The organism is Lysobacter sp. HA35, from assembly GCF_054061195.1.
Map to the genome: position 1 here is coordinate 2,361,823 of NZ_JBSSDY010000001.1, position 115,343 is coordinate 2,477,165.

91 protein-coding genes and 3 pseudogenes (2 of these 94 only partly in view) are annotated in these 115,343 nt (G+C 67.8%); 34 read left to right on the forward strand and 60 right to left on the reverse strand.

Features of this window, described 5'->3' with window-relative positions:
- The 7 genes from ACVWZN_RS11575 to ACVWZN_RS11605 all read left to right on the forward strand — a co-directional run.
- On the forward strand, nucleotides 1–2,431 hold the 3' portion of the coding sequence (locus tag ACVWZN_RS11575; protein WP_456953939.1) for a glycoside hydrolase family 3 N-terminal domain-containing protein. 98 nt of this gene lie to the left of the window's left edge; 2,431 of the gene's 2,529 nt are visible here — the last part of the coding sequence; its start codon lies off the left edge, out of view; the stop codon is at nucleotides 2,429–2,431.
- Nucleotides 2,432–2,594: 163 nt separating this feature from the next.
- Nucleotides 2,595–5,627 carry a TonB-dependent receptor gene (locus ACVWZN_RS11580; protein WP_456953940.1) on the forward strand — a complete coding sequence of 1,011 codons (3,033 nt, stop codon included), beginning with the start codon at nucleotides 2,595–2,597 and terminating at the stop codon, nucleotides 5,625–5,627.
- Between the two features lie 85 nt (nucleotides 5,628–5,712).
- On the forward strand, nucleotides 5,713–7,263 hold the full coding sequence (locus ACVWZN_RS11585; RefSeq protein WP_456953941.1) for a tryptophan halogenase family protein: 1,551 nt from the start codon (nucleotides 5,713–5,715) through the stop codon (nucleotides 7,261–7,263).
- Nucleotide 7,264: 1 nt separating this feature from the next.
- Complete coding sequence (locus ACVWZN_RS11590) at nucleotides 7,265–7,972, forward strand: SapC family protein (protein WP_456953942.1); 708 nt, start codon at nucleotides 7,265–7,267, stop codon at nucleotides 7,970–7,972.
- Complete coding sequence (locus ACVWZN_RS11595; RefSeq protein WP_456953943.1) at nucleotides 7,956–8,969, forward strand: cupin-like domain-containing protein; 1,014 nt, start codon at nucleotides 7,956–7,958, stop codon at nucleotides 8,967–8,969. The genes ACVWZN_RS11590 and ACVWZN_RS11595 overlap by 17 nt, the downstream gene beginning before the upstream one ends.
- A gap of 7 nt (nucleotides 8,970–8,976) precedes the next feature.
- A complete protein-coding gene (locus ACVWZN_RS11600) occupies nucleotides 8,977–10,497 on the forward strand; it encodes a tryptophan halogenase family protein (RefSeq protein WP_456953944.1) in 1,521 nt (506 codons plus the stop codon).
- A gap of 132 nt (nucleotides 10,498–10,629) precedes the next feature.
- Complete coding sequence (locus ACVWZN_RS11605) at nucleotides 10,630–13,413, forward strand: M16 family metallopeptidase (protein ID WP_456953945.1); 2,784 nt, start codon at nucleotides 10,630–10,632, stop codon at nucleotides 13,411–13,413.
- Between the two features lie 81 nt (nucleotides 13,414–13,494).
- Here the strand turns inward: ACVWZN_RS11605 and ubiB are convergent, their stop codons facing one another.
- The 9 genes from ubiB to ACVWZN_RS11650 all read right to left on the reverse strand — a co-directional run bounded on the left by ubiB (nucleotide 13,495) and on the right by ACVWZN_RS11650 (nucleotide 26,354).
- A complete protein-coding gene (gene ubiB / locus ACVWZN_RS11610; RefSeq protein WP_456953946.1) occupies nucleotides 13,495–15,156 on the reverse strand; it encodes a ubiquinone biosynthesis regulatory protein kinase UbiB in 1,662 nt (553 codons plus the stop codon).
- Nucleotides 15,153–15,794, reverse strand: a complete 642-nt coding sequence (locus tag ACVWZN_RS11615; protein ID WP_456953947.1) for a ubiquinone biosynthesis accessory factor UbiJ — start codon at nucleotides 15,792–15,794, stop codon at nucleotides 15,153–15,155. Before ACVWZN_RS11615 ends, ubiB begins: the two co-directional genes overlap by 4 nt.
- A gap of 42 nt (nucleotides 15,795–15,836) precedes the next feature.
- On the reverse strand, nucleotides 15,837–16,841 hold the full coding sequence (oleD, locus tag ACVWZN_RS11620) for a 2-alkyl-3-oxoalkanoate reductase (protein WP_456953948.1): 1,005 nt from the start codon (nucleotides 16,839–16,841) through the stop codon (nucleotides 15,837–15,839).
- Between the two features lie 37 nt (nucleotides 16,842–16,878).
- Nucleotides 16,879–18,558, reverse strand: a complete 1,680-nt coding sequence (oleC, locus tag ACVWZN_RS11625; protein WP_456953949.1) for an olefin beta-lactone synthetase — start codon at nucleotides 18,556–18,558, stop codon at nucleotides 16,879–16,881.
- Nucleotides 18,559–18,604: 46 nt separating this feature from the next.
- The gene (locus ACVWZN_RS11630; protein WP_456953950.1) at nucleotides 18,605–20,848 is read right to left on the reverse strand and encodes a hypothetical protein; all 2,244 of its coding nucleotides are present in this window, start codon (nucleotides 20,846–20,848) and stop codon (nucleotides 18,605–18,607) included.
- Nucleotides 20,849–20,944: 96 nt separating this feature from the next.
- On the reverse strand, nucleotides 20,945–21,877 hold the full coding sequence (locus ACVWZN_RS11635; protein ID WP_456953951.1) for an alpha/beta fold hydrolase: 933 nt from the start codon (nucleotides 21,875–21,877) through the stop codon (nucleotides 20,945–20,947).
- Nucleotides 21,878–21,951: 74 nt separating this feature from the next.
- A complete protein-coding gene (locus tag ACVWZN_RS11640) occupies nucleotides 21,952–22,968 on the reverse strand; it encodes a 3-oxoacyl-ACP synthase III (RefSeq protein ID WP_027081623.1) in 1,017 nt (338 codons plus the stop codon).
- Between the two features lie 129 nt (nucleotides 22,969–23,097).
- A complete protein-coding gene (locus ACVWZN_RS11645) occupies nucleotides 23,098–23,412 on the reverse strand; it encodes a DUF4156 domain-containing protein (protein ID WP_027081622.1) in 315 nt (104 codons plus the stop codon).
- Nucleotides 23,413–23,495: 83 nt separating this feature from the next.
- Nucleotides 23,496–26,354 carry a M16 family metallopeptidase gene (locus ACVWZN_RS11650; protein WP_456953952.1) on the reverse strand — a complete coding sequence of 953 codons (2,859 nt, stop codon included), beginning with the start codon at nucleotides 26,352–26,354 and terminating at the stop codon, nucleotides 23,496–23,498.
- A gap of 144 nt (nucleotides 26,355–26,498) precedes the next feature.
- Here ACVWZN_RS11650 and ACVWZN_RS11655 point away from each other — a divergent pair, with 144 nt between their 5' ends.
- The 4 genes from ACVWZN_RS11655 to ACVWZN_RS11670 all read left to right on the forward strand — a co-directional run bounded on the left by ACVWZN_RS11655 (nucleotide 26,499) and on the right by ACVWZN_RS11670 (nucleotide 29,551).
- Complete coding sequence (locus ACVWZN_RS11655; RefSeq protein ID WP_456953953.1) at nucleotides 26,499–27,203, forward strand: SDR family oxidoreductase; 705 nt, start codon at nucleotides 26,499–26,501, stop codon at nucleotides 27,201–27,203.
- Between the two features lie 30 nt (nucleotides 27,204–27,233).
- Nucleotides 27,234–27,713: a tRNA (cytidine(34)-2'-O)-methyltransferase gene (locus ACVWZN_RS11660; RefSeq protein ID WP_456953954.1), complete on the forward strand. Its 480-nt coding sequence runs from the start codon at nucleotides 27,234–27,236 to the stop codon at nucleotides 27,711–27,713.
- 84 nt (nucleotides 27,714–27,797) lie between these two features.
- Complete coding sequence (locus tag ACVWZN_RS11665; RefSeq protein ID WP_456953955.1) at nucleotides 27,798–29,078, forward strand: SDR family oxidoreductase; 1,281 nt, start codon at nucleotides 27,798–27,800, stop codon at nucleotides 29,076–29,078.
- Nucleotides 29,075–29,551, forward strand: a complete 477-nt coding sequence (locus ACVWZN_RS11670) for a DUF2269 family protein (RefSeq protein ID WP_456953956.1) — start codon at nucleotides 29,075–29,077, stop codon at nucleotides 29,549–29,551. Before ACVWZN_RS11665 ends, ACVWZN_RS11670 begins: the two co-directional genes overlap by 4 nt.
- Here ACVWZN_RS11670 and wrbA read toward each other — a convergent pair whose 3' ends face one another.
- The 3 genes from wrbA to ACVWZN_RS11685 form a co-directional block, all read right to left on the reverse strand.
- Entirely contained in the window at nucleotides 29,552–30,151 is a 600-nt protein-coding gene (wrbA, locus tag ACVWZN_RS11675) for an NAD(P)H:quinone oxidoreductase (protein ID WP_456953957.1), read from the reverse strand.
- Nucleotides 30,152–30,285: 134 nt separating this feature from the next.
- Entirely contained in the window at nucleotides 30,286–33,816 is a 3,531-nt protein-coding gene (locus tag ACVWZN_RS11680; RefSeq protein WP_456953958.1) for a hypothetical protein, read from the reverse strand.
- A gap of 11 nt (nucleotides 33,817–33,827) precedes the next feature.
- On the reverse strand, nucleotides 33,828–39,776 hold the full coding sequence (locus ACVWZN_RS11685; protein WP_456953959.1) for an Ig-like domain-containing protein: 5,949 nt from the start codon (nucleotides 39,774–39,776) through the stop codon (nucleotides 33,828–33,830).
- Between the two features lie 576 nt (nucleotides 39,777–40,352).
- Here ACVWZN_RS11685 and ACVWZN_RS11690 point away from each other — a divergent pair.
- The gene (locus ACVWZN_RS11690) at nucleotides 40,353–40,922 is read left to right on the forward strand and encodes an OmpO family porin (RefSeq protein ID WP_456953960.1); all 570 of its coding nucleotides are present in this window, start codon (nucleotides 40,353–40,355) and stop codon (nucleotides 40,920–40,922) included.
- 162 nt (nucleotides 40,923–41,084) lie between these two features.
- Nucleotides 41,085–41,672 carry an outer membrane beta-barrel protein gene (locus ACVWZN_RS11695; RefSeq protein ID WP_456954762.1) on the forward strand — a complete coding sequence of 196 codons (588 nt, stop codon included), beginning with the start codon at nucleotides 41,085–41,087 and terminating at the stop codon, nucleotides 41,670–41,672.
- 72 nt (nucleotides 41,673–41,744) lie between these two features.
- Here ACVWZN_RS11695 and ACVWZN_RS11700 read toward each other — a convergent pair whose 3' ends face one another.
- The 5 genes from ACVWZN_RS11700 to ACVWZN_RS11720 form a co-directional block, all read right to left on the reverse strand.
- Entirely contained in the window at nucleotides 41,745–42,800 is a 1,056-nt protein-coding gene (locus tag ACVWZN_RS11700; protein WP_456953961.1) for an NAD(P)H-dependent glycerol-3-phosphate dehydrogenase, read from the reverse strand.
- Nucleotides 42,801–42,806: 6 nt separating this feature from the next.
- On the reverse strand, nucleotides 42,807–43,322 hold the full coding sequence (gene secB, locus ACVWZN_RS11705) for a protein-export chaperone SecB (RefSeq protein ID WP_027081612.1): 516 nt from the start codon (nucleotides 43,320–43,322) through the stop codon (nucleotides 42,807–42,809).
- Nucleotides 43,323–43,397: 75 nt separating this feature from the next.
- Nucleotides 43,398–43,835, reverse strand: a complete 438-nt coding sequence (locus ACVWZN_RS11710) for a rhodanese-like domain-containing protein (protein ID WP_456953962.1) — start codon at nucleotides 43,833–43,835, stop codon at nucleotides 43,398–43,400.
- 70 nt (nucleotides 43,836–43,905) lie between these two features.
- Nucleotides 43,906–44,322: a hypothetical protein gene (locus ACVWZN_RS11715; protein ID WP_456953963.1), complete on the reverse strand. Its 417-nt coding sequence runs from the start codon at nucleotides 44,320–44,322 to the stop codon at nucleotides 43,906–43,908.
- Between the two features lie 91 nt (nucleotides 44,323–44,413).
- A complete protein-coding gene (locus ACVWZN_RS11720) occupies nucleotides 44,414–44,878 on the reverse strand; it encodes a YiiD C-terminal domain-containing protein (protein WP_456953964.1) in 465 nt (154 codons plus the stop codon).
- A gap of 33 nt (nucleotides 44,879–44,911) precedes the next feature.
- Between ACVWZN_RS11720 and ACVWZN_RS11725 the strand changes: the two genes are divergently transcribed.
- Together ACVWZN_RS11725 and ACVWZN_RS11730 are read left to right on the forward strand one after the other, a co-directional pair.
- Entirely contained in the window at nucleotides 44,912–45,670 is a 759-nt protein-coding gene (locus ACVWZN_RS11725; protein WP_456953965.1) for a uroporphyrinogen-III synthase, read from the forward strand.
- Nucleotides 45,671–45,742: 72 nt separating this feature from the next.
- On the forward strand, nucleotides 45,743–46,975 hold the full coding sequence (locus tag ACVWZN_RS11730; RefSeq protein ID WP_456953966.1) for a heme biosynthesis HemY N-terminal domain-containing protein: 1,233 nt from the start codon (nucleotides 45,743–45,745) through the stop codon (nucleotides 46,973–46,975).
- A gap of 55 nt (nucleotides 46,976–47,030) precedes the next feature.
- Here ACVWZN_RS11730 and ACVWZN_RS11735 read toward each other — a convergent pair whose 3' ends face one another.
- Nucleotides 47,031–48,035, reverse strand: coding sequence for a DUF4349 domain-containing protein (locus ACVWZN_RS11735; protein ID WP_456953967.1), 1,005 nt, complete (start codon nucleotides 48,033–48,035; stop codon nucleotides 47,031–47,033).
- Between the two features lie 98 nt (nucleotides 48,036–48,133).
- Nucleotides 48,134–49,411: an acetyl-CoA C-acetyltransferase gene (locus ACVWZN_RS11740; protein ID WP_456953968.1), complete on the reverse strand. Its 1,278-nt coding sequence runs from the start codon at nucleotides 49,409–49,411 to the stop codon at nucleotides 48,134–48,136.
- 88 nt (nucleotides 49,412–49,499) lie between these two features.
- Between ACVWZN_RS11740 and ACVWZN_RS11745 the strand changes: the two genes are divergently transcribed.
- On the forward strand, nucleotides 49,500–50,408 hold the full coding sequence (locus ACVWZN_RS11745; RefSeq protein ID WP_456953969.1) for a hypothetical protein: 909 nt from the start codon (nucleotides 49,500–49,502) through the stop codon (nucleotides 50,406–50,408).
- 46 nt (nucleotides 50,409–50,454) lie between these two features.
- On the opposite strand, the gene ACVWZN_RS11750 is transcribed toward ACVWZN_RS11745, so the two are convergent.
- The 3 genes and pseudogenes from ACVWZN_RS11750 to ACVWZN_RS11760 all read right to left on the reverse strand — a co-directional run bounded on the left by ACVWZN_RS11750 (nucleotide 50,455) and on the right by ACVWZN_RS11760 (nucleotide 51,857).
- Nucleotides 50,455–50,682 carry a DUF378 domain-containing protein gene (locus tag ACVWZN_RS11750; RefSeq protein ID WP_027081604.1) on the reverse strand — a complete coding sequence of 76 codons (228 nt, stop codon included), beginning with the start codon at nucleotides 50,680–50,682 and terminating at the stop codon, nucleotides 50,455–50,457.
- 260 nt (nucleotides 50,683–50,942) lie between these two features.
- A pseudogene (locus ACVWZN_RS11755) lies at nucleotides 50,943–51,437 on the reverse strand (pyridoxamine 5'-phosphate oxidase family protein); the annotation flags it as partial.
- A gap of 150 nt (nucleotides 51,438–51,587) precedes the next feature.
- Entirely contained in the window at nucleotides 51,588–51,857 is a 270-nt protein-coding gene (locus ACVWZN_RS11760) for a hypothetical protein (protein ID WP_456953970.1), read from the reverse strand.
- Nucleotides 51,858–51,881: 24 nt separating this feature from the next.
- On the opposite strand from ACVWZN_RS11760, the gene ACVWZN_RS11765 reads away from it, so the two are divergent.
- On the forward strand, nucleotides 51,882–52,037 hold the full coding sequence (locus tag ACVWZN_RS11765; RefSeq protein ID WP_456953971.1) for a hypothetical protein: 156 nt from the start codon (nucleotides 51,882–51,884) through the stop codon (nucleotides 52,035–52,037).
- A gap of 63 nt (nucleotides 52,038–52,100) precedes the next feature.
- On the opposite strand, the gene ACVWZN_RS11770 is transcribed toward ACVWZN_RS11765, so the two are convergent.
- From ACVWZN_RS11770 to ACVWZN_RS11805, 8 genes are read right to left on the reverse strand one after another with little or no spacing between them, the layout of a single operon-like run.
- A complete protein-coding gene (locus tag ACVWZN_RS11770) occupies nucleotides 52,101–52,598 on the reverse strand; it encodes a GNAT family N-acetyltransferase (protein ID WP_456953972.1) in 498 nt (165 codons plus the stop codon).
- Nucleotides 52,599–52,600: 2 nt separating this feature from the next.
- Nucleotides 52,601–53,182 (reverse strand): superoxide dismutase family protein, encoded by a 582-nt coding sequence (locus tag ACVWZN_RS11775; protein WP_456953973.1) that lies wholly within the window; start codon nucleotides 53,180–53,182, stop codon nucleotides 52,601–52,603.
- 58 nt (nucleotides 53,183–53,240) lie between these two features.
- Complete coding sequence (ntrC, locus tag ACVWZN_RS11780) at nucleotides 53,241–54,656, reverse strand: nitrogen regulation protein NR(I) (RefSeq protein ID WP_456953974.1); 1,416 nt, start codon at nucleotides 54,654–54,656, stop codon at nucleotides 53,241–53,243.
- Nucleotides 54,649–55,677 (reverse strand): two-component system sensor histidine kinase NtrB, encoded by a 1,029-nt coding sequence (locus tag ACVWZN_RS11785; RefSeq protein WP_456953975.1) that lies wholly within the window; start codon nucleotides 55,675–55,677, stop codon nucleotides 54,649–54,651. The genes ntrC and ACVWZN_RS11785 overlap by 8 nt, the downstream gene beginning before the upstream one ends.
- Before the next feature lie 43 nt (nucleotides 55,678–55,720).
- Complete coding sequence (locus ACVWZN_RS11790) at nucleotides 55,721–56,140, reverse strand: nuclear transport factor 2 family protein (protein WP_456953976.1); 420 nt, start codon at nucleotides 56,138–56,140, stop codon at nucleotides 55,721–55,723.
- Nucleotides 56,137–56,775, reverse strand: coding sequence for a sensor histidine kinase (locus tag ACVWZN_RS11795; RefSeq protein WP_456953977.1), 639 nt, complete (start codon nucleotides 56,773–56,775; stop codon nucleotides 56,137–56,139). Before ACVWZN_RS11795 ends, ACVWZN_RS11790 begins: the two co-directional genes overlap by 4 nt.
- Entirely contained in the window at nucleotides 56,772–58,496 is a 1,725-nt protein-coding gene (locus ACVWZN_RS11800) for a response regulator (RefSeq protein ID WP_051234566.1), read from the reverse strand. Before ACVWZN_RS11800 ends, ACVWZN_RS11795 begins: the two co-directional genes overlap by 4 nt.
- Nucleotides 58,481–63,982: a HAMP domain-containing protein gene (locus ACVWZN_RS11805; protein ID WP_456953978.1), complete on the reverse strand. Its 5,502-nt coding sequence runs from the start codon at nucleotides 63,980–63,982 to the stop codon at nucleotides 58,481–58,483. Before ACVWZN_RS11805 ends, ACVWZN_RS11800 begins: the two co-directional genes overlap by 16 nt.
- Nucleotides 63,983–64,195: 213 nt before the next feature.
- Between ACVWZN_RS11805 and ACVWZN_RS11810 the strand changes: the two are divergent.
- From ACVWZN_RS11810 to ACVWZN_RS11820, 3 genes and pseudogenes are all read left to right on the forward strand, one after another.
- Nucleotides 64,196–64,669: pseudogene (locus tag ACVWZN_RS11810) on the forward strand (PAS domain S-box protein); the annotation flags it as partial.
- Nucleotides 64,670–64,742: 73 nt separating this feature from the next.
- A complete protein-coding gene (locus tag ACVWZN_RS11815; RefSeq protein ID WP_456953979.1) occupies nucleotides 64,743–67,151 on the forward strand; it encodes a PAS domain S-box protein in 2,409 nt (802 codons plus the stop codon).
- Nucleotides 67,152–67,253: 102 nt separating this feature from the next.
- Complete coding sequence (locus ACVWZN_RS11820; protein WP_027081592.1) at nucleotides 67,254–67,622, forward strand: response regulator; 369 nt, start codon at nucleotides 67,254–67,256, stop codon at nucleotides 67,620–67,622.
- Here the strand turns inward: ACVWZN_RS11820 and ACVWZN_RS11825 are convergent.
- From ACVWZN_RS11825 to ACVWZN_RS11845, 5 genes are all read right to left on the reverse strand, one after another.
- Nucleotides 67,544–67,876 carry a hypothetical protein gene (locus tag ACVWZN_RS11825; RefSeq protein ID WP_456953980.1) on the reverse strand — a complete coding sequence of 111 codons (333 nt, stop codon included), beginning with the start codon at nucleotides 67,874–67,876 and terminating at the stop codon, nucleotides 67,544–67,546. The genes ACVWZN_RS11820 and ACVWZN_RS11825 overlap by 79 nt on opposite strands.
- Before the next feature lie 79 nt (nucleotides 67,877–67,955).
- Nucleotides 67,956–69,263, reverse strand: coding sequence for an ammonium transporter (locus tag ACVWZN_RS11830; protein WP_456953981.1), 1,308 nt, complete (start codon nucleotides 69,261–69,263; stop codon nucleotides 67,956–67,958).
- Nucleotides 69,264–69,273: 10 nt separating this feature from the next.
- Nucleotides 69,274–69,738 carry a GNAT family N-acetyltransferase gene (locus ACVWZN_RS11835; RefSeq protein ID WP_456953982.1) on the reverse strand — a complete coding sequence of 155 codons (465 nt, stop codon included), beginning with the start codon at nucleotides 69,736–69,738 and terminating at the stop codon, nucleotides 69,274–69,276.
- 686 nt (nucleotides 69,739–70,424) lie between these two features.
- Nucleotides 70,425–71,834: a type I glutamate--ammonia ligase gene (gene glnA / locus ACVWZN_RS11840; protein ID WP_456953983.1), complete on the reverse strand. Its 1,410-nt coding sequence runs from the start codon at nucleotides 71,832–71,834 to the stop codon at nucleotides 70,425–70,427.
- Between the two features lie 196 nt (nucleotides 71,835–72,030).
- A complete protein-coding gene (locus ACVWZN_RS11845) occupies nucleotides 72,031–73,170 on the reverse strand; it encodes a diguanylate cyclase (RefSeq protein ID WP_456953984.1) in 1,140 nt (379 codons plus the stop codon).
- Nucleotides 73,171–73,342: 172 nt separating this feature from the next.
- Here ACVWZN_RS11845 and ACVWZN_RS11850 point away from each other — a divergent pair, with 172 nt between their 5' ends.
- The gene (locus ACVWZN_RS11850) at nucleotides 73,343–74,173 is read left to right on the forward strand and encodes an undecaprenyl-diphosphate phosphatase (RefSeq protein ID WP_456953985.1); all 831 of its coding nucleotides are present in this window, start codon (nucleotides 73,343–73,345) and stop codon (nucleotides 74,171–74,173) included.
- Between the two features lie 102 nt (nucleotides 74,174–74,275).
- On the opposite strand, the gene ACVWZN_RS11855 is transcribed toward ACVWZN_RS11850, so the two are convergent.
- The 12 genes and pseudogenes from ACVWZN_RS11855 to ACVWZN_RS11910 form a co-directional block, all read right to left on the reverse strand.
- Nucleotides 74,276–75,439 (reverse strand): hypothetical protein, encoded by a 1,164-nt coding sequence (locus ACVWZN_RS11855; protein WP_456953986.1) that lies wholly within the window; start codon nucleotides 75,437–75,439, stop codon nucleotides 74,276–74,278.
- 116 nt (nucleotides 75,440–75,555) lie between these two features.
- Nucleotides 75,556–76,182, reverse strand: coding sequence for a YbhB/YbcL family Raf kinase inhibitor-like protein (locus ACVWZN_RS11860; protein ID WP_456953987.1), 627 nt, complete (start codon nucleotides 76,180–76,182; stop codon nucleotides 75,556–75,558).
- Nucleotides 76,183–76,212: 30 nt separating this feature from the next.
- Nucleotides 76,213–78,282, reverse strand: a complete 2,070-nt coding sequence (locus ACVWZN_RS11865; protein ID WP_456953988.1) for a tetratricopeptide repeat protein — start codon at nucleotides 78,280–78,282, stop codon at nucleotides 76,213–76,215.
- A gap of 46 nt (nucleotides 78,283–78,328) precedes the next feature.
- Entirely contained in the window at nucleotides 78,329–79,318 is a 990-nt protein-coding gene (locus ACVWZN_RS11870; protein WP_456953989.1) for a YheT family hydrolase, read from the reverse strand.
- Between the two features lie 6 nt (nucleotides 79,319–79,324).
- Nucleotides 79,325–80,125 carry a lysophospholipid acyltransferase family protein gene (locus tag ACVWZN_RS11875; RefSeq protein WP_456953990.1) on the reverse strand — a complete coding sequence of 267 codons (801 nt, stop codon included), beginning with the start codon at nucleotides 80,123–80,125 and terminating at the stop codon, nucleotides 79,325–79,327.
- Between the two features lie 49 nt (nucleotides 80,126–80,174).
- Nucleotides 80,175–80,615: a hotdog fold thioesterase gene (locus ACVWZN_RS11880; protein ID WP_456953991.1), complete on the reverse strand. Its 441-nt coding sequence runs from the start codon at nucleotides 80,613–80,615 to the stop codon at nucleotides 80,175–80,177.
- 31 nt (nucleotides 80,616–80,646) lie between these two features.
- Entirely contained in the window at nucleotides 80,647–81,012 is a 366-nt protein-coding gene (locus ACVWZN_RS11885) for a PDZ domain-containing protein (protein ID WP_456953992.1), read from the reverse strand.
- Between the two features lie 19 nt (nucleotides 81,013–81,031).
- Nucleotides 81,032–81,220 carry a hypothetical protein gene (locus tag ACVWZN_RS11890; protein WP_027081582.1) on the reverse strand — a complete coding sequence of 63 codons (189 nt, stop codon included), beginning with the start codon at nucleotides 81,218–81,220 and terminating at the stop codon, nucleotides 81,032–81,034.
- A 93-nt stretch (nucleotides 81,221–81,313) separates the two neighbouring features.
- A complete protein-coding gene (locus ACVWZN_RS11895; RefSeq protein ID WP_456953993.1) occupies nucleotides 81,314–81,715 on the reverse strand; it encodes a VOC family protein in 402 nt (133 codons plus the stop codon).
- A 27-nt stretch (nucleotides 81,716–81,742) separates the two neighbouring features.
- Nucleotides 81,743–83,731, reverse strand: a complete 1,989-nt coding sequence (locus tag ACVWZN_RS11900; protein WP_456953994.1) for a phospholipase D family protein — start codon at nucleotides 83,729–83,731, stop codon at nucleotides 81,743–81,745.
- A gap of 10 nt (nucleotides 83,732–83,741) precedes the next feature.
- A complete protein-coding gene (locus ACVWZN_RS11905) occupies nucleotides 83,742–84,287 on the reverse strand; it encodes a YceI family protein (RefSeq protein WP_456953995.1) in 546 nt (181 codons plus the stop codon).
- Nucleotides 84,284–84,761, reverse strand: a pseudogene (locus ACVWZN_RS11910) (SixA phosphatase family protein). The gene ACVWZN_RS11905 and the pseudogene ACVWZN_RS11910 overlap by 4 nt, the downstream one beginning before the upstream one ends.
- Before the next feature lie 165 nt (nucleotides 84,762–84,926).
- On the opposite strand from ACVWZN_RS11910, the gene ACVWZN_RS11915 reads away from it, so the two are divergent.
- Both ACVWZN_RS11915 and ACVWZN_RS11920 read left to right on the forward strand, forming a co-directional pair.
- Nucleotides 84,927–86,414: an AAA family ATPase gene (locus tag ACVWZN_RS11915; protein ID WP_456953996.1), complete on the forward strand. Its 1,488-nt coding sequence runs from the start codon at nucleotides 84,927–84,929 to the stop codon at nucleotides 86,412–86,414.
- A 101-nt stretch (nucleotides 86,415–86,515) separates the two neighbouring features.
- The gene (locus ACVWZN_RS11920) at nucleotides 86,516–86,719 is read left to right on the forward strand and encodes a hypothetical protein (protein ID WP_456953997.1); all 204 of its coding nucleotides are present in this window, start codon (nucleotides 86,516–86,518) and stop codon (nucleotides 86,717–86,719) included.
- Between the two features lies 1 nt (nucleotide 86,720).
- Here the strand turns inward: ACVWZN_RS11920 and ACVWZN_RS11925 are convergent, their stop codons facing one another.
- The 5 genes from ACVWZN_RS11925 to ACVWZN_RS11945 all read right to left on the reverse strand — a co-directional run bounded on the left by ACVWZN_RS11925 (nucleotide 86,721) and on the right by ACVWZN_RS11945 (nucleotide 90,441).
- A complete protein-coding gene (locus ACVWZN_RS11925) occupies nucleotides 86,721–87,533 on the reverse strand; it encodes a metallophosphoesterase family protein (RefSeq protein WP_456953998.1) in 813 nt (270 codons plus the stop codon).
- Nucleotides 87,533–88,432 (reverse strand): diacylglycerol/lipid kinase family protein, encoded by a 900-nt coding sequence (locus ACVWZN_RS11930; RefSeq protein WP_456953999.1) that lies wholly within the window; start codon nucleotides 88,430–88,432, stop codon nucleotides 87,533–87,535. The genes ACVWZN_RS11925 and ACVWZN_RS11930 overlap by 1 nt, the downstream gene beginning before the upstream one ends.
- Before the next feature lie 103 nt (nucleotides 88,433–88,535).
- Nucleotides 88,536–89,339, reverse strand: coding sequence for a hypothetical protein (locus tag ACVWZN_RS11935; RefSeq protein WP_456954000.1), 804 nt, complete (start codon nucleotides 89,337–89,339; stop codon nucleotides 88,536–88,538).
- Nucleotides 89,336–89,683: a hypothetical protein gene (locus ACVWZN_RS11940; protein WP_456954001.1), complete on the reverse strand. Its 348-nt coding sequence runs from the start codon at nucleotides 89,681–89,683 to the stop codon at nucleotides 89,336–89,338. The genes ACVWZN_RS11935 and ACVWZN_RS11940 overlap by 4 nt, the downstream gene beginning before the upstream one ends.
- A 131-nt stretch (nucleotides 89,684–89,814) precedes the next feature.
- Entirely contained in the window at nucleotides 89,815–90,441 is a 627-nt protein-coding gene (locus ACVWZN_RS11945; RefSeq protein ID WP_456954002.1) for a tetratricopeptide repeat protein, read from the reverse strand.
- A 219-nt stretch (nucleotides 90,442–90,660) separates the two neighbouring features.
- On the opposite strand from ACVWZN_RS11945, the gene ACVWZN_RS11950 reads away from it, so the two are divergent.
- The gene (locus ACVWZN_RS11950; RefSeq protein WP_456954003.1) at nucleotides 90,661–94,344 is read left to right on the forward strand and encodes an indolepyruvate ferredoxin oxidoreductase family protein; all 3,684 of its coding nucleotides are present in this window, start codon (nucleotides 90,661–90,663) and stop codon (nucleotides 94,342–94,344) included.
- Between the two features lie 25 nt (nucleotides 94,345–94,369).
- The gene (locus tag ACVWZN_RS11955) at nucleotides 94,370–94,798 is read left to right on the forward strand and encodes a hypothetical protein (RefSeq protein WP_456954004.1); all 429 of its coding nucleotides are present in this window, start codon (nucleotides 94,370–94,372) and stop codon (nucleotides 94,796–94,798) included.
- Nucleotides 94,799–94,801: 3 nt separating this feature from the next.
- Here ACVWZN_RS11955 and ACVWZN_RS11960 read toward each other — a convergent pair whose 3' ends face one another.
- The gene (locus ACVWZN_RS11960; protein ID WP_456954005.1) at nucleotides 94,802–96,136 is read right to left on the reverse strand and encodes an HD domain-containing phosphohydrolase; all 1,335 of its coding nucleotides are present in this window, start codon (nucleotides 96,134–96,136) and stop codon (nucleotides 94,802–94,804) included.
- Nucleotides 96,137–96,260: 124 nt separating this feature from the next.
- On the opposite strand from ACVWZN_RS11960, the gene ACVWZN_RS11965 reads away from it, so the two are divergent.
- The 3 genes from ACVWZN_RS11965 to ACVWZN_RS11975 all read left to right on the forward strand — a co-directional run bounded on the left by ACVWZN_RS11965 (nucleotide 96,261) and on the right by ACVWZN_RS11975 (nucleotide 100,806).
- The gene (locus ACVWZN_RS11965) at nucleotides 96,261–98,120 is read left to right on the forward strand and encodes a beta-propeller domain-containing protein (protein WP_456954006.1); all 1,860 of its coding nucleotides are present in this window, start codon (nucleotides 96,261–96,263) and stop codon (nucleotides 98,118–98,120) included.
- A gap of 84 nt (nucleotides 98,121–98,204) precedes the next feature.
- Entirely contained in the window at nucleotides 98,205–99,620 is a 1,416-nt protein-coding gene (locus ACVWZN_RS11970) for an MBOAT family O-acyltransferase (RefSeq protein WP_456954007.1), read from the forward strand.
- Nucleotides 99,595–100,806: a hypothetical protein gene (locus ACVWZN_RS11975; RefSeq protein WP_456954008.1), complete on the forward strand. Its 1,212-nt coding sequence runs from the start codon at nucleotides 99,595–99,597 to the stop codon at nucleotides 100,804–100,806. Before ACVWZN_RS11970 ends, ACVWZN_RS11975 begins: the two co-directional genes overlap by 26 nt.
- A gap of 21 nt (nucleotides 100,807–100,827) precedes the next feature.
- On the opposite strand, the gene ACVWZN_RS11980 is transcribed toward ACVWZN_RS11975, so the two are convergent.
- On the reverse strand, nucleotides 100,828–101,604 hold the full coding sequence (locus ACVWZN_RS11980; RefSeq protein WP_456954009.1) for a L,D-transpeptidase family protein: 777 nt from the start codon (nucleotides 101,602–101,604) through the stop codon (nucleotides 100,828–100,830).
- Between the two features lie 216 nt (nucleotides 101,605–101,820).
- Here ACVWZN_RS11980 and ACVWZN_RS11985 point away from each other — a divergent pair, with 216 nt between their 5' ends.
- From ACVWZN_RS11985 to ACVWZN_RS12005, 5 genes are all read left to right on the forward strand, one after another.
- Nucleotides 101,821–102,312, forward strand: coding sequence for a hypothetical protein (locus ACVWZN_RS11985; protein ID WP_456954010.1), 492 nt, complete (start codon nucleotides 101,821–101,823; stop codon nucleotides 102,310–102,312).
- Between the two features lie 165 nt (nucleotides 102,313–102,477).
- A complete protein-coding gene (locus ACVWZN_RS11990; protein ID WP_456954763.1) occupies nucleotides 102,478–104,919 on the forward strand; it encodes a DEAD/DEAH box helicase in 2,442 nt (813 codons plus the stop codon).
- Nucleotides 104,916–105,932, forward strand: coding sequence for a ribonuclease H-like domain-containing protein (locus ACVWZN_RS11995; RefSeq protein WP_456954011.1), 1,017 nt, complete (start codon nucleotides 104,916–104,918; stop codon nucleotides 105,930–105,932). Before ACVWZN_RS11990 ends, ACVWZN_RS11995 begins: the two co-directional genes overlap by 4 nt.
- A 66-nt stretch (nucleotides 105,933–105,998) precedes the next feature.
- Nucleotides 105,999–106,322: a hypothetical protein gene (locus ACVWZN_RS12000; protein ID WP_456954012.1), complete on the forward strand. Its 324-nt coding sequence runs from the start codon at nucleotides 105,999–106,001 to the stop codon at nucleotides 106,320–106,322.
- A 71-nt stretch (nucleotides 106,323–106,393) separates the two neighbouring features.
- Nucleotides 106,394–106,708, forward strand: coding sequence for an I78 family peptidase inhibitor (locus ACVWZN_RS12005; RefSeq protein WP_456954013.1), 315 nt, complete (start codon nucleotides 106,394–106,396; stop codon nucleotides 106,706–106,708).
- A gap of 3 nt (nucleotides 106,709–106,711) precedes the next feature.
- On the opposite strand, the gene ACVWZN_RS12010 is transcribed toward ACVWZN_RS12005, so the two are convergent.
- Nucleotides 106,712–108,664, reverse strand: coding sequence for a methyl-accepting chemotaxis protein (locus ACVWZN_RS12010; protein ID WP_456954014.1), 1,953 nt, complete (start codon nucleotides 108,662–108,664; stop codon nucleotides 106,712–106,714).
- Between the two features lie 221 nt (nucleotides 108,665–108,885).
- On the opposite strand from ACVWZN_RS12010, the gene ACVWZN_RS12015 reads away from it, so the two are divergent.
- Nucleotides 108,886–109,437 carry a GAF domain-containing protein gene (locus tag ACVWZN_RS12015; RefSeq protein WP_456954015.1) on the forward strand — a complete coding sequence of 184 codons (552 nt, stop codon included), beginning with the start codon at nucleotides 108,886–108,888 and terminating at the stop codon, nucleotides 109,435–109,437.
- A gap of 82 nt (nucleotides 109,438–109,519) precedes the next feature.
- On the opposite strand, the gene ACVWZN_RS12020 is transcribed toward ACVWZN_RS12015, so the two are convergent.
- The 5 genes in view from ACVWZN_RS12020 to egtB are tightly spaced (at most 57 nt apart) and all read right to left on the reverse strand, a layout consistent with a single transcriptional unit that may run on beyond the window.
- Nucleotides 109,520–110,716 carry a DNA topoisomerase IB gene (locus ACVWZN_RS12020; protein ID WP_456954016.1) on the reverse strand — a complete coding sequence of 399 codons (1,197 nt, stop codon included), beginning with the start codon at nucleotides 110,714–110,716 and terminating at the stop codon, nucleotides 109,520–109,522.
- A 55-nt stretch (nucleotides 110,717–110,771) separates the two neighbouring features.
- Nucleotides 110,772–112,028: a TCR/Tet family MFS transporter gene (locus ACVWZN_RS12025; protein WP_456954764.1), complete on the reverse strand. Its 1,257-nt coding sequence runs from the start codon at nucleotides 112,026–112,028 to the stop codon at nucleotides 110,772–110,774.
- Nucleotides 112,029–112,085: 57 nt separating this feature from the next.
- The gene (locus ACVWZN_RS12030) at nucleotides 112,086–113,084 is read right to left on the reverse strand and encodes an NAD(P)/FAD-dependent oxidoreductase (RefSeq protein WP_456954017.1); all 999 of its coding nucleotides are present in this window, start codon (nucleotides 113,082–113,084) and stop codon (nucleotides 112,086–112,088) included.
- Nucleotides 113,081–114,073, reverse strand: coding sequence for an L-histidine N(alpha)-methyltransferase (gene egtD / locus ACVWZN_RS12035; RefSeq protein ID WP_456954018.1), 993 nt, complete (start codon nucleotides 114,071–114,073; stop codon nucleotides 113,081–113,083). The genes ACVWZN_RS12030 and egtD overlap by 4 nt, the downstream gene beginning before the upstream one ends.
- Nucleotides 114,070–115,343: the 3' portion of an ergothioneine biosynthesis protein EgtB gene (gene egtB / locus ACVWZN_RS12040; protein ID WP_456954019.1), read on the reverse strand. Its footprint extends 13 nt past the window's final position; 1,274 of the gene's 1,287 nt are visible here — the last part of the coding sequence; its start codon lies off the right edge, out of view — the gene reads right to left on this strand; its stop codon occupies nucleotides 114,070–114,072. The genes egtD and egtB overlap by 4 nt, the downstream gene beginning before the upstream one ends.

Below are 115,343 nucleotides of genomic sequence, written 5' to 3' on the forward strand. Positions count from 1 at the left end.
GTCCAACGTCGCGCATCCGGACCTGTGGCCGAAGATGACGTCGCCTGTTCCGCGCGACGCACGCATCGAAGCGCGCATCCGCGAACTGCTCGCATCGATGAGCGTCGAGGAAAAGGTCGGCCAAGTCATCCAGGGCGACTTCGGCAGCCTCACGCCGGACGACGTGCGCACCTATCACCTCGGTTCCGTGCTCGGCGGCGGCAACTCGGATCCCGGCGGCAAGTACAACGCGCCGGCGAAGGATTGGCTCGCACTCGCGGATGCGCTGCACGACGCATCGGTCGACAAGAGCAAGGGCGGCCACGGCATTCCCGTGCTGCTCGGCATCGACGCCGTGCATGGCCACAACAACGTGGTCGGCGCGACGCTGTATCCACACAACATCGCGCTCGGCGCGATGAACGACCCGGCGCTGGTGCGGCGCATCGCGCAGGCCACCGCCGACGAACTGCGCGCGACCGGTTTCGAATGGACGTTCGCGCCCACCGTCACTGTCCCGCGCGACGATCGCTGGGGCCGCACGTACGAAGGTTATTCGGAAGATCCTGCGCTGGTGTCGCGCTATGCGACGGCGGTCGTCGAAGGCCTGCAGGGTCGTGTCGGTTCGAAGGAATTTCTCGATGCGCGCCACGTCGTCGCGTCGTCCAAGCACTACATCGGCGATGGCGGCACGTTCGAAGGCAAGGACAAGGGCGATACGCGCGTGTCCGAACAGGAACTGCGCGACATCCACGGCGCGGGCCATATCGCGGCGTTGAAGGCCGGGACGCAGACGGTGATGGCGTCGTTCTCCAGCTGGAACGGCGCAAAGATGCACGGCAATCGTTCGCTGCTGACCGATGTGCTGAAGCAGCGCATGGGCTTCGACGGCTTCGTCGTCGGCGACTGGAACGGTCACGCCGACGTGCCGGGTTGTACACCGACCGATTGCCCGGCCGCGCTGCTCGCCGGCGTCGACATGTACATGGCGCCCGACAGCTGGAAGGGCCTGTACGAGACGACGGTCAAGCAGGTGCGCGATGGCACGATCCCGATGCAGCGCTTAGACGATGCGGTCTCGCGCATCCTGCGCGTCAAGCTGCGCATGGGCCTGTTCGATGCGCCGAAGCCTTCACAGCGCGTGCTCGGCGGGCATTTCGAAGAACTGGGCAGCGCCGCGCATCGCGCACTCGCGCGCGAAGCGGTACGCAAGTCGCTGGTGCTTCTGAAGAACGACAGCGGCGTGCTGCCGATCAAGCCGAACACACGCGTGCTCGTCGCTGGCGACGGTGCGGACGACGTCGGCAAGCAGGCGGGCGGCTGGACGCTCAGCTGGCAGGGCAGCGGCACCGAGCGCGCGGATTTCCCGAACGCCGAATCCATCTGGGACGGCATCCGTACGACGACATCGCAGGCCGGCGGCCATGCGGAGTTGTCGGTCGACGGCAAATACACGACCAAGCCCGACGTCGCGATCGTCGTGTTCGGCGAAGACCCGTATGCGGAATTCCTTGGCGATATTCCCAGCCTCGCGTTCCGCCATGGGCGCGGGCACGATCTCGAAATGCTGCGCCAGTTCAAGGCTGCGGGCATTCCGGTGGTCGCGGTGTTCCTGTCGGGCCGTCCGTTGTGGATGAATCGCGAGATCAATGCGTCGGATGCATTCGTCGCCGCGTGGTTGCCGGGTTCGGAAGGTGGCGGCATCGCGGACGTGCTGTTCGCCGATGCATCCGGCAAAGCGCGTCATGACTTCAGCGGTCGACTGTCGTTCTCGTGGCCGCGCACCGCGGTGCAGACGCCGCTCAATGCCGGCCAGCCCGGTTACGACCCGCAGTTCCCGCTCGGTTACGGGCTGAGCTATGCGTCGCCGCACAGGGTCGGCACGTTGCCCGAGGAATCGGGACTCGGTAACGCCGACACCGATCCCGCGGTGTTCTTCGAACGCGGCAAGCTCGCGCCGGGCTGGACGTTGCGTGTGGCGGACAAGGGCGGTGAAGCGAAGCCCGTGCGCACGTTGCCGTCGCGCGATCTCGTGCGCGGCGTCGCGTTAAGCGCGACCGATCACCACGCGCAGGAAGACGCGCGTCGCCTGCAGTGGCGCGGCCCCGCCGAGGTGTCGCTGCATGCGGACGCGCCGATCGACCTCTCGCGCGAAAGCATGGCGGGCGCGTCGCTGGTCACCACGCTGCGCATCGATTCGCCCGCGCGCGGCGAGGTCGACATCGCCATGGGGCGCGGCCATGTGCCGCTCACCGCCACGCTTGCCGAAATTCCGACCGGCCGGTGGACGCGCGTCGCGGTACCGCTGGTGTGCTTCGCGCGTGGCGGCACCGACCTCACCAAGGTCGACGACGTGTTCCATCTCACTGCCGATGCCGGGCTGGAGATCGCGTTCTCGCAGATCGAGCTCGACACCCAGGCCGACCATGCGGTGCAGTGCAACATGCACTAAGCGCTGCACCGCAACACGGTTTTCCCGCGTTTTTCCAGTGTTTTTCGCTCTACGTGACCGGCTGTCGCCTTCCGTTTGACAACGCTGTCATGTCCGCGTGCAATCCGACGCACCACGGCCGGTCGTCGGGCCCATCCATTTGCAGTGCGCTTCAGGGGGTTTCATGAAGAAGTCCGCGCAGTACCGACCACAACAGAGCCTGCTCGCCGCCGCCGTGCTGTTCGCACTCGCCGGCCCTGCCTTTGCGCAGGACGCGACGTCCACCACCGGCGCGACCGCGAAGGCGCCTGCCGACCAGGACGCCAGCGCGCGCGAGCTCGACACCGTCGTGGTCAAGGGCATCCGCGGCAGCCTGACCTCGTCGATGAACCTCAAGCGCGATGCGCAGGGCGTGGTCGACGGCATCGTCGCCGAGGACATCGGCAAGTTCCCGGATACGAACCTGGCCGAATCGCTGCAGCGCATCACGGGCGTGTCGATCGATCGACGCGACGGCGAAGGCTCCAAGGTCACCGTGCGCGGCGTCGGCCCCGACTACAACCTGGTGCTGCTCAACGGGCGCCAGATGCCGGGCTCCAACATCGAAGACGCCAGCGCGCCGAACACGCGCTCGTTCGACTTCGCCAATCTCGCATCGGAAGCCGTCAGCGCGCTCGAGGTCTACAAGACCAGCCGCGCCAGCACGCCGGTGGGCGGCATCGGCGCCACGATCAACATCAAGACCGCGCGCCCGTTCGACAACAAGGGCGCGACGCGCGCGAGCTTCGGCATTAAGGCGGTGGCCGACACATCGGCCGACAACGTGCCGGACAGCTACGACCTCGACAAAGTGACGCCCGAACTGTCGGGCATCTATAGCAGCACGTTCGCCGACGGACGCTTCGGCATCGGCCTCAGCGCGAGCTACCAGAAGCGCGATTACGGCTTCAGCCAGGTCGCGGTGGGCAACGGCTGGAAGACCTTCCACGGCGACGAGAACAACTGGGGCACGATCCCGCAGGAAGGCCAGCCGGGTTCGGAGCGCATCGTCAATCGTCCCGGCCCCACCGATATCTACTCGGTGCCGCAGAACCTGAACTACAACGTCAATGGCGTGCAGCGCGAGCGCATCAACGGCCAGCTCGTCATGCAGTGGGCGCCCACCGACGACCTCACCGCAACGCTCGACTACACGTACTCGCAGAACAAGTACGAGCGCCGTCGCAACGAGATGTCGGTGTGGTTCAACTTCGGCCCTTCGTCGAGTTCATGGACCGATGGCCCGATCGCCGCGCCGAACATCTATTCGGAAATCATCAACCCGGCCAACAGCGACTACGCCATGGGCGGCGCGCACAACGCGACGAAGAGCGAAGACAAGTCGATCGGCTTCAACCTGAAGTGGAAGGCGACCGATCGCCTCAATCTCGCGCTCGATGCGCATGACTCGACGTCGACCGCGGGCGCCAATAGTCCGTACGGCAGCAGCGGCGTGCTCGGCACCGCGGGCTTCTTCCGCGGCACGACGACGGCCGACTTCTCCGGCGAATTCCCGATCCTCAACATCCAGTTGCCGGCGGGCATGGCCTCGATCGATCCGTCGCAGATGCTGGTGACCGGCTCGTCGTTCCGCAATTCGCTGCAGCGCATGGAAGTCGAGCAGTTCCAGCTGTCGGGCGATTTCTCGTTCGAGAACTATTCCAAGCTCAACTTCGGCGTCGGTACGACCGAGGTAAAGAACCGCTCGGCGTTCGCGAACGTGCAGCTGGACACCTGGGGCGGCGCCACCAACGCCGGCGACTACCCGGACAGCGTCTGGCAGCTCGACCACATGGGCAACTACTTCGACCAGTTCTCCGGCGCGAACGATCCCAACTTCACCGACGCGTTCTTCGTCTGGGACTTCGACACCGTGCGCGACCTCGCCGAGAAGGCGTGGGTCGCCGCCGGTCACCCGGCCTCGGACTACCGCGCGTCGAACAACTTCAGCACCGACCGCCGCACCACCGAGAAGTCGAAGAGCGCCTACGTCGAGTGGAGCGATACCTGGGACTTCTCGATGCCGCTCAACGTGGCGATCGGCGCGCGCTACGAAAGCACGCGCGTGGAGTCATCGGCCCGCGTGCCCGAACGCACCGGCATCTCGTGGGGCTCGGCCAACGAGTTCACCGTGCTCAGCGGCGGCTCCGTGTTCACCACGCTGGTCGGCAAGTACAGCTACGTGCTGCCGAACGTGGACCTGAGCCTGGATGTGACCGACGCGATCAAGGTGCGCGGAAGCTTCGGCGAAACGATCGGTCGCCCGCTGTGGGCGCAGATCCAGGGCGGCCAGACGCTCAACGACCTGGTGCGCGTCGACGGCGGCACCGGCGACCAGGGCAACCCCGCGCTCAAGCCGCTGCTGTCGAAGAATTTCGACCTGTCGTTCGAGTGGTACTACGGCCCGTCGAGCTATCTGTCGGTCGGCTACTTCCGCAAGAACATCCAGAATTACGTGGGCACCACGCAGGTCGTCGACACGCCGTTCGATCTGCACACGCCGGTGGGCGGCGCGTACTGGAACGCTGCGCTCGGCGCGGGCGGCTGCCCGGCGAGCGACGTGGTCTGCATCCGCAACTACATCTTCGACAACTTCAACGGACAGCCGGGCGTGACCCGTACCGGCGTTTCCAGCGCCACCGGCGAACGCACGGGCACGATCGTCGGCCAGCCCGGCGATCCGATCGCGGACTTCCGCATCACGGTGCCCGCCAACCAGCGCAATGCCTCGCTCGACGGCTGGGAGTTCAACATCCAGCACATGTTCGGCGAGAGCGGGTTCGGCGTGTCGGCCAACTACACGATCGTCGATTCGGACCTCACGTACGATAACTACGTGATCGGCCAGCAGTTCGCGCTCGAAGGCCTGAGCGACTCGGCGAACCTGGTCGGCTTCTTCGAGAACCAGCGATGGTCCGTGCGCGCGGCCTACAACTGGCGCGACGAGTTCCTGACCGGCCGCTTCGACGGCAATGGGCCGAATCCGGTCTACGTGGAGCCGTACGGGCAGCTCGATCTGAATGTCACGTACAACATCAACGACAACATGTCGCTGTCGTTCGAAGGCATCAATCTCACTGACGAGACGTATCGCCTGCACAGCCGCAACAAGAACCAGGTCGAGTTCCTGACGCAGGGCGGCGCCCGCTACATGCTGGGCTTCCGCTACAAGTTCTGACCTCGGACGGCGGTCGGAACGGAGAAGCCGCTGCCGTTGCAGCGGCTTTTTCGTCAGCGGTAGTCTCGCGGCAAGGGGAGCGCGCGTGGATCGAGCAGTTCGGCACATCGTGATCGTGGGCGGCGGCACCGCAGGGTGGCTGACCGCCGGCGTGCTCGCGGCCGAACATCGCGCCGACCTGCCCGACGGGCTGCGCATCAGCGTGGTCGAATCACCGGACGTGCCCATCATCGGCGTCGGCGAAGGCACCTGGCCAACCATCCGCGACACGCTGCACCGCATCGGCGTGTCGGAAGCCGACGTCATCCGCGAATGCGATGCCTCGTTCAAACAGGGCTCGCGCTTCGACGGCTGGGTGTATGGCAGTGATGGCGACCGCTACTTCCATCCGTTCTCGCTGCCCGAAGGCCATGGCGACGTCGACATGGCGATCGCATGGCGCGCGCTCGCACCGCAGGTTCCGTTCGCTGAGTGGGCCTGCGCGCAACCGCACCTTTGCCTGCACGGCCGCGCACCCAAGCAGGCGGCGACGCCTGAATACGCGGCGGTCGCGAATTACGCGTATCACCTCGATGCCGGCAAGTTCGCGGTGTTCCTGCGCCGGCACTGCGTCGAGCGCCTCGGTGTACGGCACGTCGCCGACCATGTCGTCGATGTCGACATGCACGAGGACGGCGACATCGCCGCCTTGCAGCTGCGTGCGCAGGGCCGGCTCGAAGGCGACCTCTTCATCGACTGCAGCGGCTTCCAGTCCATGCTGCTCGGCCACAAGCTCGGCGTGCCCGCAACGCCGCTTCGCCACGTGCTGTTCAACGACCGGGCGCTGGCCGTGCAGATGTCGTATGCCGAGCCGAATGCACCCATCGCCTCGCAGACCGTCTCCACAGCGCAGCGCGACGGTTGGATCTGGGACATCGGCCTGCCGACGCGTCGCGGCATCGGCTACGTGTATTCGAGTGCGCATGTCGACGACGCCACGGCGGCGGAGTCGCTGCATGCATATGTCGCGCACACCGCACCCGGTGTCGACATGCCGCAACCGCGGCAGCTCTCGTTCGAACCGGGTTGGCGCGAGCGGCCGTGGACGCGCAATTGCGTCGCGATCGGCTTGTCCGCGGGTTTCATCGAACCGCTCGAAGCCTCGGCGATCGCGCTGGTCGAACTCTCGGCTGCGATGCTCGCCGATCGCCTGCCCGCCACGCGCGACGACATGGATCTCCTCGCGCCGCGCTTCAACGCGGCCTTCGGACATCGCTGGCGGCGTGTGATCGACTTCCTGAAGCTGCACTACGTGCTGAGCCGGCGCGAAGGCGACTACTGGCATGCGCATCGTGATGCGGCGTCCGTGCCCGACAGCCTCGCCGAGCTGCTCGCGATCTGGAAACACCATCCGCCGTCGCGCTACGACCTCGATCGCGTCGACGAGGTGTTCCCGTCGGCGAGCTGGCAGTACATCCTCTACGGCATGGGTTTCGTGCCGCAGCCGCCAACCGGACCCACGCGATTCGCGGAGATCGACCGCGCCGCGGCCATCGCCGGTGACGCACAGCAACGCACGCGGCGCATGCTGGCGGCGCTGCCCATGCACCGCGACCTGCTCGACCACATCGCCCGCCACGGGCTGCCCCGGATCTGACATGCCCCGACACGCGCTGCTCAACAACGTCGACCACGCCGACCTGCGCGTCGATACGCGCCACGCGGCCGCGCTCGGCGACGACGTCATGCTCGCGCTGACGTTCCCGGCCGAGTTCCGCGACGTGCAGGCGCACTACCCGATCGTGTTCGCGAAGACGCCCGACGGCACGTCGTTCCAGCCGATCGCGCTGCTCGGCCTGCGCGACGGCGAAAACCTGTTCCTCGACGGCGAGCGTTGGGATGCGTCGTACGTGCCGCTCAGCATCGCGCGCCAACCGTTCCTGATCGGAAACGCGGACGGCGAGCCTGTGATCCATATCGACCTCGAGCATCCGCGCGTCGGCGCTACCGGCGAAGCGGTGTTCCGTGAGCACGGCGGCACCACTGACTATCTGGAACGCGTGAGTTCCACATTGCTCGCGCTGCATGAAGGTCTGCAGGCGACACGCGCGTTCGTCGATGCACTGCTCGCGCACGACCTGCTCGAAGCCTTCGTGCTCGACGTGCAGCTGGCCGACGGCTCGCAGAATCGTCTCGCCGGTTACTACACGATCCACGAGGAGCGGCTGTCGAAACTCGGTGCCAATGCGCTCGGTACTCTGAGCGCCGCTGGCCATCTCCCGGCGATCTACATGGCCGTCGCCTCGCTGTCGCAGTTGCGCCCGCTGATCGATCGCATGAACGCGCGTCATGGCCGTCGCGGCTGAGCCCATCCGCACGGTGACAGGCGCGAACCCCCGCGCGCTGCCCGACGACGTGCTGACGTCGCCACGGCCGGTCGTGTTGCGTGGACTCGTGCGCGATTGGCCGCTGGTGCAGGCCGCATGTCATGGCGCGAGTGCGGCGATCGACTATCTGCACGCGCAGGATCCCGGCACCGTCGTGGACGTCATGGTCGGCCCGTCATCGATCGGCGGCCGCTTCTTCTACAACGACGATCTCAGCGGCTTCAATTTCCATCGCGAACGTGCGCCGCTCAAAGCGATGCTCGACGCGATGCGGCGTCATCTCGACGATCCGTCACCGCCCGCACTCTATGTCGGCTCGACCACGATCGACACCGCGCTGCCGAAGTTCCGCGCGGACAACGACGTCAACCTCGGTGCACGCGAAGCGCTGGCCAGCATCTGGATCGGTAACCGCACGCGCATCGCCGCGCATCAGGATGTCCCAGACAACCTCGCTTGTGTCGCCGCGGGTCGACGTCGTTTCACGCTGTTTCCGCCGGACCAGCTCGCGAACCTTTACGTCGGCCCGATCGACTTCAACCCCGCAGGCCAAGCGATCAGCCTGGTCGACTTCGCTGCGCCCGATCTCGATCGCTATCCGCGCTTTGCGGAGGCGCTGCAGCACGCCGTCATCGTCGAACTCGAACCGGGCGATGCCGTGTTCATCCCGAGCCTGTGGTGGCACCACATCGAAGCGCTCGACGCGTTCAACGTGCTGGTCAACTACTGGTGGCGTCGGTCGCCGGCGTGGATGGATTCGCCGATGAACGCATTGATGCTCGCGCTGATGAGCATCCGCGACCTGCCGCCGCACGAACGCGATGCGTGGCGCGACATCTTCGAGCACTACGTGTTCGAGCCCGACGCGAACACCGCCGACCACATTCCACCGAACGCACGACGCGTGCTCGCGCCGCTCGATGCGAACGCCGCGCGCGAGCTGCGCGCACGCCTGCTCAAACGCCTGAACCGCTGAGGTCGACATGGACACCGCATCCGCCAACCGCCCCGTCCGTCGCGTCGTCGTCGCAGGCGGTGGCACCGCGGGGTGGATGGTCGCTGCCGCGCTCGGCAAGACGCTGGGCCGCGAGCTCGACATCCGCCTCATCGAGTCCGACGAAATCGGCACCGTCGGCGTCGGCGAAGCGACCATCCCCACGCTGGTGACGTTCCATCGCCTGCTCGAGATCGACGAGCGCGAGTTCATGGCCGCCACGCAGGCGACATTCAAGCTCGGCATTTCGTTCGAGAACTGGCGCAACGTTGGCGAGGACTACATCCATTCGTTCGGCACGACCGGTCAGGATCACTGGACCGCTGGCTTCCAGCATTTCTGGCACAAGGGCCGCGAGCGCGGGCTCGCCAGCGACTACGGCGACTATTGCCTGGAGCTGCGCGCATCGCAGGAAGACCGCTTCGCGCACCTGCCACGCGGCGGCATGAACTATGCGTTCCACATGGACGCCGGCCTCTACGCGCGCTTCCTGCGGCGCTTCAGCGAAGGCTTCGGCGTCAAGCGCATCGAAGGCAAGATCGCGGAGGTCGAAGCCGATCGCGATGCGCAGCGCATCGACGCTTTGCGACTCGAATCCGGCGAACGCATCGAAGGCGACCTATTCATCGACTGCACCGGCTTCCGCGCGTTGCTGATCGGACAGACGCTGGGCGTCGGACTCGAAGACTGGTCGGAATGGCTGCACTGCGATCGCGCGGTCGCGTTGCAGACCACGCACGTCGGCGAAGCACCACCGCTCACGCGCTCGATCGCACGTGAGTCAGGTTGGCAGTGGCGCATTCCGCTGCAGCATCGCGTCGGCAATGGCATCGTCTACAGCAGCCGTCATCTCGCCGACGATGAAGCGATCACGACGCTGCTTTCGAACGTACGCGGCGAAGTGCTCACCGAACCACGCGTGATCCGCTTCAAGCCGTGCCAGCGCGATGCGACGTGGGTCGGCAATTGCGTTGCGATGGGCCTCGCCAGCGGATTCCTCGAGCCGATCGAATCCACCAGCATTCACCTGATCCAGCGCGGCATCGTGCGACTGCTGCAGATGTTCCCGAACGGCGGCATCAGCCCGCACGACATCGCCGAATACAACGCGCAGACGCGCAACGAACTCGAGCACATCCGCGACTTCATCATCCTGCACTACCACGCCAACAACCGCAGCGATGCGTTCTGGCGCGAGTGCCGCGAGATGTCGGTTCCCGCATCGCTGCAACATCGCATCGACCTGTTCCGCGAAACCGGCCGCGTGTTCCGCGTGCCGAACGAGCTGTTCGCCGAGAACTCCTGGATCCAAGTGATGCTCGGCCAGGGCATTCACCCCGCGAGCCATCACGCGTCGGCGGACCTCATGGGCGATGTGGAGCTCGGCCAGTTCCTCGCCGCGATCCGCTCGCGCATCGAGAACACGGTGAAGCAGTTGCCGCCGCACCTCGAATACGTGAAGCGCTATTGCCCGGGGTCGACGGGCGAGGCCGTGACGCAGCCGGCCTGAGCTGGCCGCCACACGCGACGCGAAGCAACGAATCGCCGAACCGTTCATGCAATGCCCGACGGCCGCAAAGCCGGGTGCAGCAGAATGTGCGCGTCGCGCCTCGGGAGGCCGACCCCAAACCACAGGAATGTCATGTCACGGAATCGAATCCGAATCCTCGCGCTCGCCTGCGCGTTTGCCCTGTCGCCTGCGTTCGCCGCACCGGCAGCTGCACCGTCGACGCCGAAGGGCGTCACTGCCGGCCCCTGCGTCGAAGGCATCTGCGAATACCGCCTGGGCAACGGCCTGCGCGTGCTGCTGTTTCCCGACGCAAGCCGCCCGACCGTGACCGTCAACATCACCTATGGCGTGGGCTCGGCGTACGAAGGCTACGGCGAGACCGGCATGGCGCACCTGCTCGAACACATGATGTTCAAGGGCACGCCGACACATACGGAAATTCCGGTCGAGATGAAGAAGCGCGGCGTGTCGTACAACGCCACCACCTCGCTGGACCGGACGAATTACTTCGGCTCGTTCCCGGCCGACGACGCGACGCTCGACTGGATGCTTGGTCTGGAAGCCGATCGCATGCTGCATTCGAACGTTGCAAAGAAGGATCTCGATTCCGAGATGACCGTCGTGCGCAACGAGATGGAGCGCAACGACAACACGCCGGGCAGCGCGCTGAACGAGCGCCTGCGCGCGACCGCTTACCAGTGGCACAACTACGGCCACACCACGATCGGCGCCCGCAGCGACGTCGAGAACGTGCCAATCGATCGACTGCAGGCGTTCTATCGCACGTGGTATCGCCCGGATAACGCGACGCTGGTCGTCGCCGGCCGCATTGACCCCGCGCAGACGCTGGCGAAGGTCGCGAAGGCGTTCGCACCGGTGGCGAAACCGGCGAAGCCGATGCCGGTGTTCTACACGGTCGAGCCGACACAGGACGGCGAACGCGAAGTCACCGTGCGCCGTCGCGGCGATGTGCGCCTGGCGATGCTCGCCTACCACGTGCCGGGCGCCCCCCATCCCGATAGCGCACCGCTGCAGGTATTGCTCGACGTCCTCGGCGACACGCCGACGGGCCGCCTGCACAAGGCGCTGGTCGAGACGAAGCTGGCGGCCGGAACCGGTGCGGGGGCAGATGGCCTGCGCGATGCGGGCCTCGCGACGTTCTACGTGGCCGCGCCGAAGGATGCCGACGCATCGAAGGTCGAGGGCGAACTGCTGCGCGTGGTCGAACGGGACATCGCGGCGCATCCGATCACGGCCGACGAAGTCGCGCAGTCCAAGCAGCGCTTCGCAAATGCGTTCGAGAAGAACCTGTCGGACGTCAACGCCGTTGCGATGGGTCTGACCGGCGCAGTGGCCGATGGCGACTGGCGCCTGTTCTTCCTCGATCGTGATCGCGTCGCAGCGGTGACCGTCGACGACGTCAACCGCGTCGCGCGCGCCTACCTCAAGCCCACCAACCACACGCTCGGCCGCTTCGTCCCGAGCGATGCGCCCGACCGTGCGGAAATCCCGACGGCGCCCGACGCATCCGTCGCGCTCAAGGGCTTCACCGGCCGTGCTGCCGTCGCCGCGGGCGAATCGTTCGACCCGACGCCGCAGAACATCCAGGCGCGCACCGAGACGTTCACCATCGGTGACGGACTGAAAGTGGCGCTGCTGCCGAAGGACACGCGCGGCGACACCGTCGTCGTCCATGCGACGTTCCGCTTCGGTGACGTCGATGCGTTGAAGCAGAGCCCGGATCCGGCCGCGTCGATGGCGGGCGCGATGCTCATGCGCGGCAGCAAGTCGCTGACCCGCGAGCAGATCGCGCAGCGCTTCGAAGCGCTGAACACGCGCGGCGGCGTGAGCGGTGGCCTGCAGAGCGCGAGCATCGTGCTGGACTCCAAGCGCGACACGGTGGGCGACGCGCTGGCACTCGCGGCCAGCCTGCTGCGCGAGCCCGCATTCAACGACGCCGAGTTCGAACAGCGGCGACTGCAGGCGATCACCGGCACGCAGGCCAACATGACGGAGCCCGGCCCGCTTGCCGGCGACGCCTTGGCAACGCACTTCGATCCCTGGCCGGTCGGCCATCCGCTGCACCACGATTCGATCGATGCGTCGCTCGCGCAGCTCAAGGCGCTCAAGCTCGACGACGTGCGTCGCTTCCATCAGCGCTTCTACGGAACCTCGACCGGCGAGATCACCGTCGTCGGTGATTTCGATGCGAAGGCAATGCGCGCGCAGATCGAATCGCTGTTCGCGAAGTGGAAATCGCCGACGCCATACCAGGGCATCCATACCTCGTTCACGGATGTCGCGCCGGAGCGTCGATCGATCGAGACGCCGGACAAGTCGAACGCGGTCGTCATCGCGCAGCTCAACACGTCGTTGAACGAAGGGGACGCGGACTATCCGGCGCTGGCGATCGGCAACTACATCTTCGGCGGCACCATGGCGTCGCGCCTCGGCAGCCGCATCCGTGAAAAGGAAGGCCTGAGCTATGGCGCAGGCAGCAGCATCACCGCTGATTCGAGCCCGACCGGTCGTGACGACGCGGGTGCGCTGGTGATCCAGGCGATCGCCGCGCCGCAGAACGCGGCGAAGGTGGAGACCGCGATGCGCGAAGAGCTCGCGCGTCTGGTGAAGGACGGTGTGACCGAAGCCGAACTACGCGATGCGGTGTCGGGCCTGCTGACGCAACGCAAGCAATCGCGCGCGTCCGATGGCACCGTGGCCGCGACGCTCGAGCACAACCTCTACCTCGGGCGCACCATGGACTATCAGGCGCAGTACGACGCGCGTCTTTCTGCGTTGACCGTCGCCGAGGTTAACGCGGCGCTTCGCAAGCACATCGATCCGGCGAAGCTCAGCGTCTATCTGGCCGGCGATTTCGCGAAGGCGGCTGCGGGCGGAACTGCTGCGGTGAAGTGAATCGATCGCGACGCGCCGATGGTGGGCGTCGCGATGAAACCGAATTGATCACGGCGCCGGCGCAATGCCGGCGTCGTCGTTTCAGCGCCGCGGCCAGCCCGCGCGAAGGGCCCAGAGCCCAGCCACTCCCGCGATCCACGCCGCGGCCGGAACCGACCACAGCTTTGGCCCGCCCGCTTCCAGCGCGTACAGCAGCGCGGCGACGATCATCAGGCCGGTGCCGAGGATGGCGGCGACGGTGCGTCGCTGCATGCGGCGTACTTCGTCGACCAGCGACGTGAGCTCCGCGGAACGAAGTTGCAGTTCGTGCCGGCCTTCCACCTGCTGCTTGAGCCACGAATGCAGCAGCCGCGGCATTTCAGGCGCGTGCGTCACGAGTTCCGGCAAACGTTTGCGGAATTCGTTCGCGAGGCGCTTGGGGCTGTAGCGCTGGCGCAGGATGCGTTCCAGCACCGGCTGCGCGACGCCCCAGATGTCGATCTGCGGATCGAGCAGGCGGCCGACACCCTCGATGTTGAGCAGCGTCTTCTGCAGCAGGATCAACTGCGGCTGCAGCGTGAGCTCGTACTTCTGCGCGGTGCGGAACAGCTTGACCAGCACTTCCGCCAGCGGCACTTCCGACAGCGGTCGCGTGAAGTAAGGCTCGCACACGGCGCGCGCCGCGGCTTCGAGCTCGTCAATGCGCGTATGCGCAGGCATCCAGCCGGCGTCGACGTGCAGCTCGGCGATGCGCCGATAGTCGCGATGGAAGATCGCCATGAAGTTCTCGGCGAGCCAGTACTGATCCTCGTCCGAGAGCTGGCCCATGATCCCGAAATCCAGCGCGATGAAGCGCGGATTCGCGCGACGCGCCGGATCCTCGTCGACCCAGATGTTGCCGGCGTGCGCGTCGGCGTGGAAGAAGTTGTCGCGGAACACCTGCGTGTAGAACACGCGCACACCTTTCGCGGCGAGTGCACGGCGATCGATACCGGCAGCATCGAGCGCGGCGATGTCGTCCGAGGGAATACCGCGCACGCGCTCCAGCGTCAGCACGCGATCGGCGCTGTGCGACCAGATCACTTCCGGCACGTAGAGATCGTCGCTGCCTTCCCAGAAACGTCGCAGCACGCTCGCATTGCCGCCTTCGCGTTGCAGGTCGAGCTCGGCGTCGAGCGTGTGCTCGATCTCGTCCACCACCGCCTGCGGCCGGATCTTGTCGGCGGCGGGGTGCGTGCGGTCGACCACGCCGGCGAGCGCGCGCAGCAGCGAGATGTCCTGCACGATCTGGCGGCGAATACCGGGGCGCAGCACCTTGACCACGACTTCGCGGCCGCTGGCTGGCAGCGTCGCCGCATGCACCTGCGCGATCGACGCGGATGCGAGCGGCGTGGTGTCGAAGCTGCCGAACAGTTCGCCGACGGGGCTGCCGAGCGATTGCTCGACGATGCCGCGTGCGGCCTCGCCATCGAACGGCTTGACGCGATCCTGCAGCAGCGCAAGTTCGTCGGCAATGTCGGCGGGCACGAGATCGCGACGCGTGGACAGGATCTGTCCGAACTTCACGAAGATCGGGCCGAGCTCCTGCAGCGCAAGGCGCAGTCGCACGCCACGCGGAAGTTCGGCGATGTCGGCCGATGCGCGCGGTACGAAGGGACGCGCAAGACGCAACCAGCGCTCGGCCTGCGTGCCGTCGAGAAGTGAATCGAGCCGATAGCGCAGCAGCACGCGGCCGATGCGCCAGGCGCGGATCACCGGCGTCACGCGTTGCCTCGCGGCTGCATGCGGGCGACGCGAGCCGCCACGCGCTCGACATCGTCACGCAGCGTGTCGATGTCGTCGTAGAACGCACCGAGTTCATCGCGGCCGACGACGTCCTGCGTTTCGTGCTGTACGTAATCGGCCGCGTTGGTGGCGAGCACTTCCGCCGCGGTTTTCGCGCTACGCAATGTGCTTGCAAAGACGTTCGCGACCTGCACGCCAATGATGTCGCCGAAGGCGGCAACGAACGGCTGCTGCCAGTCGGGATCGAAGCGTTCGGCGAGCCGCTGCAGGCGACGCGCGAGATCCGCGTCGCCCTCGATGCGCATCGCACCCACGGCCGGTGCGTCGTCGCGACGCATGAAAGGCAGTTGCGCGATCAGGCCACCGATGGTGGCGCGCACGGACAGGTCAGGTTCTGCGCCTTCATCGACAGGACCGACGCGCAGGCGCTCGCCGTTGACGGTGATCTGCAGCGCGACCTGCGGCGTGGCGAGCCGCACGACCAGGCGGCGGCCATCGAGCGGGCGCAGGCTGTCGCGGGTGTCGGGATCGAGCGCGAGCGCGCGGTTGAGCGCGGCCTCGAGCGCGCGACCGGCGAGCGGCTTGAGCGTGTCCAGCGGCGTGCGGCGTTCATCCATCCGCGCATTGTAGGCGGGCGGCCGTCGCGCCTTCACGAAGGCTTACTGTCCGACCGACGACCTGCTCGCCGCGCGCAGCCGCGCCAGGCCCTCGTCGAACGTCACCCGCGGCGCCCAGCCGAAATCGCGTAGCGCGGGCGCCATCGAGTACCAGTGCGTGGTGACGAGTTGCTCAGCGAGGAAGCGCGTCATTGGCGGCTCCCCACGCAGCGGCAGCACGCTCCACAGGCCTTCGCAGACGGCGCCGATCGCATACGCGGCGCGGAACGGGATGGAACCACGAGGCGGCGGTGCGCCGACCGCGTGGAGCAACGCGATCAGCGTGTCGCGCATGCTGCGCGGCTCGCCGTTGCTGACGAAGTAGGCGCGGCCCGCGCATGCGCTGCCGGGCGCGAGGTGATCGAACGCGGCGAGGTGTGCATCCGCGGCGTTGTCGATGTAGGTGGTGTCGACGAGGTTACTGCCGTCGCCGACCAACTTGAGTCGGCCCGCGCGCGCACGTTCGGCGATGCGCGGCAGTAGCTGGTTGTCGCCCGGCCCCCAGATCAGGCGCGGACGCAGCGCGACCACTGCGAGCGATGGCCCGTTCGACGCGAGCACCATTTGCTCGGCGAACTTCTTGGTCCGCGCATACGGCGATTTCAGGTGGTCCCCGTAGGGCACTTCGTCGGCGGTGAGGCCGGCGACCGGATGCGTCGCGCGATGGGTGACGCTGGGCGTCGAGGTGTAGACGAGCTTGGCGATGCGATGCGCGCGGCAGGCATCGATCACGTGCTCGGTGCCGGCGACATTGGCGTCGTAGTACTCGCTGTACGGCCCCCATGCGCCGGCCTTCGCCGCGTTGTGGAAGATCGCGTCGCAACCGCGCGCTGCATCGATCACCGCATCGCGGCTGGCGAGGTCACCACGCAGCTGCGTCACGCCGATCGCGTCGAGCTCTGCGTAATGACCGCGATTGAAACTGACGACCTCGTGCCCGCGTGCGCGCAGGCCGCGACACAGCGCTTGGCCGAGGAAACCGCCGCCGCCGGTAACGAGGATCTTCATGGTTCGCGATCTCGAAGACGTTGCGCTGCCGACATGGTCAGGATGCCGCCGGCAGCGTGCGTGAAGTTCTCAATTGCGTCGACGCCCATGCTGCGAGCTTCTCGCGTCCGATCTTCGCGTTGTGGCGGATGTCGACGGGAAACCCGTCATGCCGCAGGAACAACTGCACATTCGCGGCCTGCACGCGGCCGCGACCGATCTCGCGAAGCTCGGCTTCGATGCGCGGCCAATCTGATGTCGAAACGCCCTCCTTGAGTTCGACGCACAACACCGGCGTCTGCGACCCGAACGCGCCGAGCCCGACCAGCGCGGTGCGACGCACCTGAGGACGTGTGTTGAACACCGGCTCGACCTGCTCGGTGTACAGCGGTCCGTTCGCGGTTTCCACGCGCTGCGTCTTACGCCCGCAGAACCAGAGGCGGCCGTCGGCGTCGAGATAGCCGACGTCGCCCATGCGATGCACGACGCGCGACGTGCCGTCGGCCAGCGTCTCGTGGATCTTCGCGATCCGCGTCGACGCATCGCGACGGAAGTAGGTATCGGTGGCGGTCGGGCCGGCGACGGTGATCTCACCGATGGTGCCGGTGCCGACGAGGAGATCGTCCGACCACGTTTCGATCGGTGCATCGTCGATGCGGATGATGCGCACGTCGTTTGGGGGCACGGCGCGACCGACGCACGTTCCTGCACCGCTTTCGGTCGCAGTGCGCGTGTCCTGCAGCTCGCGACTTTCGATCACCGCGACGGGCAGGCATTCGGTCGCGCCGTACGGGGTGTAGAAGCGTGCGTCGTTAGGCAGCAGCTCGCGCATGCGTGCGACCACGTCCGCCGGAACGGGTGCACCCGCGGACGTCACCCGGCGGATCGTCGGCAGCGGCCTGCCGTAGTCCGCGAGCACGCGCATCAAGGCCGGCGATCCGAACAGTTGCTGCGCGCCGAAGCGCTCGATGGCCGCGTGCAGCTTCCGCGGATCGGCGCTGGCCGGGCGCGTGGCGTCCATGTCGGGAATGATCGACGTGAGCCCAAGCGCGGGACCGAACAATGCGAACGGCGGGAACGTCGGGAAGTCGACCTCGCCTTCGCGGATGCCGAGCGCTTCGCGCATCAGCTCGATCTGCGCGACGAAATGGCGATGTCGATACACCACGCCCTTGGGCACGCCGGTGGAGCCGCTGGTGAACAGGATCGCGGCGATGTCGTCGGGCTGCGTGTCGGCGAGCTGCGGGCTCGCATTCGCACCGTCTGCTTCGACATGCGCAAGCGTGTCGTCGGCGAGAAGCGCGCGACGCCCGGTGGTGATGCGAATACGCGCGCTCTTCGACCAGCCGAGCAGCACGCGTGCGATATGCGCAAGCGGGATGCCGATGAACGCGTCGGGCTCGGCTTCGTCGAGACACTGACGCAAGGCGCGCTTGTCGATTCCGGGATCGACCAGCACCGGCACCGCGCCCGTTTTGAACAGCGCGAACATCAGCAGGAAGAACTCGGGCGACGGCTTCACCATCACCACGGTGCGCGTGCCGCGGACGATGCCGCGCTTAGCCAAACCGGCCGCGATCGCATCGCTGCGTGCGTCGAGTTGCGCGTAGGTCAGCGCGACGTCGTACATCGCAAGCCCGTCGGGGCCGCGCGCACCCGGGCAGCGCATCGCGATGCGGTCCGGCTGGCGGGCCGCCATGTCCGGCAGGGCGGCGGCGATGTTGCAGGGTGCGGTCACCCTCGCATTGTCGCCCGGCCGTGCTGCCGGGCGACAGCGAACCCGATCAGGGATGCGGCACGGGCTTGATCACGGTCGGCAGCTTGATCGGCAGGCGCGGCTTCATGGATGCCGTCTTGGCGCGCGCCTGCGCTTCGTTCACCTGCGCCTGCGCGGTCGACTCGGCTGCCGCGAGAATCGGCGCGAGCGCTTCGAACTGCGTGGTCGGGTGATCGTCGACTTCGTGCTTGGAGATCAGATAGGCCTTCAGCCGCGCGTTGGTCACGCCGGTCTTGCAGGCATCGTCCGGGCAGCGCGGCAGCCAGCGCCCGTCGAAGTCCTTGGTCCACGCCACGACCTTGACGAGCGCGGGATTGCTCGGGCCCGCGGTCTGGCTCGCGATCTTCGGACCGTAGTGATAGTCGCGGCTGCACGTGGTGTCCGCATGGCACGAGAAATCGATGCCACCCGGCGGCAGTTCGATCGCGAGTTCGGGGAACCAGATCGGCCAGTCCCAGTGATCCGACCAGACCTCGACGTCGATGAAGAGGCGCGCATCCAGACCGGGCGTGATCAGGAAGCCGAGGTTGTAGACCGGATTGCCGATCGTGAAGTCGCTTGCGTGGCTGTCGGGGTCGACCTTCAGCTTCAGCGGGCCGCTGCCCGCCGGCAGCGCCATGTCGGTATTGGCGATGTTGTCGTGCAGCGTGAGCGCGAGTTTGTCCGAATGCAGCGCCACCTGCACCGCAGGGAACACCTGCCCGCCTGCGACGCCGAAGTTCGCGCGTCCGCCGATCAGGTCGAAGTCGTCGAAGACGATCGGGTCGCCGGCGAGATCGACGCCGGGCATCGGCGGCATGAACTGGCCGTGCGTGAACGGTGCCGGCAAGCCATCGGTGAAGTCCTTGCCGATCTTGAATTCGATGCCGCCGCTGCCGAACAGCGGGACGTCGTAGTTCGCGCCGGCATAGGCGCCGATCTGCGCGACGAGTTCCTTGCCTTCGAAGACCTTCGGTCCGGGCAGGCCGCTCGCGCTGTAGTCGGCGGGACCGCCATTGATCGAATGCACGTCCGGGGTAAACAGGCCGTACGAGCCGGCGCCGGCATAGTGGTAATGGCCGCCGACGACGAGCGGGAAGCGCAGGCCAAAGCCGTAGTCGAACCCCGCGTAGAGCTCGGCGTAATACGTCTCGTCGCAGCCGATGAAGCACCAGCTGATCGTGGTCTCGATGCGCTGGCGCCATTCGTAGGCGCGACCCAGCGTGAAACCGGTGAGGAAGACATGCGGATCGACGTCGGCGTCCGCAGGCTCGCTCGCGGCGTGCTGTGAAAGCTTGGCGAGACTGTCCAGCCCCTGCACGCCCGGATGCGGCAACACGCCGCCGGCTCCGCCCTTCGTGTCGCGTGCGGCACCGAAGTCGACCACGCGGCCCATGTCCGCATAACGCGTCGGATCGACATGGCCGTCCGCAGGCACGAACATCACCTGCTCGACGCGCGTTTCGCCGGCGTTGACGACGTCCTCCTCGAGCTGGGCATCGTCGAGCGTTGCGAGATGCGCCGCCACGCCCGCACCGAAGCGTGCATCGATCGCGGAGCGTTTCGTCGGATCGGCGAGCGAGCCGCGCAACGTCGCGATGTCATGCGCGATCTTGGCGCGCACTTCTCCGGCCTTCGCTTCGGCGAGATGGATCGCCTGCGCACGCCGCGAGGGGTCCGCCACGTAGTGCGCGTCACGTGGATTCGCGAACGCCTCGGCGCGCGCAGCTGCGTCGAGCCGCGCGAAGCACTGCACGCCGGTCTCGGCGAGTTGCGCGCGGCGCGTGCGATCGGTGCAGGTACCGGGATGGATGCGGTAGCCGACGACGGTGTGCACGACGAGCCCTTGGTCGACTTCGAGCACGCGGGTGTCGTCGAGCGTGACCTCGGCCAGCTGCGGCGTGCGCTGCAAGCGTTGCGCGATGTTGAACGGGGCGCGCGGATTCGCGAGCAGCGGCTTGAAGTTGACGCGTTCCGCACCGAGCGCGACGACCGGCTGCGCGCGCAATGCCGCGAGCGTGTACTGGCGTGTGACGTGCAACGACGTCGGCAACGCGGCGGTGCTGTCCGGGCGCAGGATGACTGCAGGTACCGGTGCTTTCGGCGCAAGGCCGGGGCGCGCTGCGATGGCCGCGGGTGTCGCCGCCGCCATCGCGATGCGTGGCAGGCGCGGCGGCCCCATGTTCTGTTGCGCGACCGCCGGCAAGGCGACCGATAGCGCCAAGGCGGCGCCTGCCATCCACTGCGACCGCTGACTGCGTTCCGTGCTCATCGCGTCCTCTCCCCTTGGGCGATGGCGCGAGACTAGACGGGTCGCCGGCGCGCCGGGCATCGGACAAATCCGAAGGCGACGAACGGTCGCCTGGTGTCAGGCCGGATTGCGTTCCAGGAAATCGCGAATCGCCGGCACCAGCACCTCGTGCTTGTCCTGCAGCACGTAGTGATTCGCATCGTCGAACGCATGCACTTCGGCATTCGGCAATGCGCGGCGGAAGCCGTCGAGGAAGTGCTTGTCGAAAACGAAGTCGCGCAGGCCCCAGCCGATGAAGACGGGACGATCGGCGAACTGCGGCAGGCGTGCACCGACCTCGGCGAGCAACGGCCAGGCGCGGTCGCCTTCGTGCAGCGGGATATCCTGCATGAAACGGATCGTGGAGATCGCGTTCGTCCAGCCGTGGTACGGCGAATCGAATGCATCGCGCACGTCGCGCGGCATAGGTCGCGACACACCGAAGCGCGACGCGCCGCGCGCGAACAGGTTGAAGCGACGGATCAGCCACGCGCCGATCGTTGAATCACGACCGAGCGACAACCGCCACGGCATCGGTTTCGCGGCAGGCAACGGAAACGCCGCGGTGTTGAGAATGACCAGGCGCTTGACCTGCGGCATGTGCGAGATCGCCCAGCCGAAGCCGATCATGCCGCCCCAGTCGTGCACCGCCAGTGTTACCGGACCGGTGATGCCGAGATGCGCGAGCAGCGCGGTGAGATCGTCGACGCGCGACTGCAGCGTGTATTCGTACTTGCCTGTGATCGGCGTGCGCGGCGGCAACGTGTCGCCGCCGTCGTCCGGCTTGTCCGACAGGCCCATGCCGACGTGGTCGGGCACGATGCAGCGATAGCGGTCGCGCAGGCCGAGCACGAGATGGCGCCAGTAGTAACTCCACGACGGGTTGCCGTGGAGCATGACCACGACCTCGCCATCGCACGGGCCTTCGTCGAGGTACGACATCGAAATGCCGGGCCGCACCTCGAAGCGCTGCGGCGTGAACGGGTAATCGGGAAGGTGCGCGGGATCCATCGCGTTTCGCGTCTCGCAAAGCACACGGCCGCACGAGGCGGCCGCGGCGAATCAGAACGTGGCGCGGTTGCGCGTCACCAGACGACTTCGGCCATCGAGCAGTTCAGGCCCGAACCGATACCGAGCAGCGCGATGCGCGTGCCCTTCTTCAGGCGGCCCATCTCGCGCAGCTTGCTCAGCACGATCGGCACCGACGCCGGGCCGATGTTGCCGTGCTCGCCGAAGATGGTGAGTACCTTCTTCGGATCGATGCCCATCGCCTTGGTGAATGCGGCGGTGTGCACCTTGCTGACCTGGTGCACGACGAATTCGTCGAGTTCCTCAGCCACCCAACCCAGCTTCTGGCGCGCGACCTGGAACGTCTTCTGCGCGAGCTTGACGCCTTCGATCAGCAGCTGGCGCGTGTCGGTAACCATACCGTCGAGGTTGCCGCGGCAGAGCTTGTTCCACTCCGTCGCCGCGCGCGTGACGCCGCCCTTGTATCGCGGTGCGCCCGGCGCGAGTTCGGCACGCGCGAGCACCATGGCCGCGGCGCCGGAGCCCAACGTCAGCGTGGCGAGTTCGTTGCGGAATGCTTCCTCGGTGACGTCGTCGCGGGTAAGGCGCTCGATGGTCTTCTCGTAGGCGAGGTCCGCGGTTTCACCGTCGACGACCAGCGCGTAGTCGATCTCGCCGCGCTCGATCATGCGCGCCGCGATGTCCATGCCGTTGATGAAGGCAAGGCACGCATTGGCGACGTCGAAGTTCTGGCAGGTATCGGGCATGCCGAGGTTGCCCGACACGATCGACGCCGTGGAGGGCTCCAGGTAATCGCGGCTCACCGACGTATTGACGAGAAGCCCCATGCGCGAGGGATCGACGCCGGCATCGGCCAGCGCCTTCACCGCGGCGAGCGTCGCGGCATCGGAGGCCAGCATCGGCCCGTCCCAAAGACGACGTGCGTCGACACCGGCGATGTCCTTGATGACGTCGGTCTTGATGCCCAAGCGATCCAGCGTCGGCTGCAGCCGCGCGTTGATTTCGTCCGTCGTGAGGCGGCGCGGCGCATCGATGTGCGCTAGGCCGGCGATGGCGACGTGTTGAAACAGCATGGGGACGACTCGCAAAGGCGTGGAACACGCAAGCTTAACGCGCGGCCGGGTAGCGCGCACGCCAGCGTACGGCGACGCCTGTCGCTGTTCAGCCGCGTTCTGCGGCCGCTTGGATACCGTCCGTCCGAACTAGTGCGTGCAGCGCCAGGCGCCGAAGCGCTGGCGCCCGTCGTGCGGGGCTTCCAGCGCCACGACCGTATTGGCGTTGAGGCCGACGGCCTCGTTGCGCGCCATCGTCTCCAGTTCTTCCTGCACGCGCAGCGGGTTGCGCTCGTACAGGGCGACGCGATCGGTGACGTTGCCTTCGATTTCGCCGAGCTTGGTGCAGCCCGTGGTGGACGCGCCCATCGCGCGCACCTCGACGGCGGCGGCGCCCTGCTGCATCGGCACCCAGGTGCAGGCGGTGGCGGCGAGGACCAGCGATACGACGGCGGCGAGACGGATCGGATGCGGCACGGGCAGGCTCCATGAACGACGACGCGCGGGATTGTCGCCCCGCGCGTCTGAACCGCGAAACCCCTGCGGCGTTACTTGGTGACGGGCTTGCCGTCGGCGTCGACCACCTGCACGTCGCCGAGGTTCAACTCGCGCACGCCCTTCTCGATCTTCGACAGGTCGCCGACGATCACCCAGGTGAGCGCGTCGGGATGCAGAAGCTGGGTCGCCGCGGACTGCACCTCGGCATCCTTCTGCGCTTCGATACGCTCGCGCAGCGTCGCGACGTAATCATCGGGACGCCCGTACAGCACGTTGTCCGCCAGCGCGCCGAGCACGGCACCGGTGGTTTCGTAGCTGCCCGGCAGGCTGCGCACGTCGTTGACCTTGATCTTGGTGATCTCGGTATCGCTGAGCGGACGCGGGCCGACGACGTCGCGCACTTCGCGCAGGATCTCCGCCGCCGATTCCTTCGTCTTGTCGGTCTGCACCGGCGCATACAGCATGTAAGGACGCTGGCCGAGCGCGTCGTACATGAAGGAATACGCGCCGTACGCCCAGTGCTTGTCCTCGCGCAGGTTCATGTTGAGGCGCGAGGTGAACGTGCCGCCGAACGCGGAGTTCATCGTCTGGATCGGCAGGTTGTTCGCCACCGTCGTCGACGGCGCGAGCAGGCCGGCAAGGATCAGCGACTGCTGCGCGCCCGGCTTGTCGATCAGGAACACGCGCGGCTTGGTCTGCGCGGTCACCTGTGGCACCGACTTCGTGCCCTTCACGACCGACGGCGGCGTCCATTCGGCGAACACCTTGTCGAGCTGCTGCGTGATCGCCGGCAGCGTGGTGTCACCAGCAACGATGATGCGCACGTTGTCAGGACGCAGCCACGCCGCACGCCATGCGGTGAGGTCGTTCGCGGTCAGCGACGCGATGCTGGCTTCGGTACCCGTGCCGGAGAACGGGATCGCATACGGATGGCCATCGCCGTACAGCAGCGGCGGCAGCGTGCGCAGCGCGATGCCCGTCGGCTGCGTCTTCTCCTGCGCGATGCCGGCGATCCACTGCGCGCGCACGCGCTCCATGTCGGCGGGACGGAACGCAGGGTTGCGCACCACGTCAGCGAGCAGGTCGAGCGACGGCGCCAGCTCGTCGCTCAGCATGTTGCCGGTGACGCTGCAGCTGTCGAGGCCGCAACCGGTCGACAGGCCCATGCCGAGGCGCTCGCGCTGCTTGGCGATCTCGACCGAATCGAGCTTGGCCGTGCCTTCGTCGAGCATCGCGGCGGTGAACGCGGCGGTGCCGAGCTTGCGGCCGACGTCGCTGGCGTAGCCGGCGTCGAACTGCAGGCTGACGTTGACCACCGGCACGCTGTGGCGTTCGGCCAGCACGACTTCGATGCCGTTCTTCAGGTGGCCGCGCTGCACCGACGGGAACGTGAGGTCGGGATAGTGGTCGACCGCGGGCACGCCGGTCTTGCGATCGACGTCGGACTTGGCGACGGTGAACGCGGTGGTCGGCTTGCCCGGGATATCGGCCGGGCGCTGGCCCGCCGGCAGGCCGGCAACGGTCTCGTCCTTCGGTGTGCCAGTGGTCGGCACGACGGTGAGCGTGTAATCGCCACGCGCGACCCAGGTCTTCGCGGCCTTCAGCACGTCGGCGCGCGTGGCCTTCTGGTTCCACTCGAACGACTGCTTCCACGCATCGGGATTGCCGAGGTAGACCTGGCCTTCCGCGAGCTGCGTCGCCTTGCCGGCGTCACGCTCCAGCGCACGCACCACGCCTGCGCGATTCGCGGCCTGCAGGCGTGTGAGTTCTTCCTGCGTCGGGCCGGTGGCCAGGAACTTCGCCCACTCGTCCGCCACCGCGGCTTCCACCTTCTTCGGGTCGATGCCCTTCTTGACGTCCACCTGCAGCACGAACTGGCTGGCGAGCTCGAACGGCGTGATACCGACGGAGACGTCGTCGGCGAGGTGATCCTTGTAGACCAGGCGCTGGTACAGGCGCGAGGTCTTGCTGCCGCCCAGCACGTCGGCGGCGAGATCGAGCAGCGTGAGGTCGCGCTCGCCGCGGCCCGGGATGTTCCATTCGCGATAGATGCGCGTCTGCGCGACGCGGTCGTCCATCTGGTCACGCGTGGACGCGGTGCGCGCGGCGACCCACTTGGCCTGGCGCGCGACCGGCGGGCCGGCCGGGATGTCGCCGAAATACTTCAGCGCCTTGGCTTTCGCGGTGGCGACGTCGATGTCGCCCGACATCACGAGCACGGTGTTGGCCGCGCCGTAGTAGCCACGGAACCAGTTCTTGACGTCCTCGAGCGAGGCCGCGTCGAGGTCGGCCATCGAGCCGATGGTGTCGTGGTGGTACGGGTGATTCGCCGGGAACGTCTGCAGCAGCATGCGTTCGTCGACGCGGCCGTAGGGCTCGTTCTCGCCCTGGCGCTTCTCGTTCTGGACGACGCCGCGCTGTTCGTCGAGCGTCTTCTTGTCGATCGCGCCGAGCAGGTGGCCCATGCGGTCGGACTCCATCCACAGCGCCATGTCGAGCGCGGTGGTGGGCACGGTTTCGTAGTAGTTGGTGCGGTCGAGCCAGGTCGTGCCGTTCTGGCCGGTGGCGCCGGCCTGCTCGAAGGGCTCGAAGAACTCGCCCGGATGGTTTTCCGAGCCGTTGAACATCAGGTGCTCGAACAGGTGCGCGAAGCCGGTCTTGCCGGTCGGTTCGTCCTTCGACCCCACGTGGTACCAGACCGCGACCGCGACGACCGGCGCCTTGTGGTCCTCGTGCACCAGCACGGTCAGGCCATTGGGCAGCACGAAACGCTCGTAGGGGATGTCGAGCGGCGCAGGCGCGCGGGTGGACGCGGCGACCGCGGGCGCAGCGATCAGGGTCGACGGCGCACCGACGGCGAAGGCAATGCCGAGGGCGAGCGCGGTAAGGCGAACGGGAAGACGGGACATCGAAACGCTCCAGACGCCGGCGATCGGGCCGGCCGCTGGATGCTAGCCGAGCGGCACCCCGCACGGGACCGGCCGAAGGTCCTGCCCGCTGCATGAACGCGTTGCCGGCTAGAGTCGGGCGATTCCCCCGAACGGAGTCCGCCAATGCCCCGTCGCAATGTCCTGGTCACCGGTGCCAACCGCGGCATCGGGCTGGAATACGTCCGCCAGCTGCTCGCCCGCGGCGACCACGTGATCGCCACCGCGCGCCACCCGGCGCAGGCGCACGACCTCAATCGCCTCGTCGCCGAACATCCGGGGCGCCTGCATGTGTTCCCGCTCGACGTGATGGATCCGAAATCCGAAACCGAAGTCGCGCGCGAGTTGCCGCTGGTGCTCGGCGACGAGCGCCTGCACCTGCTGATCAACAACGCGGGCCTGCTGCATTCCGGCGAGCGCTTCGGGCAGGTACCCGCGAAGAACCTCGAGGACAGCTTCCGCACCAATGCGATGGGCCCCTTCCTGCTGACGCAGGCGGTGGCGCCGTTGCTCGCCGACGGCGCGAAGGTCGCGAACATGACCTCGCAGCTCGGCTCGATCGCCAACACCACGCGCTTCGGCACGCCGACCTACTGCATCAGCAAGGCGGCGCTGAACATGGTGACGCGGCTTCTCGCGGCGTCGCTGGGCGAACGCGGCATCGCGGTGGTGTCGCTGCATCCGGGCTGGGTACAGACCGACATGGGCGGCGAGCAGGCACCGGTGGCACCCGCCGATTCGGTGCGCGGGCTGTTGCAGGTGATCGATCGGCTCGACGCGGCGACGTCCGGCTCGTTCCTCGACTGGCAGGGCAAGCCGCTGCCGTGGTGAGCGCGGCGGCGCGACAGCGATAATGCGCGCATGTTCGACGTCGTCCTCTACGAGCCCGAGATTCCGCCAAACACCGGCAACGCGATCCGTCTGTGCGCGAACACGGGCGCGCGTTTGCATCTCGTCGAACCGCTGGGTTTCGACATGGACGACAAGCAGCTGCGTCGCGCCGGGCTCGACTACCACGAGTACGCGATGGTGAAGGTGCATCGCGATCTCGACTCGGCACTCGCGCATCTCCGCGACATGCACGGCGATGCATTGCGCGTATTCGCCTTCAGCACGCGCGGCACGGTTCGCTTCGACACGCCGGCCTATCGCGAAGGCGATGCGTTCCTGTTCGGCCCGGAAACGCGCGGTCTGCCGGACCACGTGCTCGATGAACTGCCCGCGGAACAGCGCCTGCGGCTTCCGATGCGGCCGGGCGTGCGTTCGTTGAACCTGTCGAACGCGATCGCCGTGACGGTGTTCGAAGCGTGGCGTCAACAAGGGTATGCCGGCGGCGCATAACCGCATCTGTCGCGCCGCCGCGCTCGTATCGACTCCCGGCTACGCAGCACCCGTGTAGCGTGCGACCACCGCAGGAGATCGGACATGCGAGTTCTGGTTACCGGAGCGACCGGCTTCATCGGCAGTGCGATCGTCGACACGCTGCTGGCGCGCGGCCACGTGCCGGTGCCGGCCGTGCGCGACGTCGCTGCGGCGAAGCGGCGCTGGCCGTCGCTCGATGCGGTCGCGGTGGATTTCGCACGCGATACCGATGCGGCTGCGTGGACGTCGCGATTGAATGGCATCGATGCGGTCGTCAACGCTGCCGGCATCCTGCGCGAAAGCGGCTCGCAACCGTTCGCCTCGTTGCACGACGCCACGCCGCGTGCACTGTTTGATGCCTGCGTCGACGCGGGTGTTCGTCGCGTCGTGCAGGTGTCCGCGCTCGGTGCGGGCGATGACGCCGCCAGTCGTTATCACCTGTCGAAACGCGCTGCCGACCGACATCTGCTCGCGCTGCCGCTACATGCGACGATCGTGCAGCCATCCGTCGTGTTCGCACCGCAGGGCGCGAGCGCCGGCATGTTCCTGATGCTGGCAACGCTGCCGTTCGCGTCGCTGCCGGGCGGCGGCGTGCAGCAGGTCGCGCCGGTGCATCTGGATGACGTGATCGACGCGATCGTGCGTGCGCTCGAAGCGGATGATCCGCCGCGGCTCGTCGCGGCGGTCGGGCCTGAATGCATGACGTTGCGCGGCTACCTCGACACGTTGCGTCGCTCGCTCGGGCTGGGCGCGCTGCGTGTCATTCCCGTGCCGATGCCGCTGGTGCGCATGTCGGCACATGCGATGCAGCACGTGCCCGGCTCGCTGGTCGAACCGGAAACCATCGCGATGCTCGAGCGTGGCAACTGCGCGCCGGCCGACGGTTTCGCTGCACTGCTCGGACGCGCACCGCGTGCCGCGTCGACGTTCGTGCCCGCCGCGCTTCGCGCGATGACGCGACGCGACGCGCAACTGCGCTGGGGGCTGCCAATGCTGCGCGTGTCGATCGCGATCGTGTTCCTCGTCACCGCGCTGCTGTCGTTCGGACTGTATCCGCTGGATGCCAGCCGCGAACTCGTTGCACCGCTCGGCCTCACCGGCACACTCGCCAACGTGGCTGTGTATTCGGGGGCGACGATCGATCTGCTGCTCGGCATCGCGATGCTGCTGCCAATAAGACGCGGTCCAGTCTACATCGCGGCAATGCTGCTCATCGCGGCGTACACGCTGATCATCACCATTGCGCTTCCGGAGTTCTGGCTGCATCCGTTCGGACCGGTGCTGAAGAACATCCCGATCGCCGCCGCGCTCGTGCTTCTGCACGCACTGGACCGTCGCCCATGAACGACTACTTCCTCATCAAGACATTGCACGTGCTGTCGGCGACGTTCCTGTTCGGCACCGGCGTCGGCACCGCGTTCTACCTGCTGGTGACGACGCTGGGCCGCGATGTGCGCGTCGTGGCGAGCGTGACGCGCTGGGTCGTCGTCGCCGACTGGCTGTTCACCGCCACCACCGCCGTGCTGCAACCGCTGACCGGCGCGTGGCTCGCGCATCGCATCGGCATTCCGTTTTCCGCCGGCTGGCTGAAGTGGTCGGTCGGGCTGTATGCCGTCGCGATCATCTGCTGGCTTCCAGTGGTGTGGCTGCAGATGCGCCTGCGCGACCTCGCACGCGAAGCGCTCGCCGACGGCACGCCGCTGCCACCCGCCTACTGGCGCACGTTCCGCGCCTGGGTGCTGCTCGGCGTGCCCGCGCTGTTCGCGTTCCTCGCGATTTTCTGGCTGATGATCGCCAAGCCGGCGATCGGCACCTGATCAGCCGAAGATTTTCGTTGCGAGCTGCCCGACCTCACGCCCCTGGAAGCGGGCGCCGTCGAGTTCGCTCGCGGACGGCTGCCGCGATCCGTCGCCGCCCGCGATCGTCGTCGCACCATAAGGCGCGCCACCGGTGATCTCGTCGAGTCGCATCTGGCCCTGGAAGCTGTACGGCAGGCCGACCACCGCCATGCCGAAATGCAGCAGGTTGGTGATGATGGAGAACAGCGTCGTCTCCTGACCACCGTGCTGCGTCGCGGTCGAAGTGAATGCAGCGCCGACCTTGCCGTTGAGCGCGCCGCGCGCCCACAGACCGCCGCACTGGTCGAGGAAATTCGACATCTGCGACGCCATGCGCCCGAAGCGCGTGCCCACGCCGACGATGATCGCGTCGTAGTTCGGCAGCTCGTCGACCGTCGCGATTGGCGCGGGCTGGTCGAGCTTGTAATGCGAGTTGCGCGCGACCTCCTCGGGCACGAGTTCCGGCACGCGGCGGATGTCGACCTGCGCGCCGGCCTCGCGCGCGCCCTCGGCGACCGCGTTCGCCATCGCCTCGATGTGCCCGTACGCCGAGTAGTAGAGAACCAGCACCTTCGCCATCGTCGCGCTCCGCCAGGAAAACGCGATTGCACGGCGGCGCGTGTCAGCAGGGTGTCCAAGCGGCACTGGTGTCAGCAAAAACAACGCCGCCGGAAACCGGCGGCGTCGAGTGGAGAGCAAGGCCTCCCAGGGGATCAGTACAAGCCTGCGAGATTCAGGAAGAACCCGTGGTGGTCGTAGTCGAGGTCGGTGAGGTCGTCGCTGAAGTCGGTGAAGTTGTAGCCGACGCCGATCTTGAAGTTGTCGCCGAGCTGCCGGTCGACACCGATCAGGCCGCCACGACGCGTGCCGCCGTCCTGCACGTCGAGCTGGCGCAGTTCGGCGAGCGCGTCCCAGTTCTTCGGCAGGTGGTAGCGCAACTGCACCGCGCCGAAGTCCGCGCGACTGTCCAGCCACGCGCCTTCGCCGCGACCCAGGCGATAGTCGCCCCAGCGGCTGGCCAGCTTCGGCGCAAGGCTCCAGCGATCACCGAGTTGCACTACGCCTTCCAGCGACAGCACCTGCGAACGCTGATCGTACTGCGCGCCGCCCTCCTGGCCCGGCGATGCCTGGTCGAGCAGGTAGGTGTACTTGCCGAACAATGCATAGCGCGTGGTGTCGTGCGGACGCCATGCGAAACCGAGGTTGCTCTCCGCCAGGCGCGCGCCGCGGGCGACGTTCAGGCGGTCGTCCGTATCCGAATAGTTGACGCGCGCGGCGATGCGCCAGTCTTCATTGACGCGGTACAGCAGGCGATTGGTGGTGACCCACTGCGTGCGCTGTTCGGCTCCGGTATCGCGACGGTATTCGAGCTTGCTCGACCACTGCGTGCGCGGATCGGTGCGGCCCGCGCTGACGCTGTATGCGTGGCGATCGACGTCGCCGGTGGTGGCTGCGAGGTGTCCCTCCATCACCGTGAAGCCGAGCTGCCAGCCGTCCGCCGGATACACGTCCATGCCGAGCGTATGCGTCACGCCCTCGTCGCCGGTGCTGGAACGGATCGACTGGCTCTCGTTGTAGACGTTGAGCTGGTTCGACAGGCGCCAGCGCTGGCCGAGCGTCCAGCCGTTGCTGAGCGCGCGGTCGAACTCGCTAGCGACGCGCGAAGCCGTCGTATCGGTGCTGTAGGTGTACGCGCCATAGACCGAATGCTCATCGCTCAGCCGGTATTCGCCGTTGAGCTGCGCCGCCTGCCCACGGGTTCCGTCGCTGATCTCGGCGCCGACATTCGAGCGGTTGCCGAACAGATACTTGCCGCCGAGGGTCGCGCGGTTGTTGGTCGCGTAGCCGCCATCCTCGCCAAAGCTGGCCTGCCCGTTGCCGTACAACTCGAGCGACGAGCTCACGCGGCGTCGGTATTCCAGTGCCGCGAGCACGGCCTTCTGGTCGACGCCGGCGTCGCGCTCGCGCACGCGGCGCACTTCCATGCCCAGGCGATCGGCATCGCTGATGCGCCAGCTGCCGGTGATCTGCGCGTCGTCCAGCGTGGACGTGCCGCGCTCGGCATGCGACGCGCGGCCGAACAGATCGAAGCGCTCGCCGATCTGACCGGTGAACTCGGCACCGCTTTCCGTTGTTGCCATCGCCGTGTCGAAACGCGCGACCGAGAAGCCGCCATCGACATCGCGATGCCATGCACCGACGGTCCAGTCGCGCGAGCTCCAGCCCAGTTCCTTGAAGTTCGCCCGCGCCTCGACCGCCGTCGCGGTTCCCGAACGCTCGGCGAGCACCGGGTTGCGCAGCGCGAAGCTCAGGCCGCCGTTGTCCGAATAGAACACCGGCGCCGCGGTGGAATCGCTGCGGTGCTGCTCGACCTTGAAGTACGTGCCGCGACCAGCCTGCAGGGTGAGGTCGCCACCGGCGAGCCGGTAGTCGTCGCCCTCGCGGTTCTCGTCGACGTAGGTGCCGCCGACCGCGACGTGGTCACCGATCCACTGCTTCGCGCGCACGCCGGTGCCGGCATGGCCGGCGTCGAAACCGGTCGGCACGTATTCGTAGTCGGCCAGCAGGATCTGCTCGTAGCCGTCCAGCGGCTCGTCGCGCGTCAGCGTATGCACGTTCTCGCGCGTGATCTGCGCGAGCGGGCGCTCGAGGATGATGCGGCCCTGCAGTTCGTCGATGTCGTAGTCGGCGCCGCGCTGCAGCGTGACGCGCGCTTCGGTACGGCCGGTGCGCACGTCGCGCACCTCCAGCACGATCTGGTCCGAGCCCGGCAGCAGATCGGTATGACGCAGGTAGTACAGCGAGCCACCGGTGCCGAGGAACTCGGTGTGGCCGGGCGCGCTCTGCGCTTCGCTGCCGAATGCGCGCAGCAGCGTACGCGGCTCGCCGAGCGCTGTGCTCGCGCGCGATGCGTAGTTCAGCGCAGCGCCGTACAGCGAGCGCTGGTACTGGCCGTATTCCGTGCCGCTGAAACCGGTGGCGAAGTTGCCCCACAGCGCCTGGCTGCGATCCCAGTCCACGCGCACGTAGAGCTTGCCCTGCGTGTCGACATCGCGCGTCGTGGTGGAGTCGTCGCCGTACACCGGGTAGTACGCATCCGGGTCGAGGCGACGGAACACGTCGGTCGGGCGCGCATCGAGGAAGCCGTCGAACAGATGATCGAGTTCGCGTTCTTCGGTATCGGCCTGCGCGGTGACGAGGTATTTCCCCTTCACCTTGCCCTTGAGATAGAACGCGAGCCGGCCGTCCTTCATGAAGCCGTCGTCGAACTTCTCGTCGCCGGCAAGTGGCTCGATGTGATCGCCGCCGCCGGACTGCGACAGCGTGACGTCGGCGAGTGCGACCAGGAACAGATACCGACCGGTGACATCGACGACCAGCGGCTGCGTCGCCGTGGCGTCTGTGCCTGCAGCGATCTCGTAGCGATGCGTGCCGACCGGCTCGAGGAACTCGGCGGCGAACGTGCCGTCCTGCGCCACCTGCACCGGCTCGTCGTTGACGGCGACACGCGCGCCGTGCGGCACGTCGCGGCCGTACAACCGCACGCGCGAGCCGTGGATCGCGATGTTCTGCAGTCGTAGGCCGTTCGATGACGATGCATCGGCCTGCAGGTGCAGCGACTGCGCCTCGTCGCCCGACACGGATTGCCCTCGATCGCGCTCGACCGTGTTGCGCGTGGCCTGCACGCCGCGCTCGTAGTCGTCCGGCGTGACCAGCTGCAACAGTTGCGGATACGTTTCGTCGAGCACGCCGCGCTTGTCATACGCACGCGTGACGTAGCGCAGCGAATCGCCGGCCTTCAGCGAGAGGTTCGCCGGCAACGCGCCGTCCCATTCCGCCTTCGGCATGCTGCCGACGGGAAGTGCAATCGTCGCGAGCGGTGTCACCAGGTCTTCGTCGCTCGCGCGATAGACCACGATCTCCATGCGCTCGATGAACGCCGGGTAGTTGGTCGCGCCCTGGAACTGCACGGGGCGTGTGATACGACGGCCGTCGAACGGCGTCGTGCCGCCGGCGGTGACGCTGAGCCGTGGAGGCGCGAGCGTCGGATCTTCCGTCGCCCATACCACGCCGCCGCCGGGCAGGTTGACCGCATAGCGACCGGCACGCACCAGTGCGGCCTGGTCGGACGCGGACGTCGACGACGCCGTAGCGGTCGCCTGCGCCGCGAATGCCGGCGCGACGGCGCCGGTGTACAGGATGCCGATCAGCGCGAGATCGAGCAGCTTCATTTTCAGGTTCATGTGCTCGTGTCTCAGCGCGTGGCGGTGTCGGACGCGTCGCTGCCTTCGGGCAGCGCGACGCCGAAGTCGAATCGCACCGGAATGCCCGGCGTGATGCGGCGAACCAAGGGGTTGGACGTGGTGAACGCGGCACCGGGCGGCAACGTGGCCGCGTCGACCTTCAGCACGAAGTTGCTGCCGCGCAGGGCGTGGGATGCCTGGATGCCGGCCACGTGGTAACGGCCTTGCACGTCGGTTTCGATGACGAGGCCTTCGACCGACGCGATGCGCACGCCGGGCAGTCCCGGCTCGTCGGGCTGCTGGACGCCGTCGCGGTTGCGATCGACGAACACCGTGCCGAGGATCAGCGAGTCGTCCATCGTCGGATCACCTTCGACGGTGACGTCGGCGGTGGCCGTGTTGGACACGGTGCTACCGGTGGAATCGGTCGCGCTCACCGAGTTCGTGTGCGCGCCGCGGCCGACACCTGCGCCGACGCGCAGGACGTAGACGATGGTCGCGCGACCGCCGACCGGTACGTCGATGCCACTGATGCGGATCGGCTGCGTACCGGCGAGTACGAAACGGTCGTCCGCGTCATCGACGCTCAGCGAGCCGTCGACGTAGGTGAAGCCGGCGGGCGGCGTGTCGATCACGGTCGCGCCGTTCGCCGGCGAGATGCCGGTGTTCTCGACGACGATCGTGTAACGGACGAGGTCGCCGACATGCACGCTGCGCGAGGGCACCGTCTTGACCAGGCGCAGCTGCGGCGCCTGCATCGCAACCGTGATCGCCACCGTGGCGATGTCGCACACCGGCGCCGGCGCGGAGCGGTCGCATATGCGGTAGCGGAACTTCTCGGTGCCGAAGAACAGCGCGCTCGGCGTGTAGGTCAGCGTGCCGTTCGGGTTCACCACCACGCTGCCGTTGGTGGGAGGCGTGACCACCTGCAGCGACGTCGGATCCAGCGGCGCACCGCCACCGTTGATCGTCGTGCGCATCGGGTCGATCACCACCGGGCCGGTCTGCGGCGTGTTCAGCGCCTGGTCGATCGCGTCGATGAGGTTCGGCGTAACGATGAGGTTCGCCGTCGCGTCCGCACACACGGTCGGGTTGACGACGTCGCAGATGCGATAGATGAAGCTGTCGATGCCGCTGTAGTTCGTCGCCGGCGTGTACGTGACCGTGCCGTTCGCGTTGACGACGGCCGTGCCGTGGGTCGGCGCAGTGGTGACGGTAACCGCGACCGCGTTGTTGGCAACCGCCGTTCCCGCCATGGTGTCGTTGCCGAGCACCGCAATTACCGTGGCGGTGTTCTGCTTCGTCGTTCCGACGTCGTTGCTGGCGGCAAGTGCCGGCGCGATGACGTTGACGGTGACCGTCGCGGTGTCGCAGTTAGACGGGTTGAGCTGCTCGCAGATGCGATACGTAACGGTGTACGTGCCAGCGGGCGTGCCGGCCGCAACGGCGATGTTGCCGGTGGCTACATTGAGCGTAACGCCCGCGTTCGACGTCGCGACCTGCGTGAGCGTGACGTTCGCCGTCGTGGCGACTGCGCCGTTCAACGCATCGTTGCCGAGCACGTTGATGGCCGACGGGTTACCCGCGACGCCGTCGATCGGCGCCGTGGTGTCGTTCGCCGCATCGATCGCCGCCGCGGACACAATGACGGTCACCGTTGCGGTGTCGCAGTTGGTCGGATTGAGCTGCTGGCAGATCCTGTAGACGACCGTGTACGTGCCGGCCGGCGTGCCCGGTGCGACGCTGACCGCACCGGTCGAGGCGTCGAGCGTGATGGCGGGGTTCGTCGACGACAGCTGCGTCAATGTGACGTCCGCGAGCGTCGGCGTGCCGCCGCCGAGCGTGTCGTTTGCGAGCACGTTCGTGATGGCGCTGCCGCCAGTCGCGCCGACGATCGCCGGCGGTGCATCGTCATTGGCCGCGATCGCCGCAGCCGAGACGCTCACCGTCAACGTCGCGGTATCGCAATTGGTCGGATTGAGCTGCTCGCAGATCCGGTACGTGAGCGTGTACGTGCCGGCGGCCGTGTTCGGCGCGAGGTCGACCGTGCCGTTCGCATTGAGCGTGAGCGGGCCGTTGCTGGTCGGCGTCACGGTGACGTTGGACGTCGTTGCCGGCGTCGCGCCCACCGTGTCGTTGCCAAGCACGTTCGCCACCGCGGTCGCACCTGCACTGCCGTCGATCGGGCCCGCGGTGTCGTTCACGGCGTCGATGACCGCCGCGGTGACGGTGACGGTAACGGTCGCCGTCATGCAGTTCGACGGGTTGATGGTTTCGCAGATGCGATACGTCAACGTGTAGGTGCCGGCGGGCGTACCCGGCGCGACGCCGACCGCGCCGGTCGTGGTGTCGAGCGTGACGCCCGGGTTGCTGGTGGACACCTGGGTCAGCGTGACGTTGGAAGCGTTCGCGCCGCCGCCGTTGAGCGTGTCGTTGCCGAGCACGTTCGCGACCGCGGTGCCGCCCGCCTGACCGTTCGCCGTGCCGGCGTCGCCATTGGCGACCAGCGTTGCGGACGTGACGTTGACTGTCGCCGTCGCGGTATCGCAGTTGCCCGGGTTCGCCGTTTCGCAGATGCGGTACGTGATCGTGTACGTGCCGGATGGCGTGCCGGGCGCGACCGTGGCCGTGCCCGTTGTCGTATCGAGTGCGACGTTCGGGTTGGAGGCGGGCGTGACCACGTCAAGCGTGACGCTGGCCATGGTCGCGGCTGCGCCGTCGAACGTGTCGTTGCCGAGCACGTTGGCGATCGCGATGCCGCCGGATGCCCCACCGGTGCTTCCGGCGTCGTCGATCGCATCGATCGCGAGTGCGCTCACAGTCACCGCGGGTGCGGATGCGGAGTTGTTGGTCAGGTCGGTGTCGATCGCGAACGACGATGGCGTCACCGTCGCGGTCACTATGCCGATCGTGGACGGCGTGGTCGTCGGCGCGGTGCCGGTCACGAAGATCGTGATGCTGCCGCCGACCGGCACATCGATCGCAGTGTTGATGTCGCCGGTGCCGCCCGACGTCGCGCAACCGGAGGCGCACGACCAGGTCACGCCGGTGAGCTGCGCCGGCATGGTTTCTTCAAGCGTCGCGCCCGGCACGGTGGACGGGCCGTTGTTGGTGACGGTGATCGTGTAGCTCACCTGCCCGCCGGCCTGCACCGGCGATGCACTGGTCAGCACGTTGGTGACCGCGAGGTCCATCGCCGCCATCGCGGTGCCGCCGTTGCCGGTGGTGTCGCTGTTGTTGCCCGGCGTCGGGTCCGCTTCGTTCGCGCTCACCGAGGCGGCGTTGTCGAACGTTCCGGGTACCGCCACGGCGGTGACGTCGATCGTCGCGCTCGCGCCCGATGCCAGAGACGCGATCGTGCACGGAAGCGCAGTGCAGCCCGCTCCCGACACGTTGGTGATCGTCAGGTTGGTCGGCGTGTCCGTGACCTGCACGTTGGTCGCCGTGGCGGGACCCGCGTTGGCGACGACCAGCGTGTACTGCAGGTCCTGCCCTTCGTAGTACGGCCCCACGGTGACGAGTGTCTTCGTCATCGAGATGTCGGCGCCTGCCGACACCACGAAGTTCGCGGTCGCGCTGTTGTTGGTGTTGTCCGGGTCAAGCGTTGCGGCCGAAACAGTCGCGGTGTCGACGATCGCGACGCCGTTCGACGTCGATGGATCGATGCGCGCAACCAGCGTGGACACTGCGCTTGCGCCGCTCGCGAATGACGCGATCGTCGCGTTGATCGAACCGTTGGTGCCCACGGCCGGCGTGGTTGCCGACCAGCCGCCCGGCGTCGACAACGACACGAAGGTCGTGCCCGTAGGCAGCGCATCGGACAGCGAGACATTCGAAGACGTGCCGGGGCCCGCATTGGTGACCGTGATCGTGTACGTCACGTTCTGGCCGGCGAGGTACGGGCCCGGCGTCGCGACGACATTCGTGACGCTGACATCGGCCGGTGACGTCACGACAGTCGATGCCGACGCCGTGTTGTTGGCCGGTGTCGGATCCGCGACGCCCGCGGGCATGCCAACGGTCGCGGTGCTGGCGAGCGTGCCGCCGGCCGGCGTGGTGCCGCTGATGGTGAACACGACTGCGCCGCCGCTCGGGAAGGTCGGAATCGCAAGCGCACTGAGGTCGGTGAGGCCGGCAGTGGACGGACACACCGCGCCGCCCGAAGCGGCGCAGGTGATGCTCACTCCGGTGAGCGCGTTCGGCACGTCGTACGTGACGGTCGCGCCGTTGGCCGGATCGGGGCCGGCACTCGCGACGTTGAGGTCGTAGGTGATCGCGCTGTTCGGCGTCGCGGTCGCGGGCACGTTCGCGAACGCGATCGAAACGTCGGCCTGGTTGCTGACGCTGAACGTCGATGGCGTGGTGCTGCCGGAGCCTGCGGCGCCGCTCGTGCTGCTGACGTAATTGACGTTGGCGACGTTCGACAGCGTGCTGCCGTTTGACACTGGATCGATCGTGACCTTGAAGCGCACCTGCGTGCCCGCGGCGGGCGCGATCACGCCGCCGGTCGATGCGTTCGCAGTGGAGCCCACGCGGAAATTGATCGTGCGCGTCGCGCTGACGTAGTCGGCTTCGTCGTCGCCGCTTGCATCGGTCTTGGCGCCGACGTTCGCGCCCCCCACGACCTCGAGCGAGCCGGGAACGTAGGTCACGCCCACCGGCAGCGGATCGGAGATGCGCGTGTTGGTGGAGTTGTCGTTGCCGCGGTTCGTCAGGCCGATCGTGTACGTCACCACGTCGCCCGGATGGAATGACGTCGTGCCGTTGTCGTTCGTCGCGGTCTTGGTGAACGACGTGACGATTTCGGGTTCGAATGCGTCGGTCGCGAGCGTCACGACGCCCTGGTAGTTCACGTCGCCACTCGTTGCGCGGACGCGCAGCACCGCGGTGGTGCTGCCGTAGGGCAGCGGCGTCGCGGGCTTGATGTTGTCGATGTCGATGCCGAGCAGGTTCGTCGCTGCCGGCGTGCGGCCCGCGGTAACCGGCGTGCCTTCGAACGAGATCGAGCTGTTCCAGACGTCGTTGACCGGGTTGGACGCGTCGGACACGGCGTTGAGCGCCGCGGTCGTCGCACCGAATTCGAGCGAGTTGCCGCCGTCGGACTGGCCGCGGTCGCCGTCGTAAACGACGAGCCCGAGATTGGTGTTCACCGTGCCCGAGATCGGCGTGTAGAAGCCCGAGATGTTGATGTCCTGGAATGCCGGCGTGCCGTTGCCGTAGACCAGGCCGTCGAACACGGACAGGTTGCGTAGCGTGCCGTTCGGGTCTTCGTAGGCGACGACGATGGTCCAGCCGCCCCAGTGACCGGTGCCGCCCACCGTCTGCGCGACGTTGGCGACGGTGTAGACACCACTTCCCTGCGCGGCGGCGACAGACGTGATGTCGGCGAACGACTGGTAGCCGTTGGTCCCGGCCACGGTGTCGACGAGGCTCGCGGTACGCGTGGTGTAGCCGAGCCCCGGCGCACGCAGGCGCACGGTGGTGCGCGCGACGGCGTCGGTGTTGTCCGCGCCCCAGTACAGGCCGGCGAACCGCACAACCGCGCCCGCGGGCAGCGTCAGCGTCGCCGAGCTCGAATTGATGTTGTTCCCGCCGTCGGCATCGACGTTGACTGCGACTGCCGCGAAGTCATTGTTGCGGCCCGTAGTCGGGCTGGTCAGCGCGGTTGCGCATGCCGCGCCCGTCGTCGCACTGGCCGGGTCACACGTCAGCGTGTGGTTGCCGATGAGGCGGATGTCGCCCTTCACCGTGAACGCCTGCGCGCCCACTGCCGGGAAGCGCCGTGCGAACGCGCGCTGCGCGTGCGCGTCCGGCATGGTCGCAAGCGTCGCGGTGCTGATGATCAACGTGATCGCCAGCAGACGGGCCGACGCGACGGCGCGTGAAACTCGCGCCAGCCAACCGCGGTCATCGACGCAGGTCATGGGCGCCGGGCGACGCGGTGCATTCGAAAGGGTCATCGGGTTTCGCTCGTCGGAACGAACCGGCTTTCGGCCGGTCGGCGAGGCAACGGGAGCTGCCGGATCTCGGAAACCGCGCTTCCCCGGGTCGACGACCCACGCGGCCGGAAGCGGCGGGAGTGCCCCGTCGCATCCGCGATCCGGCGAGCCGAATCGCGACGCCGTCCTGCGGCGCCTTCACGCGATTTGCACATCTCGTGCCAAACACGTCACGGTTTGGCCGATAGACCAGCGTCGCGCGGTCTTCCCGCGGCCGCCGAGCCATGTTTTTCACGTGGCTTTTACATTTTCCCGCGGCGCTGGCAGCTCGCCGGCATACGCACCGGCGTCCCTCTAGATCGACCGGCGCGACCCAAACGGGTCACCACCGTCTGGTCGGCTGCGACGGAATTTGACGCGCCGCGTCATACGCCACCGCATGGAATCCGGCGGCCGACCATCGTCTATCTGAGAAGTTCCTAAACCGGCTGGTTCAGGATTAAGGATCCGTTCGAACGGGCTCCGGATACTCCCCCGCACCGGCCGATCGAGCCGGACGTCCGACCAACAAGAACAATTTCAAAGGATCGACCCCTCATGAAGCGCACCCTCCTCGCTCTGACCCTGCTCGCCGCCCTGCCGTTCGCCGCCTCCGCAGCCGAGGGCGTCTCGTACAACTACGTCGAAGGCGGCTACACCCGCGTCGACGCCGGCCACACCGGCACCAACAACGATGCCGACGGCTGGGCGCTCAACGGCTCCGGCGCGATCAACCCGAACTTCAGCGTGTTCGGCGGCTACTCGAAGGTCGACATCAGCGACACCGACATCAGCCTCGACCAGTGGCGCCTGGGTCTGGGCTACAACCGCGAGATCAACCCGAAGCTCGACCTCGTCACCCGCGTCGCCTACGAGAAGTTCGACGCCGGCCAGGGCGTCGACGGCAACGGCTACAGCGTCGAGGCAGGCGTCCGCGGTGCGGTCAACCCGAACTTCGAGGCCTACGCGATGGCCGGCTACGAGGACTACCAGGACTTCGACGGCGACTTCTACGGCCGCGTCGGCGCGCTGGTGAAGTTCAACCCGACCTGGGGCATCAACGCCGACGTGAAGTTCGCCGACGGCGGCGACACCCAGTGGTTCGTGGGCCCGCGCATCTCGTTCTGATTCACGACTCGAGTCCTCTCTCCCCCGACTCGTGAGTGCAAAAGCCCGGCTTCGGCCGGGCTTTTCTTTTGCTCGCGTGACGGTTTTGTTAATATTGTGTGACCACGGCTCGCCGTGGTCGACAAAACAAAACTAATAAAACAGGGGATTTCCTTGAAGAAGATGCTCGTGCTGGCCCTTGCGCTGGCAACCGCTCCGTTCGCCGCCTCCGCGGCCGAAGTCGTTTCCCATACCTACGTCGAAGGCGGCTGGACGCGCCTCGGCCTCAATACCAGCAGCGACCTGGGCAGCGACACCGATTTCGACGGCGGCTACATCCGCGGCTCGGTCGGCTTCGCGCAGAGCTACTACGTGTTCGGCGGCTACGCCCGCGGCACCAACAACGATTACGGCACCGACATCGATGCCAACGAATCGAACATCGGCGTGGGCTGGTCGATGCCGGCCGGCGAGCGCGCCGAGCTCAATGCCGAGATCGGCTATGCGCGCAAGGAGGTCAAGGTCTCCGACGCGGGCTTCTCCACCGTTGGCGACGGCGCGCGCGCCAGCGTCGGCGTGCGGGGCGCGTTCAACCCGCACTTCGAGGGCTGGCTGAAGGCGAACTACGAGGACGGCGGCGATTTCGGCGGCGACTTCTCGGGCACGCTGGGCGTGCAGGCCAAGATCAACCCGACCTGGGGCATCGTCGGTGAGCTCGTGGCCGGTGATGGCTACACCCGCTACAACGTTGGCGTCCGCGCGAGCTTCTGATCGCAGCGACATCGCGAACGAAAAAGCCCGGCTTCGGCCGGGCTTTTTTTATGCGTACGACGAATTCGTCGATCAGCCGAACAGGCCTGTCGGGTACTCGGGTTTCTGCTCCCGCGACAGCAACTGGCGCAGGCCGTCGGCGGGCGTCAGCTGGCCGTGCAGCACGGCGCGCACTGCGCTGGAGATCGGCAGTTCAACGCCCGCACGTTCCGCTTGGCGCATGACCTCGTCGGCGGTCTGCACCGATTCCACCACCTGCCCGATCTCGCGCACAGCGGCCTCGATCGACTGCCCACGACCGAGCGCGAGGCCGAGCCGGCGATTGCGCGACAGGTCGCCGGTGCACGTCAGCACCAGATCGCCGAGGCCGGCGAGGCCCATCAGCGTTTCGGCCTTGCCGCCCAGCGCCTGGTTGAGGCGAAGCATCTCGTTGAGCCCGCGCGTGATCAGGCCAGCGCGCGCGTTGAGTCCGAGCTGCATGCCGTCGGCGACGCCGGTCGCCACCGCAAGTACGTTCTTCATCGCCCCGCCGAGTTCGGCGCCGAGCATGTCGTCGCCCGTGTAGGCACGGAATGCCGGGCCGTGCAGCGCTTCGGCGACGACCTGCGCGAAGTCGGCGTCGTCCGAATGCACGGTGAGCGCGGTCGGCAGACCTTGCGCGACTTCCTTGGCGAACGACGGGCCGGTGACCACGGCGAGCGGCACGTCGGCGCCCAGCACGTCGGCCGCGACCTCGTGCAGGAACCGACCACTTCCCGGCTCGAAGCCCTTCGTCGCCCATGCGACGCCCGCATGCGCGGGACGATGCGGCGCGAGCGCGCGCAGGGTTTCGGCGAATGCATGCGACGGCACGACGACGAGCACGAGGTCGGCGTCGCGCAGCGCGGTGGCGAGGTCACTGGTCGCGCGCAGCGCGTCGGGCAATACGACGCCCGGCAGGTAGCGCGGGTTTTCGTGCGCCGTATCGATCGCCTGCAGCACATCGACGTCGCGACCCCAGAGGGTCACGACTTCGTCGTTGCGGGCCATCAGTGCGCCGAGCGCGGTGCCCCAGGAGCCTGCGCCGAGCACCGCGACGCGCCGGGGCGCGTGCGGTTGGTCAGCGTGTTCCACTTCGGATCCGGCCATCCCGGATCAGGCGTTGCCGACCGCCTCGGACGACTCGAGGCCCTGCGTCATGCGCTGGCGGAGACCCTCGGCGTACAGGCCTTCGAAGTTCAGCGGCTGCAGCAGGAACGGCGGGAAGCCACCGGCCTGGATGAGGTCGGAGATCAGCTGGCGCGCGTACGGGTACAGCGCGTTCGGGCAGTGCGTGCCGAGCATGGCATCAAGCGTCTGCGCGTCGAAACCGGCGAGGCCGAACACGCCGGCCTGCTTCACTTCGGCGAGGTAGAGCGGCTTGTCGTCGGCCAGGCAGGTCAGGGTGATGCCGAGCACGACCTCGAAGGCCGCGTCGTTGAGGCGCGTGACCTGCTGGTTGAGGTTCATCTGCAGCTGCGGCTGCGTCTGGTCGTTGAACACCGCCGGCGCGCCCGGAACTTCGAAGGACACGTCCTTGACGTAGATCTTCTCGACGGTGAAGGACGGACCGGTGGCCTCTGCGGCGTCGGTGGCGCCGAACTCGGCGTCGTTCTGGATCTCTTCGGTCATGGCGCGTGCTCCGGCACGAATTTCGAAAGCGAAAGGAGCGGGATTATGGCACGACGCATGCGCCGCACCTCCCGGTCAGGCGCGGCCTTTCACCAGCGGAAGACCCGCCTGCTGCCACGCCGCGATGCCGCCGTCGAGCCAGTGCACGTGCGCGAATCCGCCCTTCTTGAGCTTCCCGGCGACGTCGGCGGAACCCTGCCCCGTGCGGCAGACGACGACCACGGGCCGCTCCTTCGCGGCACCCAGCACCTTGTGGTCCGGCCCGAACGAACTGGCCTGCACGTTGCGGCTGCCGGCGATGTGGCCCTTCTCGAAATCGCCGCTCGCGGAGAGGTCGACGACCAGCGCGTCCTCGCGGTTGACCAGTGCGGTCAGCTGCGCGGGGGTGAGTGCCTTGTACGGACGGAACAGCCGCGCGAGCTCGGTGGCGATGATGGCGACCGTCAGAACGACGAACGCGATCGCGTAGAACGAGTGGCGGCCTGCGAAATCGAGGACTTCCTGAAAGTTCACGACGTGCGGCCCACGGAAACGGGCGCGGATTGTCGCATGCGCGGGCCGCGCTCCGGCCGGCGCGAGGGCCTCAGTCGCCGGTCCAGAGATTCGGCAGGCCGCTGGTGATCCACCACGCCTTGGCCTGCGGGTCCCAGCGCCAGGTTTCGCGGTAGCGGACCGTGCGCTCGGCGAGCGTGTTGCGGTTGATCACGCCGATCTGCACGTCGCGCACCGCACGCCCGGTCCGGAAGTCCACGCTGGCGCCGGCGTCGTGGTAGCTGGAGATCTGCACCTGGCGGTAGCGCGCGGCTTCGATCGAACTCGGCGCCTGCGTGGCGCGCAGGGTCGGGTCGATGAGGTTCACCGCGCCCTCGAAATCACCCCAGCGGATGGCGGCGGCCCAGGCGTCCTGCGCCGGCGGAAGCGCGCGTTGGGCAGGGCCGGCCGACGCGAGGCCGACGACGAGCAGCAGCAGGAGCGGCAGGTAGCGAAGCAGTCGGCGCATGGTGGTCTCCCCGGATGCGCCGATCCTAGGGCCGTTCGCAGCGCCGGGACAGCGGACGGGGTCGCGCAACGGCGGTGGCGTGGGCGCCGGTTCAGCCGCCCGGTGCGCGCACGATGGCGGCGAAGCGGGCATCGAACGTGGTCGCGGGGCGGCCGTCGGGCAGGTCGACGCGCGCGACGAGGTCGATGCGGCCGCGGCCCTTCGCGCGAATCGTCGCGATGAAATCGCTCCACGACGCGTCGTCGCCCAGCGAGGCTTCGGCGACGAGATCGTCGTACAGCGGTGCGAGGTAACGGATGCGGCTGTCGGCGACGTAGATGTCGCAGTCGAGCTCGGCATCGTTCAATGCGAGCCAGACGCGACCCCAGCAGGCGAGCGTCATCAGCGACGCGAGCGAACCGCCGAACGCACAGCCCTTGTCGTTGACGTTGGCGGCAAGCGGCGCGGACAGCCGCAGGCGTTCACCGTCGAACGCATCGATGGACACCTGCAACGCACGCACGGGCGGCATGCCCTGGTAGTGCGCATCGAGATGCGCGAGCGCGTCGGTGCTCATGACGACACCGGCCGGTATGCGAAGCTGCGCGTCATGCACGACTCCCTGTCGACGGGCCCGCGATGGTACGTGATCTCGCTGCGGCCGCGCGGGCAACACCAGCGGCTGCGCGACGTCGCACGTCGATTCGGACACGCGGTGATCGCTCTGTCGCCGGTGCGCATCGTGATGCGTGACGACGCCGCGACACGCACTGCATTGCGCGATGCGCTCGCATGCGACGTCGTCGTGTTTACCAGTCCGAATGCAGTTGCGGCGGCAAAGGCGTTGCAGTCGCTCGATACGAAAGCGAACGTGGTCGCGCTCGGTGACGGCACGGCACAGGCGTTGCGACGCGCGGGGATTCGTGACGTCGTGAAACCATCGCGCATGGACAGCGACGGCGTGCTCGCACTGCCGGTGTTCGATGCGATCGCGGGCCGCAGCGTCGGCCTCGTTACCGCACCGGGCGGACGCGATCTGCTCGCGCCGGCGCTGCAATCGCGCGGCGCGCGCGTGCTGCGGGCCGATGTGTATGCGCGCGAGCCGTGCGGTTTGCCGCGCACGGGACTGCGGGCGTTGCGCGGTGTCGACGGCTACCTCGCGATCGCACTGTCCAGCGGCGAAGCGCTCGACCTCGCTGTCGAACAACTCGAACCGGGCGACCTCGCGCGACTGCGACGTGCGCGCGTGGTCGCGGCAAGCGAACGGCTGGCCGCGCATGCCAGACGCCTCGGGTTTGATGACGTCGCCATCGCAGACGGCCCGCGACCCGCGCAACTTGTCGCCGCGCTGAACCGAAGCGGCCGCTGAAGCGGCTTTTCACGGGACCTCACACCGCCGCTGTCGAGACTGCACGTCATCGCCGTCCCGTCGGGGTCCGTCATGTCGTTCATCCGCAGTCTGCTGCTCTGGACGGTCGTCGTCCTCGCCGTCGCGCTCGCCGCGCAGGTTCTGTTGCCCGAACCCGGCCTCGTGCTCATGCGCTACGGCGGCAATGACTACACGACCACCATTCCGCGCGCGATCGCCGTCGGCCTCGCGATCTTCGCCGGGCTGTGGCTGCTCACGCGCCTGATCGCAGCGCCCGGTGTCGCGTTGCGTCGTCGCCGCGAGCGCGCCGAACGCGTGCGCCTGAGCGGCGCGCTGGAAGACCTGCACCTGGGTCGCTGGGACCGCGCCGAGCGTTCGCTCGCAAACATCGATGACCCGGACACGCTGGCCATCGCCCGCGTGCACGCCGCGCGCGCCGCGGCTGCACGTGGCGAACCCGCGATCGCGCAGCAGCATGTCGATGGACTCGCGTCTTCGCATCCTGCGTTGCGTGCGGTCGCGCTCGCCGAACTCGCGCTCGCACATGGTCGCGCCACGGATGCACTCGCCGCGCTCGACGCACCGAACGCTCAGCCGCTGCCTCCGCGTGGCCTTGCACTGCGTGCGCAGGCGCTCGCCGATGCCGGTCATTACGACGAGGCCTACGGAATGCTCGGTGCGCTGCGCAAGGCCGATGCCGTGCCGCAGGCGGACCTGCCGCGCCTGGAAGCACGACTCGCGCGCGGTGCGCTGGCGAATGCGGTCGATGGCAATGCGCTCGCGTCGCGCTGGGATTCGATTCCGTCGTCGCTGCGCCACGACCCCGCGATCGTCTCGGCGTACGCCGAACGCGCGGCCGCACTGCATTGGGACGACGCCGCAGCACGTGCGATCGAACAGGCGCTCGACGCGCATTGGGACGATTCGCTCGCGGCGCTGTACGGGCGCCTGTCGATCGGTCGACTCGACGAGCGTGCGTCGCGCGTGGAACGCTGGCTCGCGCAGCATCCGGGCAGCCCGGGCCTGCTGTTGAGCCGCGCGCGCCTGCAGTACGCGCACGGCGACTGGCCGGGTGCGGAAACCACGTTGCACACCGCGATCGAGCGCGGCGCGGGTCCGGAAGCCTGGGAATTGCTGGGCCACGGCTACACGGCGAACAGCGACGATTCGCGCGCGCGCCTCGCCTATGCGAACGCGCTGCGCAGCACGCGCGGCGATGGCTTGATCGAACTCGCGCCCGATTCGCGCGTCGCACGACCGCTCGATCCGACGGTCGATCCACGCGGCAGCACGCGACTTCAGTAACCGCTTAGCGGGAGAGCGCCTGCGTCGCCGATGCACCGGCGGCGCAGGCGTTCGATCATGCGCGGCGCGAACGCTTCCAAGCGCGCACCGCGATGACGACGATCGCAATACCGAGCCACAACGGCCAGATCGCGATCAGCGCGATCAACACGTCGAGCAGGCCACGTCCGCCGTCGGCAAGCGCGGTGCCAAGCCGCGAGAAGAAACCCGGGCGCTCATTGCGCAGGATCGAGTCGACGTCCGGACGTTCGGCGCGTCGAACCTGCTGCGGCTGCGTCAATGCGAAATCCAGCGTCGCGAACTCGACACGGTCTTCGAACGTGCGTTGTTCGATGAGTGCTTCGTCGCGCTGGGTCTGCTGCTCGACGCGGCCTTCGATCGCAGCGGTCTTGTCCTGGAGCTTGCCGCCCTGCGCGCTCGCGTCGCCAATCGCGGCCTGCGCCTGGTCGTGCCGTGCGCGCGCGAGCTGGCGACGCAGCAGTTCGAACTGCGCATCCATCGCTTCGTAATGACGACGGTCGAGGAACTCGAACTCGCTGGCGACCGAACGCAGGAACATCTGCGTGCGATCGCTGGGCACGCGCACCTGCAGCTGGCCGCGCACGGTGTACGTGGACAGTTCGACGAGGCGGCCGTTGCCGAGCGGACGATGTTCGACGCGATCGATGCCGGTGCTGACATCGTCGCGCGTCACGAAACCGCCCTGCGACGCGGCGAGGTCGGCGATGCGCACCGCGGCATGCTGCACGTCGCGCACCTGCGCCTCGACCTGCGCGGCGCGGATGAAACGTCGGCTGCCGACCTGCTGGGTCATCGCGGCCGAGCCCATGGCATCGGGATCGACGCCGGGGCCGGTGACACCTGGCTTCGCCGCTTCGGCGGCATCCGCGGCGACGGCTTGCGCCGGCGGAGCGGGCTCCACGTCCGCGGCTGGCGCCGATGCGGATTCGCGTGCGGCGCCGGCATCGGCCGCCATCGACGAATCCGCCGCCGAGTCGTGCTTGCTGCAGGCGACGGTCAACAACAACAGCGCGACGGGTAGTACGAGGCGACGGCGCATCAGCGACTCCGAAAGGTGGTGTGCCGTTACCAACGGCCGGCCGACCTTAGCGGGGTTGCGAAGCGGCCGCACGCGCGGCCGCCTTCACGGTCGATGGATCAACGCTCGAGGATGGCGACCACGCCCATGCCGCCCGCGGTGCAGATCGAGATCAGGCAGCGTCCGCCGCCGCGCTGCGCGAGTTCCTTCGCAGCGGTGGCGACGATGCGCGCGCCGGTCGCGGCGAACGGATGGCCGGTGGCCAGCGACGAGCCGTTCGGATTCATCTTCGCGGGGTCGATCGAACCCAACGCGCGCTCCAGGCCCAGACGCTCGCGGCAGTACGTCTCGCTCTCCCACGCGCGCAGCGTGCACAGCACCTGCGCAGCGAACGCTTCATGGATCTCGTAGAAATCGAAGTCCTGCAGCGTGAGCTTGTTGCGCACCAGCATCTCGGCGACCGCCACCGTCGGCGCCATCAGCAGGCCTTCGCCCGCGACGAAGTCGACCGCCGCGACATGCGCGTCGCGGATCCAGCACAGCGGCTCGATGCCGCGCGCCTGCGCCCAGTCGTTGCTCGCGAGCAGGCAGGCCGATGCGCCATCGGTGAGCGGCGTCGAATTGCCCGCGGTGAGCGTGCCGCGACCGCTCGTGCGATCGAACGCCGGCTTGAGCGACGCCAGCTTCGTGAGCGTCGAGTCCGGACGCAGGATGTTGTCGCGCGACACGCCGCGGAACGGCACGACCAGATCGTCGAAGAAACCACGGTCGTACGCGGCGGCGAGCTTGTGATGCGACGCCACGGCGAGTTCGTCCTGCGCCTCGCGCGGGATCGCCCATTCCTTCGCCATGTCTTCGCAGTGCTGGCCCATGGACTTGCCGGTACGCGGCTCGGCGACGCCGGGGAAATCGGGCTTCAGCTCGCGCGGCGAGAAACCGGCGAACGCGCGCAGCTTGTCGCCCGTCGTCTTCGCCGCGGCGGCCTTGAGCAGGCGGCGACGCAGCTTGGCGCCGTAGACGATCGGCACGTCGGACGTGGTGTCCGAACCGCCGCCGATGCCCGAGTCGATCTGGCCCAGCGCGATCTTGTTGGCGATGTGCACCACGGTGTCGAGCGACGTACCGCAGGCGCGTTGCAGGGTGATGCCCGGCGTCAGCGGCGACAGGCCGGACGACAGCGCGGCTTCGCGGCCGAGGTTCCAGTCCGACGAATGCTTGATGACCGCACCCATCGCCACTTCGCCCAGCTGCGCGCCCTGCAGGCCGTACTTCTCGACCAGGGCGCCGAGCGTGCGCACCGACAGCCCGAGGTTGCCGACGTCGGCATACGCGGTGTTCTGGCGGCAGAAGGGAATGCGGACGCCGCCGAGCACGGCGACGGGACGGAACTGGCGCATGGCGACCTCGAAGATGGCGACGACGCGGCGCGCGGCGCGCCGTGGGCATAATGCGGCGAGTGTAGCGCTACCACACGCCAGCGTACTGATGACCGAATCCACGAACGCGACCAATCCCGCCGGTGCCCTCCACGTGCTCGGCGCGCTCGCGCTCGAGGTGCCGGGCGATGCGCCGGCGCGCCACGACCGACTCGACCAGGCGCAGGCCGGCGAACTCGCCGCGCTGATCGCTGCTGATCTCGCGACGTTCGCGCCGGGTGCGGCGGAGCTCGAGCTCGTCGTCGTCGGCGCGCATTACGACCCGGTGGAACTGCTGCGACCGGGCTGGCCGCTGCACCGCGAACTCGACGACCTCGCCGCACGTGCGCCGGGCCGCAACCGCGCGCGCATCGTCGCGTTCGGCGCGCACGACGGCGGTCTGCCGGGCGCATTGAGCCCGCGCGACGACTTCAGCGGCGGCCCGCTCCGACTTGTCCCATTCGTGCTGACCGGCGACATCGACCAGGTATCGGCGGTCGGCGATCTGTTCGAGCACGAGTTGCTCGAACGCGGCATGGCTGGCGCCGCCACCGCGCTCGCGGCGCAGTCGATGTTCGGCCTGCAGGTCGAACACGCGCGCTATCTCACGGTGCACGACCTCGCGGCGATGACGTCGCTGCAGTACGAACACGCCGGCCTCGCGCCGCTGTGGCCGCTGATCGAAACCGCGCTGCTCGCGCCGCTGGACGAAGCCTGGTTGGACGAGCCGCCGGAACCCCTGATCCATTACGCGGACGGCGAAGCACGCATCGCGCTGTTCTCGCCGCAGGCCTGGCAGAAGCGTTATGCGGTCGGTCTTGATTGCACGACGGACGACTGCCGCCAGCAGGCGTTGCGCCAGCATCGTCATTTCGAATCGCGCCAGCGCCAGCTCGCCGCGGTGCTGCAGGCGCATGGCGTGGTCGTGAACTTCGTGCACTGCGACCGCGACGACGACGCGGTGCACTCGCTGGCCTAGCGTCAAAAAGGCCGGCCGCGTGATGCGGCCGGCAATCCCTCTGACATCAACGCGCGGCTTGTGCGCGCGCTTCTCCGACCCGGCCACCGCGGAACAGCGGAATCAGCTGCCACAGGGCCGAAAGACCGACGAGCACATAGACGACCCGCGCGAGCGGTGCGTCCTGGCCGCCGAACAGCGTGGCGACGAGATCGAACTGGAAGAGGCCGACCAGGCCCCAGTTGATGCCGCCGACGATGACCAGTACCAGCGTGATCAGGTTCAGTGCTTTCACGACATGTCTCCGTTGAGGGAAGGAACGCCCGGCGCCTCGGGGCGGACGACAACCGCGCGCGCCGAAGCGCGAACGGGCCGTCCACAGCGGTACGCGTTCGATCCCATTCCGGATGCAGCCGCTCAGTGCAGCGTCGACGTGCGGCGCGCGGTCGCCCGCTTGCCAGTGAGCACGCCGGCCGCGGCTTTCTTCGTCGCCGACTTCGAGCGGCCGCCCTTGGACTTGTCGGACGGCGGCCGCACCGATTTACGCGTGCCGTCGCGCAAGTCGAGGATGCGGTTCTCGCCCATCAGCTCTTCCTTCTTCGTGACGCGCGCGGCGACGAACGCGAGCAACTTGCCGATGCCGGTGCGCGGGCCGGTCCAGTACTCGGCGCTGCGCACTTCGACTTCGAGCAGCACGAGGTTCGGATCGTTCACGCCCTTCGGGAAGAACGCCTTCATCGCATCGCTCCACAGCGATTCGATCTTGCTGCGGTTGCGATTGATGCGCGCCTCGCCCGCCACCGACACGTAGACGTTCGAATCCTTCGACGCGTAGGCGACGTTGACCTTCTTCTTGCGGCGAATCTCGCCGATCTTCGGGCTGTCGGCTTCGGTGAAGAACCACAGGCGCTCGCCATCGAAACTCGCCTGCTGCGTCGACAGCGGGCGACTGACGAGCCATCCGTCCGGCCCGACGGTGGTGAACATCGCGATGTCGATGCCTTCGATCAGCGTGGCGAGCTGCTCGGCACTGGTGGGCTTGCGGGCCATGGCGGGCTCCGGTGGAAGGACCGGGCCACGCTGCGTGCAGGCGCGCCAAAGCACGGTGAATCGACGTTGCAATCGTTCAGTTGCTTCGCAATGCGCGCATACGAAAACGGCCACCCGGAGGTGGCCGTCGAATGCATCGTTGTTCGCGGATCAAACCAGGCCGAGGGCCAGCTTGGTCAGCATCATCACCACGGCGGCGCCGGCGGCGACGATCGCGAGCAGCAACGGGCTGCGCACCGGGTTGATGCCTGCGGCCTGCGCGAGGCCGCCGACGAATACCGGCATCAATGCATCGGTGGCCTGCCACATATCGCGGCCGCTCGACTTGAGCGCCAGTGCGAGGCCGGCGGTGAGCGCCAGGCTGAACAGCATGGCGGTCATGCCGTCCCTGAAAGTGATCTTGCGCAGCGTCGCGCCCATAACCTGCATGACACGGGACTCCTGATGATCGTCGCGCTCGCGGCGCGGTTCGAGGTGGATTCGGATGGCCCCGTCGACGCGGCCTTCAACCGCTGTAACGGCGCGGCGCGCGGGTTCTACAGGGTAATGACGTCACTCCGCTTTCACATGAATGGGCGATGCAGCGGCCGTGTCGCGTGACGCCTGTCGCAGGCCCGTGCGTGAAGCCGGCCGTTGCCTGCGCGCAAGCGGCCGTGTGATGCGTCAGCGCGTGTCGCGCGTGGTTGTTTCGAAGATGCGGTAGCCGGCGTCCTGCATGCCGAGTGCGGTGTAGGTCGCCTTCGCGGCATCGTTCTCGCGCTCGACATACAGGCGCAGGCCGAGCACGTCGCGACGCGACGCGGCGAGCGCGCGCACGTGCGAGAACAGCGCGCGGAACACGCCGGCGCGGCGATGCTCGGGCGTCACGTACACGCTCTGGATCCACCACCAGTGCCCGCAGCGCCAGTCGCTCCATTCGGTCGTCGTCATCAGCATGCCGACCGGCTCGGCGATGGTCTCTGCGCCCGCCAGCGGCACTTCGCGCACGGCGACGATGTAATGCGCCTTCGCGCGATCGGCGATGCCCTGCGTGACACCGGCCAGCACGATCTTCGGGTCGAGTTCGAGATGTTCGGTTTCGTGCGCCATCGTGCACGCCCAGCGCGCGAGCAGTTCGGCATCGGTCGGCACCGCATCGCGAACGCGCAGGTGTCCGAGCATCGTCAACCTCCCGCGCGGATCACGCCGCAGGCGATGCGCGCACCGGAATTGCCCGCGGGTTGCGATGTGTAGTCGTCGACGCCGGCATGCACGACCAGCGCACGACCGATCACGTTCGTCCCCGCCGCACCGCCGAGCGAAACACCGGCGACGTGCAGGTCGACATGCGCAACGCCATCACTGCCCGCGCTGATGTTCGGCAGGTCGCCCGCGTGATGCGCGCTGCCCATGGGATTGCCATGCGGACGACCGTTCGGATTGAAATGCGGGCCGGCGCTGGTCGCATCCGCCGCGCTGCAGTCGCCGACCTCGTGCACGTGCAGGCCGTGCGTGCTGTTGGGCGTCAGGCCACCGATGTCGCCGGTGATGTGCACGCCGTCGGTCATCGCCATCGCACGCAGGCGACCGCTGACCAGCGAGCCGGATGCGGGCGCCATCGCGATCGTCGCGTTCGCAACCGGTGGCGCCGCGACGCCGACCGTCGCGGTGTACGCGGGCGTCGAGGCCGTTGGCGCCTGCGTGGAAGTGGTCGCGCAACCGGCGAGCAGCACGGTGGAAATCAGCACGGCGAGGCACGTCTTCATGGCGGTCTCCTTGCGAAGGTTCGACAGTCTGCGATGCATGCATTCGCATGCGGTGAAGCTAGCCGGCGTCGGGCGGCGTGCGGCGACGACCGGACCCGAGCTTGCGCGTCACGGTATTGCGCCCGAGGCCGAGCAGCGCCGCGGCCTGCGCGCGTCGCCCGCCCGTGCGTTCCAGCGCGACGTCGAGCAGCACGCGCTCCATGCGTTCGCGCGCCACGTCGTGCAGGTTCGCATCGCCGCGCTCGAGCGCATCGCGCGCCCAGTCGGCGAGTGCGGCGTCCCAGTCGACGGGGACGGATTGCGACGTCGTGGTGCCGAGTGCGGAGTCGACATCGGCACGCGTGATGCGTTCGGCCGGTGCGAGCGCGGCAAGCCGCCAGCACACATTCTCGAGTTCGCGCACGTTGCCCGACCACGCATGCGACTGCAGGCGTTCGAGCGCATCGCGATCGAGTCGCTTCGCGCGCGCGCCCAGCCGCGATGCCGCCTGCGCGAGGAAATGCGCGGCGAGCAGCGGAATGTCTTCGCGGCGCTCGCGCAGCGGTGGAAGTCGAAGACGAACGACATCGAGGCGATGCAGCAGGTCCGCGCGGAACTGGCCGCTGGCGACGCGCGCTTCGAGATCCTGATGCGTCGCGGCGATCACGCGCACGTCGACTCGAATGAGCTCGCGACCGCCGACGCGGAAGAACTCGCCCTGCTGCAGCACGCGCAGCAGTCGCGTTTGCAGGGCCGCGGGCATGTCGCCGATCTCGTCGAGGAACAACGTGCCGCCGTGCGCCTGTTCGAAGCGACCGACATGACGACGCGCCGCGCCGGTGAACGCGCCGGCTTCATGCCCGAACAGTTCGGACTCGAGCAGCTCGGACGGAATCGCCGCGGTATTGAGCGCGACGAAGGGTTTGTGCGCACGCGGCGACTCGCGGTGCAGCGCGCGTGCGACGAGTTCCTTGCCGGTGCCCGTTTCGCCGGTGACCAGCACCGACAACGGTGCCTGCGCGAGACGACCGATCGCACGGAACAGTTCGCGCATCGCCGGCGCGGCGCCGAGCAGTGCTTCGCTGGTCGCCGGCAATTCGTCGGGCGTGCTGATCGCGGGTGTCGACGGGCCGAGCACGCGTGCGGCAAGCGCGACCGCGTCGTCGAGATCGAACGGTTTCGACAGGAACTCGTATGCGCCGGCACGGAATGCGCCGGCAGTGCTCGCGATGTCGGTGTAGGCGCTCATCACCACGACGGGCAGGTCCGGATGACGCGTCTTGAGTTTTTCCAGCAGCACGAGGCCGTCGTCGCCGGGCATGCGCACGTCGGTGAACAGCATGTCGGGTGGCGATGCCGCTTCGTCGAATGCGTGCAGCGCGGAGGCGGCATCGGGAAATGCTTCGACGCGCCAGCCGGCATCGCGCAAGGCGGTCGACAACACGAAACGGATCGCGGCTTCGTCGTCGACGATCCAGATCAGCGACTCAGGCATCGACGGGCTCCGGCAACGGCAGCAGCAGGGTGAACACGGTATGGCCCGGACGCGAGCGATAGCTGAGCGCGCCGCGGTGTTCGCGCACGACCTGCTGCGCGAGCGCGAGTCCTAAACCCGTGCCGTCGGCTCGCCCGCTCACCAGCGGAAGGAAAAGTCGCTCAGCGAGTTCCGCCGGCACGCCGCGGCCGTCGTCGGCAATTTCGAGACGCAGCGCGAGTGGATACACCGCCTCGCCGATGCGCACGGCGTGCTCGGCGCGCGTGCGCAGCGTGACCTGCGATGCGCCGGCTTCGATCGCGTTGCGCACAAGGTTCCAGGTCGCCTGCGTGAGGCGGTCGGCATCGCCATCGACATCGGGCAGGCTGGGGTCGTAGTCGCGCACCAGTCGCACGGCCCAGCCCGCGTCGGATTCAGCGAGGCGCAGCACGCGCTCCAGCACACCGTGCACGTTGAGCGGTGCATGCGGTTGCGGTGGCGCCGGTGACAACAGTCGATCGAGCAGACCCGTGAGGCGCGCGGTTTCGGCGTCAATCAATGACGTGAGCGCATGACCATCGGCATCGTTCGCATCCAACCGGCGTGCGAGCAGCTGCGCTGCACCTTTCAAACCGGCGAGCGGATTGCGTAGTTCGTGCGCGAGGCCACGCAACGCGGCGCTCAACGCCGACGGCAGCCGCGCGGGATCGTCATCGGGGAATTCGTCGACCGGATGCGCTTCCAGCAACCAGCCATCCTCGCGCCGGCTCAGCCATGCGTCGCAGAAGCGCTCGGCGCCGTCGGCGAAGCGCAGGCCGAGGCGGCGCAGGCGCAACGGCGCGTCGGTGGCTTCGGCGGCGCGATCGAGCACGGCATCGAGGCCGCCGTCTTCGGCCAGCGCGGCCAGCCGCAGGCCGATCAGGCGTCGCGAACCTACGCCGAGCCAGCGCGCGAAGGCGATGTTGCAGCCGGCGATGCGCGCGTCGAGCGTGGTCCACGCGAGCGGCGTGGTCAGCTGGTCGAGGTCGGGCGCGGCCGTCATTGCACCATGGTAGTGCAGACGCGGCGACGGATCGGGCGTCGCGCTACGGCTTGAACAGCCAGACCGTGGCGATGCGGCCGTCGACGACTTCGTACACGGCGAGCGCCTCGGTCGGCGCAGCGCCGAGGCCGGTCACGCGTTCGTGGTCGACCACTTTCTGCCCAAGCGACGTGCGCGCGACCAGTTCGGCGTGCAGCGTCGGCAGGTTGAAGCGCGAATCGCGATAGAACGCGCGGATGGCGTCGGCGCCGTCGAGTGCGGGCGCAGCACCCGGCATGCGCCAGACCTTGGCGTCGTCGGCATAGGTCGCCATGAACGCGTCGAGGTCGTGGCGGTTGTAGGCGTCGAGCTGGCGCTGGACGACGGCGACCGGGTCGTCGCCCGATGGCGTCGGATGCGAGGCGCTCATCGCGCAACCCGATGCGAACAACGCGACGGCTGCGAACGCATCGCGCGCCCTCATTCGACCAGCGGAAGCGAAATGCGGAACGCGAGACCCGGTGACAGCGCGCTCGCGGTCAGCGTGCCGCCGTGCGAGCGCACGATCGCCTCGGCGATGATCAGGCGCAGGCCGAGGCCTAGGTCCGGCGGCTCGGGCAGCGGGTCGGTGAGCAACGCCGCCGCGTCGTCCGGTGTTTCGCCGGCATCGCTGACTTCGATCAGCGCCTGGTCGCCTTCGCGCCAGGCATGCAGGCCGGGCGAGGCCTTCGAATGCCATTGCGAGAACGCGATCAGGCTGCTCAGCGCCTGCTGCAGACGTGATTCGTCGCCGAGCACATGATGGCCGGCGAGTTCCGGCGCGGCGTCACCCGTGACGGTGCAACCGGCGACGCCACCGACCGCGAGGTCGAGCAGCATCTGCACGTCGACCGGACGCATGCGCTGCACCAGCCGGTTTTCCTGCGAGCGCACCCAGTCGCCCAGCTCCTCGATCATGCTGGCCATGCGACGCGACTGGCGCTCGATGGTCTCGGCGAGTTCGACGCGGCGTTCCTGCGGAAGCTCCGGGCGACGCAACAGGTACGCGGCAGTCTGCAACGGCGACAGCGGGCCCTTCAGGTCGTGGACCAGACGCTCGAACAGCGGGCGGTCGCTCATGGAACCTTCGCTTCGTAAACCGGCAACGCGCCCAGGATCCGGCAGATCGCGTCGATCTCCGGCGGCTTCACCAGATGGTGGTTGAAGCCGGCTTCGGCGGTGCGCTGTCGGTCCTCGGGCTGGCCCCAGCCCGTCACCGCCACCAGCGTCACCGTCTCGCCCAGCGCCGAGGCGCGCAGCTTGCGCGCGACGTCGTAACCGCTGATGCCGGGCATGCCGATGTCGAGGAACACGACATCCGGCGCGAACGACGACACCGCCTGCTCGGCGGCATGCGGGTCGTAGATGCGCTGCGTTTCGTGACCAAGCATCTCCAACATCATCGCCAGCGTATCGGCCGAATCGCAGTTGTCGTCGATGACGAGGATGCGGCGGGGCGATGCATTCGGAATGGCGTCGAGGCCGGGCTCCACGATCTCGCCGTCGTGCCCGATCGGCAGGCGCACGGTGAACCGGCTGCCGAGGCCGAGGCCGCTGCTGGTCGCGGCGACTTCGCCGCCGTGCATTTCGACCAGGCGACGCACCAGCGTGAGGCCGATGCCGAGGCCGCCACGTGCGCGCTCGATCGAGGTGTCGACCTGTGCGAACGGTTCGAAGATCGCGTCGACCTGTTCGGGCGCGAGGCCGATGCCGCGATCGGTGACGTGCACCAGCACGTCGTCGCCATCGCGCTCGCAGTCGACGCGGATGGGCTGCGTCGGGTCGGAATACTTCGCGGCGTTGCTGATGAGGTTCGCGAACACTTGCGACAGGCGCTCAGGGTCGGCGTCCAGCGGAACTTCGATCGCCGGCACGTGCAGCTCGAGGTTGTGGCCCGTCGCCTGCAGCACCGGCGAGATGCTTTCCACCGCCGCGCGCAGCACGGTGTCGATGGTGGTCGTGACGTTGCGCAGGACGAGCTTGTCCTGGCTGATGCGCGCGACGTCGAGCAGGTCGTCGATCAGGCGCACCAGCAGGCGCAGCTGACGATCCATCGCGTCGTGCAGCTCGGCGCCGGAGCGGCCGCCCAGCTTCATGATGTTCACCGCATTGGCGAGCGACGCCAGCGGATTGCGCAGTTCGTGCGCGAGCGTGGCGAGGAACTGGTCCTTGCGACGGTCGTGCTCGAGCAGCCGCGCCTGCGCGCGTTCGCGTTCGGCGATCTGCGCCTGCAGTTCGATGTTGCGCTGCGCGAGTGCGACGTTGGCGGTGCGCAGCGATTCGTTGAGCGCTTCGAGCTCGCGCGCCTTCTCGACGCGCAGGTCTTCGTTGGCGCGCGCCAGGTTTTCGTTCGCGCTCTGCAGCTCGCGCCGCTTGCGATACAGCTCGACCAGCACGCTGACCTTGCTGCGCATGATTTCCGGGATGACCGGCACCATGACGTAGTCGACCGCGCCGAGCTTGTAGCCGCGCAGGCGATCGAGGTCGGAGACGTTGACCGCGGTGACGAAGATGATCGGCGTCTTCTCGTACCGCGGATGCTGATGGATCAGGCTCGCGGTCTCGAAGCCGTCCATGCCGGGCATGTTGACGTCGAGCAGGATCAGCGCGCACTCGTGTTCCATGAGGCGCTTGAGTGCTTCCTCGCCCGAGCGTGCCTCGATGAGGTTCTCGCCCAGCGGTTCGAGGATCGCGCGGTACGACAGCAGGCGACCCGGCTGGTCGTCGACCAGCAGGATCGTGGCAGGCGCCGACTCCGGCGCCTGCAGGTCGTTACCCGTTGTGGTCAACGGTGCAGCCACTGACGCAGTACTCCAAGTAGCTGATCGGTCACGACCGGTTTGGCGAGGTAGTCGGACGCACCGGCCTCGAGGCACTTCTCGCGGTCACCCTTCATCGCCTTCGCGGTGAGCGCGACGATCGGGATCGCGCGCGCTTCGGGGTCGCTGCGGATGGCGCGCATCGTGTCATAACCGTCCATGCCCGGCATCATGATGTCCATCAGGACGATATCGATGTCACGGTCGGATGTGACCTTGTCCACGGCTTCCTGACCGTTGTTGGCGGTCAGCACCTCCATGCCGTGGCGTTCGAGCACGATCGACAGCGCGAAGATGTTGCGCATGTCGTCGTCGACGACCAGCACGCGCTTGTTCTGCAGCACCTCGTCCGATTCGGTGAGGCGTCGCACCATCTTCTGCTTGTGCTCGGGCAGGTCGGCGATGACCCGGTGCAGCAGCAGCGAGGTCTCGTCGAGCAGGCGCTCGGGAGACTCCACGCCCTTGATCACCACGCTCTTGGCCATGCGCTTGAGGCGCGCGTCCTCGGCCTGGCTCAGCTCCTTGCCGGTGAACACGACCACCGGCACCTCGCGCAGCATGTCGTCGTCCTGCAGGCGATCGAGCAGGTCGAAACCGCTCATGTCGGGCAGGCGCAAGTCGAGCACGACGCATTCGATGTCGCCGCCGCGCATGGCCTCCAGCGCGTCCTCGCCGGTGCCGACGCTGACGATCTCGATGTCGTCGTGGCGGATCAGCTCTTCGATCGACATGCGCTCGCCGGCGTCGTCCTCGACTACGAGCAGCTTCTTGACGCGCGGCTTGGTGAAGTCGCGCATGCGCTCCAGTGCCGCGCCGATGAGGTCGGGGCTCGACGGCTTGGCGACGTAGCTGTACGCGCCGCGCTCGAGCGAGTGGTGACGGTCCTCCTCGACGGTGACGATCTGCACCGGGATGTGGCGCGTCGACGCGTCCTGCTTGAGGCGCGCGAGCACGGTCCAGCCGAGCATGTCGGGCAGGAAGATGTCGAGGCTGATCGCGCTGGGCTTGAAGTCGCGCACCATCCGAAGCGCTTCCGCGCCACGATTGGTGACCAGCACGTTGAAGCCGCGCGAGCGCGCGAGGTCACGCATCACCGCGGCGTAGCGCGGATCGTCCTCGACCACGAGAAGCGTCGGCCATTCCGCGTTGAGATGTTCGCGGTCGTCGTCGATGTTCTTGGGCGCGGCGGGCGCAGGATGCGCGTTATCGGCCTCGGCGATCGCTGCGATCGCACGCGGCGTCGGGCGGTTCTGCATCGCGCGCGACATGGCGTTGGCGAAACCGTTGCCGTCGTCGGCATTGGGGTCGGCGTAACGCAGCGGCAGGTAGAGGGTGAACGTCGAACCCTTGCCCGGCTGGCTCGACAGCGTGAGTTCGCCGCCGAGCAGGCCCGCGATCTCGCGCGAAATCGCGAGGCCGAGGCCCGTGCCGCCGTACTTGCGGGACGTGCCGGCGTCGGCCTGCTGGAACGCCTCGAACACGATGCGCTGCTTGTCGGCGGAGATGCCGATGCCGGTGTCGGTGACGTCGAAGGCGATGACGGTCTTGGTGTTGTCGAGCACCGCGTGACCGCGCGACCAGCCGCTGGTCGCCACGCGCGCGGCCATGCGCACGCTGCCTTCCTCGGTGAACTTCATCGCGTTCGACAGCAGGTTCTTGAGTATCTGCTGCAGGCGCTTGGGGTCGGTGGTGAGCGACGGGCCGAGTTCCGGTGCGAAGTCCACCGAGAAGTCGAGGCCGCGACGTTCGGCGTCGTGACGGAAGCTGCGCTCCATGTTCTCGCGCAGGTGTCCGAAGGTCATCACCTCGGTCTCGATGGTGACCGTGCCCGACTCGATCTTCGACAGGTCGAGGATGTCGGAGATGAGATGCAGCAGGTCGGTACCGGCGGCGTGGATCGTCTTCGCGAATTCGACCTGACGCGGCGACAGGTTCGTTTCCGGATTCTCGGCAAGCTGCTGGCCGAGGATCAGGATCGAGTTGAGCGGCGTACGCAGCTCGTGCGACATGTTCGCGAGGAACTCGGACTTGTAGCGCGAGGTGAGCGCGAGCTCGGCGGCCTTGGCTTCCAGTTCGCGGCGTGCATGCTCGATCTGGTTGTTCTTGGTTTCGACCTCCGCCTTCTGCTCGGCGAGCAGCGCGGCCTTGAGCGCGATCTCCTCGTTGGTCTGCTGAAGTTCGCGCTGCTGGGCCTGCAGTTCCGCCGCGAGCTGCTGCGACTGCTGCAGCAGGCCCTCGGTACGCATGCCGGCTTCGATCGTGTTGAGCGTGATACCGATCGAGCGCGAGAGCTGCTCGAGGAACGTCAGGTGCACGTCGTTGAAGTCATGCACGGACGCGAGTTCGACGACCGCCTTGACCTCGTCTTCGAACAGCACCGGCAGCACGATCACGTTGCGCGGCGACATGCTCAGAAGGCCGGAGCGGATCTGCACGAGATCGTTCGGAATGTCGCGCAGCAGGATCATGCGACCTTCCGCGGCGCACTGCCCGATCAGGCCATCGCCGATCTTCATCAGGTGGTGCACGGCGTCGACCGGCGCGTCCGCGTAACCGGCGAGCTGGCGCAGTTGCCCGTTCTCGTTGCCCGCCTCGTCGCTTTCGACGATGTAGATCAGGCCCTGCTGTGCATCGACCAGCGGCGCGAGTTCGCCGAGCAGCTGGCTGCCGAGCGTGGCGAGGTCGCGCTGGCCCTGCATCATCGCGTGGAACTGCGCGAGGTTGGTCTTCAGCCAGTCCTGCTCGCGATTCGACTCGGTCGTTGCGCGCAACGTCGAGATCATCACGTTGATGTTGTCGCGAAGGTCCGCGACTTCGCCGCTCGCGTCGACGGTGACGGTTCGCGTGAGGTCGTTCTGCGTCACCGCGGTGGCCACTTCGGCGATCGCGCGCACCTGCGTGGTGAGGTTGTCGGCGAGCTGGTTGACGTTGGCGGTGAGGTCCTTCCACACGCCCGCGGTACCCGGCACGTTCGCCTGGCCACCGAGTCGACCTTCGATACCGACTTCGCGCGCCACCGTCGACACCTGGTCGGCGAAGATCGCGAGCGTGTCGGTCATCGAGTTGATGGTGTCGGCGAGCTCGGCGATTTCGCCCTTCGCTTCCACCGTCAGCTTCTGGCGCAGGTCGCCGTTCGCGACCGCGGTCACCACCTTCGCGATGCCGCGCACCTGCGTGGTGAGGTTGGCCGCCATCCAGTTGACGTTGTCGGTGAGGTCCTTCCACGTACCCGCGACGCCCGGCACCGACGCCTGGCCGCCGAGCTTGCCTTCGGTACCGACTTCACGCGCCACGCGCGTGACTTCCGCGGCGAAGCCGTTGAGCTGGTCCACCATCACGTTGAGGGTGTTCTTCAGCTGCAGGATTTCGCCCTGCGCGTCGACCGCGATCTTCTTCGACAGGTCGCCCCGCGCCACCGCGGTCGCCACTTCGGCGATGTTTCGCACCTGCGTGGTGAGGTTGGACGCCATCGAGTTGACGTTGTCGGTAAGGTCCTTCCACGTACCCGCGACGCCCGGCACCTGCGCCTGGCCGCCGAGCTTGCCTTCCGCGCCGACTTCGCGCGCGACGCGCGTCACTTCCGCGGCGAAGCCGTTGAGCTGGTCGACCATCGTGTTGATGGTGACCTTGAGTTCGAGGATCTCGCCCTTCACGTCCACCGCGATCTTGCGCGACAGGTCGCCTCGCGCCACCGCGGTGGTCACCTCGGCGATGTTTCGCACCTGCGCGGTGAGGTTGGACGCCATGGAGTTCACCGAGTCGGTGAGGTCCTTCCACGTGCCCGCGACGCCCGGCACCTGCGCCTGGCCGCCGAGCCGCCCTTCGGTACCGACTTCGCGCGCCACGCGCGTGACTTCCGCCGCGAAGCCGTTGAGCTGGTCGACCATCGTGTTGATGGTGTCCTTGAGCTCACGGATTTCGCCGCGCACGTCGACGGTGATCTTGCGCGACAGGTCGCCTCGCGCCACGGCGGTGGTCACCTCCGCGATGTTTCGCACCTGCGACGTCAGGTTCGACGCCATCGCGTTCACCGATTCGGTGAGATCGCCCCAGGTACCCGCGACACCCGGCACGACTGCCTGGCCTCCGAGGCGCCCTTCGGTACCGACTTCGCGCGCCACGCGCGTGACTTCCGCCGCGAAGCCGTTGAGCTGGTCGACCATCGTGTTGATGGTCTCCTTCAGCTGCAGGATTTCGCCGCGCACGTCGACGGTGATCTTGCGCGAGAGGTCGCCCTTCGCCACCGCGGTGGTGACGTCGGCGATGTTTCGCACCTGCAGCGTCAGGTTCGACGCCATCAGGTTCACGTTGTCGGTCAGGTCCTTCCACGTACCGGCGACGCCCGGCACGTCGGCCTGGCCGCCGAGCTTGCCTTCGGTACCGACTTCGCGCGCCACGCGCGTGACTTCCGCCGCGAAGCCGTTGAGCTGGTCGACCATCGTGTTGATGGTGTCCTTCAGCTCACGGATTTCGCCGCGCACGTCGACCGTGATCTTTCGCGACAGGTCGCCCTTCGCGACCGCGGTGGTGACTTCCGCGATGTTTCGCACCTGACTCGTCAGGTTCGACGCCATCGCGTTGACCGAGTCGGTCAGATCCTTCCACGTACCGGCAACGCCGGGCACGATCGCCTGGCCGCCGAGCTTGCCTTCGGTACCGACCTCGCGCGCCACGCGCGTTACTTCCGATGCGAAGCCGCGCAGCTGGTCCACCATCGTGTTGATGGCTTCCTTCAGCTGCAGGATTTCGCCGCGCACGTCGACGGTGATCTTTCGCGACAGGTCGCCGTTCGCGACCGCGATGGTCACCTCGGCGATGTTTCGTACCTGCGCGGTGAGGTTGGACGCCATCTGGTTGACCGAGTCGGTCAGGTCCTTCCAGACGCCCGACACGCCCTTGACCTGCGCCTGGCCGCCGAGCAGGCCGGCGGTACCGACCTCCAGCGCCACGCGCGTGACCTCGGACGAGAACTCGCCCATCTGCTCGATCATGCGATTGACGATCGTCGCCGAGCGCAGGAACTCGCCCTCGAGCGGCCGGCCGCCCGCCTCGAGCGGCACGAAGCGCGTCAGGTCGCCCTTCGACACGCCGGCGATCGCTTCGGTAATGGTCTCGACCGGGCGCACCAGGTCGTCGATCAGTTCGTTGACCGAGCGCTCCATGTGCGCCCACTGGCCGCGACGCGAAGCCGGGGCGACGCGCTGGCGGGTCTGGCCACTGCGACCGACCGCCTGGCCGACGCGGGCCAGCTCGTCCGCGAGCAGCCGGTTCTCGCCGACGATCTCGTTGAACGCGGCCGCCAGGCGGCCTTCGATGCCCTCCCAGTGGCCGGGCAGGCGAACGTCGAAGTTGCCCTCGCTCACCTGCGACATCGCGGCAAGCAGCGCCTGCAGCGGATCGTCGTAGGCGGGCTTGGAAGGCGCGGTCTTGGCGGCGGAACGGGAGCGCCGCGCAGTGGCTTCGGTCACGTGAAATCTCGAGAAAGCGCCCATCCCCATGGGCGGGATCGCGCGAGAATAGTGGCGGCCGTGTCGACGCACCGTTCACACGATTCGCCGTATCGGCGGCGTTAATCGACGCGGCATCCGCTTGATCGTTGCGCGAGTGCCGTCAAGTCGGCGGCGTGATCCAGTGCGCGTATATGCCGGCTAAACGGGCATGGCAATTGCATGAACCGGTTCATGCGAAACCCCGAATCCGCCATCCCCGTCGAGCCCCGCTGGTCCTATGAAGGCGCCTTCCGCGACGCCGCGGGCGGGCTCGCGCTGATCGGGCTGGACGGCCGCTGGCTGGCGATCAACGATGCCGCCTGCGACCTGCTCGGCCGCCCGCGCGAACGCCTGGAAGGCCGGGCGGCCATCGGCGCCTGCGAGCTGGAAGACGCCGTCGCGCTGATGCGCCACATCACCTCCGTGGTCGACGAGGGCGTGCGCGCCTTCGACCTCGAACTGCGCGTGCCCCGGCTCGACGGCAGCCACAGCTGGCTGCGTGTCGATGCGTCCGTCATTCCCCACGACGATGGTTCGCCCTCCTACCTCGCGGCGCTGGTGCACGACGTCACCGAACCGCGCCGCGCACGCGCCGAGCGCGACGCCTTCTTCGATCTCTGCCCCGATCCGCTCGCCATCGCCAATCAGGCCGGCACCATCGTGCGCGTCAACCGCGCCTGGGAGACCCGCGCTGGGCTGGACGACGGCCGACACGCACGCACAGCCCTTCATCGACTTCGTGCATCCGGACGATCGCGAACGCACGCTGGCCGAAGCGGTGCGCACGTACACCGGCAACCCGACCCCGCGCTTTCGCAACCGCTATCGCGTGAAGTCGGGCGGGCATCGCTGGCTGGAATGGCATTCGCGCGTGGGCGACGACGGCCGCACCTACGCCATCGCGCGCGACGTCACCGAACAGCAGCAGGCGATGATCATCTTCGAGGCGGAGATGCAGCGACGCCGGCAGCGCCTGGACGAAGCCGAGCAACGCCTCGACGTGCACGTCAACAACACGCCGCTCGCGGTGGTCGAGTTCGATGCGCGCCTGCGCGTGCGGCGCTGGTCGTCGCGGGCCGAAGCGCTGTTCGGCTGGGCCGAGGAAGAAGTCATCGGCGACCGCCCGGACCAGTGGCGCTTCATCCACGAAGACGATGCCGACAGCGTGGCCACCGCCATGCTCTCGCTGGTGACCGGCGAAACGCCGAGCCAGATCATCCACTACCGCAACTACACGCGCGACGGTCGCGTCGTGCACTGCGAGTGGTTCATGTCCGCGGTATTCGACGACGCGGGCCACCTCGTGTCGATGCTCGCGTTCGCGCAGGACGTGACCGCGCGCGTACAAGCCGAAGCCGAAGCCACCGAGCGCGAAGCACTGTTCCGCGCCACGTTCGAACAGGCGCCGGTCGGCATCGCGCACGTCGGGCTCGATGGCCGTTGGCTACGCATCAACCGCACGCTCTGCGACTTCCTCGGCCATCCGGTCGATCAGCTGCTCACGCTGTCGTTCCAGGACATCACGCATCCCGCCGATCTCGACGGCGACCTCGCGCTGCTGCAGCAATTGCTCGACGGCCGCATCGAACGCTACGAGATGCGCAAGCGCTACCTGCATCGCGACGGGCATTCGCTGTGGTCGCATCTCACCGTGTCGCTGCGTCGCAACGAGGCGGGCGAGCCGCTGCACTTCATTTCGATCATCGAAGACATCAGTTCGACGATCGAAGCCGAGCGCGCCATCCGCGCCGCGCGCGATGATCTCGAAACCCGCGTCGTCGAACGCACGCGCGAACTGGAAAGCGCGAACCGCACGCTGGCGGTGGAAGTCGAGCAACGTCGTGACGTGGAAAGCGCGTTGCGCGAGAGCGAGCTGCGCATCCGCACCATCCTCGAGAACTCGCACGACGCGTTCGTCGCCTGCGAGGAAGATGGCCGCGTCTCGGAATGGAACCGCGCGGCCGAAGCGATCTTCGGCTGGCGTCGCAGCGAGGCCATCGGTCGTTCACTGAGCGATTTGATCGTGCCGCAGCAGCATCGCCGCGCACACGAGAGCGGTATGGCGCGCTTCCTCGCCAGCGGCGAATCGCGCGTACTCGACCAGCGCCTGCAGATGCCGGCGCGTCATCGCAGCGGCCACGAATTCCCGATCGAATTCACCATTTCGCTGGTGCGGCTCGGTCGGCGTCGCCTGTTCACGGCTTTCCTGCAGGACATCTCGGAGCGCACCGCCGCCGAACGCCAACTGCGCGAAAGCGAAGCACGCCTGCGCACGATCGCCGACCACGTGCCGGCGATGATCGCCTACGTCGGTGCCGACCTTCGATACCACTTCGCCAACGGCGCCTACTGCGACTGGTTCGGTCGCAGCGACATCGACGCCGGTGGCCTGCACATGGGCGACGTGCTCGATCCGGATGACATGCGGCAAGCCATGCCGTATCTCGATCGCGTGCGCGCCGGCGAGCAGGTGAGCTTCGAGCGCGTGCGTCTCGACGCGTCCGGTGAGCAGCTGCATGCGACCGTGACCTACATTCCCGACGTCACCTCGGCTGTCGACGGAGAACGCGGTTTCTTCGTCGCTGCGCACGATGTCACCGCGCACAAGCGCCTTGCGCAGGTGCTGGAGCATCGCGCGATGAGTGATGAGCTCACCGGGTTGCCGAACCGCGCGGCATGGGCGGCGGCGCTGGAAGTCGCCTCGCAGCGTGCAACGCACGAAACCGTCGAGACTGCCGTCGTCTTCATCGACCTCGACGGGTTCAAGCAGGTCAACGACACGCATGGTCACGACGTCGGCGATGCGGTGCTCTGTGAATTCGCCGAACGCCTGCGCGCATGCGTGGGCGGCGATGATGTCGCCGCGCGCCTGTCGGGTGACGAGTTCGTCGTATTGCTTCAATCGACCGGCGACATCGCGACGTCCGCCGAACGTTGTGCGCGTGCGATCACCAGCGCGATGCAGCCGTCGTTCGCGATCGGCGCCCTGCAGCTGTCGATCTCCGGCAGCATCGGCGTCGCCGTGCAGCGCAATGGCTGCGACGGCGCGCGGCTCATGCGCGAGGCGGACGAGGCCATGTACGCAGCCAAGCGCGAGCGCCGCGGTCTTGCGTCCGTCACCACCGATCTGGCTCCGCTACCGACCTGAGCCGTTCACATGGTTTGAATGGCGGCGGCTGTGCGATGGAGTACCGTTCGCGCAGTGAACGCTTCAGCCGCGTGGTGCGGCGCCCATTCGGAGGACTGCGATATGACGGAGTCGAACGTGGGTGGCCTGCGCCTGCTGGTCGTCGAGGACGAATACCTGCAAGCGCTCTACCTGTCGCAATCGCTGCAGGACCTGGGCGCGGAAATCGTCGGGCCGGTGGGCTCGGTCGAAGCTGCACTCAAGCTCATCGCCGACGCACCGGAGATCGACGCCGCGATCCTCGACGTCAACCTCGGCGGTGAAGCGGTGTATCCGATCGCCGACGCGCTCGCCGCGCGCGACGTACCGTTCGTATTCGCCTCGGGCTACGAGCGCGAAGCGCTGCCCGAGCGCTATCGCAGCGTCGACGTCTGCGCGAAGCCGGTCGACCCGCTGGAAGTCGGCGCGGTGCTGTCGCTGCTGCGCCACTGAACATCGGCGTCGAGCCCGCCTGACGCTCCGACACCGATGACGTCCGGCCCCGCGGCCAGCAACGCGCGGCAGTCCGCCCAGGCGTCTTCGGTGCGTTCGAGCATGTCCATCGCCGAATCGCTGTCGCCGCGCTCGAGCAATCGGCGCCCGAGCGACACGGTGACACCAAGCGCATTCATCGCATTACGCAGTTCGTGGAGCCACTGCACGCGTGCATCGTGCACACGTTGCATCTGGGCGGCGCGATCATCCATGACATCCCTCACCAGGTCGGGTTCGCTTCGATCCTAGGCCCGTGATGCCGGTGGACTCAAGCGGCCGTAGCGAATCCGATCAAGGCGCGTAGGCCGACTCGCCGTGCGAGGTGATGTCCAGACCCTCGCGTTCGGCGTCCGCCTCGACGCGTAGCGCGACGATGCGCGAGACGACTTCGATCGAGACCATCGCGACGCCGCCCGACAACAGCAACGTCACCGCGACGCCCAGCGCCTGCACGCCGAGCTGATGCAGCAGCCCGACGTCGGCGCCCAGTGTGCCGCCGAACATCGGCAGGCTGAATACGCCGGTGAGCAGCGCACCAACGACGCCGCAGACGCCGTGGATGCCGAATACGTCGAGCGTGTCGTCGATGCGCAGCCGATGCTTGAGCGCACCGACGCCCCAGAACCCCGCCAGCCCGCCGCAGGCACCGATCACGAGGGCACCGCCGACGCCGACCGTGCCACAGGCCGGTGTGATCGCAACCAGCCCCGCCACCAGACCCGACGCCGCGCCGAGCATCGATGCGTAACCGCGTCGCAGTGCCTCGATCGCGCTCCATGCAAGAACGCCCGCCGCACCCGCAATCAGCGTGTTGACGAACGCGAGCGCGGCGACGCCGTTCGCTTCCAGCGCGGAGCCTGCGTCGAAACCGAACCAGCCGACCCACAGCAGCGACGCGCCCGCGAGCGTCAGCGGAAGCGAATGCGGCGACAGGCGTTCGCGTCCGAATCCGATGCGCGGACCGAGCTTGCGTGCAACGACGAGGCCGGCGATGCCTGCATTGATGTGCACGACCGTGCCGCCCGCGAAATCGAGCGCGCCCTTCGCGAACAACCAACCGTTCGACGCCCACACCATGTGTGCGAGTGGCAGGTAGGCAAAGGTGAACCACAGCGCGGTGAACAAGAGCACGGCACGCAGACGCGCACGTTCCGCGGTCGCACCGACCACCAGCGCGCAACTGATCGCCGCGAACGCGCCCTGGAACGCCACGTAGACGAACTCCGGTATGGCGACGCCGGCGGTGAACGTCGGCACTGTCGATAGCGGCGTCACGTTTCGCAACATCGCGTTGCCGAAGCCGCCAATCAGCACGCCGCCGCCATCGAACGCCAGCGAATATCCGTATGCGACCCACAACACCAGCGCCATTGCCGCGATGACCAGCACCTGCACGAGCATCGACAGGATGTTCTTCGCACGCACGAGCCCGCCATAGAACAACGCGAGGCCCGGCGCGATCATCAGCACGACCAGCAACGTCGACACGAGCATCCACGCGGTGTCGGCCTTGTCGACCGTCGGGGTCGCCGCATTCGCGAGCGTCGGAATGAACATCGCAAAGGCAGCGAACGATCGAACGCGACGTGCGAGGTACATACGGGCTCCGTCAGGCGGGAACGAGATCGAGCGTCATGAAGGTGCTGTGCGGGTCTTCGACGTAACTCGCGAACGGTGCGCAGTCGACGAAACCGGCGTGACGATAGAGCGCATGCGCGGCGGCGAATTCGGGTGCGGTGCCGGTTTCGAGGCTGATGCGCGTGTGGCCGCGGCGGCGGGCTTCATCGAGCGCGACGGCGAGCAAAGACTTGGCGACGCCGCGTCGCAGGTAGGCGGATGCGGTACGCATCGACTTGAGTTCGGCGTGGGTGGCGTCGAGGGCCTTCAGTGCCGCGCAGCCCATCAGGTTGTCGCCGTCCCAGGCGGTCCAGAAGGTGATGTCGGAGGCTTTTAGTGCGTCGAGATCGAGAGCGTGCATCGATTCGGCGGGGCTCAGTTGTGCGAGTGCGTCGAGGTGGCTGCGCAGTAGCGCGATGACGGCGGGGTGGTTGAGGTGGTTGGGGTGGATTTCCATCTCGTGCTTTTCGTCTCTCGATCTGAGGTGTTCGAAAGCAAAGGCGTTTCGTCCGCTACGCGGCCGAGTCACTTTTCTTTGTTGGCCCAAAGAAAAGATGACCAAAAGAAAGGGCCTTCCCCGACGGATCTACAGCCTGCGATCGGCGAGTCTTTCGCGATCGCCACACTCGGCATCCTGCCTCGGGTGGCGACGGCGCGCGTCCTGCGCGCCGCCCTTCGGGTCTCACGATTACAGTGGCCGTGCGCTACATCTTTGGTGCGCTTGCATCGACTCAGGATTGCAGTGCACTCGGTGATTCAAATACCGCAGGGCCAAGCACTTCGGGCCTCACGATTGCAGTGGCGACGCGCTACATTTTTTGGTGCGCTTGCATCGACCTTGGCTTGCGGTGCATCAGCAATTCAAACGAAACCACGCGCCCGCTCCCCGGCCCGGAGGGCGGCGCACATGGATGTGCGCCGCGGTCAGCCGAGGCAGGATGCCGAGTCTGACCGCCGCCCACGAACGATCCGGTCGCAGGCTGTGCACCACCTCGGGGAAGGTGCTTTCTTTGGTTACTTTCTTTGCACCAGCAAAGAAAGTGACTCGGGCGCGACAGCGCACGAAACGCTGTTGCTTTTGCGAAACAACAACCCCCACAAACAACGCGGCCCGAGGCTAATCACCCCGGGCCGCACCAATCATCAGATCGTGTAATACATCTGATATTCCAGCGGATGCGTCGCCGCGCGGAACGCGGTGACCTCCTTCATCTTCATGCCGATGTACGCATCGATGAAGTCGTCGGTGAACACGCCGCCGGCCTTGAGGAAGTCGCGGTCCTTGTCCAGCGATTCCAGCGCCTGGTCGAGCGAGTGACACACGGTCGGGATGTTCTTCTCTTCTTCCGGCGGCAGGTCGTACAGATCCTTATCCGACGGCGGGCCCGGATCGATCTGGTTCTTGATGCCGTCGAGGCCGGCCATCATCAGCGCGGCGAAGGTGAGGTAGCCGGAGTTCATCGGATCCGGGAAGCGGATCTCGATGCGGCGCGCCTTCGGATTGGCGACGTACGGAATGCGGCACGACGCCGAACGGTTCGACGCCGAGTACGCGAGCATCACCGGGGCTTCGTAACCCGGCACCAGGCGCTTGTACGAGTTGGTCGTCGAGTTGGCGAACGCGTTGATCGCGCGCGCGTGCTTGAAGATGCCGCCGATGTACCACAGCGCCATCTGCGACAGGCCGCCGTAGCCGTCGCCGCTGAACAGGTTGGTGCCGCTCTTGGCGAGCGACTGGTGCACGTGCATGCCCGAACCGTTGTCGCCCACCAGCGGCTTCGGCATGAAGGTCGCGGTCTTGCCGTTGCGGTGTGCGACGTTCTTGACGACGTACTTCATCGTCGTCAGCTCGTCGGCCTTGCGCACCAGCGTGTTGAACTTGACGCCGATCTCGCACTGGCCGGCGTTCGCCACTTCGTGGTGGTGCACTTCGACTTCCTGGCCGACGGCGGCGAGCGTCTTGCACATCTCGGCGCGCAGGTCGTGCAGCGAGTCGAGCGGGCCGACCGGGAAGTAACCGCCCTTCACCATCGGCCGGTAGCCGGTGTTGCCGCCGGCGTAGTCGGTGCCCGAGTTCCAGTGCGCTTCTTCCGAATCGACATGGAAGAAGGTGTGGCCCATCTCGTTGGCGAAGCGCACCGAGTCGAAGATGAAGAACTCCGGCTCCGGGCCGAAGAACGCGGTATCCGCGACGCCGCTCGACTTCAGGAACGCCTCGGCGCGTTTTGCAATTCCGCGCGGATCGCGCGAGTAGCCCTGCATCGTGGTCGGATCGAGGATGTCGCAGATCAGCACCAGCGTCGGATCCGCGGTGAACGGGTCGAGGAACGCGGTGGACGGGTCGGGCAGCAGCACCATGTCGGACTGCTGGATGCCGCGCCAGCCGATGATCGACGAGCCGTCGAACATCTTGCCGTCCTCGAACAGCGAGGCCTCGACGATGCTGGCGGGGAACGTCACGTGGTGCTGCACACCGCGCATGTCGGTGAAACGCAGGTCGACGAATTCGACCTTGTGGTCGCGGATGAGCTTTTCGACGTTCTCAAGGGACATGGCGGCTCCGAGGGAGGGCAAGGGCGCGGCGCAGGATTGCGCTGACCCCGCCTTCACAGCAAGGACGATGCCAAGCGTCGGCGTGATGCAAGTCGTTGATGCGTAAGGGCGACGGTGCGGCACCCATGGTCGCGGCCGCTTCATGCCGGTGCACGGATGGCGACGGGCGCACCTTGCTGGTGCGCTGCGAAGGCGGTCAGCCGATGTCGAGGGCGACCCGGTCGCGGCCGTCGTGCTTGGCGCGGTACAGCGCGCGATCGGCACGTGCGAGCAGCGCGTCGGCGTCCTCGCCCGGCCTATGCGTGGCGACGCCGGCCGACAGCGTGACGCGTCGTCCCGGACACGCACCACAGGCGACGGCCTCGCGGATGCGCTCGAGCGCAGTGGTGCCGACGTCGGGTGCGCCCGGCATCACCAGCAGGAACTCCTCGCCGCCCCAGCGTCCGAGCACGTCGGTCGCACGCAGCTGATCCCGACCTAGCCGGCCCACGTTACGCAGCACCTCGTCGCCGGCCGCGTGGCCGAGTTCGTCGTTCACCGACTTGAAGTGATCGATGTCGAGGATGGCGACACAGAACGGTGCGACGTCGCGATCGGACAACGCGATGCTGCGCTCGAGCAGCGCCTGCATCGATCGACGATTCGGCAGGCCGGTCAGTTCGTCGCTGACCGCGAGCCGCTCGACCTGCTCCAACGCCGAGGCCAGCGCCGAGCGCTGGTCACGCAGCTTCTGCCGCAGGCCCGACAGCCGCGCGGCGATCACGGAGAGCGCGGGCAGCACGACGAGGATCATCAGCACGTTGTTGATGTCGACGCGGAACGGCTCGACCACGCCTTCCGCCGTCGACCATTGCGGATACGCAGCACGCAGCGCGACCGCCGCTACGAGGCTGGCGACCGCGAGCACGGTGAGCACAGCGATCTGCCGCCAACGCAGCGCGAAGGCGCCGAACGCGAAGATCACCATCAACGGGAACAACGCGGACGTGCGCATCGGTCCGCAGATGACGTAACCCCAGTTGACGGCGACCACGCCCATCGCCAGCTGCCATACCGACAGCGACGGATCGCGCGAGCGTTCGCTCCAGCCGCTGCGAAGCGCGACGTAACTCGCGATCTGCACGGCCGTCACGAACCCGAGCCATGCGCGCAGCGCCGACGCCTGCATCCAACCCTGGTCGATGCCTGCGGCGAGGACGATCGCGCTTCCGCCGTATACGAGCGTCGCGATCAGCCACTGCACCAGCCGCAACCGGCGACGCCGCTCACGGCTGGCCACGACCTCAAGCAGGCGCGGCCAGAACGCCGCAGGGCGCGGGCGGGCGGTGTCGTTCACGGTGGCGGTAGCGGTCGGCATCCCGTTGAACGATATCGGCCGTCGCAGCACGAACTGGTGCAGGCCGGCCGTGCAAAGCAAAGCCGGTTCATGTTCGATAGGCGGGACGCGCGGCTGACGTCGCGACGGACTGCCCCGTACCATCCCCGCTCCCCTCCGGCGGCCGCACGCGATGCCCGACTTCCTGCAAGCCCTCCTGCTCGGCCTGATCGAAGGCGTCACCGAGTTCCTGCCGATCTCCAGCACCGGCCACCTGCTGATCGCCGAACGCTGGCTCGGGCACCGCTCCGACCTTTTCAACATCGCGATCCAGGCCGGCGCGATCCTCGCGGTCGTCGCGATCTATCGCGAGCGTTTGTGGCAGCTGGCGATGTCGTTCCTCGGCCGCGGCAATGGCGACGTGCACGGCCAGCCGGCGCGTGATTACGCGATCAAGCTCGGCGTCACGTTCGCGATCACCGCGGTGCTCGGGCTCGTCGTCAAGAAGCTGGGCTTCGAACTACCCGACGACGTCACCCCGATCGCGTGGGCGCTGATCATCGGCGCGGTGTGGATGATCGTCGCGGAGATTTTCGCGGCACGGCGCGCGAACATGATCGGCGAGCGACGCACGATCACCTGGACGGTCGCGCTGCTGGTGGGCGTCGCGCAGGTCGTGGCGGGCGTGTTTCCCGGCACCTCGCGTTCGGCGGCGACGATCTTCGTCGCGCTGCTCGCCGGCACCACCTCGCGTGCGGCCGCGACCGAATTCGCGTTCCTCGTCGGCATCCCGACCATGTTCGCGGCGACCGGTTACGAGCTGCTGCACGTCCTGAAGGACGGCGGCGCCGCGGGCGAAGACTGGACCGCGCTCGCGATCGCGTTCGTGGTGTCGACCATCACCGCGTTCGTCGCGGTGAAGTGGCTGCTGCGCTACATCCAGACGCACCGTTTCACGGCGTTCGCGGTGTATCGCATCGTGCTCGGCATCGCGCTGCTGACGTTGCTGCCGCACGGCAGCTGATCGACGCACGTACATCGCAATGACAAAGGCCGCGACGTTTGCACGATCGCGGCCTTTTCGTTTCGGATGTCGCGCTCGGTGCGTGACGTTATGTCGTAACGGTCAGCGTGCGTCGCGCGCGGATACGCCATGCGATGCCGGCGCATCGGCCGATGCAACGGTCTTGTCGGCCGACGCGTCATCCTTCGCAGCATCCGCAGCCTTCGCCGCATCCGCCTCGGCCAGCTGCGCCGCCTGACGCGTGGTCTCGAGTTCGAGTCGGCGCTGCGCATCCGCAAGCGGCGTTTCGTCCGGGCACTTCGCATCCGGGAAGCCGTACGCGGGGCGCAGTTCGAGGCCGCAACGCGTCACTTCATCCCAAGGCTTGTCGTCGATGCCGCAGCGCGCTTCGAACTGGCGCTGGAATGCATCGCGGCGACGCATGAAATCCTCGCCGCACTTACGGCGCACGACGATGCGATCCAGATCATCCTGCGCAGCGTTGCGGCCGACCAAGCCGTACTCGTCGAGTTCGTCGGCGGTGAGCAGGCGCAGGCGGCGATTCGGCACCGTCATCATCAGGTCGGCGACCGCGAGCGCGACGCCGTGGCGCTCGAGGTATTCGCGCACCATCCCGTTGACGTTGCGCAGCTCGTCGTTGAGCTCGGCGCGCGACGTGGCGTTCGAGCGATCGCGCATCAGGCGATGCACGCCGACGTTGCCGTGCACGATGCGATCGTCAGCGGCTGCGAGCACCAGCACGCAGGCGGACAGGCAGTTCGCGTCGTTCTGCACGCGCACTGTCCACTTCGCATCGGCGAGTGCATCGCCTGCGCGGATCGCTTCCTCGACATGCCCGCCCGGCGAATCGATGTCGAGCAGGCGCTCGGGAAGATCCATGCGCTGCGCCATCGCGGAGACGCGGCGCATCAATTCGGTGAAACCGCCATCGATGCGACCGCTGTAATGCAGGCGAACCAGGCCGGTGGACGCGCAGGTCGCCATCGCGTCGTACAGCGGGAAGAATTCGAGCGAGTCGAGTGCGCGCGGCGCATCATCGGCGTCGTCGCGTTCGCAGCTGACCTGCGCGAGGCCGTGCTCGACGCGTGCTGCGGGCCAGTGCGTGCCGGACAGATCGTCCGCGGGTTGCGGCTGCGGTTCGTCGTTCGCCGGTATCGGCGCGACCGCCTTGTCGCCGAGCGTGACCGGGGCATGCGTAACCGGTGCCGGTGCCGCGCCACAGCCGGCGAGCAACAACGCAAGCGCGACCGCAAGGCTCCGTCGCATCACCCGTCCCGACTGCCGCACCGCCCAACCTCCCGAATCCACGCCGTCACCGCATCCTGGGGGCCCGCCTCTGAACCGAGGCTGGGCCGCCGTAAGGAGTCTAACGGCGGAATGCTTCAGCCCTTGACGCCCGGATGCAGTGAATAGCTGGCCTGCAGCGTCGCTTCGGCGAGCACGTGGCCGTGCATCGCGCGGAACACGTCCGCCGACGTGAAGCGCTCCGGCAGGTCGAGCGTCGCGACATCGAGCGCGAACAGCCGGAAGAAATAGCGATGCAGGCGCAGGTCGTTCGGCGGCGGGAACGGGCCGTCGTAACCGCGCCAGTCGCCACACATCGATTCGTCACCCGAGAACCAGCCGGTGTAATCGTTGAGACCCTGACGGCTGCCGGCCGGACCGGCGGGCTGCGGCTTGCCGTGCGGCACCATGCCGTCGCTGCAGGCACCGGCCGCGATCTCGCGAACGTCGACCGGAATGTCGGCCATTGCCCAGTGCGTGAAATCACAACGCGGCTGGTCGGAGGGAATCTCGACACCCGGCTTGCCGACCATTTCCGGCACGGTCGGCACGTCCGGGTCCATCACCAGCAAGGCGAACGACTTGGTGCCGGCCGGCACGTCGTCCCAGCGCAGGTGCGGGTTGCGGTTCCTGCCGAAGCCGACGTCGTCGCCATTGCGCACGCCGGCCGCGAACTCGTCGGGCAGGCGCTGGCGATGCTGGAAGCTGTCACTGGTCAGGTGCATGGCGATCTCCGGTGCGGGCGGTCGATTCGATCAGGCGGTGTAACCCAGGCGCGCGGCGACCGGGCCGAGGATCGCGAACGCCTCGTCGAGGACGTTGGCGAAGCGCTGCCAGTGATCGCGCGGCATGCGCGTCGGGCCGTAGGCCTGCGGTGGCGCGATCGGCACGCGCAGGTCGAGCGCGTCGGCCATCGCCTGCGCGATCGCACGCGGATCGTGCGCGATGTCATCCATGCGGATGCTGCGGAACGGGACGATGTCGCCCGCTTCGATTTCGGCAACCTGTTCAAGCTGGCCAGCAAGCCACCGCGCGGCCTCGACCGCCGACTCAAGACGCAGCGGCGCCGGGGCGCCGAAGGCGAGCCAGTCGAGCAGCATGTCGCGCGGGTCGCGCAGCGCGATCAGCAGCCCCGCCTCAGGGATGTTCGGGCGCAGCGCCAGCGCGTACGCGTTATCCCAGAACGGCAGCCAGTCGAACACGACGCGCTCGCGCGCACCGCGGCCGGGCAGTGCCGCACGCCACTGTGCGGCGAGGTAGGCGCCATCGAGGCTGCCGTCGACCAATGCGCGGCCGGTGTCGACACGCTGGAACGGGTCGACAGGCGGGTTCGGGCCGATGCGGTCCTGCAGCAACGGGCCGCCCGCGACTTCCAGCGTGCGCGACAGGCGCTCGATCATCGAGCCCGGGGCACCCCACAAGAAGACGGTGATTGGCGCGGTATCCGGACGCGGTGCGCGCTCCGGCCACGGGCCCGCATAGCCGGTCGCCGGCGGCGGTTCCATGCGGATCGACGCGGCTTCGGCATGCAGCGCGAGCCACGTCGCGACTGCTTCGCGTGGCTGGCCGGCGCGGTCGTGCGCGAAGCCGAGCAGCTGCCGCAGTGCGCGCGCGACGTCGGGATCGGCCACGCGTTCGAGCAGACCATGCAGTCGGGTGACGGCACCTTCCGGGTCGCGATCCATCAGGCCGTTGAGCAGACGCATTTCGGCCAGCGTGTGGCCCGGCTGGATATCGACGATGCGGTAGGCGATCGCTTCCGCGCCTTCGGCGTCGCCACCCGCGTCCAGCACGGTCAGGCGCGCCATCAGCGCAGGCGGATGGTCGGGCATGGCCGCCATCCAGCGATCGATGACGGCGCGCGCTTCCGGGCCGGCGAACGTTTCGACGCCGAGTCGCGCAAGCCACAGGTCTTCGATGTGCGGGTGCGTCGCGAGCGCGGCGTCGAGCGTGCCGCGCGCATCGCCTGCAGACTCGGGCTGCTGCCATGCGGCCATCAGCGCGGCGAGCGTGCGGCGGTCGCCCGGCATCATCGCCAACGCATGCTTGAGGCGCGGCAGTGCGGCATCGACACGACCGGCCGCGAGTTCGAGCTCACCGGCGAGGCGATGAAGCCCCGGGCCGGTACGCGGATCGTCGAGCAGCGGTGCGAGTTCCTCGGCGGCCTGCTCGGCGCGGCCCTGCCGGCGCACGATGTCGGCGACCAGCGCACGCAGCGCGTGGTTGTCGGGCGACGTCTCCAGTACGCCGCGGAACGCCTGTTCGGCGAACGCGAGATGGTCCTTGGCGAGATACGCCGCGCCCAGCGCGTAGCGCAGCAATGGCTCGTCGGGTGCGTGCTTGCTTGCAGTCGCGACGAGGGCCAGCGCCTCATCCGGGCGACCGCGACGCAGTGCGAGCAGGCCTTCGACCGCGCTCAGCTGCGGATGCTGCGGCGCGATGCGCGCGGCCGTGCGGACGAGACGATCGGCTTCATCCAGCTCACCGCGTGCCAGCGCTAGTTGCGCCTGGATGATGTACGCCGGGAACTGGTTGGGATCGAGACCGACACTGCGTGCCAGCGCGATTTCGGCGGCGTCGAGGTCGCGCGACTGCAGCAGCAGGCCTGCGCGTTCGAGATGCAGGTCAGCATCTTCGGGATGGTTTTCGAGTGCGCGATCGAGCGTAGCGAACGCCGCATCGGTATCACCCGAAAGACGCTGCGCGGCCGCCAGCAGGCGCTGGGCGCGCAGGTCGTCGGGCTGCTGCTCGACGAGCGACTGCGCGGCGGACAGGGCTTCGTCGGCGGCGCCGCGGCGGAGCGCGTCGAGGACGGTGTCGTACATGGAAATTCCGGAGATCGAGCGAGGCGACCCCGGATTGTAGCGGGGGCTACGCGCCGGCCGGACGGTCGAGCACGTCGGCGACCCAGCGTTCGGCGAACCCGTCCAGCCGCACGTTCTGCAGGAAGCCGCAGTGGCCGCCGTGCGGAGTGATGACGAGGTTGGTCGACGGCGCAAGCGTCAGCGTCTCGAAGTCGTCGACCGGGATCACCGGATCGTCGGCCGCGGTCAGGATTTCCGCCGGCACGTCCAGATTGGCCAAGCGGTCGCCGCCGATGGTGTAACGGTCGAAGTAGCCGTCGAGCGTGCCGTAGTCGGTATGGCCTTCGACCAGCGCGCGGGTGATCTCGCGCAGGCGCTGACCGAGCGTGCGGTCGTCCAAGTGCGTGAGATGCGGATACAGCTCGCGCTTGCGCAGCAGCGAACCGCGCCACTTGCGCTCGAAATAACGTCGATAGACGCCGACACCGTGATCCATCGCGTCCATGGTGTGTGCGGGATCGATCACCGGGCAGACCGCCGCGACGCGCTCCAGCTGCAGGCCGGCGGCTGTCGCGCGCAAGGCGAGTCGCAACGCGAAGTTGCCGCCCAGCGAGTACCCCGCGGCGAGCGTGCGTGATGCGGGAAAACGTCGGGACACCTCGACCGCGGCGCGCACGACTTCGTCGATACGACCGGAGTGGAAGATCTCTTCGTTGAGGTGGTGCGTGTCGCCGTGGTCGCGGAAGTTGAGGCGGAATGTCGACCAGCCGCGTCGGAGCAGCTCGGCGGCGGTCAGGCGCATGTAGCTGGAGTCGACGCTGCCTTCCCAGCCGTGCAACAGCAATGCGAGACCCTTGCTCACGCGGTTCGCGGGCTCATCGAGCACACCCGCGAGACGCACGCCGTCGCCGGCGTCGATCAGGTGCGAGGTGGTGCGTGCGACCTGCGCGGCCAATCGCCGCTTGCCGAGGTAACCGCGCAGCGGACTGGTGCCGAGGACGGTCTGCAGGTGGGCGTTGCGCAGGCCGCGCGGTGGTGCGAAGTCGACCGTCGACATCCCGGCTCAGCCACCCATCGCGGCGATGATGCGGGCGCGCGCGAGGTCGGCGATGCGGCGTCGACCGTCTTCCTGCCCGGCCGGGATCGGCTCGAGGAAGTGCACGGTCGCGGTGCGCGCCGGCTCGCCAAGCAGGCGAATCAGGTTCGCACCGAAGCTTTCGCGCCGGCCGAAGGCGACGGTGGTCTGCGCCGCGCCGTTCTCGCCGTAGATCAGCGCGACCGGTTGCACCGGTACGTTGGCGTCGACCGCGGCGGTGAAGATGCGCGCGTGGAACGGGCCGATCTCGGTGCCGCCGCGAGTGCCGCCTTCGGGGAACACGCCCACCGAATCGCCGCGCTGCAGGCGTCGCACCATCTCGCCCAGCACGCCGCCCAGTGATTCGGTGCTGCCGCGGCGGTGGAAGATGGTCTGCCCGCGCGCGGCCAGCCAGCCCACCAGCGGCCAGGCCGCGATCTCGTCCTTGGCGACGAAACCCATCATTCGCTGGCTGTGCAGCATCGAGATGTCGACCCAGCCAACGTGGTTGGCGACGAACATGGTCGCGCCTTCGAGTGGCGTGCCCGCGCGACGCAGGCGGAAGCCGAAGATCCACATCAGCCCGCCCTGCCAAGCGCGGATTGCGCGGTGCTGGAAGGGCTCGTCGCCCCACCGCCAGCTCCGGGCCAACGGCGTGAGCACGAGCAGGAGCAGCGGCAGGTGGATCAACGCGTGCCAGAGCAGCATCGGCACGCGGATCAGGTACCGGAGCGCGCGCAGGACGGCAGCGCCCGGTGCGGCGCCTGCGGGGGACGTGGGCGCGTTCATCCGCGGAACGATACCGGACGCATGCGGGCCCCGGGTACGCGGATAGCGATCAAGCGGGCGTCCGCGCGACCACGGCGAGCGTCAGCCGCGAGATGCAGACCAGCTTGCCGCGCTCGTCCTCGATACGGATTTCCCAGACGTGCGTGCTGGCGCCGACGTGCAGCGGCCGCGCGGTGCCCGTGACCACGCCGTCGCGGACGCCGCGGACGTGGTTGGCGTTGATTTCGATGCCGACGCAGATGCGGTCTTCGGGCACGCACATATTGCCGGCGGTCGAGCCCAGCGTTTCGGCGAGCAGCACCGAGGCGCCGCCGTGCAGCAGGCCGTACGGTTGGCGGGTGCGGTCGTCGACCGGCATCGTCGCGCGCAGGAAATCGGCGCCGAGTTCGGAGAAGCGGATGCCCAGCGGCACCATCGCGGTGTGCGCGGACAGCGCGTTGAGGTCGTCGAGGGTGGTCGTGCCGCGGAACGGCGAGGCGATTGAAGTCATCGCGTCACGATACCGTGCGCGGTCGCGGCGATCAGCCGGCAATGAGGTCCAGCGTGGCGACGCGGCCGTCGGCGTGGCGCACGGTCATGCGCAGGTGCTGGCCGCGCTGCAGGTCGTGCAGCTTGGCGCCGAGCGGCCGTGCGGGCAGCCCGCGGACGGCGGCGCCGTCGATTTCCAGCACCTGGTCACCCGGGCGGAGGTCGGCCGCGGAGGCCGGCGAGCCGGCGGTCACCGTCTTCACGGCGACGCGTTCGAGGGTCGGCGTCAGAAAGAAGCCGGAGGTCTCGATGTCCACGGCGAATCCAAGACGGCCCTTCGCAGCGCTCGCAGGGCTCATGGCCATCGCGAAGGCGAGGCCGGCGGCGGTGGCGGCGCGAAGGGCGGTCGGTCGGAACATGGTCGTTACGGTCGGTGGATCAGGCGACGCGGAAGCGCGGGCCGGCCCATTCGGTGGTGTAACGGCGGGTGGTCGCGTAGCCGCTGCTCTTGCCGTAGCCGACGCCGAAGTCGCGTTCGCGCGGGTTCGAGAGGGTGAAGGGGACAACGCGGGCGGTTTCGGCCGGGGTCGGGTTCGCGGTCGGGGCGGTGCGTTCGGTGGTGGTCATGGCGGCTTCCTCGGTGAGTTGGTGAATCGGTGTGTTGGTAGAGTACAACACCTAGACGAGGAGGCATGGGCCATAAGTCACCCCACCGATGGACTAGCCGGTCGTGCCTGCTCCAGCGGCCGTCCCGCGATGGGTTCCGAGCCACCAGAGGTTGCCCTGCGGGTCGCGGACGCCAGCGCTGCGGTCGCCATAAGGAAGATCGCGCGGTTCGACCAGGCTGATCGCCCCGGCCGCGAGTGCCCACGCGTGGCAGGCATCGACATCGGGCACGTAGACATGCACGGACGCGCTCATCGCGGCGCCGGGACGCTCGCCGATCATCACGATCGAATCGTCAATCGCGACTTCCGCGTGGCGGATGCCGCCGTCCGGCGTGGCATGACGCACGCGTTCGACCGCGGCGAATACATCGACGAGGAATGCGATCTGCGCGGCGGCATCTTCGACGAGGAGATACGGCGCAACCGCGGGATGGCCTGCGGGACGATCCGACATGTCGACCTCCGTGTCGTTGCGGATGATTTACAGAATCGGCGCGAGCCCTGCACCGAACGCGGTGAAGATTCGCGTCATCACCGTCTTGAAGCCGATCGCGACTTCGGGGAAATCGCCGACGGGTTCGTAGCAGTCGCGAAAGCGCGGATCATCCGGCGGCAATGGCAGCGGGCATTTCGCCGACGGCCTGAATTCGTAGCTGGTGCCATAGCGTCGCGGCCACAGGTCGAAGATCGGCAACTGCTCGGACGCCTTGGTCACCGTGTAGTCGACCCCCGACAGCACCGGCGCCTTGTCGCGCGGCGCGATCACCCACGAATTCGCCGGCGAGATGTCGCGACCGATGCTCGCGGCGAGGGCGCGTGCGAACGTCGGATCGCGCACCACCACCATCGACTCGGTGTTGTAGTGATCACCGCGTGGATCGAAGTTGTGGGTGCCGACGATGCCGACGGTTTCGTCGATCACCACCGACTTCGCATGCAGGCCCATGCGCACGCCGGCACGCTCCAGCGGCACCGGTGAATTGCTGCGTCGGCTGCCGTAGGCGAGAGCCGCGAATTCGCGCTCGAGCGGGCGCGGCGTGGCGCGGCGCGCGTTCTGCCGTGCGATGTCGCAGTCGACGACGCTGCGGCGGTCGCAGTTGACGTGCGCGGGCGTCGCGCTCGGCACGTCGCTGGTCGCCGGTGTTGTGCTGTTCGGCGGAGCGGCCGCGGTCGACAATGCGTTGTTACGAACTACGTCCACCGGCACCGCGCCGGTGGTGGCGACGTCGATCGGTACGTCCTGCGGAAACGGCTTCATCTCGTAGATGTTGAAGCCGTACTCGCGCAGATAGCGGCGCTTGTACTTGTACGACAACGCGTACGCGATGAACGCGTCGGTCGCCGCCAGGCTATTCGTCGAGATGATCACGCGCGGCGGATCCGGGCGCTGGTGCAGCGTGCTGAACATCTCGCGCGCCGGTTTCGACAGCACGAGATACGGCGTCTGCAGCATGACGCGATCCTTCGCGCCGAGGATGAGGTCGCGCAACGTGACGCTGGCCGGCGACAGCCCGCTGGCCTCGACTTTTCCCGGCGGATCGGCAACGTATTCGACGTCCGACACCGGGATGACGTTGCCCATCAGCCGGCGCGTCACGAACGACGGATCATCGACCAGCGCCTTCGCCGCGCGCAGGCGTTCGGGATGTTCGTAACCGTCGGGTAACGCCGGGATGCCGTCGTTGACCAGCATTTTGCCGACGTCGGACAGATGCTCGATCGGTACGGCGCGGCGGTCCTGCCAGTACGCCTCGAAGCTGTCGTGCATGACGCGCGCGGCCGGCCCGGCGATCACCACGTCGCGGTCGCGAAAGTTGTACTCCTCGCTCCAGTCGTAATAGTCGTCCTGGTAGTTGCGCCCACCGGTGATGCCCACCGCGCCGTCGACCAGCAACAGCTTCGTGTGCATGCGGCGATTGAGTTCGTGCCAGCAGCACGCAGCAGCGAGCGCGTAACCCGGATAGCTGATGCGCGCGCGGCCGAGCACGGGGTTGTAGATGCGCGCCTGCAGGTTGGCGTGCACGCCGGCGAGTGCGGCCAGCGTTTCCACGCGCTTCAACGCCGACAACTGGTCCATCAGGATGCGCACGTGCACGCCGCGCTTGGCGGCGGTGACCAGTTCGTCGAGCACGAATCGAGATGCGTCGTCCTCGTCGAAGATGTAGGTCTGCAGGTCGATGCTGGTGGTGGCGCTGCGGATCAGGTCGACGCGCGCGAGCAATGCATCGGCGCCGCGATCGAGCAGCATCGTGTAGTGATGCGGTTGCTCGGGCGTGGATTCGCTGAAGGCGCGACCGGCGAGTTCGTGCAGCGGCGACGGACGCGCGCAGGCGTTCGGTTGATCGCAGTCGACGACGGTCGGACGCGCGGCATCGACCACCGCATCGACGCGACGCATCTCGCGCGCGGACATGCCCGCGCAGCCGGCAAGCATCGCCGCCAGCAGGAGCAGCACGAACAGGCGCGGCAATGGGGACCGGTCAGTCGACAAACAGGACATTCAGCTGGAAACGAACGCGGTCGGCCAGCGCCCAGCGCCAACCGTCGAGGCCGTAATCATCGCGGCTCACGCGGCCCGACGCGAGGATCGGGCAGTCGTAACCCGGGCGCGAACAGCTCGCGGCGGCAAGATCGAAGCGTTCGCGATGCTCGACGCCGTGCATGCGCAGCACACCTTCCATGCGCCCGCCGTCGTGCGCGAACGTCGGCGGAAATGGGTCGGAGGTGAACTCGATATCGGGGTAATGGGTGACGTCGAACAACTGCGGGCCGCGCGCGAGCTTCGTGTAGTAGTCCGATGCGCCGACGCGCAGTTCGCGCGCATCGAGGCGCAGGTGCACCTGGCGGCGTCCGTCGGCCAGCGTGTCGACGCGGCCATCGAATGCCGGAAAACTGCCGCGCACCGGCGAACCGATGCGCGTGTGGATGTCGAACGCGATGCGCGAACGGGCGACGTCCAGTGCCTGCGCGGGGCTGCGCCCGCAGGCCATGCCGAGCAACAGGGCAACGACGATGCGCGGCGTCACGGCCACCAGAACTGGGTGAGCTCGGCGACGCCGGGCTCGAGCGCGGCGTCGGCCGGCATCGACAGCACGACCACGCCCGCAGGCGGCACGCCGCGGTAGTCGCCCGACTGACCGCTCGCCATCAGCGCGACGAGCTGCTCGACGCCCGGGTTGTGGCCAACCAGCATCACGCGACGCGTGTCGCGGTAGCGGTCGGCGATCTCGATGAGCTCGCCGGGCGTGGCTTCGTAGATGCCGGGTTCGACGCGCTGGTCGATATAGCCGGTCGCGCGCATCACGCCTTCCAGGGTGTCGCGGGTGCGGCGCGAGGGCGAGATCAGCACGACGTCGGGCACTTCGCCGTGCTCGACCAGCCAACGCCCGACCGCTTCCGACGCGGCCTGCCCTTCCGCCGAGAGCGGGACGGTCGGCGTCGGCCTGTCCCGACTGCGGGGCTTCGGCGTGGGCGTGTCGCAGCAGGATCAGATGGCGCATGGTCGGCGGACTCCTGGGTGGCATCAGCTTGGGGCTTCGCGGTCGCCGCGAAGTGAACGGTCGCCATCGAGGCTACACCGCGCACGGCATCCGCGGCGTGCGTCGCGCTGCCCGTATGATTCGCGCTCCGCCGGCGCCGCATGCCCGGCCCGGGCCTTGTACGTAATGAGTGAACTGCACGACCTGGTGGCGCTGATCCGCGCCAACACCCCGCTGATCGTCATCGAGACCCGCGACGAGGCGCGCGTGGTCGAACTCTTCCGCCAGGCGCTGATGCAGGTATGGCGCGAGCTTTACCGGTGGTCGATCACCGAAGGCCTGCGCCGGCTCGATTTCGACCGCGAGGATCCGCCGCACATCGCGCCGGATGCCACGAATACCTTCCAGGCGATGCGCGACGCCGAGCAGCGCGGCGTCTACGTGCTGTTCGACATGCATCCCTACCTCGGCTATGCCGGCAGCCAGCGCATGCTGCGCGACCTGGTGCAGCGTCGCGACTGCCAGCCGCATGTGATCGTGCTGGTCGGGCAGAACGTCGAGCTTCCGCCGGATCTCGAATCGCTCGCGGTGCGCTTCCGCCCGCAGCTGCCCGATGCAAATGCGCGCCTGAAGATCGTGCGCGAGGAAGCCGACAACTTCGCGCGCGAGAACGGCGGGCGACGTGTGCAGGTCGACACCGAAGCCGTGCAGCAGATCGTGCGCAACCTGCGCGGGCTCGATCCGGTCGACGTGCGCCGCATCGCGCGCCACTTGATCTTCCGCGACGGCGCGCTCGGCCAGGACGATCTGCCCGAACTCGCCAAGCTCAAGTTCGAGTTGCTCAACCGCAGCGGCCATCTGTCCTACGAGTACGACGGCGCGCACATGGACGACGTCGCCGGCGCGCGTCGTCTGAAGAACTGGATCGCGCAGCGCAGGAACGTGTTCCTCGCCGCCGAGCCGCCGCCGGGGCTGGATCCGCCCAAGGGCGTGCTCCTGCTCGGCGTGCAGGGCTGCGGCAAGTCGATGCTGGCGAAGGCGGTCGCGGCGGGCTTCGGCGTGCCGCTGGTGCGCCTGGACTTCGGCACGCTCTACGACAAGTTCCACGGCGAGACCGAGAAGAACCTGCGGCAGGCGCTGGAATCGGTCGAACAGCTCGAGCCCTGCGTGCTGTGGATCGACGAGATCGAGAAGGGCGTGTCGACCGACGAAGGCAATGGCGATGGCGGCGTCTCGCGTCGCGTGCTCGGCTTCCTGCTGACGTGGATGGCCGAGCGCAAGTCGCGCGTGTTCCTCGTCGCCACCGCGAACCAGATCGACGCGCTGCCGCCGGAGCTTCTGCGCAAGGGGCGTTTCGACGAGATCTTCTTCGTCGACCTGCCCACCCGCGAGGCGCGCGAACAGCTTTTCAACGTGCACATGAAGAAGCGCGGGCTGGATCCGTCCGCGTTCGACATCGGGGCGCTGTCGGGTGCGAGCGAAGGTTTTTCCGGTGCGGAAATCGAACAGGCGATCGTGTCGGGTCTGTATTCGGCGCACGCCGCCGGCGTCGCGCTGTCGGACTTCACGCTGCGTGGCGAACTGCGCAACACCCGCCCGCTGTCGGTGGTGATGGGCGAACGGGTGGCCGCGCTGCGCGACTGGGCGCAGGGCCGCACGGTGCCGGCGGACTGATCGATCGTTTCGGATTTGTCCGACGCCTGATCGCGTCGGCCACCGACAGCGCGCCGTAATCGCGATCTCCACACTGCGCGGCATTCCACGGGAACGCCGCCATGCATCGCATCGTCATCGAACCGATTGAAGACGGCTGGCTGCTGCGTCGGCCCTGCGGCCACGCCGAATGGATCGATACGCGCGACTGGGCCGAACGCGCGGCCGAAAGCGCCGCCCACGAATTCCATGCGCGCTCCGGGCGTCCGGCCTATGCGGTAGTGGCGAACGACGACGGCTCCGTCGAGTTCGCGCGCTTCGGTTGACTCAGGCCGGCTGCCAGCCGGTACCGTGCACGTAGCGATAGATCACTTCGGCCTGTTGCACGAAGGCACGCGTGTCCGTCGTCCAGCGCCAGGTCTGCACCGCCAGCTCGGTCTCGCCGATGCGCAGCACGTTGAACGCATTCGCCTCGTCGCGTTCGCGCGTCGATGTCGCCGTTCCGGCCTGCACCACCAGCGCCTGGAAGCCGGCAATGCGGTAGCGATGCGCGGTGGTGCCGACGTTGCTGTGGTGCAGGTGGCCGGACATGAAGACGTCGACCTCGGCCTTGGCGAACTCGGACATCGCCATCGGCGCCCGACCGAGCACGTCCTCCTCGTCGCCACCTTCAGGCACGTCGAACGGATGGTGCGTCACCACGATTCGCGTGACGTTCTCCGGCAGGCCGTGGAAACGCTGCTCGATCTCCTGCACCTGCTCGACGTTGATGCGCCCGCCCTTGAACGTCAGCGAGCGCGCGGTGTTGACGCCGACGACCGCGATCTCGTCGTCGACGAAGGTCGGCATCTCGTCGTCGGTGATGTAGCGATGGAATCGCGTCAGCGGCGACAGGAAGCGGCGCGCGACGTCGTAGTACGGAATGTCGTGATTGCCGGGCACGACGATCTGCGGTCCGGGCAAGGTCGCGAGATAGTCGCGCGCCTCCTCGAACTGCGCGTTGCGCGCACGCTGGGTGAGATCGCCGGACACCACCAGCACGTCCGGCTTGATCTCGACGATCGCGCGGCGCAACGGTTCGAGCAGGGCCGGATCGACGCGGCCGAAGTGCAGGTCGGAAATCTGGACGACGGTGCGCATCAGGCGGGCTCCGGGCGGGGCGCGAGCACTTTCAGCGCGCGCGGCATCACGCGAAAACGCACCGGCGAGTCGGTCATCTCGACTTCGCCGTCGCGCGCAAGGCGAACGCTGTGCTTGCCGCTTTCGACGACGAGACTGGTCGTCGCGATCGCGTCCATGTCGCGCCGATCCGACACCTGCCCGATCAGCGCGCGCAGCGCGAGTCCGATCAGGCCCCACGTCGTGTGCGGGCGCAGCACGTAGACCGACAGCACGCCGTCGTCGAGACAGGCCCGCTCACCGGCATGCGGGCCCTGGACCACGTAATCGTTGTTGCCGACGAACACGAACGGCGTGTATCGACGCAATTCCTCGCCGTCGGCATGCAGCACTACGGAGAACGCCTGCGGCCTGCGCAACGCATGCCACGAGGCCTGCACCAGCGCCGACCACTTGCCGAGGTGACGCCGCGACTGGATCTGGTCGCGATGCGCGACCATCTGCGCGTACAGGCCCAGGCTGGAGTTGTTGAGGAAGAGCTTCCCGTTGACCTCGCCGACGTCGACCTCGCGCATTTCGCCTTCGGCTAGCACGCGCGCGGCGGCTTCGAGATCGTCCGGCAGGCCGAGATCACGCGCGAAATGATTGAGCGTGCCGGCCGGCAGCACGCCCATCGTCACACCGGCCTCGATTGCGTGCTTCGCCACCGCGTTGACGGTGCCGTCGCCGCCCGCAGCCACGATGCAACGCGGCTTGGCCTCGATCGCGCGGCCGATGACGTCGTCGAGCTTCGCCGGGTCGTCGACCATGTGCAGCGTCGCCTCGACGCCCGCAGCCTTGAGCGCCTTCCGCAGTTCGTCTTCGGCGTTCTCGCCGCTGTGCGAATGCGCATTGGCGATGACGTGCAGGGATTCGCTCACGGCGGTCTCCAGAAGGAGACCGGAGCATCCGGGAGCGGCCGTGCAGCGGCCGTCAGGGCCGAGACCGGTGTTCAGCCGGCGTGCGGCTGACACCGCCATGCGATCAGCGCGTGCCCGTGGCCTGCTGCACCACGCGCGAGCTCAGCACCTTGCCGCTCGCATCCAGCGTGCGCTCGACGACGTTGCCCGACGCGTCGACCACGCGCTGCACCGTCTGGCCCAGCGAGTTCACAGTCGACGACAGCACGCTGCCGGGCTTCAACGCATCCGATGCCACGTTGCCGACGGTGCCGACCGTGCGGTCGACCACCCCACCCGGCTGGATCGCGTTGTTCGCGACGCCGCCCACGGTGCCGACGGTGCGGTCCACGACGCCGCCCGGGCGGATCGCCGTATTCGCCACGCCGCCGACGGTGCCGACCGTCTTGTCGACCGAGTCGAGCAGCTTGGTGAGGATCTGCGGATTGCGATCGATGGTGGTGAGCGTGCGATCGATGATTCCGGCGACGTTGTCGAGCCGCACCTTCAGCAGCACCTGCGCCTTGACGCCCTTGATCTGGATGTTGACGCGTTCGATGCCGACGTCAGCGCCCGCATTGAGCTTGAGCAGGTTGGCGAGCTGGGCGTTGAGCGCGATGTGCGCCTGCAGGTTCTGCACGTCGAGCTTGATCTCGTCGACCGACAGGTTCGGGATGTCGAGCAGCACGTCCGGCTCGTCGCTGCTGGACGACGCGCGATAACCCGTCGCGCCCGTGGTCGTGCCGACGCGGCTGACCGGCGTGACGTTGCGATCGACTGGCGTCGTCGTGGTGCCCGACGCGGTCGACATGGACTGCTGGGCGAAGGCGAGCGGCGCGGAGGCGAGCAGCAACGCGCACGCGAGTGCGCGCGGGAACGGACGGGTCATGGGCGGTCCTCGGGAGGCGGGGAAGAAGCGGAAGTCGTGGCGTCGACGGCCGGATCGAGCAGCGTCGCGCTGATCGTGGTGCGCACGGTGACGTTGTTATAGGTGCCCGCGCGGACCGGTGTCGGCAGGCCATCACGCTCGACGTCGTCGCGATGCTCCAGGCGTGGGCCGCCTTCGAAGGTCACGTGCGTCTGCGGATCGCTGGCGAACCGCACGCTGTCCATGTGGACGTCGGCGGCGAATTCGATGTCGGGCAACGGCGCGGTATCGCGCGGGGGCGCCTGCTGGGCGAGCGCGGGAAGGCTCGCGAAGGCCAGCAGCGATGCGATGCGTCGAAGGTTCAAGCGCGGCCTGCGTTGCCGGGAGACGCGGCAATCTAGCAAGCGCGACCGTGTAAGCGGCGTTGGTGCCGCACGGGCCTCGTCACCGCGGCAGGACGCCGCGGCGACGGTCGTACGTCAGAACAAGGACCCGCTTACGGCCACTTCGGCGGGTTCGCCGCCCAAGCGGCCTGCACTTCGGCCAGCGTGGCGCGCTCGTCGTCCGTCCACTGCGGCAGCAGCTGCGCGTACTGCGCGGTGCTCGACCACTGGGTCGGCTCGGTGCGCACTGCGGCGGCGTACCAGCGGATCGCGTCGTCCTTGCGGCCGAGCTTCCACAGTGCGAGCGCCAAGGTCTGCGGCATCCAGCTCGAGGCGATGCCGCGGTTGCCGAGGTCCGACCACTCGCGCAGTGCGCCAGCGGCATCACCGGAGCGGTAGAGGTCCCAGCCGTAGTTCCACTTCACCGGGCGCCACAGGCCGTTGTTGCTGTCCATGCCCGACATCGCGCGGCCGTAAAGGCTCAGGCCCAGCTCGTTGCGACCGGTCTGCATGGCGAAGTGCGCCAGCTGCGCGGCTTCCAGGGTGTGCTCGGCGTTGCGCTCGACCGAACGCATCAGGCGATCGATGGCGGTCTGGCTGCGATCCTTGATCTCGAGGACCGGGCGCTGGGCGAGCGCGTCAGCGTCGAAGTAGAACTCGACCTGGCGCGGCAGCGCCTGGGCGGAAACAGTGCCGGCCAGCGCGAGCAGCGCGGCGGCGAGAAGCGTGCGGGCAATCATTGCGGGTACGACCTTTCGTTGACGAACGGGGGAGCGGCTCGCGGCCGCGCGCGGCGGAGAAGCAAATCCGGTGCCACAGCCGCGCCCCGTACGCCGGCGAACGGGGTATTGCGTGCCCCACTGCTAGAATTCGCCCGCTCGCCGGCGCGTCGACTCTCTCCGCCGGCCTCCCTTCCCGACGCCACCTCGCGGCCCATTGGCCGCGTCGGAGCCGCCTGCATGACCAGTACCGCCGAACTTTCGTCGCCCGCCTCGGCCGACACGGGCCTTACGCGCTCGGTCGTCGACCCCGACTACACGCTGGACCACAAGTACAGCCGCGTCGACGGGCGCATCTACCTGTCCGGCGTGCAGGCCCTGGTGCGCCTGCCGCTGATGCAGCGCCTGCGCGATCAGGCCCTCGGGCTGAACACCGGCGGCTTCGTCTCCGGCTACCGCGGCAGCCCGCTCGGCGGGTTCGACCTCGAGCTGTGGAAGGCGAAGAAGCACCTCGAGGCCGCGGGCGTGAAGTTCACCCCGGGCCTCAACGAGGACCTCGGCGCGACCATGGTCTGGGGCACCCAGCAGACCGGTCTGTTCCCGGGCTCGAAGGTCGATGGCGTGTTCGGCATGTGGTACGGCAAGGGTCCCGGCGTGGACCGCTGCGGCGACGTGTTCAAGCACGCCAACGCGGCCGGCACGGCACGCCATGGCGGTGTGCTGGCATTGGCAGCAGATGACCATGCGTGTCGCTCTTCGACCCTGCCGCACGGTTCCGAGCACGAATTCGTCAGTGCGCTGATGCCGGTGCTGAACCCGGCCGGCGTGCAGGACATCCTCGATATGGGCCTGGTCGGCTGGGCGATGAGCCGGTTCACCGGTCGCTGGGTCGGCTTCAAGACGATCGCGGAGACGGTGGAATCCTCGGCCTCGGTCGACGCCAATCCGCTGGCGCTCGACATCGTCATTCCCGACGACTTCGAAATGCCGCCGCACGGCTTGAACATCCGCTGGCCCGATCCGCCGCTCGAGCAGGAAATGCGCCTGCACCAGTACGCGGTGAAGGCCGCGCAGGCGTTCGCGCGCGCCAACCGGCTCGATCGCATCGTCATCGACTCGCCCGATGCGCGCCTCGGCATCATCACGACCGGCAAGTCGTACCTCGACGTACTGCAGGCGCTGGAATACCTCGGCCTCGACGAACGCGCCTGCAGCGACCTCGGCCTGCGCGTCTACAAGGTCGGCATGACCTGGCCGCTGGAGCCGGTCGGGCTGCGTGCATTCGCGCGTGGCTTGAGCGACATCCTCGTCGTCGAGGAGAAGCTGTCCTTCATCGAAAGCCAGATGAAGGAGCAGATGTACAACTGGGCCGAGCGCCCGTCGGTGGTCGGCAAGTACGACGAGAGCGGCGAGTGGATCCTGCCGTCGACCAACGAACTCACGCCCGCGCGCATCGCCGGCGTGATCGCGCGCCGCATCCAACGCTTCCACGATTCGCAGCACATCCGCGACGTATTGGCGTGGATGGAACAGAAGGAATCCGAACTCGCCCTGCCGCGCGCCGCGTTCCCGCGCGTGCCGCACTACTGCTCGGGTTGCCCGCACAACACGTCGACGGTGGTGCCCGACGGCTCGCGCGCGATGGCGGGCATCGGCTGCCATTACATGGTCACGTGGATGGATCGGAACACCGACACATTCACGCACATGGGCGGCGAAGGCGTGACGTGGGCCGGGCAGGCCGCGTTCACCGCCACCGAGCACGTGTTCCAGAACCTCGGCGACGGCACCTACTTCCACAGCGGCTCGCTGGCGATCCGCCAGGCGATCGCCGCCGGCGTCAACATCACCTACAAGATCCTCTACAACGACGCGGTCGCGATGACGGGCGGCCAGCCGGTCGACGGCACGCTCAGCGTTCCGCAGATCGCGCATCAGGTGCGCAGCGAGGGCGTGCAGACGATCGTTCTTCTGAGCGACGACATCGCGAAGTGGAGCGATGCATCGATCTTCCCGAGCGGCGTCGAATTCCTCGACCGCCGCGAGCTCGACGCGGTGCAGCGTCGCCTGCGCGAAGTGAAGGGCACCAGCGTGCTCATCTTCGACCAGACCTGCGCGACCGAGAAGCGTCGTCGCCGCAAGCGCGGAAAGATGGTCGACCCCGCCAAGCGCGTCGTCGTCAATTCGCTGGTGTGCGAAGGCTGCGGCGACTGCGGCAAGAAGTCGTTCTGCGTGTCGGTGCTGCCGAAGGAAACCGAGTTCGGCCGCAAGCGCGACATCGACCAGAGCAACTGCAACAAGGATTTCAGCTGCGTCGAAGGGTTCTGCCCGAGTTTTGTGACCGTTGAAGGCGGCAAGCTGCGCAAGCAGAAGCCGTCGGGCGCGAAGGATCGCCTCGCCGATCTGCCGATGCCGCAGCTGCCCGCGCTCGACAAGCCGTGGAACATCCTGATCACCGGCGTCGGCGGCACCGGCGTGGTCACCATCGGTGCGCTGCTCGGCATGGCCGGGCACCTCGAAGGCAAGGGCGCGAGCGTGCTCGACCAGACCGGCCTCGCGCAGAAGGGCGGCGCGGTCACCACGCACATCCGCATCGCGAACAAGCCGGCCGACATCCACGCCGTGCGCATCGCCGCGGGCGAAGCGGATCTGGTGCTCGGCTGCGACATGGTCGTCGTCAACGACTACTGGGCGCTGTCGAAGGTGCGTGCCGGTCGCACGCAGGTCGTACTCAACAGTTACGAAGCGATGCCCGGCACGTTCACCACGCGCCCGGACATGGACTTCCCGGCGGCGGATATCGTCGATGCGGTGCGTCGTGCGCTCGATGGCGGCGACCCGCTGCTCGTCGACGCGACACAGCTCGCGACCGCGCTGCTCGGCGATGCGATCGCGACCAACCTCTTTATGCTCGGCTATGCCTGGCAGCAGGGCCTGGTGCCGATCTCGTTCGATGCGCTGATGCGCGCGGTCGAGCTCAATGGCGCCGCCATCGAGATGAACAAGACCGCGTTCGCATGGGGCCGTCTTGCGGCGATCGATCCGCTCGCCGTCGCCGAATCCGCCGGCCTCACGACGAATCGCCGCACCGCCGCCGAAGCCACGCCGCATGCGTTGCCGATGCTGGCACCTGCGCAGTGGGAAGGCCACGAGTTCGGCAGTCCGTCGGCGCCGCGCGCATTGCGTGACCACGACGATCTGCGCCATATGCCGTCGCATGGCGACGACAACGTCGCATTCCTTCCGCTCGACGACGCGCGCCTGTCGCGTTCGCTGGACGAAGTGATCGCGCGTCGCGTGAAGTTCCTTACGGACTACCAGAACGCCGCGTATGCCAAGCGCTATTCCGACTTCGTCGGCAAGGTGCGCGCCGCGGAAGAAGCGAAGGCACCCGGCGGCACCGACCTCACCGAAGCGGTCGCACGCTATGCGTTCAAGCTGATGGCCTATAAGGACGAGTACGAAGTCGCGCGCCTGTACACCAGCGGCGAGTTCCGTCGTCGCCTGGAGCAGCAGTTCGAAGGCGACTTCAAGCTGCGTTTCCACCTCGCGCCGCCGAGGCTGTCGAAGAAGGATGCGCAGGGCCGCGGCGTCAAGAAGGCGTACGGCCCGTGGGTGTTCACCGCGTTCAAGCTGCTCGCGAAGATGCGCGGGCTGCGCGGTGGCGCGCTCGACGTGTTCGGCCGCACGCACGAGCGCCGCATGGAGCGCCAGTTGATCGCCGATTACGTCCGCACCGTCGAAGGCCTGCTGGGCAAGCTCGATGCCGGCAATGTCGACCTCGCCGCGCAGATCGCGTCCATCCCGGAACACATCCGCGGCTACGGGCACGTCAAGGAAGCGCACCTCGAGAAGGCCAAGGCACGCGAGGCCGAACTGCTGCGCGACTGGGACAACCCGCTTCGCATCCTGCAGGTGGCCTGATCGGCGGCCGCATATAGGAACGTGAATGCGGCGTCACGACATGATCGTGACGCCGGGGTTCGGAAACTTGCCGCCCGGTTCGGAAGCGGTTGAAGGCATGGCGGGGCAGCAGGACGGACGGCACGACGACGGCGTGCTGTCGCGTGGTCAACTCGAGATGGAACTCGCATCGCTCGCACTCGCGGTTTCGCGCAGTGCGACCGAGCGTCGCCGCCGGCCGAACGGTGCCGAGCCGCTGCTCGCGGCCACGGTCGACGCCTTCCTCGCCGCATCCTTGCGTGTACTCAAGCGCACGCGTCGCGCGCATCGCAACTGGGTGCTGGCGCGACTGGCCGACATTGCCGCGTCCGCGGAACTCGGCATCATCGGTTTCGACGAATGGCTGGCGACGCACGAGTCGCACTGGCATCGCACGTCCGATCGCTGGTCGGCGACGGACGCTCAGCCGAGCTGACGCTCAGGCCGGTTCCCGCGCGACCACCGCTTCCAGCGCTTCGAAACACGCGGCATCCAATGCGGTGCCGACGTGCATGCGCATCATCGTCAATGCTTCATCGATCGGCGTCGCGCCGCGATACGGGCGCTGGGCGGTGATCGCATCGAAGATGTCGGCCGTGGTGATGATCCGCGTCTCCAGCGCAATCTCGTTCGACGTCAGGCCCAGCGGATAACCGCTGCCGTCGAGTTTCTCGTGATGCGCGGCGGCGATGCGTGCGAGTTCTTCGAACGCGGAGATACGGCCGAGAATCTGCCCAGTGAATTCGGCGTGGCGCTGCACCGCGATCCATTCTTCGGCATCGAGCTTGCCCGGCTTGTCGAGGATGCTGTTGCTGACGCCGAGCTTGCCGACGTCGTGCAGCATCGCCGCGCGCCGCAGCCAGCGACGACGCACGTCATCGACACCCAGTTCGTGCGCGAGCACATCGGTGTAATGACCGACGCGCGCGCTGTGGCCGGCGGTGAACGGACTCTTGGCATCGACCACCGCGCCGAAGGCGGCGGCAATGTCGTCGAGGTAGTCGTCGTCCAGCGGCATCGACTGGCCCGGCGGCTCGAGCGCGTTGACCGCGGCTTCGAGCGCATCGCCCTGCAGCGTCGCCCAGAACATGGGATCGCGTGACACCGCTTCGAAGGCCTCGACAAGTTGCGGATCGAACCATGTACCCGCGCGACGCCGTGCTTCGGCCAGCGCGGCATCAGCACCTTGCGCAAACTGGAAGACGTCGATCACCTGCGCGAGCAGGGCGATGCGTGACGCGACGGGTATCGCGTCGCCCGACAGGCCATCAGGTCGACCGCTGCCGTCGAAATGCTCGTCCAACGAATGCACGCCGCGCGCGACGTCTTCGGGAAAACGCAGCTGGCGTGCGATCGCCGCGCCGCGGCTGCAGCGCGTCTGGATCAGTTCCTGCGCGATCGCATCACCGTTGCGCGCGATGTTGACCAGCGAGGCGATGCGCTGGCGCCATCCCACGTGCGCGCCGGTGTGCGACGCAATGAAGCCGAACAGGTCGAGCGAGCCCGCACCGACGAGCTTGAAGTCGTGCTTGAACGTGCGGTCGTCGGCGAGATACAGCTCGCAGATGCGCGCGGCGTTGCTGCTGCAGCCCAGATCCTTGAGCAGCAACGTGTAGTAGAGCGACCACCGCGACGGCGCATCGAGCCCGATCGTCTCGCCGATGTGCATGCCGATCCAGCACACGCGCAGGCAATGCCCGCCCGGCTGGCCCTCGGTGAGGTCCAGCGCGTAGCTGAGGGCGCCGATCAGTTCGGCGAGCTTGAGGGCGGGCACGGCGGTTCGTCCGTTGGTCGGTTGCTCCTTCGGTAACGGCCGCGAGGCCCGAAGATGCAGGGCGGTCGACCCCGTCCGGGGCGTCCACGCGTTTGCCATGCCGACTCCATTCGAGGGCGCTCCGATGTCGAACTATGTGATCCGCACCGCCGCGATGCTGTGCGTTGCGTGCCTGCTCGCCCCTCCGGCTGCGATGGCCGCGACGTTGAAACCCTTCCGCAGCGAGGCGCAGCTCACCCGCGCGCTCAATGCCTGGAAGGCACATGCCGCGCGCCAGTCGAGGACGATGGCGGTCCCGATGGCGATGGCGGTGCCGCCACCTCCGCCGGCGCCGGCAATGGCCGCGGAGAGCAAATCGTCTGACAGCGCCGCCCCGATGCAGCTCGCCGACGCCGCAGGCGCCGAATCCATCACCAACAACCAGGTGCAGGGCGTCGACGAAGGCGACATCGTCAAGCGCGCCGGCGACGTGCTGGTGGTTCTGCGCCGCGGCCGACTGTTCACCGTGCGTGTCGGCGACGATGCGCTGCAACCTGTCGCCAGCGCGGATGCGTTCGGTCCCGACGTCGATCCCTCCGGCACCTGGTATGACGAGATGCTGGTCAGCGGCGACACCGTCGCGGTGATCGGCTACAGCTATGCGCGCGGCGGCGCCGAGGTCGGCCTGTTCGACCTCGCGCGCGACGGCGGCCTGCAGTACCGCGCCACGTACCAGTTGCGCAGCAACGACTACTACTCCTCGCGCAACTACGCGAGCCGGCTGGTCGGCCACAAGCTGGTGTTCTATTCGCCGTCGGACCTGAATCCGTGGAGCGACTGGCGCACCGCGCTGCCCGCGTATCGGCGCTGGACGCACGACGCCACGCCCGCGTCGTTCCATCGCATGCTGCCGGCGACGCGCATCTATCGCGGGCTCGACGATCTCGACGACGACATCACCCTGCACACGGTGTCGGTCTGCGACCTCGATCGCCCGGAGATGGACTGCGAGGCGACCGCGGTGCTCGGCGGCCCCGGCAGCACGTTCTATGTCTCCGACGACGCCGTCTACATCTGGACCACCGGCAAGCGCAACGACTACGGCACCGCCGCGGCGGGCGTGGTGCGCATGCCGCTCGACGGCAGCGCGCCGTCGATGCTCGGTGCCTGGGGCGGGCCGATCGACCAGATGGCATTCCTGCAGAAGGACGGCTGGCTCAACGTGCTGGTCGCGCGCAAGGGCGACGGCGACCGCATGTGGAGCGCGACCGATGGCGGCGGCGACATGGCGCTGATGCGCGTGCCGCTGTCGGCCTTCGGCAACCTGCATGCACATGCCAAGCGCGAACAGTTCCGCCTGTTGCCCGGCACGTCGGCCTACGACGTGCACCAGCGTTACATCGGCGACTGGCTGGTCTACGGCGACGGCGTCTGGGGCGACAAGACGCAGACCGTCCACATGTTGCGTTATGCCGCCACGTCACCCGTGCAGACGCTGACGCTCGCGCATCGCCTGGAACGCATCGACGCACTCGGCAACGACGGCGTGCTGGTCGGCAATGACGGAAGCGATCTCGTCTTCAGCGGCCTGCGGCTGCGCGGCGACAAGGCGTCGCTGGCCGGCGATTACCGCCGACCCGACGCGCAGCAGGGCGACCAGCGTACGCACGGCTTCTTCTATCGCCCACAGGATGCCGACAGCGGCACGCTCGGCCTGCCGATCCTGCATGGCGGTGAGCATGCCGGCGCGTCGGTGCTGTACTTGCGCAACCGCTCGCTCGCGCTGTCGCCTCTGGGCACGCTCGATTCGCATCCGACCAGCGTCGACGACGCCTGCCGCGCGAGCTGCGTGGACTGGTACGGCAATGCGCGGCCGATCTTCCTCGGAGATCGCGTTTTTGCACTGCTGGGCTACGAACTCGTCGAAGGCCATGTCGATGGCGATGCGATCGGCGAGCGTCGACGCGTGGACTTCGCGCCACGCACGTCCGTAACGGTTCGGTAACGCCGCAGCGCCGACGGGCGGGCCACGACCGGCCGCAAGCGTGACCTATAACGGCTCCGGCGCGCCGCGCGCCGGAGCCCGCGCATGGTCTTCAACTCGCTCACCTTCGCCGTCTTCTTCGCGCTCGTGCTGGCGATGCATTCGCTGCCACTCGGGTGGACCACGAAGAAGGTCAACCTGCTCCTCGCGAGCTACCTGTTCTACGCGGCGTGGAATCCGCCCTTCATCCTGCTGCTGTGGATTTCCACGGTGGTCGACTGGTACGCCGCGCAAGGCCTCGTGCGTGCGCAGAAGCCCGTTGCGCGCAAGGCGTGGATGCTGCTGTCGGTGGTGGTCAACCTCGGCATGCTCGCCTGGTTCAAGTACGGCAGCTTCATGCTGGAGAACTTCGCCACGCTCATGCATTCGCTGGGCGTCGCGTATCAACCGCCGAAGTCCGACATCGTGCTTCCGGTCGGAATCTCGTTCTATACGTTCGCCACGTTGTCCTACACGCTCGACGTCTACCTGCGTCGCGCGATGCCGGCCCGCAACTTCCTCGACTACGCGCTGTTCGTGACGTTCTTCCCGCACCTCGTCGCCGGCCCGATCATGCGGCCGACCGAGCTCGTGCCGCAGTTCGAACAACCGCGACGCGCGAGCGGCGACGAGATCCGCTTCGGCCTGGCGCTGATGACGCTCGGCCTCTTCATGAAAGTGGTGTTGGCCGATGGTTTCCTCGCCCCGCCGGCCGAAGGCGTGTTCGATGCACGCACCGCGCCGGGTGCGCTGGATGCATGGATCGGCACGCTCGCCTTCAGCGGCCAGATCTTCTGCGACTTCGCCGGCTATTCGACCACCGCGATCGGCGCCGCGATGTGCCTGGGCTTCGCGATGCCCGACAACTTCCGCTTCCCGTACGCGGCGGTCGGCTTCTCGGACTTCTGGCGACGCTGGCACATCACCCTGTCGTCGTGGCTGCGCGACTACCTCTACATCCCACTCGGCGGCAATCGCCACGGCCCGGCGCGCACCTACATCGCGCTGATGCTGACGATGCTGCTCGGCGGGCTCTGGCATGGCGCGAACTGGACGTTCGTCGCATGGGGTGGACTGCACGGCCTCTACCTCGCCAGTGAACGCGTGCTGCGTTCGCGTTTCGGCCACTGGCGACCGGGGCCGTTCGCGTTCTTCGCGCTGGGGCTGCTGACCTACGCGCTGATCAACATCACCTGGGTGTTCTTCCGTTCCAAGACGTTCGGCGGCGCGTTCACCATGCTGCGCGGCATGGCCGGCGCGACGCCGCATCCGATGCCGCTGCTGTCCGCGTTCGAGCTCGGCGCAGTCGCGTTGATCACCACGCTGATCGTCGGTGTGCACTGGCGCATGCGCAACACCACGCTCGAAGCGGTGGTGACGAAGATTCCTGCGCCCGCGGTCGCGCTCGGCTGGGCGGCGATGGCGTTCGCGATCGTGGTCGAACAGGGAGAAGGCAATGCCTTCATCTATTTCCAGTTTTGAAGCGCTGCCCGAAGCGGTGCGCGCCACCGCGGCCGACCGCCCCGGCGAGGCGCAACCGGTTCCGGTGCGTCCGATTCCGTCGCAGCCGTGGCGCGGCATCTCGGTCGTCGCGCTCATGCTCGTGGTCATCGCGCTCGCCGGTTGGGAGTGGCAGATGCGCCGCGTCGGCCTGCAGGCGGGCGATTACGGCCTCGAGCCTTCGGGCTGGGCAGCGGCGCGACGACAGATCGACGTCGCGAACGTACCGGTGGCGATCGTCGGCGACTCGCGCATCCTGTTCGACACCGATCTCGACCGCTTCCAGCAACTCACCGGCGTGCGCCCGCTGCAGCTCGCGTTGCCGGGCACCAATCCGCGCCCGTTCCTCGAGGACGTCGCCAACGATCCGCACTTCCACGGCCTGCTCATCGTCGGCCTCGCCGACATGCAGTACTTCCGCGACAGCACCGGCAACGGCGCACCCGCGCTCGAACGCTTCCACAGCGAGATGCCGTCGCAGCGCACGGGTTACCTGCTCTCGCGCGTGCTCGAACGCCGCTTCGCCTTCATCGATCCCGCGTACCGGCTGAGCACGCTGGTCTACACCGCCGATCGCGGCCAGCGGCGCGGCGGTGCGTCCTGGTATTTCCAGCCTTGGAAGCTGTTGCAGATCGACGAACGTGGCCAGGGCTCTCTCTGGTCGAAGATCGAAACCGACGTGTGGTTGCGCACGCAGGCGCGGCTCGCCTGGCTGGACATGCCGGGTCGTCCGCCGCGTCCGCCCATCGACGCCAAGACCATCGAGATGACGCTGGCGAAGTCGCAGGCCGCGGTCGCACGCATCCGCGCACGTGGCGGCGACGTCGTATTCATCCGCCCGCCGTCGGCCGGCCCGCTGCGGCTGCGCGAAGAGCGGCGCATTCCGCGTCACCTCGGCTGGGACGCATTGCTCGCGCGCACGCATTCCAACGGCATCCATTTCGAGGACCACCCGGAACTGCAGGGTCTGGTGCTGCCCGAGTGGTCGCACGTCTCGCAGCGCTGCGCCCGCGTGTACACCGACCGCTACGTGCGACTGCTCGCGGCGGCGACCACGCGACTCCCGCTGCGGGCCGACGCACCGCCGGCCTTGAACCCGATCGATTGCGCGGACGCACCGGCCGCGACCATCGCAACGACGAACGCCCGGCCGAAGCCGGGCGTGTGATGTATCAGATGACTCGTCGGCTCAGTTGCCGGCGAGCGTGCTCACCGCGGTCGCGCTGACCGCGGTACCCGAGGTTTCCGTCGTTTCGGTCGTTTCGGTCGTCGTCGATGCGGTATCCGCCGTAGTCGGTGCGCTCATACCCGGCTCCAGGCCCGTCCACGGATCCACCGGAACGTGCGCGCCCGGATAGAGAACCGCGCTGCTGAAGTTGGTTTCGTCCGCGACGATCACGCGGCCGCCCCGCTCGGTGAGCTGGAAGAGCTGTTCGGCGAACGCGAGCGGCAAGCGCACGCAACCGTGCGAGGCCGGATAACCCGGAAGCTTGCCGGCATGCAGCGCGACGCCGTCCCAGGTCAGGCGCTGCATGTACGGCATCGGTGCGTTGTCGTACTTGTTGGAGTGGTGCATACGATCCTTCTCGAGGATCTCGTACACGCCCGGCGGCGTTTCGTGGCCTTCGCGACCGCTGCTGATCGTCGACCGTCCGATGCGGACATCGCCGCGATAGATATGCACCATCTGCGCGGGCAGCGACACGACGATCGTGACCGGACCGGTCGCGGCGTCGTTCGGCGTCCACTCGAACTTGCCGGGCGCGAGCGGCGTGTCGTCGGACACGGCGTTCGTCGCGATGGCAGGCTCGACGATGGTCGTCGTCGCGGTCTGCGAAGGTGCAGGCGCGGTGACGATTTCCGTCGCGAATGCCGGCACATCGATCACGGTGATAAGGGCGGCAGCGAGCGCGAACAACGCGACCGGGGCGCGGCGGCGGACAGCGATGCGGGGAGTGGTCTTCATGGAAACCACGCTATCGAGCGCTCGATCAGCGTCGAATTGATCATCCCCACCGCACGCTTAATATTGCGTGGAAATTAGCGGCTGAATTGCACAATCTCTTGATGCCACGCGCATGTCACCGCACGTCGGCTGAACGGTTTTTTCGCGTCCGCTTTTGCCATTGCTTCGACACGGACGCATGCTCCACTCCGCTTCACCCCTCGACGGAGCATTGCGATGACGACGTGGCCCGGTTGGTCGAACGACAACACCCTCGTGCTTCCGCTCGACGACGCACCGCCCGGCGAGGCGCTCGAATTCGATGGACGACGCTTCGATGCGAAGAAAGAGCTGCACGTCACATTGGTCGGCCGCAAGCTCGGCGCGGAACTGCGCAGCGCACTCGGTGATCGTCTCGACATCGCCACGCGTCCCGCGTTCGAAGCGCTCGACTGGTCGTACGTGCGCACCGGCCAGCGTCGACTGATCGAACGCCCCGACACCGGTGACGACGGCGCACGCGTCACCGTCGCGAGCGTGATCGAACTCGTTGAGCTGCCCGCACTCGACTGGTACTACCGCTGGCTCGGCGAACTGCTCGGCCGCCAGCTTCCCGTTCCGCCCGCGCACGTCACGCTTTACACGCACCGCAAGGCCAAGGGCATCGGTATTCCGACCGTGCAGAGCCTGCGTGCGTGGTCGCGCGGCGTGGTGCCGGCGACCGCCTGATCGTCGCGTCGCGTCTCAGCCGCGCGCGGGACTCACAGGCTGCGACGCGGCTGCGGCCCAATGCCGCCCTCACGGTAACGAGGGCGGACGATGGCGACGACGGGGCGCGAACTCGCGCGACAGGACACCGGTCGGATCGACCTCGAGGACGACGCGGCGACCGCGATGACGCGGCGCCCGCGCGCGCTGCGCAAGGGTGACGGCGCCGGCCTGACGCAGGCGCTCGCATCGCGCTACGCCGACCGCATCACCGGTCACTTCACGATTCCGGGACGCGACGGCACGTTCGTCGACATTCCCGCCGACGTGCCCGCTGCGCTCGCCAACGCATTGAAGTCGCGCGGCATCGACCAGCTCTACAGCCACCAGGCGCAGGCCTGGGACGCCACGCGGCGCGGCGAGCACGTGGTCGTGGTGACGCCCACCGCATCGGGCAAGTCGCTCTGCTACACGCTGCCCGTGGTCACCGCGGCGATGGAACGCGGCGCGAAGGCGCTGTACCTGTTCCCGACCAAGGCGCTCGCGCAGGACCAGGTCGCCGAGCTGCTGGATCTTTCGCGCGCCGGCGATCTCGGCCTGAAAGCCTTCACCTTCGACGGCGACACGCCCGGCGATGCGCGACAGGCGATTCGCCTGCACGGCGACATCGTGGTCAGCAATCCCGACATGCTGCACCAGGGCATCCTGCCGCATCACACCAAGTGGGCGCAGTTCTTCGAAAACCTGCAGTACGTGGTGATCGACGAGGTGCACACCTATCGCGGCGTGTTCGGCTCGCACGTCACCAATGTATTGCGCCGGCTCAAGCGCATCTGCGCGTTCTACGGCTCGAATCCGCAGTTCATTCTTTGCTCTGCGACCATCGGCAATCCGCAGCAGCACGCGGAAGCGCTGATCGAACACGGCGTCACCGCGATCACCGAATCAGGCGCGCCGACCGGCGACAAGCACGTGCTGCTGTGGAACCCGCCGGTGGTGAATCCCGACCTCGGCCTGCGCGCATCGGCCCGATCGCAGAGCAACCGCATCGCGCGCATCGCGATCAAGTCCGGCCTGAAGACATTGGTGTTCGCACAGACGCGGCTGATGGTCGAAGTGCTGACCAAGTACCTGAAGGACGTGTTCGACCACGACCCGCGCAAACCGCCGCGCATTCGCGCGTATCGCGGCGGCTACCTGCCGACCGAGCGTCGTGAAGTCGAGCGCTCGATGCGCGCCGGTCACGTCGACGGCATCGTCAGCACGTCGGCGCTGGAACTCGGCGTCGACATCGGCTCGCTCGACGTCGTCATCCTCAACGGCTATCCGGGCAGCGTCGCCGGTACGTGGCAGCGCTTCGGTCGTGCGGGGCGTCGTCGCCAGCCGTCGCTCGGCGTGATGGTTGCGAACTCGCAACCGCTGGACCAGTACGTCGTGCGTCATCCGGAATTCTTCATCGACGCGACGCCGGAGCACGCGCGCATCGCGCCCGACCAGCCGCTGATCCTGTTCGACCACATCCGCTGCGCGGCATTCGAGTTGCCGTTCGTTGCGGACGAACGTTTCGGCCCGATCGAACCCGAGCTGTATCTCGAAGCGCTCGCCGAAACCGATGTCGTGCATCGCGAGGGTGATCGCTGGGAATGGATCGCGGACAGCTATCCGGCGAATGCGGTCAGCTTGCGCAGCGTGGCCGACGGCAACTTCGTCGTCGTTGATCGCACCGACGGACGCCAGCAGATCATCGCGGAAGTCGACTACTCCGCTGCGGCGCTCACCTTGTATGAAGGCGCGATCCACATGGTGCAGTCGACGCCGTACCAGGTCGAACGCCTCGACTGGGAAGGCCGCAAGGCCTACGTCACGCGCACGTTCGTGGACTACTACACCGACTCCATCGACTACACCAAGCTCAAGGTGTTGGCCGAGTTCGATCGCATCGGCGCAGGTGACGGCAGCGCGCATCACGGCGAAGTGCACGTGGTGCGTCGCGTCGCCGGCTACAAGAAGATCCGCTACTACACGCACGAGAACATCGGCTACGGGCCGGTGAACCTGCCCGACCAGGAACTGCACACCACCGCCGCGTGGTGGCAACTGCCGCAGCCGCAACTGCTTGCGTGGTTCGCATCGCGACAGGACGCGCTCGATGGTTTCCTCGGCGCGGGTTACGCGCTGCACGTCGTCGCGACGCTGGCGGTAATGGCCGATGCGCGCGACCTGCAGAAGGCGGTCGGCAACGGTGATGGCGCGTGGTTCGCGACGGCCGACGCCAACGGCCGCGGCCAGGTTCGCGGCGGCGAAGGTCAGGAACTCGCGCCGTTCGAACTGCAGCACTTCGTGCCGACCATCTATCTCTACGACAACTTCCCGGGCGGCGTCGGCCTGTCCGAACCGTTGTGGACGCGGCAGAAGGAACTGGTCGAGCGCGCGGTTGAACTGGTCGAGCGTTGCGACTGTCGCGCCGGTTGCCCGGCCTGCGTCGGTCCGATTCTCGCCAGCGATGAAGAGCGCGAGTCCGCGTCGTCGCCGAAGACGCTCGCGCGTCGCGTGCTCGGCCTGCTCGCGAATCCGACCGTCGCCATCACCGGCAGCGATGCGCCGCGCGCACTGGAGCGCGACGCATGAGCCTGACGCTCGACAAGCTGCTCGCGCTCAAGCGCCAAGCGGGTGTGACGGACATGCCAGCGCCGCCCGCGTCGTCGGTTCCGTCGTCGCTGCGCGAGCCGGTGCGCGATGAAGCTCGCGCCGCGCCGTGGGAAACCGTGTTGCAGGGGGACACGGCTTCGCGTGCTGCGGCGAATGATCCGTCGTCGTCCCTGACCGACGCGACTGCTGCGCCCACGACGGAATCAAACGACGCGCCCGACACGAAACCGTCGCACGGCATCGATGTCGATGCACTGCGCCGCCTGCTCGGCCTACGCGAGCGCGCGCCATCGCCTCGCCCGCGCGCACGCGAGATCGATCGCACGCTCCCCGGCGAACAGATCGACGACGGCCTGTGGCTGATCGAATCGCAGGTTGTGCATCCCACGCCCGCGGCACCTTTGCCACTCGCGTTCGCGCGTCGCGATGGACATGTCGACGCAACCAATCTTCTGTTCTTCGATACCGAAACCACCGGGCTTGCCGGCGGCACCGGCACGCGCGCCTTCATGATCGGCGCGGCGGACTGGCACGACGGCGCATTGCGCGTGCGCCAGCTCTACATCGCGAACATGGCGGCCGAGCGCGCGATGCTGCGCATGTTCGCGTCGTGGTTGTCACCGTCCACCGTGCTCGCGAGTTACAACGGTCGCAGTTATGACGCGCCACTACTTCGCACGCGTTATCGGCTCGCGCGATTGAAGGATCCGCTGCACGGTCTCGATCATCTCGACCTTCTGCATCCCTCGCGTCGTCGCTGGCGCGGGCGCTGGGAGAACTGCAGGCTCGCGACGATCGAACGCGAAGCACTGCGCATCCTGCGCGAGGACGACCTTCCCGGCTCGCAGGCACCGGCTGCGTGGCTCGCTTATTTGCGCGGTGGTGCATCGACCAACCTGCGTCGCGTGGCCGAGCACAACCGGCAGGACGTGGCGACGCTTTCGCAGCTTCTCTTACGTCTGTGCGACGACACGTCTGAACCGACTGAATAGTCTTGACGTAATCACGACACGGCGAAACGGAGGCTGAAAATCCCTCATCGTGTCGGGAGTGCCGGCATGCCTTTGCAAGCTTCGATTCGTGGTGAATGGTCGCGCCTGTTCGTACCGATCGTCGTGCTGCTGAGTTCGGTTGCCGCGTGCAGCGCTATGGGCCCCGCCGACGCCGGCATCGTGCACGCATGCCAGCCGGGCAATGCCGATGCATGGATCGGCCGCGCGGCGAGCGCGAGCATCGTCGACCAAGCGCGGCAGGCCAGCGGCAGTCGCAAGGTTCGCCTCGTGATGCCGGAACAGACCGCGGGCGATGACGACGCGCGCATCGATCGGCTCAACCTTTATCTCGACGACCGCGCGCTGATCACCCGCACCACCTGCGGCTGATCCGTCCGCGTTGACGCGGCCTTATGCTCGAGGCGGCAGTCTTGCGGTTCCGCTCGCCTGCCGGAGTCTGCATGACCGCCACCGTCCGCACGACCGCGCTGCTGTCGCTCGTCGTCGCCCTCGCCGCCTGCACCACGACGCCTGAGGCGCCGCCCATGTCCGATCCGATGCCGCCCGCGGCCACGCAATGCAACGGTGACGCCGCGCAGTCGCTGGTCGGCCAGCCGGCTACGCCGCAGAACGTCGAGACCGCGCGTCAGCGTGCCGGCGCGCAGATGGCGCGCCTGCTCAAGCCGGATCAGGCAGTGACGATGGAATATCGCGAAGGCCGCTTGAACATCTACGTCGACGCGTCGAACGTGATCACCCGCATCGCCTGCGGCTGATTTTCAGGTCGACATGGCCACGCGGCCGGCGGCGAAGCCGACCATCGCGCCCTGCAGTTCGGCGGCGACGTTATCCAGCGACGCCGACGCCGCGCTGACCTCCTCCACCAGCGCCGCATTCTGCTGCGTGGTTTCCTCGAGCCCGCGCAGCGCGGCGTTGATCTCGCGCATGCCGTGATCCTGTGCGCGCGTGGCCTCGCTGATCGACGCGATGAGCTGCGTGCTGCGGGTCACCGCGTCCAGGATCGCGCGCATCGCACGATCGGCTTCGGTCACGCGTACGCCGCCTTCCGCCACCGCTTCGCCCGACTCGCCGAGCATGCGCTTGATGTCTTTCGCGGACGCGACGCAACGCTGCGCAAGCGCGCGTACTTCCGATGCGACGACAGCGAAGCCACGGCCGCGGTCGCCCGCGCGCGCCGCTTCAACCGCTGCGTTCAGCGCCAGGATGTTGGTCTGGAATGCGATGCCATCGATGACCGCGAGCACGTCCATCACGCGGCTGCTCGACTCGCGGATGCGCTGCATCGTCGCGGTCATGCGATCGACCGCCGCATGGCCGTCGCGCGCGGCGCTGGACATGCCGACAGCCAGCGTGTCGGCCGACTGCGCGTTGCTTGCCGTCTCGTCCACCGACGCAGCGATGCGACCGAGTGCGGCAGCGGTCTCCTCGAGCGCGGCGGCCTGCTGTTCGGTGCGGCGCGCGAGGTCGTCGTTACCCAGTGCGATCTCGCCCGCGCCCGCCGTGATCGACTGCGAGAACGCCTCGACGCGCTTGACCAGGATCTGCAGGTCGTTCGCGAACTGCACCTGCTCGGTCACGTCGGTCGCGTACTTCACGATCTTGTAGGCGCGGCCGGCGCCGTCGAGGATGGGGTTGTAGCTGGCCTGCAACCAGACCGCGCGTCCGTCGCGCGTGCGGCGCTCATAGCGGCCGCTGTCGGCTTCGCCGCGCCCGAGCCGCGCCCAGAACTCGCGATACGCCTTGCCTTCGCGGTCGGCCGCCGGGACGAACATGGAATGGTGGCGGCCGACGATGTCCTCGCGGGCGTAGCCCATGGTGTGCAGGAAATTGTCGTTGGCGTCGAGCACCACGCCGCCCAGATCGAACACGATCACCGCCTGCACCTTGTGGATGGCCTGCAGCTGGCTTTCGAAATCGGCGTTGCGGTTGCGCTGCGCGGTGATGTCGGTGGCGAACTTCACCACCTTGATGACGCGACCGTCGGCGTCGAGGATCGGGTTGTAGCTCGCTTCGATCCACACCTCGCGGCCATCGCGCGTACGCCGGCGGAACTGCCCCGAGCGCACGTCGCCGCGCGCGAGCGACGCCCAGAACGCGCGGTACTCGGCGCTCGTGCGTTCGACTGCGTCGACGAACATCGAATGATGCTGGCCGGTGACCTCGGCCGCGGCGTAGCCCAGCAGCGCGAGGAAGTTGTCGTTCGCGCGCAGGATGCGGCCGTCGACCTCGAACTCGATCACCGCCATCGACCGCTCGATCGCCGCGATCTGGCCGCCGGTGTCGATGTCGCGCTGCTTCTGCGCGGTGATATCGCTGGCGAACTTGACCACGCGCACCACGCGGCCGGCGTCGTCGAACAGCGGGTTGTACGTGGCCTGCAACCAGACCTCGCCGCCGCCAGGACGCACGCGCCGGAACTGGCCCGAGACGAACTCACCGCGCGCGAGCGACTGCCAGAACGCGCGGTACTCGTCGCCGGCGGCGATCGCCGGGTCGACGAACATGCGGTGGTGCTTGCCGCGCACGTCCTCCAGGCGGACGCCGAACGTATCGAGGAAGTTCGCGTTCGCATCGAGCACGTGGCCGTCGAGATCGAACTCGATCACCGCCTGCGAGCGTTCGATCGCCGCCATGCGCCCTTCCAGATGCGCGTCGCGGCGGCGCAGGCGCAGATGGGTGAGGAAGCTGCGGGGCTGCGGCGAAGTCGACATCGGCGGACGTCCAGTGGGGAGGGAGGCGACGATCCGTGTACGTACGGAAGGTCGCCGCTCGCGCTATCGACGCATTCAGCGAAAGCTTGAGGGTGCGGATCGGCAATCCGTGCGACCGATCGTCTTTCGTCCCACGGCCGCTGCAGATACCGGCACTGCGGCCGTTACCGGCCCTGTCCGCGGGCCCGTGAAGTGCTCCGCCGTGTCGTTCCGGAGCCGCCATGCTTGCCCCGACTTTCCCCGACAACGAAGCCGGCCGCGTGCATGCGATCGAACGCATGGACTTCGTCGGTCCCGAGCGCGACGAACGCTGCCAGCGTTATGCGCGGCTGGCGCGCGTGGTGATGGACACGCCGATCGCGATGGTGACCATCGTCGGCCCGGACGCGCAGTGGTTCCGCGGCTGCGAAGGCCTGGCGGTGAGCAGCACCCCACGCGCGGTGTCGTTCTGCGGCCACACGATCCTGCAGGACGGGCTGTCCGTCGTACCCGACGCACGCGAGGACGCGCGCTTCGCCGACAACCCGCTGGTCACCGGCGAGCCGCGCATCCGCTTCTACGCCGGCTGCCCGATCGTGCTGCCCGGCGAGCTCGCCGTCGGCACGCTATGCGTCATCGATCGCGAACCGCGTGCGCCGTCCACCGCGCAACTCGATGCCTTCCGCGACCTCGCCGATTGCCTGCGCAGCGAAATGACGACGCTGCTGTCGGTCGCCGACATGAACGACGTCGCCAAGCAGCTCTTCCACCTGTTGCCACGGCACGGCGGCTGAGCGGCTGACGCTGACGCGGCGGTCGTCGCCGGGACTGAGTAATCGATCTCGCGCGACGGCGTTCGCGCAGCCGACACCCCGCTTACGCCGGCGGCGCACTCGCCTGCGTGACTGCCGTCTGCGACGAACGAACACGCGTCCTTTTGCGCAGCGGTGGGTTCTCCGCGGTCGCACGCGTACGTCGACGCGTGGTGCGCAGCGCCTTCTTCGCCGCACGCGACGCCGACGCGGCGCGCTTGCGTGCATCGCGCAGGAAACGCAGCGCCGCGAGTTCCCAACTGCGCCCGTTGCGTGCGCCCGCGGTCATCTGCTGCAGGCGCCCGCTGCGCCAGCCTTCGAGCACCGCCGGGTCGACGTAGGCCTTGCGGCACACCGCCGGCGTATTGCCGAGCACGTCGGCGACTTCGGAGATGACCTGCTTCTCGATCGACGCGAGTTCGCGTTCGCTTGCGTCCTCCGGCACGTCGATCGCGGCGAATTTCTCGATCGCGGCGAGCGTGCCGCCCCAGGTGCGGAAGTCTTTCGCGGTGAACGCTTCGCCGAGCGCCTCGCGCAGGTAGTCGTTGACCTGCGACGAACCGACCGGCTGCGTCGTGCCGTCGTCGTCGAGGTACTGGAAAAGCGACTGCCCCGGAAGCTGCTGGCAGCGCTTGACCAGGTTCACCAGCTGCGCGTCGTCGAGCACGATCTCGTGGTCCAGCCCGGACTTGCCGCGGAACGCGAACTTGGCGCGGCCGCCGCGCAGGAAGCCGACATGCCGGTTGCGCAGCGTGGTCAGGCCGAACGAACGGTTGCTGCGCGCATAGCAGTCGTTGCCGACGCGGATCAGCGTGCGCGCCATGACGGACACCACGATCGCCAGCACCTTGTCGCGCGGGAAACCGGGCAGCGCGAGGTCCTTCGACAACTTGCGACGCAGCTTCGGCAGCGCTTCGCCGAACGCGACGATGCGCTCGAACTTGCCGTCGCCGCGCACCGATGCCCAGTCCGGGTGGTAGCGGTACTGCTTGCGGCCCTTCGCATCGCGGCCGGTGGCCTGCAGGTGGCCGTCGGCGTCCGGGCAGATCCACACGTCGGTATACGCCGGCGGAATCGCCAGCGAACGGATGCGCGCGAGCGTGCCTTCGTCGGTGATCGAAACGCCGTCGGCGTCGACATAGGCGAAGCCCTCGCCCTTCTTGTGGCGACGGATGCCCGGTTCGTTATCGCTGACGTAGACCAGCCCGGCCTGGCGCGCGGCGAGCGCGCCATCGGGGACGGCGGATGCGGGAACACTCATGGCGACCGAGCATCCGCAGGTCCTCGTCAAGGACGCGCCAACCGGTCGAGCGCGTTCAGGCGGTGGCGGGTTCCACGCTCGCGGCGTGGCGTCGCGCGTGGCGCATCGCGATCACCCACGCGCAGGCGAGCACGGTCGCTGCGAGGAAGAACGCGGCGCCCGGCAGGTACACGGGTGCGCTCTTGCCGATGAAGAAGCCGAACGTGGCCGCGTACGTCATCGGCGCGACGATGCCGATCAGGCTTACGAGGCTCATGATCGCGCCCTGCAAGCGGCCCTGCACATCGGCGCCGACTTCGCGCGTCATCAGCGCCTGCGCGGCCGGTTGCGTCACCGCCCAAAGCGCGCTGATCGGCAGGCCCAGATAGAACAGCCACGGCTTGGCGGCGAGGCCGTAGATCGCGAAACCGATCACGCCGCAGGCGAGGCCGATCGCCATCGCGCGTTGTTCGCCGAAGCGCTTGATCATGCGGCCGACCAGCAGCGCGTTGACGATCACGCTGAACACGCCGACCACCGCGAGCACGTAGCTCACGCCCTTCGGGCCCCAGCCGTAGCGCACGTCGCCGTAGAGCACGAACGTGCTCTGGTAGACGTAGTGCGTCGATGCGGCGAGCAGCACGATCACGATCAGGTCGGTGATCTGCGGATAGCGACGGATCATGCCGAGCGATGCGAACGGCCGCGTCTGCGACCAGTCGAAACGCTTCGCGCGCTTTTCCGGTGCGAGCGATTCCGGCAGCACGAATGCGCCGTAGCAGAAGTTGATCAGCGACAGGCAGGCGGCGGCCCAGAACGGCGCGCGCAGGCTGTAATCGCTCAGCAGCCCGCCCATCACCGGGCCGATGATGAAGCCGAGCCCGAACGCCGCGCCGATCATGCCGAATGCCTTGCCGCGCTGGTCCGGCGGCGTGACGTCGGCGATGTACGCATTCGCAGTAGTGAAACTGGCCGATGCGATCGCCGAGATGATGCGGCCGACCATCAGCCAGGCCAGCGTCGGCGCCAGCGCCATGAACACGAAGTCGAGCCCAAGCCCGAGGCAGGAAATCAGGATGACCGGGCGTCGCCCGAAGCGGTCCGACAGCGCGCCCTGGACCGGCGACGACAGGAACTGCACCGCGGCGAACACCATGCTGAACAGGCCAACCCAGTAGGCCGCGTGTTCGATGTCACCGCCGTTGAGCTTCTGCACGAGGTGCGGCAGCACAGGAATGATCAGGCCGAACGACAGCACGTCGATCAGCACGGTGACGAAGATGAAGGCGAGCGCGGCGCGGCGCGCGGGCGACGGTTGGGCGTCCACGGCAATCCGGGTCTGGGAGCAGGCGCGCAGTCTAGCGCCGCGGCCGCACCGTCGCGCCTGCCGTCAGTCGCGTTGTGCCTTCGGTACCGCCGCGGCGCGCGTGCCTGGTGGACTCGGCAGCTCGCTCGCGGTTTCAGGCTGAAGCTCGGGCCGCTCGCGCCAGTTGCGCGGCAGCCGGTTGTGGATCTTGGTCGCCGCGATCGCCGCATGCCCGACCGCGACCGCGATCTGGTTCAGCGCGCTCACCACGTCGCCGACCGCGTACACGCCGTCGACGCTGGTCTGCTGGTCCTCGCCGACCACGATTTCGTCGCATTCGTCGAGCGTCAGTCCGAGGTCGCGCGCGAGGTCGACGTTCGGTGTGCTGCCCAGCGTCGGATACAGCGTGTCGAACACCTGTTCGTTGCCGTCCTGGTCGCGCACCACCGTCTTGCCGATCTCGAACGCGAGCTTGGCCGGCTTCGGATGCACGTCGATGCCCGCGCGCTTGGCCTGCTCGATGCTCTCGTCCGACGCCTCGCTGTCTTCGCTCGCGATCACGCTGACGTCGTCGGAGAACGTGCGCAGGAACAGCGCATGGCTGACGGTGCTGTCGACCGGCCCGTATACGGCGACGCGGCAGTCGCTGGCTTCGTAGCCGTCGCAGACCGGGCACAGGCGCACGGCACCGGCGGCGATCGCGTCTTCCAGATCGTCCAGCGGCGGCATCACGTCGACGATGCCGGTGGCGAGGATGACGAAGCGTGCGCGCCAGCGTCGGCCGTCGGCAGCGGTGGCTTCGAAGACGTCGCCATCGCGATGCAGGCGCGCGATGCAGCCGTCCTCGATGGTCGCGCCGTAACCGGTCGCCTGGTCGCGCTGCTGCTGCAGCAGCGTGGTGCCGGCGACGCCGCGCGGAAAACCGGGGCAGTTATGGCTGGTCGGAATCCATCGCGCGCGGCTCTTGCCGGCGTCGACCACGAGGATGCGGCGGTGATAGCGCACGAGGTAGGTCGCCGCGGTAAGACCGCCGGGGCCGGCGCCGATGATCAGGCAGTCGAGGACATCGTCCGTCGCGCTCATGCGGCCTCGAGCAGACGCAGGCCGAAGCGATCGCCGGGTGCGTTCCAGCGGTGCGTCACGCGCATGCCGGCGCGGCGCGCGAGATCGTCGAAATACGCATCGGTGTACTTGTGCGAGATCTCGACGACGATGGGTTCGCCCGCGTCGAATACGAAGGCATGGCCGGCAACGTGCACCACCTGCGCGCGGCGGCTCACGATGCTGGTCTCGATGCGGCTGTTCGCCGGCGACCACACCGCGCGATGCGCGAACGCGGCTTCGTTGAAATCGGCGCCGAGCTCGCGGTTGAGCCGCGTCAGCAGGTTCAACGTAAAGGCCGCGGTGACGCCCGCCGCGTCGTTGTACGCCGCTTCCATGTCGGCAACGTCCTTGACCAGGTCGAGACCGATCAGCGCGACGCCGCCGTCGCCCATGGTTTCCCGCATGGCCTGCATGAGGTCCAGCGACTGCGCGTCGTCGAAATTGCCCAGCGTCGAGCCCGGGAAAAACACCAGCGAACGCGCGGCCTGCATGAACGCAGGCGGCACCGGAACGGGACGGGTGAAGTCCGCGCACACCGGCAGCATCTGCACGTCGGGAAATGCGTCGGAGAGTCGCTGCGTGGAATCGAGCAGCGTTTCGCGCGAGATCTCGACGGGCGTGTATGCAACCGGCGAGTCGAGGCCCGCCAACAGCAGCTGCGTCTTGCGCCCGCTGCCGCTGCCGTATTCGACAACGTGCACGTCCGCGCCGACCGCGTCGCGCACCTGCGGCATCACGTGCTGCAGCAGCGCGATCTCGATTCGCGTGAGGTCGTACTCGGGCTGTTGCGTGATCGCTTCGAACAGCTGCGAGCCGCGCTCGTCGTAGAAGTATTTCGACGACAGATGCTTCGGCGTCGACGACAGCCCCGCGATCACGTCGCTGCGCAGGTCGTCGGGCGTGGGCCGCAGGTCGAGCAATACGGGCGCCTGCACCGCACGGTGCAGTCGGGCGTCGAGCAGGTTCATGCGATGTCCTTCGCGAGCCGCAGCCCGGCAAATTGCCAGCGTGCGTGCGGCGGAAAAAAGTTGCGGTAGCTGGCGCGCAGATGGCCGCGCGGGCTGGCGCAGCTTCCGCCACGCAGCACCTGCTGGCCGACCATGAACTTGCCGTTGTATTCGCCAAGCGCGCCGTCCCACGGGCGGAAACCCGGATACGGGAGATACGCGCTCGACGTCCATTCCCAGACGTCGCCGAACATCTGGCGCAGGCCGTCGCGTGCATTGCCGACAGGCTGCAGATATCCGGACTCGACGAAGTTGCCGTCGACTTCGACGCCGTGCGCGGCGCGTTCCCATTCGGCTTCCGTAGGCAGGCGCGCGCCGGCCCAGCGCGCGAAGGCATCGGCTTCGTAATAGCTGAGCTGCGACACCGGTGCGGACGCATCGATCTCTTGCACGCCACCTAGGCCGCACGCGCGTTCGTCGTCGAGCCAGTACAGCGGGCGCTGCCACTGCTCGCCCTGCACGCGGGCCCATCCATCGCTCAGCCACAGCGATGCAGTGCGATAGCCGCCGTCGCGAATGAAGTCGCGATAGTCGCCGCAGGTGACCGGTCGCGTCGCCAGCGCGTATGCGCCGACCAGCGTGCGGTGCCGCGGCGATTCGGGGTCGAATGCAAATGCGTTGGCTTCGGGCCAGCGGTCGGTACCGATCTCGACGATGGCTTCGTCGAACTGCACCCAATCCACCGAACCGGCACCTGCATGCGAACGCGGAAGATCATCGCGATACGCAGGCAGCAATGGATTGCACGACAGCGCATGCAGGATATCGGTCAGCAGCAATTCCTGGTGCTGCTGTTCGTGCTGCAGGCCGAGCTCGATGCGGTGGCGCAGTTCGATGTCGAACTCGTTGCGCGCGAACGCGTCGGCGACGCGCGCATCGATGCGTGCGCGGTAGTCGAGCACCTGCGCCAGCGACGGCCGCGACAGCACGCCGCGCATGGGCCGCGCGTGTTGCGGGCCGACGCTCTGGTAGTAGCTGTTGAACAGCACCTGCCAGGTTTCATCGACGATGCGATAGCCCGGCAATGTCGCGAGAACGAACGTCTCGAAGAACCACGTGGTGTGCGCGAGGTGCCACTTGGTCGGGCTCGCGTCGGGCATGGACTGCACCATCGCGTCCTCGGCCGAGACCGGTGCAGCCAACTCGATGCTGCGCTCGCGCACGGCGCGAAAACGCGACGCCAGCGGATCGACGGAGCAAGCTCCGGCGTCCCGCGCGACGGCAGGCGACA

Coding starts and splice junctions, on each gene's coding strand:
- ACVWZN_RS11580 (WP_456953940.1), top strand. CDS start 2,595: ATGAAGAAGTCCGCGCAGTACCGACCACAACAGAGCCTGCTCGCCGCC.
- ACVWZN_RS11590 (WP_456953942.1), top strand. CDS start 7,265: ATGCCCCGACACGCGCTGCTCAACAACGTCGACCACGCCGACCTGCGC.
- ACVWZN_RS11595 (WP_456953943.1), top strand. CDS start 7,956: ATGGCCGTCGCGGCTGAGCCCATCCGCACGGTGACAGGCGCGAACCCC.
- ACVWZN_RS11600 (WP_456953944.1), top strand. CDS start 8,977: ATGGACACCGCATCCGCCAACCGCCCCGTCCGTCGCGTCGTCGTCGCA.
- ACVWZN_RS11605 (WP_456953945.1), top strand. CDS start 10,630: ATGTCACGGAATCGAATCCGAATCCTCGCGCTCGCCTGCGCGTTTGCC.
- ACVWZN_RS11615 (WP_456953947.1), bottom strand. CDS start 15,794: ATGGATGAACGCCGCACGCCGCTGGACACGCTCAAGCCGCTCGCCGGT.
- oleD (WP_456953948.1), bottom strand. CDS start 16,841: ATGAAGATCCTCGTTACCGGCGGCGGCGGTTTCCTCGGCCAAGCGCTG.
- ACVWZN_RS11630 (WP_456953950.1), bottom strand. CDS start 20,848: ATGAGCACGGAACGCAGTCAGCGGTCGCAGTGGATGGCAGGCGCCGCC.
- ACVWZN_RS11635 (WP_456953951.1), bottom strand. CDS start 21,877: ATGGATCCCGCGCACCTTCCCGATTACCCGTTCACGCCGCAGCGCTTC.
- ACVWZN_RS11640 (WP_027081623.1), bottom strand. CDS start 22,968: ATGCTGTTTCAACACGTCGCCATCGCCGGCCTAGCGCACATCGATGCG.
- ACVWZN_RS11650 (WP_456953952.1), bottom strand. CDS start 26,354: ATGTCCCGTCTTCCCGTTCGCCTTACCGCGCTCGCCCTCGGCATTGCC.
- ACVWZN_RS11655 (WP_456953953.1), top strand. CDS start 26,499: ATGCCCCGTCGCAATGTCCTGGTCACCGGTGCCAACCGCGGCATCGGG.
- ACVWZN_RS11660 (WP_456953954.1), top strand. CDS start 27,234: ATGTTCGACGTCGTCCTCTACGAGCCCGAGATTCCGCCAAACACCGGC.
- ACVWZN_RS11665 (WP_456953955.1), top strand. CDS start 27,798: ATGCGAGTTCTGGTTACCGGAGCGACCGGCTTCATCGGCAGTGCGATC.
- ACVWZN_RS11670 (WP_456953956.1), top strand. CDS start 29,075: ATGAACGACTACTTCCTCATCAAGACATTGCACGTGCTGTCGGCGACG.
- wrbA (WP_456953957.1), bottom strand. CDS start 30,151: ATGGCGAAGGTGCTGGTTCTCTACTACTCGGCGTACGGGCACATCGAG.
- ACVWZN_RS11680 (WP_456953958.1), bottom strand. CDS start 33,816: ATGAACCTGAAAATGAAGCTGCTCGATCTCGCGCTGATCGGCATCCTG.
- ACVWZN_RS11685 (WP_456953959.1), bottom strand. CDS start 39,776: ATGACCCTTTCGAATGCACCGCGTCGCCCGGCGCCCATGACCTGCGTC.
- ACVWZN_RS11690 (WP_456953960.1), top strand. CDS start 40,353: ATGAAGCGCACCCTCCTCGCTCTGACCCTGCTCGCCGCCCTGCCGTTC.
- ACVWZN_RS11695 (WP_456954762.1), top strand. CDS start 41,085: ATGCTCGTGCTGGCCCTTGCGCTGGCAACCGCTCCGTTCGCCGCCTCC.
- ACVWZN_RS11700 (WP_456953961.1), bottom strand. CDS start 42,800: ATGGCCGGATCCGAAGTGGAACACGCTGACCAACCGCACGCGCCCCGG.
- secB (WP_027081612.1), bottom strand. CDS start 43,322: ATGACCGAAGAGATCCAGAACGACGCCGAGTTCGGCGCCACCGACGCC.
- ACVWZN_RS11715 (WP_456953963.1), bottom strand. CDS start 44,322: ATGCGCCGACTGCTTCGCTACCTGCCGCTCCTGCTGCTGCTCGTCGTC.
- ACVWZN_RS11720 (WP_456953964.1), bottom strand. CDS start 44,878: ATGAGCACCGACGCGCTCGCGCATCTCGATGCGCACTACCAGGGCATG.
- ACVWZN_RS11725 (WP_456953965.1), top strand. CDS start 44,912: ATGCACGACTCCCTGTCGACGGGCCCGCGATGGTACGTGATCTCGCTG.
- ACVWZN_RS11730 (WP_456953966.1), top strand. CDS start 45,743: ATGTCGTTCATCCGCAGTCTGCTGCTCTGGACGGTCGTCGTCCTCGCC.
- ACVWZN_RS11735 (WP_456953967.1), bottom strand. CDS start 48,035: ATGCGCCGTCGCCTCGTACTACCCGTCGCGCTGTTGTTGTTGACCGTC.
- ACVWZN_RS11740 (WP_456953968.1), bottom strand. CDS start 49,411: ATGCGCCAGTTCCGTCCCGTCGCCGTGCTCGGCGGCGTCCGCATTCCC.
- ACVWZN_RS11745 (WP_456953969.1), top strand. CDS start 49,500: ATGACCGAATCCACGAACGCGACCAATCCCGCCGGTGCCCTCCACGTG.
- ACVWZN_RS11760 (WP_456953970.1), bottom strand. CDS start 51,857: ATGGGCGCGACGCTGCGCAAGATCACTTTCAGGGACGGCATGACCGCC.
- ACVWZN_RS11765 (WP_456953971.1), top strand. CDS start 51,882: ATGATCGTCGCGCTCGCGGCGCGGTTCGAGGTGGATTCGGATGGCCCC.
- ACVWZN_RS11770 (WP_456953972.1), bottom strand. CDS start 52,598: ATGCTCGGACACCTGCGCGTTCGCGATGCGGTGCCGACCGATGCCGAA.
- ACVWZN_RS11775 (WP_456953973.1), bottom strand. CDS start 53,182: ATGAAGACGTGCCTCGCCGTGCTGATTTCCACCGTGCTGCTCGCCGGT.
- ntrC (WP_456953974.1), bottom strand. CDS start 54,656: ATGCCTGAGTCGCTGATCTGGATCGTCGACGACGAAGCCGCGATCCGT.
- ACVWZN_RS11785 (WP_456953975.1), bottom strand. CDS start 55,677: ATGACGGCCGCGCCCGACCTCGACCAGCTGACCACGCCGCTCGCGTGG.
- ACVWZN_RS11790 (WP_456953976.1), bottom strand. CDS start 56,140: ATGAGGGCGCGCGATGCGTTCGCAGCCGTCGCGTTGTTCGCATCGGGT.
- ACVWZN_RS11795 (WP_456953977.1), bottom strand. CDS start 56,775: ATGAGCGACCGCCCGCTGTTCGAGCGTCTGGTCCACGACCTGAAGGGC.
- ACVWZN_RS11820 (WP_027081592.1), top strand. CDS start 67,254: ATGACGGAGTCGAACGTGGGTGGCCTGCGCCTGCTGGTCGTCGAGGAC.
- ACVWZN_RS11825 (WP_456953980.1), bottom strand. CDS start 67,876: ATGGATGATCGCGCCGCCCAGATGCAACGTGTGCACGATGCACGCGTG.
- ACVWZN_RS11830 (WP_456953981.1), bottom strand. CDS start 69,263: ATGTACCTCGCACGTCGCGTTCGATCGTTCGCTGCCTTTGCGATGTTC.
- ACVWZN_RS11835 (WP_456953982.1), bottom strand. CDS start 69,738: ATGGAAATCCACCCCAACCACCTCAACCACCCCGCCGTCATCGCGCTA.
- glnA (WP_456953983.1), bottom strand. CDS start 71,834: ATGTCCCTTGAGAACGTCGAAAAGCTCATCCGCGACCACAAGGTCGAA.
- ACVWZN_RS11850 (WP_456953985.1), top strand. CDS start 73,343: ATGCCCGACTTCCTGCAAGCCCTCCTGCTCGGCCTGATCGAAGGCGTC.
- ACVWZN_RS11855 (WP_456953986.1), bottom strand. CDS start 75,439: ATGCGACGGAGCCTTGCGGTCGCGCTTGCGTTGTTGCTCGCCGGCTGT.
- ACVWZN_RS11860 (WP_456953987.1), bottom strand. CDS start 76,182: ATGCACCTGACCAGTGACAGCTTCCAGCATCGCCAGCGCCTGCCCGAC.
- ACVWZN_RS11865 (WP_456953988.1), bottom strand. CDS start 78,282: ATGTACGACACCGTCCTCGACGCGCTCCGCCGCGGCGCCGCCGACGAA.
- ACVWZN_RS11870 (WP_456953989.1), bottom strand. CDS start 79,318: ATGTCGACGGTCGACTTCGCACCACCGCGCGGCCTGCGCAACGCCCAC.
- ACVWZN_RS11875 (WP_456953990.1), bottom strand. CDS start 80,125: ATGAACGCGCCCACGTCCCCCGCAGGCGCCGCACCGGGCGCTGCCGTC.
- ACVWZN_RS11880 (WP_456953991.1), bottom strand. CDS start 80,615: ATGACTTCAATCGCCTCGCCGTTCCGCGGCACGACCACCCTCGACGAC.
- ACVWZN_RS11885 (WP_456953992.1), bottom strand. CDS start 81,012: ATGTTCCGACCGACCGCCCTTCGCGCCGCCACCGCCGCCGGCCTCGCC.
- ACVWZN_RS11890 (WP_027081582.1), bottom strand. CDS start 81,220: ATGACCACCACCGAACGCACCGCCCCGACCGCGAACCCGACCCCGGCC.
- ACVWZN_RS11895 (WP_456953993.1), bottom strand. CDS start 81,715: ATGTCGGATCGTCCCGCAGGCCATCCCGCGGTTGCGCCGTATCTCCTC.
- ACVWZN_RS11915 (WP_456953996.1), top strand. CDS start 84,927: ATGAGTGAACTGCACGACCTGGTGGCGCTGATCCGCGCCAACACCCCG.
- ACVWZN_RS11920 (WP_456953997.1), top strand. CDS start 86,516: ATGCATCGCATCGTCATCGAACCGATTGAAGACGGCTGGCTGCTGCGT.
- ACVWZN_RS11925 (WP_456953998.1), bottom strand. CDS start 87,533: ATGCGCACCGTCGTCCAGATTTCCGACCTGCACTTCGGCCGCGTCGAT.
- ACVWZN_RS11935 (WP_456954000.1), bottom strand. CDS start 89,339: ATGACCCGTCCGTTCCCGCGCGCACTCGCGTGCGCGTTGCTGCTCGCC.
- ACVWZN_RS11945 (WP_456954002.1), bottom strand. CDS start 90,441: ATGATTGCCCGCACGCTTCTCGCCGCCGCGCTGCTCGCGCTGGCCGGC.
- ACVWZN_RS11950 (WP_456954003.1), top strand. CDS start 90,661: ATGACCAGTACCGCCGAACTTTCGTCGCCCGCCTCGGCCGACACGGGC.
- ACVWZN_RS11955 (WP_456954004.1), top strand. CDS start 94,370: ATGCGGCGTCACGACATGATCGTGACGCCGGGGTTCGGAAACTTGCCG.
- ACVWZN_RS11965 (WP_456954006.1), top strand. CDS start 96,261: ATGTCGAACTATGTGATCCGCACCGCCGCGATGCTGTGCGTTGCGTGC.
- ACVWZN_RS11970 (WP_456954007.1), top strand. CDS start 98,205: ATGGTCTTCAACTCGCTCACCTTCGCCGTCTTCTTCGCGCTCGTGCTG.
- ACVWZN_RS11975 (WP_456954008.1), top strand. CDS start 99,595: ATGCCTTCATCTATTTCCAGTTTTGAAGCGCTGCCCGAAGCGGTGCGC.
- ACVWZN_RS11980 (WP_456954009.1), bottom strand. CDS start 101,604: ATGAAGACCACTCCCCGCATCGCTGTCCGCCGCCGCGCCCCGGTCGCG.
- ACVWZN_RS11985 (WP_456954010.1), top strand. CDS start 101,821: ATGACGACGTGGCCCGGTTGGTCGAACGACAACACCCTCGTGCTTCCG.
- ACVWZN_RS11990 (WP_456954763.1), top strand. CDS start 102,478: ATGACGCGGCGCCCGCGCGCGCTGCGCAAGGGTGACGGCGCCGGCCTG.
- ACVWZN_RS11995 (WP_456954011.1), top strand. CDS start 104,916: ATGAGCCTGACGCTCGACAAGCTGCTCGCGCTCAAGCGCCAAGCGGGT.
- ACVWZN_RS12000 (WP_456954012.1), top strand. CDS start 105,999: ATGCCTTTGCAAGCTTCGATTCGTGGTGAATGGTCGCGCCTGTTCGTA.
- ACVWZN_RS12005 (WP_456954013.1), top strand. CDS start 106,394: ATGACCGCCACCGTCCGCACGACCGCGCTGCTGTCGCTCGTCGTCGCC.
- ACVWZN_RS12010 (WP_456954014.1), bottom strand. CDS start 108,664: ATGTCGACTTCGCCGCAGCCCCGCAGCTTCCTCACCCATCTGCGCCTG.
- ACVWZN_RS12015 (WP_456954015.1), top strand. CDS start 108,886: ATGCTTGCCCCGACTTTCCCCGACAACGAAGCCGGCCGCGTGCATGCG.
- ACVWZN_RS12020 (WP_456954016.1), bottom strand. CDS start 110,716: ATGAGTGTTCCCGCATCCGCCGTCCCCGATGGCGCGCTCGCCGCGCGC.
- ACVWZN_RS12030 (WP_456954017.1), bottom strand. CDS start 113,084: ATGAGCGCGACGGACGATGTCCTCGACTGCCTGATCATCGGCGCCGGC.
- egtD (WP_456954018.1), bottom strand. CDS start 114,073: ATGAACCTGCTCGACGCCCGACTGCACCGTGCGGTGCAGGCGCCCGTA.